Here is a 114,800-nt window from a genome sequence, read left to right as displayed (position 1 = left end):
GGCGGCGTTGTCGACGTACGCGGCGATCACCTGGTCGAGCGCGACGGGCGCGCGCAGTCTGACGACGGCGTCGTCCAGGTCGGGACGGAACGTGGCCCCGGATTCGCCCAAGCCCACCTCGGCGGACAGCACCGCGCGCCGCGGCCGCAGGGCCGGGTCGGCCCCTCCGGCGTCCTGGGCCGCCAGCAGGCGCAGCGACGCAAGCGCGGCCTCGCGCAGCGCCACGTCGGCGAGTTCCTCGTCGTCGCCTTCGGCGTAGGCCTCGCGCAACGTCGGGGTCACCGCGAACGCGGTGCCGTTGACCGGCCACAACGAGCCGTCGGCGACGAGCTGCTGCAACATCGGCAGGGTGGCCGGGATGTAGACGTGGATCGCGGCATCGCCCATGGCTAGCCCTCGATCAACGTGGCCGCATAGTCGTCGACGTACCTCGACAGCTCACGCGGCGGGCGTTCGTAGTTGCCGCTTAGCACCGGGCGTTCCGGCAGCTCGACCTTGGGCGTTTCCACGTCGGTGTACTCGATCGTGGACAGCAGGTGATGCATCATGTTGAGCCGCGCGTGCTTCTTGATGTCGGATTCCACGACATACCACGGACTGACCGGGGTATCGGTGTGCACCATCATCTCGTCCTTGGCGCGCGAATAGTCCTCCCACCGGTACACCGATTCCATGTCCATCGGACTCAGCTTCCATTGGCGCACAGGGTCATTGCGCCGCGCCTTGAACCGGCGCAGCTGCTCGTCCTCGGAAACCGAGAACCAATACTTGCGCAACAAAATCCCGTCGTCGATGAGCATCTGCTCGAAGATCGGCGTCTGCCGCAAAAACAGGGCGTACTCCTGCGGTGTGCAAAATCCCATCACCTTCTCGACGCCGGCGCGGTTGTACCACGATCGATCGAACAGCACGATCTCGCCTTTGGTCGGCAGATGGGCGATATAGCGCTGGTAGTACCACTGGCCGCGTTCGCGATCGGTGGGCGCCGGCAGCGCCGCGATATGGGCGACGCGTGGGCTCAGGTATTCGGCGATCCGTTTGATGGCGCCGCCCTTGCCCGCGGCGTCACGCCCTTCGAAGATGACCACGACGCGCGCGCCGGAATGCCGCACCCACTCCTGCAATTTCACGAATTCCGTTTGCAGCCGGAATAATTCGGCCTCGTACACGGCGTCGGAGATCCGGGGTTCGGACGAACCCGATTTCTTCTTCTTCGCCTTCGCCGTAGCCGCCTTCGCCTTTGCGCCGTCGTTCGTTGCGGTGCTCACATCAACGAATGCTATATCCACACAGCGATTTTGACGCCACTACCGAGAAGCTTCCAGAAGCTCTTCGAGTGATTGATTCAGCAGCCCCGGTAGCAGGTCGACATCGCTCATCGCATCGCGGTCGGCATTGATTCCGAAATACAGCATCCCGTTGTAGGACGTCACGCTGATGGCCAGCGCCTGGTTGTGCAGCAGCGGCGGCACGGCATAGCTCTCCAGCAACTTGGTGCCGGCCACGTACATCTGCGACTGAGCCCCAGGCGCATTGGTGATCAACAGGTTGTACTGGCGCGCGGAAAAACCGGCGGCGACGCGGATGCCCATGGCGTGCAGCGTCGGTGGCGCAAAACCCGACAGCGTGACGATGGTCCTGGCGTCGACGAGGCTGGCGGCCGTCGGGTTGGATTCGGTGGCGTGCGCGATCTGCGATAGCCGCACCACCGCGTTGCCTTCTCCGACCGGCAGGTCGACCAGGAACGGAGTGACCTGGCTGATCGTCTGGCCGGGGCCGGTGGCGTCATGTTGACCATCGGAGTACACCGACAGCGGCGCCATCGCCCGGATCGTCGCGGTCGGCGACGCCGCTTCACCGCGCGACATCAACCAGTTCCCCAGCGCGCCGGCGATCACCGCCAGCACCACATCGTTGACGTCGCAGTTGTACCGCGCCCGGATCGTCCGGTAGTCCTCGAGATTGCCCTGGGCGACCGTGAACCGCCGGTTGCGCGAGACCCGGGCGTTGAGCGGGCTGCTGGGTGCGGTGCCGCGCGCGACCGTGCGCGCGAAATCGACGACGCGGCGACCGGCGTCGAGCAATTCGCCGTAGTTGGTCGCCAGTCCGGCCACCGCGGACCCGACGGCCTGCAGCTGCGCTCCCGGCCCCATGACCCAGTCGCTCACGGCGCCGAGCACCAGCCGGGTGTTGCCGGGATCGCGCTCAGGTATCCAGATGTCTTCGGGGAACGGCGGCGGACGCCGCGTCCGGTCGGCGATCACGTGGCCGATCTCCAGCGCGGTCATGCCGTTGATGAGCGCCTGGTGGGACTTGGTGTACAACGCCACGCGGTTTTTGTTCAGGCCTTCGACGAGGTACATCTCCCACAGCGGCCGCGACTTGTCCAGCGGGCGGGCGGCCAACCGCGCGACCAGCTGGTGCAGCTGCCCGTCACTGCCCGGCGACGGCAGCGCCGACTGCCTGACGTGGTACGTGATGTCGAAGTCGGGATCGTCGATCCACACCGGCCGGGTGGCCATGCCGATCACTTCGCGAACCTTCTGCCGGTAGCGCGGTATCTGGGCGAGCCGCTGCTCGACGGTGGCCAGTAGCGTCTCGTAGCTCAATCCGGCGCGGGGACGGCGAAGGATGGATAGCGATCCGACGTACATCGGGGTAGCGGAGTTTTCCAGCCGGTAAAAGGACGCGTCCGACGGGGACAACCGAGTCACCACTGCGGCCATGTGCTCCTTGTCAATTCGCCCTCGATTCGTTCGTGCGCCTGGCTGGTGTGCCGTGTACCCGACCACGGTAATCGCCCGCGCTCGGCGCGGCAGTGCACGGGTATGTGGGAGAGCGAATTGCGCGATGGCGACGAGCGCTCTAAAAACAGGCCTAGCAACAACCGTCTGCCACTCTCCAGCAGGCTCCCCCCGCGTCCGCATCGGACGACCGTCGTATTGGAGAGTGCCCGTTGACCACTAGTCCCGCGATTGGTCCCGTTGTGGGCACGCCCCGCGGCGCTTTTGCCGTGACGCGCGTCGTCGAGTACGAGCCGGAAAGGCTCGCGCCGCGAAACGTCCCCCCGTGCCGACCGTCGCCGGTCGACGACTCCCGGCAGTCGGCGCCGCGCCGGTCCGCGCGCGCACCGGGCCGGGCCCACGGCGGGCGTCCCCGCGTCCAATCGGAGGCGGCGCAGGTGCTCTCCCCGTCGATGCGTCAGGCGGCGATCTTCGCTGACGCCGCGCTGCGCCGAGTGCTGGAAGTCATCGACCGGCGCCGGCCGCCGGCCCAGCTGCGGCCCCTGCTGGCACCGAGCCTGGTCGACTCGGTGGAATCGGTGCGCCGCGCACCGGCCGCACACACGGGCGCCGCGGTGCTGCGCCGAATGCGGCTTCAACCGGTCGGACGCCCCGCGACCGCGGCCGAGGTCTTCGGCTGCTACAGCCGCGGTGAGCGCATGCACGCCATCGCCTGCCGGGTCGAACAGATCGCGGGCGCGCGCTGGCTGCTCGTTGCCCTGCACATCGGTTGACTCCCCGGGGGGCTATTGCGCTGCGCGTTCCGGCGCCGGGCCACCGGCGAAGCGAGCCAACACCGGACCCGCGATCGCCATGACGAAGACATACGACATCGCCAATACAGCCACGCCGGGCACCGACGTGCCGACCAACCCGATGATGACCAGGGAGAACTCGCCGCGGGCGACAAGCGCCGTACCGGCCCGCAACTGCCCACGGCGCGCCACCCCGTCGCGGCGGGCCGCGAATACCCCGGTGGCCACCTTCGTCGCGGCGGTGACGGCGGCCAGGGCAACCGCCGCCGGAAGCATCGGAAGCAACTCGTGCGGGTCGACCGACAAACCGATTGCCAGGAAGAAGATCGCGGCGAACAAATCGCGCAGCGGACCCAGCACCTGGCGCGCCCGGTCCGCGGTCTCCCCGGTCAGGGTGAGGCCCACCAGGAACGCGCCCACGGCCGCCGATGCGTGCAGGGACTCGGCCAGGGCGGCGACCATCAGGGTGACTCCGAGCACCCGCAGCAGCAGTTGCTCGGAATCGGCGTGTGCCACGAGCCGGCCGACGTGGTGTCCCCAGTAATACGACGCGACGAAGGCCAAAATCAGGGCGACGACCGCGGCAGTCATGCCGGCGAGCGCCTCGAGCCAGGTGCCTCCGGACGCCAGCACCGCGAACAGCGGCAGGTAGGCGGCCATCGCGAAATCCTCGAGCACCAACACCGACAGCACGGCCGGCGTCTCGCGGTTGCCGAGCCGGCGCAGGTCTTCCAGCACCCGGGCGATGACACCCGACGAGGAGATGTAGGTGACTCCGGCCAACGCCAGGATCGCGACACCGTCCAGGCCCAGCAGCCAGCCGGCCACGGCGCCGGGCGCGGCGTTGAGCACAACGTCGACGGCGGCCGACGGCAAATGGTGGCGCAGGCTGCTGGCGAATTCGGTTGCCGAGAATTCCAGGCCCAGGGTCAGCAACAGCAAGACGATGCCGATGGGTGCGGCGGTCGTGATGAACCCGCCGGCGGCGGCCACGGGCCAGATGCCCCCCTTACCCAGGGACAGACCCGCCACCAAATAAAGCGGTATGGGCGACAACGCGAACCGGCGCGCGACGGTGCCCAACACCGCGAGCGCGGCCAGGAGGGCGCCGAGCTGAAATAGCAGCGCCCCCGAAACCTGCACTGGCTCAGCCCTTGTCGACGATCTGTTCGACCCCGGCGATGCCCTCCTCGGTGCCGATCACGATCAGGACGTCGCCCGCCCGCAGCGTCTCCGCCGGGCCCGGCGAGGCGAGCACGTCCTCGTCGCGCACGATCGCCACGATCGACGCGCCGGTCCGCGTGCGGGCACGCGTCTCCCCCAGCGGCCGGTCCACGAACGTACCGCCCGGCCGGATGTGAACTTGGCCCGCTTCGAGCCCCGGCACTTCGCGGGTCAGTTCGGTGAACCGCTCGGCGATGCGCGGTGCGCCGAGGATCTGCGCCACGGCGTCGGCCTCTTCGTCGGTGAGGCGAAACACCGGGCGGGCCTGGTCCGGATCGTCGCGGCCGTACAGGACGACGTCGAAGTCGCCGCCGCGCCGCGCGACGATGCCGATCCGGTCACCGCTATGGCTCACGAATTCGTATCGGAGCCCGACGCCCGGCAGCAAGACCTCCTTGACATCCATAGGAGTCAATCCTCGGCGAAATACCGCCCGAAGAGAAGCGGTACCGGTGAAACTCAGGTTTAACCCTGCGGCGCCGCCTCGGTGGGGTGCGGAGTCGCGTGCGGGCGTGGCCACGGCAGCACCATCGGCACCCGACGACGGTAGTCACGGTATTCGTCACCCAGCGCGCCGACGAGGTCGTGCTCCTCCAGCTGTGTGGCGATCAGGATGTAACCGGTCATCGCGATCGAAAAGAGCACGTGCCCGGCCGTCATGGTGGGCGTCGCCCAAAAGGCGATGAAGAAACCCAGCATGAGTGGGTGGCGCACCAACTTATACAGCCATCGAGCGTGAAAACCTATGTGCGTGTACGGTTTTCCCTGCCAAGCCAGATACACCTGGCGCAGGCCGAACAGGTCGAAGTGGCTGACCATGAAGGTCGCGGCCAGCGCGATCGCCCATCCGAGCCAGAACAACGCCCACAGCGCCGTGCGGCCCACCGGCTGCCACACGTCCCAGATGACGGTCGGCATCGTGCGCCATTGCCAGTACAGCAGCACCAGCACGGCGCTGGACAACACCACGTAGGTGCTGCGCTCGATCGTCGACGGCACGACTCGTGTCCACCACGCCTTGAACGCCGGCCGCGCCATGACGCTGTGCTGGACGCCGAACGCCGCGAGCAGCAGCAGGTTGACCAATACCGCCTGGCCGATGGGCGCGGAGATCCCGTGGTCGACGGATCGCGGGACCCAGAAGTTGCCCAGGAATGCAACGAGGTACAGGAACGCGGCAAGAAATAGCAGGTACGCCACGGCGCCGTAGCCGACTATCAACAATCGCTTCATTCGCTGATTGTGCGCCTCGACGGCGCTTTTGAACATGGGGCGGATGCCTCATTTTCCGCCGAGGTAGGCACGATTTCGGTCGTGATGTCTAGCCGCGCGCCGGGTCCACCAGCCCGTGCTGCAGCGCATACATGCTGGCGCCGATGCGGTTGGACACCCCGATCTTGGCGTAGGTTCGCTCGACGTGGTTGCGGGCCGTCTTTTCGCTGATCACCAACGAAGCCGCAATCTGCTTGTTGGACGCGCCGCGGGCGACCAGGCACAGCACTTCGATCTCGCGGGGAGTGAGTCCGCCCGGACGCAGGCGGGGCCGCTGCTGCGCGGGCTCGCCCGCGGCGTGGAGCACCGCCTCGGCGGCGTCGGCGTCGAGTTCGCCGGCGCGCACCCGCTCGCGCAGTCGTCGCGCCGCCGCGCCGGCTGACAGCTCGTCGCGATACGGCCTTGGCTCGCAAGCGGATTGGTAACTCACCGCGGCCGCCAGCACGCGATCCGGCAGGCTCAACGCCGTCCCGGCGAGGCCACGGGGATAGCCCGAACCGTCGAGGCACTCGTGGTGATTGCCGGCGACCTCGGCCAGCCGCGCGAGGCCGGGGACCTGGTTGAGGATCCGCACGGTGAGGTAGGGATGTAGCCGAACCCGTTCGAATTCGGCCGCGCTCAACGATGCCGGCTTGGACCAGATTTGGTTCGAAACACCGATGCGGCCCAGGTCGTGGACGTGGCCGGCACGTCGGGCCAGCGCCGCCGCGCCTGCGTCGAGGCCGGCCGCGAGCGCCGCGTCGCCGGCAAGGCGGGCCACCGCCCGCGAATGCCCCAGCGTGAACGGGCATTTCAGGTCGACGAAGTCTCCGAACGCGACGAGCAGGGCGTCCAACCCCGGTTCGTCGAGCCGCTCGTGGCGATCGGGCGCCTCGCGCAACGCTGCCGCCCAGGCGTCACCGGCCGGCGGTCCGGACAGGATGGTATCGGCGTGCTCGACGAACGCGTCGACGACATGCGGGTCGAACTGGCCACCGCGGCGGCTGCGCGCCATGGCGACGGCACCGTCGACGCCGTACGCACGGTGGTGCACCTCGACCATGTCGGCGACCTGGGCGACCCGCATCTGGATCGGGATCTGGTCGCCGTGCGAGCCGCCGGGCAGGCCGCCGCCGTCGTATCGCTCGAAGGCGAACCCGAGTGACGCCTGCACGTCGGGGCCCAGCCCGATGCGGTCGGCCAGCAGTGCCGCCGACGTGCAATGCGAATGGATCAACCGGGACAGTTGACCGCGCGCGTTGACGAAAAGCGTTGCCATGATTGATAACCGGTGCGTCAGCGGTTCGCCGCGGCCGACGTTGCTCAACAGGAAGCGCAGATACGGCAGGCCCGACCAGTCGACCAGATAGGAGTCGTGGCGCACGGCGATGTCGTCGCCGAACCAGCGCGCGTACTCGTGGGAGTCGGCATGACAACCGATCCACATGATCAGCGTCGTGTAGTACACGCAATCCCGCTGCGCGGGGGTGAGCCCGAGCCGGTCCGCGAGCCGGGTCGCGATCATCGCGGCGCGAAGCATGTGCTCGGCGGGTTGCCCCAGGCCCAGGTCGATGGCCACGGACAGCGCGGCCAGCAGCTCCGCGCGTGTCGGTGGTTCGGATGCCTCGGCCGCCATCAACTCATTGTGCCCAGGTGACCGGCGCCGGTCAGGCAATCGAGACGGTGCGCCCGACGGCATGGTGGCGACTGGGATCGAACGTCTCGAGATGACCGCCGCCGACCACGAAAAACCCGCGCTGCGGGGCCCGGAAGTCGGCCAGGCGGGCCTGCGGATGCAACGGGCCCACCGGGCCAAGGTCGTCTCCGCGCAGCACCGCGCGCGAGCGGGTGACGGCCCAGAATCTCCTCGGGGCAAGCATGAATCGCTGCCCGTTGGGCACGGCCCCGGTTAGCCGGATCTGTCCGGCACCCATTGCCGGACCGGTGGCTCGGCCCATGACACCGAGGGCCAGCCGATTGGTCCACGCCGCCGCGGGCAGCAGCTGGGCGATCCGCGTCATCAGCAGCGTCGATGTGGTGACCCCGATGTCCATGTGCCACTCGAGCAGCCCCGCGATCTGGACGTAGAGCGACCACGGGGTGACCCACGCGACGTCGATATCGCATTGGACCGCGTCGTTCGGTGTCGCCGAGCTGAAATAGCGCGAGCAGCTCTGCTCGGCGGGCGTCGTCGCGTAGAACGTCCACACGCCGGCCGGATCCCGGTGCCACACCGATCGGTAGCCGGGCGCGAACGACGCCGAGGGTATGCAGCGCAGGGCGAGATAGTGGCCGCTGGCGAAGGGAAGCCCCAAAACGCCGAAGCCGGCGAATCTTTCGTCGTCCCCCACGGGCAGCGTGGGATTGCGCAGGATGGCCGAGGCCGCATCGGCGGGCGTGCGAAATTTTGTCATGCACCGATGCTGCGCGCCGCCGCCGGAGCCGCGCATGAGGCAGCTGCCTCAAATCGAGCCTCAAATCGCCCAATTGGCGGCGAGCGCCTCGAGCGTGAAGCGAGCCGCACGCTCGGCCCCCAACGTGAAGCCAACCGCTTGTTCGGCGGCTAGTAACTTCGCCGGCATTGGCAACGGCCTGTGCACGCAAAGGCAAATGCGGTCCGCCCGACGTACGTACGTTCTAAGGCATACGACAGTCGAGGGGTCCGAATTATGCTAAGCGACAGAGTCTTTGATTTTATCGTGGTCGGTGCCGGCAGCGCCGGTTGCGTTCTGGCCAATCGCCTCAGCGCCGACGGTTCGACGCGCGTCCTGTTGGTCGAAGCAGGACCGGCAGAGCTGCCGCCTGCCGTCCGAATTCCCGCCCTGTTCCCAACACTGATTGGCACACAGGTTGATTGGTCCTACCGCTCGATCCGCCAAGCGGGCACCTGCTCGTCTATCGCTGTCCCTCGCGGCAGGATGATCGGGGGTAGCTCGTCGATGAACGCAATGATCTACGTCCGTGGCAACAGAGCGGATTATGATGGCTGGAGGTCGGATCATGGCGCCGTGGGCTGGGGTTACGACGATGTGCTGCCGTACTTCGTACGCGCAGAATGCAACATCCGGCTGAGGGGGCAGCTGCACGGGACCGACGGCCCCCTGTATGTGCAGGATCCCCGCTACGTTCATGAACTCAACCAACTGTGGATCCAGTCGGCGATCGAGTGGGGGCTGCCGGCCAACTCGGACTTCAACGGCACAAGCCAAATTGGTTGTGGAACCTACCAACTCACTCAGCGCGATGGTAAGCGTTGCTCAGCCGCAGACGCCTACCTGCGCCTCGCGATGCCCCGGGACAACCTGACCATACTGGCCGGCGCGAGCGCCCGTCGTATAGTGATCGACCGCAAACATGCTGTCGGCGTTACCATTCGCCGTGCGGGCGAGGAGGACACTGTCCGCGCAGAAGGCGAAATCGTGCTGGCCGCCGGTTCGATAGGGTCACCCCAACTGTTGATGCTCTCGGGTATTGGTCCCGCGGCACACCTTCACGAACTCGGAATTCCCGTTGTCGCCGACCTGCCGGGCGTTGGAGACAATCTCCATGATCATCCAACTTTGCCGGTGATATGGAAGACACGTGACTCGACCGACATGCTTGCGCTGGCGCAGGATCCGTCCTCGCTGAGAAAATTTCACGCCGACGAGCCCGGTCCCCTCAACTCCGCCCTGTGCGATGTCGGCGGTTTCCTTTCCACCAAACGTCACCCCACTGTGCCAAACATCCAAATCCACACGGCGCCCATGGCGTTCGCCGATGGGCTCGGCCCGCCGTCCGCAGCCTGTTTCACCGGTACCGTTTCCGTGCTCGACCCGGCCAGCCGTGGAAGGCTGCGACTATCGTCGACCGACCCGGCGCGCGCGCCGCTCATCGACCTCGGCGTTTATGCGCGTAGCGCGGATCTCGAGTCATTGCTCGACGGTGCCAAGGCCTTCATCGACATGAGTACTGCGGGCGCGCTGAATCCCTACCTTGAAAACGTGTTCTTCCCGACGTGTGACGCGCCGACGAGCCGGGGCTTCGCAGCCGCGGCGCGTGCACATACCCAAACCATGTATCACCCGGTGGGAACATGCGCGATGGGCCAGGGACAGGCGTCGGTGGTAGACCCGACGCTGCGCGTGCATGGGATCGACGGAATTCGCGTCGCCGATGCCTCGGTAATGCCCGTTGTCCCGCATGGCAACACCAACGCCCCCACCATCATGATCGCGGAGAAGGCTTCGGATCTCATTCTCGGAATATCGGCGCTACGCCGCTGTTGAGAACGTCATGGGCGGCTTTGCACGTGGCATCGCCGCGGCGCAACGCCCGCGTCTTGACGGCTTTCGCGTTCGGTGTCTTCAATTGCGCGTTTCGCGTGTTGGTGATCCACCGGTTTCGACGTAACCATCACGTCATGGATTCACCGAGCGCTGCGGCACAGTGGAATGTTACCGACGACCTCGACAGGTTCAGCGAGATGCTGCGCAACTCTTATTTGCCCTTCGCGGTGACCGGCATCGATGACGGGCGCGAGCGCTTTTCGGCGAGTGTGCGCGAGCACCCACTCGGGCAACTACGGTTGGTCGATGGTGTGACATTTCCGCATGGCGGAATCCGGACGGCTCGTCAGGTGGGTGTCACTTCACGCGACGTCGTTGGTCTTCACTTCTTGACGGCGGGCCGGGAATTCATTTGCCAAGGTGACGAGGTCTTAGCTCTCGGCCCGGGCGACCTGATGGTGTGGGATAGCGATTTTGCAGGAACCTACGAAGTCACCGAGACGGCCCACAAACGAACGTTGGTCCTTCCACGCATGCTCGCGGCCGCGCTGTTGCCCGGATTCCATCTCCCGGGGACCGTGCGGATGCTGCCGGGCCGGCACCGTGCCCCGGCGAAACCCCTGTTCGACTTGCTGGCCGTGCTCAGCGACAGCCTGGCCACAATGAGCCCGCTGGCCACCACCAAGGCGGTCGCACTGATCGTCCAGATGCTCGCGGACCTCGGTGGAACAGTGCTGCCTGACGTGGGTCGGCGCCGTGTCGGTGACCTGCGCGAACGTGTGCTCTGGTACGTCGAGCAGAACCTCGGTGACCCAGCGCTGAATCCGGCGACAGTCGCTGCCGCGCACTACGTTTCGCTGCGGACCTTATACAACGCCCTGGAAACACTAGATGTCCCACTCGCCGCCCATATTCGGTCCCGCCGGCTGGCCCGCTGTTACGCCGACCTCGTCAGCACGAACGATCCGGTGGGCGATATCGCTACGCGGTGGGGTTTCGTCAGCTTCCCACACTTCAGCCGCGCCTTCACGAAGCAGTACGGAATCTCGCCCAGCCGCTTGCGCTGACCGCAGACCCGATTGCTGAAGCTAGCGCTTCTTCACCGATTTCGGCGGCTTGGCGCCCCGGCCTTGCCGCCGCGCGGCTTCGCGCCGCTCGCGCCGGCTGGCACCGGCGGGCACACCGGCAGGCGTCTTGTCCGCGGCCCCACCGCCGTTACGCTGCACCTGCGCCGAACCGTCCTCCGACGGGCCGGAATACGTCAGGGCCGGCGCTTCGTCGTCAATGCCCTTGGCGCGCAACGCGGTCGGAGCCTGCTCTCGCACCGCGGTGGGGGCACCACCCGAGCCGTCCCGCTGCCCCGCGGCCGCGGCGGCGGTCGCGAATTCGGCGAGCCCGTCGGGAGCTTCCACCGGGGCGACCTGCGGGGCGGGCGCCGCCTCGACGGTGACGTTGAACAGGAAGCCGACCGACTCCTCCTTCATGCCGTCGAGCATGGCCATGAACATGTCGTAGCCCTCGCGCTGGTACTCCACCAGCGGATCGCGCTGCGCCATCGCCCGCAGCCCGATGCCTTCCTTGAGGTAATCCATCTCGTAGAGGTGCTCGCGCCACTTGCGGTCGATGACGTTGAGCAACACGTTGCGCTCCAGCTGGCGCATCGCGCCCTCGCCGGCGATTTCCTCGAGCTCGGCTTCCCTTGCGGCATAGGCTCGTTCGGCGTCCTTGAGCAACGCCTCGAGCAGCTCGTCGCGGGTGAGGTCGTCGCGGTCGGAGTCCTCGTCGTGGTGGGTCAGCGTCTCGTGGCTGATTCCGACCGGGTAAAGCGTCTTCAGCGCCGTCCACAACGCGTCGAGGTCCCAATCCTCGGCATACCCCTCGGAGGTCGCACCGTCGACGTAGGCGGTGATGACGTCGGTCAGCATGTCGGTGGCCTGCTGCTGCAGATCCTCGCCCTCGAGGATCCGACGGCGCTCGGCATAGACGACCTTGCGCTGCTGGTTCATCACCTCGTCGTACTTGAGGACGTTCTTCCTGACCTCGAAGTTCTGCTGCTCGACCTGGGTCTGGGCGCTCTTGATCGCGCGGGTGACCATCTTCGCTTCGATCGGCACGTCGTCGGGCAGGTTCAGCCGGGTCAGCAGCGACTCCAGCGCCGCACCGTTGAAGCGGCGCATCAGCTCGTCGCCGAGCGAGAGGTAGAAGCGCGACTCGCCGGGGTCACCCTGGCGGCCGGACCGGCCGCGCAGCTGGTTGTCGATGCGGCGCGACTCGTGGCGCTCGGTGCCGAGCACGTACAGGCCGCCGGCCTCGATCACCTCGGTGGCCTCTTTGGCGGCCTCCTCCTTGACGACGGCCAGTTCGTCGTGCCAGGCCGCCTCGTATTCGTCGGCCGTCTCCACCGGATCCAGGCCCTGGGCGCGCAGCCGCTGGTCGGTCAGGAAGTCGACGTTGCCGCCCAGCACGATGTCGGTACCGCGCCCGGCCATGTTGGTGGCCACCGTGATGCCGCCGCGCCGGCCGGCCACCGCGATGATGCCCGCCTCCTGCTCGTGATACTTGGCGTTGAGCACGTTGTGCGGGATGCGCCGCTTCTTGAACTGACGCGACAGGTACTCGGAGCGTTCCACGCTGGTGGTACCGATCAGGACGGGCTGGCCCTTGTCGTAGCGCTCGGCGACGTCGTCGACCACCGCGATGTATTTGGCTTCCTCGGTCTTGTAGATGAGGTCGGAGCAGTCGGTGCGGATCATCGGCTTGTTGGTCGGGATGCTGACCACGCCGAGCTTGTAGATCTCGTGCAGCTCGGCCGCCTCGGTCTGGGCGGTACCGGTCATGCCGGCGAGCTTGTCGTAGAGCCGGAAGTAGTTCTGCAGCGTGATGGTGGCCAGCGTCTGGTTCTCGGCCTTGATCTCGACGTGCTCCTTGGCCTCGATGGCCTGGTGCATGCCCTCGTTGTAGCGGCGGCCGATCAGCACGCGGCCGGTGAACTCGTCGACGATCAGCACCTCGCCGTCGCGCACGATGTAGTCCTTGTCGCGGTTGAACAGCTCCTTGGCCTTCAGCGCGTTGTTGAGGTAGCTGACCAGCGGCGAGTTGGCGGCCTCATACAGGTTGTCGATGCCGAGCTGGTCTTCGACGAACTCGACGCCCTTCTCGTGCACGCCGACGGTGCGCTTGCGCAGGTCCACCTCGTAGTGGACGTCCTTCTGCATCAGCGGCGCCAACCGGGCGAACTCGGTGTACCAGTTCGAGGCGCCGTCGGCGGGCCCGGAGATGATCAGCGGGGTGCGGGCCTCGTCGATCAGGATGGAGTCTACCTCGTCGACGATGGCGTAGCTGTGCCCGCGCTGCACGAGGTCGTCGAGCGAGTGGGCCATGTTGTCGCGCAGGTAGTCGAAGCCGAACTCGTTGTTGGTGCCGTAGGTGATGTCGGCGTTGTAGGCGACCCGGCGTTCGTCCGGGCTCATGTTAGCCAGGATCACCCCGACCTGCAGGCCCAGGAAGCGGTGCACGCGGCCCATCCACTCGCTGTCGCGTTTGGCCAGGTAGTCGTTGACGGTGACGATGTGCACGCCGTCGCCGGCCAGCGCGTTGAGGTAGGCGGGCAACACACAGGTCAGGGTCTTGCCCTCACCGGTCTTCATCTCGGCGACGTTGCCCAGGTGCAGGGCGGCCGCGCCCATCACCTGCACGTCGAACGGCCGCTGGTCGAGGACCCGCCAGGCGGCCTCGCGGGCCACCGCGAACGCCTCGGGCAGCAGGTCGTCGAGGCTTTCCCCGTCGTCCACGCGCTTGCGGAACTCGTCGGTCTTGGCCCTCAGTTCGGCGTCGGTGAGCTTTTCGACGTCGTCAGACAAGGTGCTGACATAGTCGGCCACCCTTTTGAGGCGCTTGACCATGCGACCTTCACCAAGGCGCAGCAATTTCGACAGCACGGTGTTGTCCCCTTTGGGATGTTCCCCTGTTGGTAGGAGTCTTCTATCAGGCGACTCCCATGGTAGGTGACAACCCCGTGATGTCCGCCGACCCTCAGGAGAGCCTGATCAGCCCGTAGTCATAGGCGTGTCGGCGGTAGACGACCGACGGCCGTTCGGTCTCCTTGTCGTAGAACAAAAAGAAGTTGTGGCCGACGAGTTCCATCTCGTAGAGCGCATCGTCGACCGACATCGGCTTGGCTTGATGCTCTTTTGTGCGCACGACGCGGCCCGGCTCGTGGTCGGCGTGGTCGGTGTCGGCTTCGTGTTGGTGGGGCGGCGCCGGCTGGCTGTTGTTGAACGCCTTGCCGTTGAGCTTGTTGTTGCGGGCCCGCTCCGGCGGCGGGGCCACCGCGGTGGCCTCGGCCAGGGAAACGGGCGTCTTTTCGCCGTAGTGCACCTTGCGGCGATCCTTGCCGCGGCGCAGCCGGCTCTCCAGCCTCACGACCGCGGCCTCCAGCGCGGCATAGAAGCTGTCGGCGCAGGCCTCGCCGCGGACTACCGGCCCGCGGCCCCGCGCGGTGACCTCCACGCGCTGACAGCACTTGCGTTGGCGACGGTTGCGTTGGTGCTTGAGCTCGACGTCGAACAGGTAGACGGTCTTGTCGAACCGTTCCAAGCGGGCGAGTTTCTGCGAGACATAGACGCGGAAGTGATCGGGAATCTCGACGTTGCGGCCCTTGAACACGACCTCGGCGGACGTTGTCGGTTCCTGCGCGTCGGTTTCTGCCGGCGGTTGATCCAGAATCTGACCGGAATCCACGGTGAGCCTTGACATACGTGACAACTCGTTTCTCTTTTCACGTCGCACGCGCCCTGCGTGTCGGCTTTCTTGAAGACGCAACGACGGGGTGGGAGCGGCTTGAGAGCGATCGCCGCCGCAGGCAGCCCGCCGGTGCAAGGTGTCGAATACTCACCCCCTCCGCAAGTGGCGTATCAACCTGAGAATCGCGACCAGTGAGTCAGACCAGTGGGTCCGATTAAGTTCCTGAAGGTTGTCCTCGACGTTAGCTCGTGTTCGCCTTGCGATGCCACCATTTCGCTCACCTGTTGCGAGTTCTTCACAACCTCTTGGCTCCGACACAGGAAGGGGCACGGCCTCAGGCGGCCGCGATCGCCAGCACCGCGGCCACCCGGACCCCGGCGGACCGCAGGACGCGCACCGATTCGCGTGCCGTCGCGCCGGTGGTGACGATGTCGTCGACGATCAGGACTTCGGTGCTCGGCGGCCTACCCCGCAGCAGGACCCGGCCCGCGATGTTGCGCTCGCGGGCGGCGGGGCGCAGGCCCACGGAGTCGCGGGCCAGCGCCGTCATCCGCAGCGCCGGCACGACGACGACGTCCGGGTGCGCGGCGACCGCAGCGGCGGTCAACCGGGCGACGGGGTCGCCGCCACGCCGGCGCGCCGCGGAACGCCGGGTCGGCGCGGGCACGATCGTCAACGGCGTCTCGAGCATGCCCCATGTCAGCAGCCGGTGCAGCCCGATGGCCAGCGCCCGGGCCAGCGGCGCGACGAGGTCGGCGCGCCCGTGCTCCTTGAGCGCGAGGATCGCCTGACGGCGCGCACCGGCGTAGCGGCCGAGCGCGAACACCGGCGCCTGCGGGTCGATGCGCGGGTTGATGAGGTGCGGTTCGTCGGGTTTGACGGCCAGCTCTGTGGCGCACGCGTCGCACCAGCGGGTGGACAGCGCGCCGCAGCCGCCGCATTCCAGTGGCAGGATGAGGTCGAGCACGTCGCCAGTGTGGCCGCCGGGGGTGACACTGGACGAGATCCGTCAACCCGCGGGTTCCAGCCGCGCGCGGTAACTGGCCCCGGCCCGTCGCGCTAACAGCTTCACCAGCATCCTTTGCGGTGGCGGCATGCCGGCCAAGAAACGCCGGCGCTGGTCGGCTGTGCAAGCCTCGAAGACCATGCCGGCGAATGCGGTGCCGAACCAGATATTGCGGCCGCTGAGGAAGGCGGCGCCCCGTTCGGTGACTGCCCGCCATTCACCGTCGGTGATGTGTTTGTTGATGAGCGGAAGGACGCGCTCCTCCTCGGCGGTGAGGTGATCGCCGACTACCTCCGCGAGCGCCTTGATCTCGGAAGCCAACATCTCCGCCGCCCGCGACTGGTTCGCGCGCTGCGTGGTTGTGCAGCCCGTCGCGGCGATCCACTCGGCCAAGCGCCCCTCGACAACGACCGCCGTCTTCGCGATGAACTCGTGTTCGGTTTCCATCCGCTGAATGACCTCAGCATGGATGGGTATCCGTTCGCGCAGCTTCGGCCACAACAGCTCGTCCTCCGCCATGTGGTGGTGATGCAACGCCGCCAGTACGTTTGCGACGTGCTTCGCTACGCGCTTTCGGCGCCGGTGCTGCTCCGGTCGCACGCTCCGGATCAGTTCTGGGGCAAAGTTGAGCTCGTCGCGGAAAATGCTGTGAACCAAGGCCATTTCGAATGCGTCGGTCGGCATCCTCTATTCACCCCAGCCCTCGAACACCTTCGGGTCAACAGCAGGACTGTACACACGATTCTCCTGTCAGTCGGGGAAAGCGGCCTCATAGCCGAGAGCCGCACGACGCATCTGGGTACCGAGATCTCTAACAACATTGCGGTACAGATGGTTTCGAGGGTGTGAACACTACTGGCATCGATTCTGGCCCGCTGACGAAATTTGCTGGACGCAAGGGCAACTCGGCATCGCCAGCCAACCGCAAATCGGGCAGTCGCTGCAGCAGCCGCGTGAGCATCAGCGAAAGTTCCAATCGCGCTAGCTGGTTCCCCAGGCAAAAGTGCGTACCAAAGCCGAATGCCAGGTGCTTGTTAGGGTTGCGGTCGATGCGGAAACTATCCGGATCGTCAAAGATCGTTTCGTCGAAGTTAGCCGACTCGAACAGCAGCATGATCTTTTCGCCGGCGTGCAGCGCGGTGCCGTGGAACACGGTGTCGTCGGTAAGTGTGCGGCACATGTTCTTTACCGGCGAGGTCCACCGAAGCATCTCCTCGACCGCGGGCGGCAGCAGACTGGAGTCGTCGCGCAGCGCTTTCCATTGATCGCGATCCCGCAGCAGCTGTTCGATGCCGCCGGAGAGAGTGTGCCGGGTGGTCTCGTCGCCGCCGATCAGGATCAGCAGTGACTCATAGGCGATTTCGTCATCCGACAACCGGCGTCCATCGATTTCCGCATTTACTAGGACACTGAACAAGTCATCCGTCGGCGTCCTCCGGCGTTTTGTGATCATGTCCATCGTGAACGCCCTGTATTCGGCGAACGCATCCATCACTGCTTGCATCGATGACGCGTTGGCCGGCGAACTTGGCCCACCGACGAGCTCGTCGGACCATTTCAGCAGCATCGCGCGGTCCTCGGGCAACACACCAAGCATGTCGCCGATCACCGCCATCGGCAGCGGAGCGGCGATGTCGCGGACGAAGTCACACTCCCCCGACTCACACACCGCATCGATCAACTCGTCGCACAGCCTGCCGATGGACGACGCCTTGCGCAGTACCCGCGCGCCGGTGAACGCCGCGCTGACGAGCTTGCGCCGCAACAGATGTTCGGGATCGTCCATTTCGACCATGTAGGGCTTGCCCGGGTATTCGGGCCGGATTCCACCGGTGTTGGAAAATAGCCGCGGGCTGCGTTCGGCATCGATGACGGCCCGGTAGGTCGCCGCCGCGGCCAACCCGTTTCGGTCGCGAAAAACCGGCCGGTTCGCGCGCATCCAGCGATATGCGTCGCGTGCGCCTCCCCCAGAATAGAAGCGGCCGTCGGTCAAGTCGACGTCAAGCGTCTGTGTCATGGCGTATCGCTGCGGTTGGCGCTCATCGCTGGTAACGCTATGCAGCCCAAACCAATCCGGCTAGCCGCTGCGCGCGGACGACTGGACAGATTGCGTTACGATCGGTCGCCGATGGTCGTGGCGGTGACCACCGGCTTTGACGATCCGAAGCATCGTCGCGGGCCGCAGCAGCCGGACCGGCGAGTCAATCATTCCCACGACACGTAGAAATCGCTCCGCCACAACGGCATCCGTCTGTGCCGCGATGAGCACACGCTCCAGAAAGGCATTGGTGATTCGCATCGAGGTTGGCCGTGGTCCCGGTACTTCCGGCAGGGCAAGATCCGCGCCGACGGCAGTTCGCCAAGCCACGGCAATGTTTTTGGCCGAGTCGTGATAGAACCGGTGCGGCAGATGACGATCTCCGTCCCGCAGACAATCGCGCAGCACCACCGCGTCGAGTGCGGCCATCGTCATGCCCTGACCGTAGATGGGGTTGAAGCTGCACATCGCATCACCGACCACGACCAATCCGTGGGGGAGTCGCCGCATCTTGTCGTATCGTCGCCAGCGATTCGACGGCACCCGGTAGCGGCTCACCTGCCCCACCGGTCGGGCCGCTCGGACCGCCGCAAGCACGTCATCCGGCGCGAGTTGTCGGAGAAATTCTAGTATTTCCGCGTACTCGGTTGGTAGTTCGTTGCCCGCTATCGCGCTGAGGGTAAGCACCCAATCGTTGTTCTCGTTGCCCACCAGAACAAAGCCTTCCGGCCGGCCCGGCTCGGGGGGGCGCCCAACCAACCTAGTGCCGAGCATCCCGCTTGGGATCTTCAACATCTGGCTGGCGTAAGCCATCCGCACTACCAGCTCGTTCTCCGGCGGACGTCCGTAACCGAGCTTCTCCAGAAAAACCGGCATTCTCGAGCCGCGGCCCGTCGCGTCAACGACGAGCCCCGCGATCAGCGTTGTCTCGCCTCGATCTCGTCCCGCCACACGCACTCCCATAACCCGCGCGTGGTCGGCGGTCGCTACCAAGTCGACGACGTCGCGTCGGTCGAGGACGGTGACATGCGGAATACTCTGGACCCACTCTCGAAGCCGATATTCCAACAACGGCCGGCTCGGGTAGTACTGCACGTACGCCTCGGGGCAACGCAGACGACCGGTGCGCACCAGCCGATGGCCGCCAAACGATAAGTCGATCCTGGAAAGATCTCCGTCAGCCCACACCGGGACGCCGTGGGCGACAAGCTCATCAAGAAACCCTGGAAACAACTCACCCAGAATCGACGGACAGCGCGCCAGCAAGACATGAGCGTGCGCAGCTTGGGGAACCCCGCGCCGGGCCAGTGGGCCCGCCGGAAGTACGTCTCGATCCACTACGACGACGGACTCGTAGTGGTCGGCCAGCACCCTGGCGGCAAGCAAACCGCTGACGCTGGCTCCGATGACCACGGCACGACCACCAAGTATCGGCATCACGACTTTTCCCAATCACTCACGGATTCGGCGAGGTCGGGCGCCATCACGTCGAGGCCCGACATTCTGTGTTCCGATTTGATCTCATGGCCCGCGCGCTCGCCGATGACCACGCAGGGCGCCATCGTGTTTCCGCTGGTGATTCTCGGCATGATCGATCCATCTGCGACACGCAGGTTTTCGACGCCATGGACCTTCAGGGCGCCGTCGACGACGGCGAACCGGTCGCGTCCCATCTTCGCCGTGCCGACCAGGTGCCAATAGGTGAGTGCGGCCTCACGCAGGTAGGTGACCAGTTCTTCGCCCGCCAGGTTGCCGGGCATGACTTCGCGCTTGACGAAGGGACGCAGCAACGAGGAATTGCCGACTTTCCGCATGTCCTCAACGCATTTCGCGGCCAGCCTCAAGTCATCGGGATGTGACAGGCCGTTATGAACCACCCTGACGGGCTTGTCGGGATCCGCGCTCGTCAGTTCAACCACACCACGACTCTTGGGGTGTGTGAGCGCACCGAGCAGCATCCAACCGGTGGAGGGCAGCCCGAACCGGGCGATGCTTTCCGGGCTCGCGATCAGGATCGCCCCCTGGCAAGCGAAGAAATCGGGTTCATCGCTGCCGTCCCCTTCTGGCCAGAAGAGCATCGTATCGCCGGAATTGTGAAGCGGCTCATCATCCGGGCCTTCCCAGATGCATGGGAACCCGAGATGGTCGTGCAAGTTGCGACCCACACCAGGTAAGTCCTCGACGACCCGAATTCCCAAGCGCCGCAGCAGGTCGTGGTCGCCAACTCCGGAGAGCATCAGGGCCTTTGGGGTATGGACCGCGCCCAAAGACAGCACAACCTCGGCCCCAACGCGGAATTCCCGGACACGGTCGCGGTAGCGGACCTCGACCCCGACAGCGCGGCCGCGCTCGATGACTACTCGCCGCACGAAGGCGGCGGTCAATACGGTCAGGTTGGGCCGGTCCATGTATGGATATGTGTAAGACCGGAAGACCGATTGGCGCTTGCCGCACCGCGTTCGCAGGTCCACTATCGCCGCACCGCCCTTGCCTTCCATCATCTTTCCGTTCGGGTTGTCGAAGCGATCGACGCCCAGGCACCAAGCGGCTTCCAACACCGCGGGCCCAGCGGGATGCGGATTCCATTTCGGCTCCACGAAGACCGGCCCGCCGCTGCCCCGGTATTCGTGGTCGGGAGCGCCTTGCCAGTCCTCGATGCGGCGGTAGACGTCCAGCAAGGACTCGTAGCTCCACGCGTTGTTTCCCGACTCGGCAGCGAAGAAGTCCCAGTCCGTCCTGTGACCCCTCGCCCATGCCATCAAGTTGATGCTCGAGCCGCCGCCGAGAACTTTGCCCATCGATAGCGTGAGCGTCCTGCCGTTCAGATATGGATTCGGTTCGGCCCGAAACGCCCAATCCGTCGCGCTGCCCAGATTCATATGCCACAGCTTCGATTCGGTGACACACGGCATGTCGTCCCTTCCCCCTGCCTCCAGCAACAACACGCTCGCTGCAGGGTCCTCGGCCAACCGCCGGGCAACGACACTGCCGGACGATCCCGCGCCGCAGACGATGAAGTCGTACGTCGGCTTCAAGTCAGCCAACAGACGCTCCTGGTTGGAGCGAACCCGTCCGTCCAAATCGTGATCCACACCAGTGCACGAGTTAGTCGACATCAGATTCACCTCGGCCCGGCCTAGTGGCCCGCGCTCTGCCCGCCGTCGACGTGGAGGATCTCGCCGGTGACGAAGGGGGCAGTTTCCAGATAGAGCGCACCATGCACGACGTCGGTAACAGCGCCGATGCGATTTTGGGGATGCATTCCGGCGTAGGCCGCGGCTGCGTCGGTTCCGCCATGAATTGGCGTATCGATGACACCGGGAGATATTGCGTTGACCCGGATTCCGCGATCGGCGTACTCGATGGCCAATGATTTGGTGACGGCGGCCAGACCGCCTTTGGTGAGGGCGGTCAGCGCCGACGGAACCGCGGCCAGCGGGTGCTCGGTCAGGGTGGTGGTGATGTTGACCACGTGGCCGCCGTTGCCCAGCGCAAGCATTATGTCGATGACGCGTTGCGTGACGTTAAGGAAGCCGAGCATGTTCACAGATGTCACCCGCGTGTAGTCGTCGACGTTGTACTTAGTGAAGGGCTTGGAAATAAAGACGCCGGCGTTGTTGACCAGCGTGTCGATGTGGCCGAACCGTGACACCGCCGCGATCACGAGTTGCTCCGCGGTGGCTGGGTCAGCGATATCGCCTGCGACCGTGAGGACTTCGGGGTGAGATGACTCGGTGATGCTGCGCGAATTGGCGATCACCCGGTAGCCGTGCTTGCGATATGCCTCGACCAAGCCGGCGCCGATTCCCCGCGATGCGCCGGTGATGATCGCAACTTTTTCGCCGCTGAATTGCATTGTCTGCCGCCTTTCCTTCGATTGACTAGCCGGCCAGCTCGCGAACGATGTCGGCGGCCGGACCCGCCTTTGCGTGATGGAAAGCGGTGCCTGCCAACAACGCGACACCGTGCGGGTCGCCCAACTTCACCGCGGCCGCTTGGATGGGCGCCGTCATCGCCGCTATCTCTGGGAATCCGAACACCGCGTCGGCGACGTGTCGGTCGACGAATCGGTTGCGCAAGGTGCGCGCGTAGCGTCCGGTGAACGCGCGGGTCAACACCGTTTCGGCGAACCTGCGATCGCACAACGCTGCCCGATGCACCGGATTGGTGCCGGCTTCGTCCGCAAGCAAGAACGCCGTGCCGCACTGCACGGCCGTAGCACCGGCATAACGCATGCGGGTGACATCACGAGATGTGCCCAGACCCCCGGCCGCCACGACAGGACAGCCGAAGCAGGCCACCAGCGCGGCAACCAACTCGTCGAGCGGATCGTCAGGCGGCGTGGCGAGCGCATCAAAGGTCGCCCGGTGCCCACCCGCGCCGGGGCCCTGTGCCACCAACCCATCCACGCCGCGGCCGAGCGCGATCATCGCCTCGCGGACTGTCGTTATTGTCGCGAGGTTCAAGATGCCGACACCGGTCAATCGCCGACACTCGTCTTCGCGCGGTGAACCGAACGTAAACGACACCACCTCGGGCCGCAGATCGCATACTACTTCGAGCTTCGCGGCCCATTCGTTGTCGTCATGGCATGGCTCACCAAGCGCTACACCATAGTGTTCGGCGTCCTCCGCCAATGCTGCAGCGAACGCAGCGAGCTGCTCAGCATTGTCCAGTTCTTGCTGGGGCACAAAGAGATTGACTCCGAGTGGACCCGACGTGAGCCTCCGAGCCGCGATGATGGCATCGGCTAGGTCTTCGGCCGACGACATGCCACCCGCGAGAAAGCCAAGACCGCCGCCATTGGTCACTGCAGCCGCTAACCCAGGCGTCGACGGACCGCCGGCCATAGGCGCCCCCAGCACTCGAACACTCAAATCCGCCAGGGCAAATCGGTCAAGCATTAGATACCTCCGAAAAACTCGTTCGACTCACTGACGCCAGCGCTTGCCCATCGACGACGACGACACTGTTGTGCTCCAGGCGGATCCAGCCGCGATTCTCGAAATCGCTTAGGGTTGCGAGGATCGTCTTCGGAGCAACACCGACGAGACGAGAGAAGTCCTTCAATGTCAGGTCATGCACCACCCTCACAACGTCCCCTTCCCGCCGGCCAAACCGCTTCCTCAAAAACAGGAGTCGGTTGGCGATGCGCGCCTGAGCGTCGACGAACGCGAAGTCGGCCAAAGAGTTCGTCGTAGCGTTCGCCCATCGTGCGAAAAGGCGCATGAGCTGATCGCTGATCTCCGGGTGGTCGACCATCCACATCCGGAGCTGATCGTGTTCAATAGGCGCCGCTAGCACATCCGTGAGGGTGGTTACGCTGGTTTCTTGCGCGGTTGGATCGAAAAGCCTTATGACACCGAATATTTCTGACGGTCCCAGGATCGTCAGGATAATTTCACTTCCGTCGGGAAGCCGGTACGAGACCTTGACTTTGCCGGAAATGATCACGTAAAGACGACCACCCGCATCGCGCTGAGCATCCACGACGCATCCGGGCGCGAACCGCACGCGCGCGAGCCGCTTAGACAAGGCGGACACCGCATCGGGACTAGTCCTGCTGAAGATCCCCGATGCCACCAGCGCCTTGTAAATATCGCCGCTCTGCGGTGCTTCGTGCCGTGGCTCGCCGCACGAAAGGCGTAGCTGCCTTAGTTGTTTAATTGCTGCACCGTTGGATGGCGGTAAGGCCGTCGCTTGCGACGCTCTTCTTGTTTGCCGTTTCTCAAGTGTCGGCCGAATAGAACTGGTTGCGTCCCACGACAATAACGTCATGGCCACTAACTCAGGCGCCAGGAGGGCGACCGCCGGGCTAAGCACACCGCAAACGCTATGTGGCCACGGCAACGGCGACTAGCCGCAGTACGCGGCGTTTTGGCCATACTGCGCATGCGCGATCCCAACCGCGTGAGCAGCCCGAATAACAGTCTGTGGGCCCCGCAGAAGCCGGCCAACTCATAGGACCGGAGGTCCAAGCCGGCTGGTTTTCGGTGGACCCGAATCGGGTGACGACGGATCGGCATTACGGGCGGATTCCCAATCCTATTGACAGCACATGCTTTTGCGAGCTTGACCGGACAGCGGCGTGTGATATCACAGTTGCGGCTTGCGGCGCCGACTCGTCGTGGGAGTACGTGATTTGGCCCCGATCGATGCGCTGCATGGATAGGGCGGACCGATTGGCGCGTCTAGCGTTCGGGGCGTGGCGGTAGAGATGTCGAAGTTGTTGTGGTCTTGAAGCCGGGAACCAGGCCCAATCGGCATGCGCAATCTGGCCGCAGCGATTCGTTTGATGGATATGGTGCCGCCTTTCGTGTGCCTAGCGTCTGGTGTGGACGCGCAGATGTACGACCTTGTCGTGGTGGGGGCGGCAGCGCAGGCTGTGTCATCGCCTCGCGGCTGACCGAGGAGCAACACATTCAGGCGCAGCGGCTTGAGGCCCGGGAGGAACACTTACTATGAACGCGGGTCCCGACGCAGGCAATTCGCGGCCGGTGCTATTGCTGGTTCATGGCGCTTTTTTTGGCGCATGGATCTGGGATGAGTTGCGGCTGGACCTGGCGGCTCGGGGCTGGAAGACAGAGGCCGTCGACCTGCCCAGCACGGCTGACCGAGGAAGGCCACGACTGGGCCTGTTCGAGGACGCCGAGATGGTCCGTCAACGCCTCAAAGAAATTGGCTCCCCAGTGGTCGTCGTCGCCCACTCCTATGGCGGGGCTGTGGTGACTCAGGCTGCTGCCGATCTACCCAACGTCCGACATCTGGTCTATGTCAGCGCCTTTCAGTTCGACATCGGAGAGTCGGTATTGGGCGTAGTCGGCGAGCCACCCGAGTGGTGGAACGTCGAGGGTGACATTCTGACCGCACACAATCCACGAACGGTCTTCCTCGACGACGTGCCGCAGGAGGCGGCGGAGCGGGCGATCGCCCGGCTGAAGCCCACTAGCCTGTGTGTGACCAGCCAGAGACTGACCGCCGCTGCCTGGCACGAGATTCCGTCTACGCACATCGTGACTGATCGGGATAAGGCAGCGACACCTGCGGCCCTGCAGTTCCTGGCGGCGCGAGCCACCCACGTTCGCCACTTGCCGTCAGGCCACGTGCCGCTGCTGTCTATGCCCTCCGCCCTGGCCGACCTAGTCGTGGAAGCAGCCAACACCACGATCTGACCTCAATGCCTCACTAGGGGATCTCGGCGCGTCCGTGAGCACCTCACGAACATCTTCGAGGAAGCCGTCCGTGGGTGCATAGCCGCAGGTGACCATGCATAGCTGGCCGTCGTAGGTGACGACTCCGGTGTCACATTCGGGTCGGCCTCGGTCACGATGATCGGGCCCCAGATGGCCCGGGGCCGGAGTGTCCGACAGCGGACGAAGTTTCGCACGCCAAGGTTGGTGACTGTCAGTTCGAAAGGGCAGCACACTGCGAAGGAAGTCCTCCGCGGCATCGCAGTCGGCGCTCAGCGGTAAGTATTGCTCAATGGCCGCCGAGCCGAGCATCACTCCGACAGGCGATCTCAGGACTCGAGCCGGTTGCCGACCTCACGCGCTTGACACCAAAACGCGGTGTCATCCGCTGTCGCCATCCCGGTGCATGCAGAGCAAATCCATAAGCAACCGCTATCCCCTTCACCGACAAGGTCCCTGACGTTCATCGGACTGTGAGTGCCGACGAACTCTCCGCCGCACTGTGCCTTGCGTACACGGGAAGCGGCCGTCACGATCGCAGCGTGCACGGTGGTTCGTTCGGCACGGCGGCGATCCACAAGAAGCGCAGTACCTTTCGGGCCATCGCAACCCGATGCACGCACGGCGGTGTGGCATCGAAGGGGCGGATACAGGCGGGCACGGCCATGCGCGCGTGATCGACGACCGCCCCACATTGTCGGCGTGGGGAGCATCGCATCTACGAGCCATCAGTTCTTCCACCGAATTCGGCAGCAGCAGTTGCGGGCCAAGACGTTTCATGTCCACGGCGTCGGTTACGGCTAGAGCCGTTGCTTGCCGACCCGAGGGCCACACCGTTGACGCTATGTAGGCCACACGAAAATAACTAGCCGCTCAACGCGGCGCGTCCGGCCAGATTGGGCATGGAATCCGTTGGGGGCTATACCTGGGCCCAGGCACAGATCAGCGAGGGCATTACGACGACGGCGTCCGCTGAGGCCAGTTCGTCCCGCAAACGCAGCGGAAGGGTCTCCAGATCGGCCAGTTCATCGGGGACCAGCCCATGGCGTTCGGCGACCGGAAACATCGAGCGCCATGTCTCTACGACATAGGCCACAATGTCGGTGTCGTCGGCCCCGCCAAGCGGCGCGCCGAGCGTCAACCGCGGTGCGCCCAGACCGGCCCGCCGAAACACCGTGTGCATTTTGGCGCCGAAGCCCGGGTCAAGGCCGGCGCCCCGGAAAGCCTCGGCGACAGTCTCTGTCATCGCACGCCACAGCGGCATGTCGGCGACGCCGTACACGCCGTTTATGTCGGATTCGCAAAACACGATGAGCCCACCGGGACGCACCATGGCCGCGAGGTGGCGCAACGCTGCGACAGGGTCAGGCAGGTGCATCAGGATCAACCGCCCGATCACGGCATCGACAGGCTCCTCCAAACGGATGTCGGCGATCGCGGCTGCCTCGAAGCTGACGGTTTCCAGGCCTTGGTCCGCGGCGCGGGTTCGCGCGAGCTCGATGACATCGGCGGCCGCATCAATGCCGAGCACCGCGCCCTTCGGCCCCACCAGCCGCGCGGCGATAATCGACACATCACCCGGCCCGCAGCCAACATCCAACACCCGCATTCCGGGGCGCAGACCTGCCAGACGCAGTGCGTGCTCTGTGAAGTCGTTGTGCAGCCGGCCCTGCAACAGCAGACGCTGAATCTCGGCGTCGACATGACCCAGGACGTAGCCGCTGTCACCTACGGATGTTTGATTGACGTTCATGGCCGGAATCTCCTGAATCGGGTAATCACTTAGCAAACGCTAAAGAACCGAGCCCATGCCGCCTAGCCACCGCACGCAACGCTCTGGACACAATGCGCAGTTAACGAACCCCGGCTGGGTGATCGGCCCGCGGCGGGGTACCCTCGACATCGGCATCAGGGATCGTGGCTTGGCCCACTGGGTGCCGCGGAAGGTGGGAACGGCTGACCGAGTGACGGACCGGCAACCAGCTAGCGCTTCGGATACCCGTGTATGGACGACGACGAAATCGCTTGACGACTTCGCCGTTCTGTGCTGCAAAGAGACCCACCTAAAACTGCGGAGTGACCCACACTCGTTTTCGCTCACCCAGCGCACGGGTCGAATGGGCCCGATCGCCTTCAGCGAATTCGTAGCCGGCTCCGACGTGTTAGTGGATTCCGGCGAGCACTGCAGCGGATACCGCGTGAATGTGGTGCGATCGGGGCGTCTCGAGTCGATCCACAGAGGCTCGTCGATGCGTGCCGGCGCGGGCACCGTCGCCGTGTACCAGCCGGAGGGCTACAGTGCGGCGCGTTGGGCAGCCGGCAGCCGGATGCTGGGCGTGACGATCGACCGTGGCGCCGTCGACAATGCTCTCAACGATGCGCTCGGCAGGCAGGTGAAGTCGCAAGTCGACTTCACGCCCATCACCCCAATCGATGTGTTGCCGACTGGGAGCTGGGTCAATTTGCTGATGCTATTCACGGACCAGTTTTGCCGGCCCGACAGCCTCCTCAATCAACCGCTGGTCGCGATGCCGTTCGTCGACAGCGTTGTCCGCGGGCTCTTACTGGCCATCGATCACCCGCACCGCGAAGCCGTAGCGACAGGCACCGGTCAGGCTCCGCCTCGCACAATCCGCGCCGCGATGGACATCATCGAAGCCGAGGCGGACTTGCCGACGACGGTCTCCTCCCTTGCGGCACGTAGCCACGTCAGTGTCCGTTCCCTCCAGGAAGGCTTCCGCAGCCATTTGGGTATGTCGCCGATGGCATATCTGCGCGAAGTCCGCCTGCGTCGAGCACACCAGACGCTGATCGAGTCCGATCCATTGGATATCACGGTGGCCTCCGTTGCGTACCGCTGGGGCTTCAACAATCTCGGCCGGTTCGCTGCGACACACGCGGACCGGTACGGCGAGGTTCCTTCGGTGACCTTGAACCGCAGGAAAATTCCGCGCCAGGCGCAATCTGGCCGGAGCGCTGCGCGCTTCGGCTAGTCGGGGCCGCAGTCGCCGCAATACCTTCGAAGCCATGCCTGAGCGCGGGATGGCCTTGCGCAGAATGGGTTTCCTCACCATCGGCCGATTCGACCACGCCGATCCGGGGCCCGGCCATGAGCAGACACTGCGGATGATCGAGGGTGCGGAGACGCTCGGCTTCGACAGCGTGTGGGTACGCCAACGGCATCTGCAACCGGGCATCTCCTCACCGGTCGCGCTCCTGGCCGCCGCCAGCCAGCGCACCCGCCGAATCGAACTGGGTACCGCGGTGATCCCGCTCGGCCTGGAGAACCCACTGCGGCTCGCCGAAGATCTGGCGACCGTTGACGTCCTGTCAGGTGGCCGGCTGCACCCCGGCGTGTCGGTCGGCACCCCCTTTCTCTACGACAAGTTCAAGACCGCGCTGTACCCCGAAACCCATGAGGTGGAGAACTTTTCGAAGGCACGGGTGGCACGCCTAATAGCGTGCCTGCGCGGCGATCCAGTCAGCGATTTCGAGGGGGCCTTGGGCCACGACGAGTTCTTCCGGGAAGTCCAGCCCCACTCACCCGGCCTGGCCGGCAGGGTCTGGTACGGCGGCGGGTTGCAGTCGGCGGTGTGGGCCGGAATCCAGGGCCTCAACTACCTCACCGCCAACCTGGTCAGCCCCGAAGGAAGCCGATCGCTTGACTTCGCTACGATCCAGGCGGAGCACATCGAGGCGTTCCGCGCACACCATCCCAGCCCCGAAACTGCCCGGATTTCACAGGGATTGGTGGTGATCCCGACCGACTCCGCGTCGCCCGAACAGGTCGACCAGTACCGGGCTTACGCCCAAAGCCGCATCGACCGCACCATGCAACCTCAGGGGCCACGCGGGATGATCGCCTCTCCCGACTACGTCGGCACCTCCGAGGAAATTGCCAATGCCCTGTACGCCCATCTCGGATTTCAGCGGATCGATGAGGTGGCCTTTGCGTTGCCGCATGGATTCAACGAAGACGATCACGTGCAGATAATCACCGACATGGCCGAGAAGCTGGGGCCGAAGCTGGGATGGAGGCCGGCTCAAGCACGCGATGAACCGCCCCCGTGCGCGCGGCGTGACCACAGTGGGGGTATGGGTCATCAGGAGAGGACCGTCGTTGCACAATAGCCTCACGTCGACCCGCGATGCCTATCTGCGTCTTTTCGGCGAATCTGGAGCCGCGCTTTCCGAACCGGAGTGGATCGTGGCAATGAATAGCTCACTGCCGCCCCAACTTTCGGCGCTGAACGCCCGATTTGAGACAGGGTCACGCGTGGATCAGTCACTGGTGGTCTCGTTTCGTCCCGGGCCCGAACGCTTCACAGCATTTATGGCTCTCAGCGGCGGATCCATCGCCGAGATGCTGGACCAAACCGCGGCGCACTGCGGCACCCTGGTGACGGGCCACGGGTTCCCAACCCTGACGATGACGGTGAACTACCTGCGCGCAGGGAAGGGAGGCTTGTTCGTTGTCACCGCTCGGGTACTGTCGGTGACCAGCACCTCAGCGGTGCTCGGGGCAGACCTGGCTGGCGAGCAAGGAAGGTCGGTCGCCTCCGCGTCCATCGTCGCGCAGTTGAGGGATATCGCGCGGTACGTCTGAGGTCGGCTCATCAAGCATTGCGGCGCAGCGTCTCCACCGGTGGCTCGCGGTAGCGAGCAGTGTGGGCAGCGGCGAACCTGCCGAGGTTGGTGAAGCCCCAGCGGTAGGCAACGGAAGCTACGGTGACGGTCGATGGGTCGGATACGAGCAGGGCCTCGTGTGCACGGCGTAGCCGGACTTCACGCAAATACGCCATCGGCGTGACGCCGACGTGACGCTGGAATCCATGCTGAAGTGATCGAACGCTGACGTAGCTGCGCTGGGCCAGCGCCGAGACCGTCAACGGCTGGTCCGCTTCGGCCTCGATGACCTCGATTGCCATCCGGATGGCGCCCGGCGGTGGCGCGGCTGCCTCGCCCTCCAAGGTCGCGCGGTAGGAGTGGTCTGCGGCCAGCAAGAAACCGCGGACCACGCTCTCGGCGAATGGCATGCCGACCATGGGCTGATGCAGGACACTGCGAGGCCGGAACAGCTGCTCGGTGAACTGCGACACCATGGTAATCCAGCTGCGGACGACCGCGGTCGCGGTCGGCATGAGGGGTCCAAAGTCGATTTGGGAAGTGATGGACCGACCGAGCGCATCCGCCAGGGCGTCTTCCACGGAATGGCGATCGATCATCACGGCCAGCAGTCGGCCGACGTAACGGTCCACGCCCGCTTGGCCCTCGGGCCGGTAGACCGCGACCGAGCCGGGCTCCGCGGCGATGGAGAAATTGTCACGCATCGCTGCCGAGCAAGGCGCGACCGGCAGGGTGACGTGATAGTGGGGACGCATCTCACCGCCATTCACCCACACGTCGTCTTGAAAGTCGATGTCTAGCACTGTGATCGGTCCGATGCGGCGCATCCGGTGCGTGAAAGAGAACGACCCGGTCTCGCCGAGTGGCCCGATGTCTGGCCACCAGTGGGGCGTTGAATCCGCCTGGCTCGTACGCAGCTCGGCGAAGTCGTCCAATGACCGCACCGAAACCCATGCGCTGTCTTCTACTGTCATCGCGGCATCTCCCACTCGATCCGCCCGTCACAGCCGACGGATCCCAGGGCAAATCGGTAGCTCCGTTGGCCTGCGCCGGAACGCCCTGCGCCGCAAAGTCTGTGTCGGTGTCTCACGGTAGCGCGCAGCATGGGCAGCAGCAAACCTGCCGAGGTTGCTGAAACCCCAACGGTAAGCAACCGAAGCTACCGTAACCATCGATGGGTCAGCCGCCAGCAACGTTTCGTGCGCCCGGCGCAGCCGGACCTCGCGTAGATATGCCATCGGCGACGTGTCCAGGTAGCGCCGGAAACCTTGCTGGAGCGTACGAACGCTGATGTGACTACGGCCGGCGATCGACGACAATGTCAGCGGCAAATGGGCCTCCTCTTCGATAATTTCGACCGCGGTACGGATGGCGCTCGGGGCTCCCAGCCGTTCGCGTCCGGCCAGGGCATCCAGGTGGGGATGCTCGGTGGCCAGCAAGAACCCGTGCACCAGACCGTCGACAAACGGCAATCCGACGATCGGTTGGCGCAGCACGCTGTCGGGCCGGAAAACCAGGTCCTTGAACGACAGCACCATATTGATCCAGCTTCGGGTCGGCGCCGCATCGGTGCGCATTAACGGTGCGAAATCGGGTTGAGTCGTCACGTGGCGGCCGAGCGCATCGCTGAGCGCATCGTCAACGGCGGAGCGCGCGATCTTCACAGAAATTACCCGGGTTCCAGCGGTCCAGAGCCCCGCGGTGTGTCCCTGCGGTGCGTACACAGACGCAGCGCCCGGCCCACCCGTGAGAGCAACTCCCCTATGCAGAGCCTCGATGCGGCCGGTCCGCTGCATTACGACCCGGTAGGCACCACATTCTTCCCCGGCATCCATCGACAGATCGGAACCGACGACGACTTCAGAGATAGTGAGCGGACCCACCCGGGCCACGCGCAGTATCAGCGAAAACTCGTCGGGATCGGTCAACAGGTTCAGGTGGGGCCTACCGCAGCACACCAGGGCAAAGTCGTCGAAGTGCTTCGCCGGCGTCCATATGTGTGTCTCCGAAACATCCGCTGTCCGTTGGTCACTCACTCGGTCAGCCTTTCCCCGCCTTCCACAGACGCGCGGTCCCGTCCGCGTGTTAACGAAGCTAGCTGGGCAGACTTCGGGGTGCTATGCCACGAAGGGAAATTCGCGCTGCCCGGCCAGAACGGTGCGCAATCTGGCCAGGGAGAGTCAGCCCGGCAATATCGGCGCCGCTCCGGGCGCCCCCAATCCGGATACCTCCGACCAGCTCTGCTCGCCTTCGGCGGAGGACGCCGAATATTGCAGCACCCCTTGCGGAGCCGCGACGTACACCGTCGACGGATTGGCCGCGATCGCCGTCAAGGGAATCTGCAAACCACGCGAGGGCGCGTCGGAGTTCACCCCGTCGATGTTGACGTAGGACACCGGATGTGTGGCGTCCGTGCGGGTCACCACGATGTCATCGCCGGTTCGCCAGGACAGCGACACCACCGACGTGCCGAGCCCGAAACCGAGCCGCCGCGGGTATGTCAGGGCGAACTGCCCGGCCTGGGTCTGCTCGACGCTGGCGATGATCACCTGGCCGGCGATCACCATCGCTGCGCGGGTGCCGTCGCGGGACAGCTGCAGCTCGGTGATCGGCCCCGGGAAGCGGGTGGCGACCGCCGCCGAATCCACCGGGATGCGCGCGGGCTGTCCCGATGCCGGCTCCTGAAAAGACCGCAGCACGTTGTTGGTGTCGACCACCACCCAGACCGCGTCGTCCAGCGACCAGCTGGGCCGCGAAATGCTGTGCCCGTCGGCGGATTGCACCGCCTCACCGCCCAGCTCGCCGATCCACAGCGACTCCGCCACGTCGGGAGCGCCTCGCCGCAGGGTCACCACCGACGCCACCTCGCGCCCGCTGCGTGACAGCGCGGCGGACGACTGGTCGCCCATGCGACCGAAGGCCCCGGGCACCGTCGTGGTGTGCTGGCCGTCCAACCCGACCAGTGAACCGTTGACCAGCGCGTGCAAACCCGCGCCCGCGCCGTCGGCCACTCCGGGATCGGTGGCCGCGACGTCGGAGGTGGTCCAGCCCTCGGCGAACCGGTCGTCCAGCGGCGCGCCGTCGGCGTTGATCACATACGGCCCCCTGATATCCGCGCGGGCCAGGGTCCAAATGATCTGCGCGGCAAGCAATTGCCGGCTGTGCGGATCGGTCGTCGACAGCTTTTCCAGATCGATACGCGCTCCCCCGTACCCGCGGCCGATCCCGTTCTTGCCGCCGTCGGCCCGGGTGACCGGGCCGCGCAGCCGCAACGGCGGCGCGAGCAGGTTGCGGACCGTGTGGGCCATCTCCGGCCGCGGACCCGCCAGCAGCTTCGACACGAGTTCGGTGGCCAGCTGATCGTGATCGGATACCGCGACGTAGCGCGGATCGGGCACCACGGTCTTGCCCGTCGGATCGGCGAAGTACAGCGTGTTGCGTTTGTAGGTCGCCTGAAATTGCTGCCAGTCCAAGAAGACTCCGTTGGGCAGCCGATCGATGCGCCAGCCGCCCGACGTCTTGACCAACTCGATCGGGCCCGGGTCCGGCAGCGTGCCCTCCGCGGTTTCGAACACCCCCATGTCGGACAGCGAACCCAGGATGTCGGCCCGCATGTTTGCCGAAACCCGTTCAGCGCCACGGGTTTCCACGAACACCACATGGTCGATCAGCAGTGCGCTACCCGCGTCGTCCCACGCATTGGACGCCGACTGGGTGAGGAACTGCCGCGCGGCCAGATGCCGGTTCGCGGGATCGGCTGTGGCCTTGAGGAATTCGCGCAGCAGCACGTCGGGGTCCATGCCCGGGGTCGGCTTGGGCAGGTTCGACGGCGCGGGTCGCTCGACGGTGCCGATAGCCTGCGGGGCCGACGAACTGGGCACCCCGGCGCAGCCCGCGAGCAACACCGCCAGCAACAGCAGACCCAGGAACCGGCGCATCACCCGCTCCTCTCGGCATGCTCGCGCGTGCGCTGGCGCTCCTTGCGTTCGGCAGCGGGCGGTTGCGGAATGGGTTTCATGGGCAGCGGGCTGGTGGTGACCTTGTGGCCGCGCACCAGGGGCAGCGTCAGCCGGAAGCAGGCGCCCTCACCGGGCTCGCCCCACGCCTCCAGTCGGCCCTGGTGCAGGCGCGCGTCCTCGACGCTGATCGCCAGGCCCAGCCCGGTCCCGCCGGAGCGCCGCACCCGCGACGGGTCCGAGCGCCAGAACCGGCTGAACACCAGCTTCTCCTCGCCCGGCCGCAACCCCACCCCGTGGTCGCGGACGGTGACGGCGACGGTGTCCTCGTCGGCGCCCATCCGGATGTGGACGGGCTTGTGCTCGGCGTGGTCGATGGCGTTGGCGATCAGGTTGCGCAGGATCCGTTCCACCCGGCGCGGATCGACCTCGGCGATCACCTCCTCGTCGGGCATCTCGACGAGCAGCTCGATGCCGGCCTCTTCGGCCAGGTGCCCAACGTTGCCCAGCGCGCTTCGCACCGTGGTGCGCAGGTCGACGGCCTCGACGGACAGCTCGGCGACGCCCGCGTCGTGGCGGGAGATCTCCAGCAGGTCGTTGAGCAGCGTCTCGAAGCGGTCCAGCTCGTTGACCATCAACTCGGTGGACCGCGCCAGCGTCGGGTCGAGGTCGGCGCTGTGGTCGTAGATCAGGTCGGCGGCCATCCGCACCGTGGTCAGCGGGGTGCGCAGCTCGTGGCTGACGTCGGAGGTGAACCGCCGCTGCAGGTTGCCGAACTCCTCGAGCTGGGTGATCTGGCGCGACAGGCTCTCCGCCATGTCGTTGAACGACACCGCCAGCCGGGCCATGTCGTCCTCGCCGCGCACCGGCATCCGTTCGGACAGATGGCCTTCGGCGAACCGTTCGGCGATCCGCGACGCCGACCGCACCGGCACCACCACCTGACGAGATACCAGCAGCGCGATCCCGGCGAGCAGCACCAGCAGCACGGCTCCGCCGGTGATCATCGTGCCGCGCACCAGCTGGATGGTGGCCTGCTCGTTCTTGAGCGGGAAGATCAGGTACAGCTCGAGGTTGGCCACCTGTGCCGACGCCGGCGTGCCGATGATCAGGGCCGGCCCGGAGAAGCCGTCGGTGTGCACCGTGGCGTATTGATAGGCGGCCTGCCCGGCCTTGACGAAGCCGCGCAGCGTGTTGGGCACCTGGTCGACGGGTCCCGCCGAACTCGCGGCGCGCGGGCCGTCACCGGGAACCAGCAGCGCCGCGTCGAACGCACCCGCGAGGCCGGCGCCCGACGCCGGGTCGGTCTTGGACGTCAACGTGTTGCGGGCCAGCTGAAGGCTGCTGTCCAGCGAGCGCGTCTCCTCGCCGTTGACGATCCCACCGACGGTGCTGCGCGCCCGCTCGATCTGCTCGAGGGCGGCCTTGACCTTGACGTCGAGCACCCGATTGGTGACCTGACTGGTCAGCACGAAGCCGAGCGCCAGGATGACTGCCAACGACAAGCCCAGCGTCAGCGCCACGACTCGCAATTGCAGCGACCGACGCCAGGCAGTTCCCACGACACGGCTCACGACGCTCATGCCGCGGGCCATCAGGCCAGAGCGCCCCCAGCGACCCCGAGATCGCCGCGAGGCACGAATCATGTGCGCCGCTCCTCCTCCTCGCGACGCTCGGCATCGTCGCCGGCGCGGATCACGGAGGTCCGGCCTTGTATCCCACTCCTCGAACGGTCAACACCACTGTCGGGTTCTCAGGGTCTTTTTCGACCTTGGCCCGTAGACGCTGGACATGCACGTTTACCAAGCGGGTATCCGCTGGGTGCCGGTATCCCCATACCTGTTCGAGCAGCACATCACGAGTAAACACCTGGCGTGGTTTGCGTGCCAGCGCGACCAGCAGGTCGAACTCCAGCGGGGTCAGGGAGATCTGCTCGCCATTGCGAGTGACCTTGTGTGCGGGGACGTCGATCTCGACGTCGGCGATCGACAGCATCTCGGCGGGCTCGTCGTCGTTGCGCCGTAGCCGCGCGCGCACCCGGGCGACCAGCTCCTTGGGCTTGAACGGCTTCATGATGTAGTCGTCGGCGCCCGACTCCAGACCCAGCACCACGTCGACGGTGTCGGTCTTGGCCGTCAGCATGACGATCGGCACGCCGGAGTCGGCGCGCAGAACCCGGCACACGTCGATGCCGTTCATGCCGGGCAACATCAGGTCCAGCAGCACCAAATCGGGGCGCAGCTCGCGCACCGCGGTCAGGGCCTGGGTGCCGTCACCGATGACCGCGGTGTCGAAGCCCTCCCCACGCAGCACGATGGTCAGCATCTCCGCCAGCGAAGCGTCGTCATCGACGACCAAGATCCTTTGCCTCATGGAGTCCATGGTGTCACCGAATCGGGACAAAACTCGGGCGCCACACGGGCGTTTCTCATTCGATAGGGCCAAATCGTGACAAATTTGTGCTATCTGGCCATCAAATCGGCCGCCAGCCTGCCCGGATCGACGTCCGCGTCGACGACGAGCCAGCGCCCGCCCCAGTCCGCGGCGGCCAAACCGGCGTACACCGCTCCGGTGCGCTGCTGGAGGTCGTCGTCGCGTTCGTAGCTGTCGCGCGCCCGGCCCGGCTCCGATTCGGCGCGATGGCGCGCCCGCTGCGCGGCGAGTTCGGCGGACACCGCGAGCAGCACCTGGCAGTCCGGCGTGGGCAACCCCAGTCGCTCATATTCCAGCCGCTGCACCCAGTCCGCCGCGGCGCCCGCCGCGTCCTGGCGCAGACGGGCAGCGGTGTAGGCCGCGTTGGAGGCGACGTAACGGTCCAGGATCACCACGTCGTGCTCGGCGCTCAACCGCTCGATCTCGCCGATCCCCGCTGCGCGGTCGAGCGCGAAGAGCATGGCCATCGCGTACGCCGACGAAGCGAGGTCGCCGTGCTCGCCGTGTAGTGCCTCCGCGGCGATGTCGGCGGTCACCGACTGCCCGTAGCGCGGGAAGGCCAGCGTGGCGACCGACTTCCCGGCGGCTTCGAACGCTTTACGCAAGCCCTCGGACAACGTCCGCTTGCCGGCGCCGTCGACCCCTTCGATCGCGATCAGCACGCCGCGAGCCTATCCGCTGCCTCGAGCGTGACGCTGCAGTCACTCTCGGCGCCGAACGTGACTGTGGCGTCACGTTCGGCGGATACGGGGTGCGTCAGCTCAGTAGCGGTAGTGGTCGGCCTTGTACGGACCGTCGACGTCGACGCCGATGTACTCGGCCTGCTCCTTGGTCAGCTTGGTCAGCTCACCACCCAGCGCCTCGACGTGGATGCGGGCCACCTTCTCGTCGAGGTGCTTGGGCAGCCGGTACACCTCGTTGTCGTACTCGTCGTTCTTGGTCCACAGCTCGATCTGCGCGATCACCTGGTTGGAGAAGCTGTTGCTCATCACGAACGACGGGTGGCCGGTGGCGTTGCCGAGGTTCAGCAGCCGCCCCTCGGAGAGCAGGATGATCGACTTGCCGCTGTCGGGGAACGTCCACAGGTCGACCTGCGGCCGGATGTTCACCTTGGTGGCGCCGGACTTTTCCAGTGCGGAGACCTGAATCTCGTTGTCGAAGTGCCCGATGTTGCCCAGCACCGCGTGGTCTTTCATCGCCTTCATGTGGGCCAGCGTGATGATGTCCTTGTTGCCGGTCGCGGTGATGACAATGTCCGCCTCGCCGATCGCGTCCTCGACCCGCTTGACGTCGAAGCCCTCCATCAGGGCCTGCAGCGCGTTGATCGGGTCGACCTCGGTGACGACGACGCGCGCGCCCTGGCCCTTGACGGACTCCGCGCAGCCCTTGCCGACGTCGCCGTAGCCGCAGACCAGCACCTTCTTGCCGCCGATCAGCACGTCGGTGCCGCGGTTGATGCCGTCGATCAGCGAGTGGCGGCAGCCGTACTTGTTGTCGAACTTGGACTTGGTGACCGAGTCGTTGACGTTGATCGCCGGGAAAGCCAGGTCACCGGCCGCCGCGAACTGGTAGAGCCGCAGCACGCCGGTCGTGGTCTCCTCGGTGACGCCCTTGACCGACTCCGCGATCTTGGTCCACTTGTCCTTGTCGGTCTCGAAGCGGCGGCGGAGCAGATCCAGGAAGACCTTCCACTCGGTGGGGTCGTCGTCCTCCGCCGGGGGCACGACGCCGGCCTTCTCGTACTGCGCGCCGCGCAGCACCAACATGGTCGCGTCGCCGCCGTCGTCGAGAATCATGTTGGCCGGCTCGTCGGGCCACGTCAGCATCTGCTCGGCGGCCCACCAGTACTCCTCGAGCGTCTCGCCCTTCCACGCGAACACCGGCACGCCCTTGGGCTCCTCGGGGGTGCCGTGCGGGCCGACGACCATCGCCGCGGCGGCGTGGTCCTGGGTGGAGAAGATGTTGCACGAGGCCCAGCGGACTTCGGCGCCCAGCGAGACGAGTGTCTCGATGAGCACGGCCGTCTGCACCGTCATGTGCAGCGAGCCCGAGATCCGCGCGCCCTTCAGCGGTTGCACTTCGGCGTACTCACGGCGCAGCGACATCAGCCCGGGCATCTCCTGCTCGGAGAGCTCGATGTCGCGCCGGCCGTATTCCGCCAGCGACAGGTCGGCGACCTTGAACTCGATGCCGTTGCGAACGTCGGGAGTGAGCGCGTTTTCGGTCGTCGTCATAGCGTGTTTCATCCTTCTTGGGCTTCTAAAGGCGCACCGGATTCAAGCGGTACTTAGCTTAGGTATGTTCTTCCGCCACTGTAGTCGCCGTCGCGGCGGCCCCAGGGATCAGGGAAGGATCAGGGCGGGCTCAGGGAAGGATCAGGGAAGCTTGACGACCCCGTGCCGCTCCGCGAAGGGCGTCATCAGCCGCGCCAGATCCCGCGCCACATCATGATCGGCCTCGGGGGGCATGGACACATAGCTCATCGCCAGCCGGACGATCGCCCGAGCCAACACCCCGGCGTCCTCTTCACTGGTGGCCACCCAGCTTTCGGTGAGCGCGGTGGTCAAGCGCGCCGACGCGCGCGTGATGATGGGCGCGCTGTCGGTGGTGATGATCTGCAGCAGGTCGGGCTTCGCGACGCCGGTCAGCAACGAGATCACCAATGGGTCGGCCGCCGACTCCGCGAAAAAGGAACGAAAGCCCTGCAGGAACGCTTCGTAGATGTTGCCGACGTTGGCGTCGATGGCGGCGTGGACGGCGTCGACCAGGCGATCGGCCAGGCGCAGGGCGTATCCCTGCGCCAGGCCCTGCCGCGAGCCGAACTCGTTGTAGATGGTCTGCCGGCTGATGCCGGCGGAGCGGGCGACGTCGGACAGCGTGATGGCGGACCAGTCTCGCGTCTGCAGCAGCTCCCGCATCGCGTCCAGCACCGAGTCGCGCAACAGGGCGCGGGACGCCTCGGCGTACGGCACCCGCTTCACAGGCGCGACATTAGTTGTTGGGACGCTCAGGATCGAGCAACCTCCACCATCTCGAAGTCGGATTTTGCCGCGCCGCAATCGGGGCAGCTCCAGTCCTCGGGGATGTCGTCCCATCGGGTGCCGGGCGCGATGCCGTCTTCCGGCCAGCCCTTGGCCTCGTCGTACTCGAATCCGCATTGGACGCAGATGAAGAGCTTGTAGTCGCTCACTGATTCACTCCTATGGTTGTGGGTTCGAAGTCGACCTTCTCGCGCACCGCGCAGTCGGGGCAGCACCAGTCGTCGGGGATGTCACTGAAGGGCGTGCCCGCGGGAAACCCTTCCCGCGGAGCGCCTTTCGCTTCGTCGTAGGTATAGGCGCAACCGGGGCAGCGGTAGGCGATCATGCCGCGGCCCCTTCCGGGGCGCCGCACGTCGCCAGCAGCTTCGCGCGCAGCCGCGGCTGCAGGTTGACCCGGGTGATGTCGCCGTCGTAGTGCTCGAGCACGCGATGATCCATCACCCTGCGCCACAGCGGCGGGAAGTAGGTCAGCGAAATCATCGACGCGTACCCGCTGGGCAGGCTCGGCGAGCCCGCCATGCTGCGCAGCGTCTGGTATCGCCGGGTCGGGTTGGCGTGGTGATCGCTGTGCCGCTGCAGGTGATACAGGAACAGGTTGGTGACCACGTGGTCGGAGTTCCAGCTGTGCGCCGGGGCGCAGCGCTCGTAGCGGCCTTTCCCAGAAGCGGTGTCATTGCGTTGCCGCAGCAGTCCGTAGTGCTCGAGGTAGTTGACGTTCTCGAGCAGGCTGAAGCCGAAGACCGCCTGGATCACGACGAACGGGATCAGCGCCGGCCCGAACACCGCGATCAGCGCGGCCCACAACACGACCGACATCGCCCAGGCGTTGAGCACGTCGTTGGACGGGTACGTCTTGGGATTCCACGGGTTCGAGCCTTGCCGGCGTATCCGCTGGGCCTCGAGGGAAACGGCGGAACGCAGGCCGCCAAAGACGCTGCGCGGCAAGAACTCCCAGAACGTCTCGCCGAAGCGGGCCGACGCCGGGTCCTCCGGGGTGGAGACGCGCACGTGGTGGCCGCGGTTGTGCTCGATGTAGAAGTGGCCGTAGCAGGTCTGCGCCAGGGTGATCTTGGACAGCCACCGCTCCAGCGCATCCTTCTTGTGCCCCATTTCATGCGCGGTGTTGATGCCGACGCCGCCGAGCACACCGACGGACAGCGCGAGGCCGATCTTGCCGAGCCAGCCCAGCCCGCCTTGGGAGTCCGGGAAACCCAGCCAGTGCAGGTTCGACGCGGTGAACAAGTAGGCGGCCAGCACCACGCTGGCGTACTGGAACGGGATGTAGATGTAGGTGCAGTAGCGGTAGTACCTGTCGTTCTCCAGCCGTTCCATCACCTCGTCGGGCGGATTCTGCCCGTCGGGCCCGAAATGCAGATCGAGGATGGGCAGCAGGACGTAAAGCAGGATGGGCCCGATCCACAGCGGCGCCTGCGCGGCGGCGTGCCAGCCGAGCTGATTCAACCCCCAGATGATCGGCAGCATCACGAACAGCGCCGTCGGGGCGATCAGTCCCATCAGCCACAGGTGACGCTTCTTGTCCCGCCAAACGGGCGCATCAGCCGCCGGTGCCTCGGGCCGCAGGGTGGTCATATGCCAAACCTCCTTGAGTCATGCCGCATTCATGCCACTTGGAGTTGGACAATACGCCCCGCTGCGTCTCCTGTCTAGACATACAGACCTATTTTGTAAAGACTTCCGCCGTTCGAGTCTGTTCGACGTCTCGGCGGCCCTGCACCGAATGCCATCGGCCGTAGCCGACGTAAATCGCGGTCCCGACCACAAGCCACACGGCGAAGCGAACCCAGGTGAGCGCCGTGAGGTTGACCATCAGCCACGCGCACGCGCATATCGACGCGATCGGAAGCCACGGCACGCCTGGGGCCTTGAATCCGCGCTGCAGGTCCGGTCGGGTCCGGCGCAACACGATGACACCGGCGGACACCAGGACGAACGCGAATAGCGTCCCGACGTTGACCATCTCCTCGAGCTTGTTAATCGGGAACACCGCCGCCGTCGCCGCCACCACCACCGCGACCAGCACGGTGATCCGGACCGGCGTTCCGCGCGAACCGGTCTTGGCCAGCGGCCGCGGCAGTAGCCCGTCGCGCGCCATCGCGAACAGCACCCGGCACTGCCCGAGCATCAGCACCATCACGACGGTGGTCAGGCCGGCCAACGCCCCCACGGAGATGATTTTGCTAGTCCACGTCAACCCGTTCGCGGTGAACGCGGTAGCCAGGTTCGCGGACTTGCCGCCGGGGGCGGTCTTGAGCTGGGTGTAGGAGACCATTCCGGAAAGCACCACCGAGACCGCGACGTACAGAACCGTCACGATCGCCAGCGACGCGAGGATCCCCTTCGGGACATTGCGCTGCGGTTCCTTGGTCTCCTCGGCCATGGTCGCGACGATGTCGAAGCCGATGAACGCGAAGAACACGATCGACGCCCCCGCCAGGACGCCAAACCAGCCGTAGTGGCTGCTGTGCGCCCCGGTCAGCAGCGACAACACCGACTGGTTGACGCCCGACGCGTCCCCCCCGACTTCCGGCTTCGGAATGAACGGCGAGTAGTTCGCCGGTTTGATGTAGAAGGCGCCGACCACCACGACCAGGATCACCACCGACACCTTGATGGCGGTGATCACCTGGGAGAACCTCGACGACAACTTGGTCCCCAAGGCGATCAGGGTGGCGACCATCGAGACAATTACCAGCGCGCCCCAGTCGACCTGGATCGAACCGAGTCTGACTGTGCCCCCTGCGAATCCGAACACCGTGCCCAGGTAGCTCGACCAACCCTTGGAGACGACGGCCGCGCCGACCGCCAACTCCAGCACCAGGTTCCAGCCGATGATCCAGGCGACGAACTCCCCGAAGGTGGCGTAGGAGAAGGTGTACGCGCTGCCCGCCACCGGCAGCGTCGACGCGAATTCGGCGTAGCACAACGCCGCCAGCGCGCACGCAACCGCGGCGATCACAAACGAGATCCAGATCGCCGGCCCGGTAATGTCGCCGGCTGTCGACGCGGTGACCGTGAAGATGCCCGCGCCGATCACCACCGCGACCCCGAACACCGCGAGATCCAACCAGGTCAGGTCCTTGCGTAGCCGGGTGCCCGGCTCGTCGGTGTCGGCGATCGACTGTTCGACCGACTTCATGCGCCAGCGATTGGCCATTCGCTCGCCCCTTCCGTCACCCATTGGTCCGCACCCTAGTGGGTAGTCTGCGGGGATGCCCCACAGCGCAGCAACCACGAGGAACCACGCCGTGGTCATCGGGGCGAGCATCGCCGGGCTGTGCGCCGCGCGGGTGCTCTCGGATTGCTATGCCGCGGTGACCCTCTACGAGCGCGACGAGCTGCCGAGCACACCGGCGAACCGCGCGACGGTACCCCAGGACCGGCACCTGCACATGCTGATGGCCCGCGGCGCCATGGAGTTCGAAGACCTGTTCCCGGGCCTGCTGAAGGACATGGTGGCCGCGGGCGTGCCCATGCTGGAGAACCGCCCGGACTGCATTTACCTCGGCGCGGCGGGCCACGTCCTCGGGACGGGCAGCACCCTCCGCGACGAGTTCACCGCGTACGTGCCCAGCCGGCCGCACCTGGAGTGGCAGTTGCGCAAGCGGGTCGAAGACCTCGACAACGTCAAGATCGTCCGGCGGTCGGTGGCCGAGCCGCGGTTCGAGGCAGCCCGGCAGCGCGTGACCGGTGTGCTGCTGGACCCCGCCGACCACGAGGCCGGGGAGCCGGAGTTCGTGCGCGCCGACCTCGTCGTCGACGCGGCCGGTCGAGGCACCCGACTGCCGGTGTGGTTGTCGCAGTGGGGATATGCGCGCCCCACCGAGGAAATCGTGGATATCGGCATCAACTACGCCACCCAGCAGTTCCGCATCCCCGACGGCCTGATCGCCGAAAAGGTGGTCGTCGCCGGCGCTTCCCATGACGAGTCGCTGGGGCTGGGGATGCTGTGCTACGAGGACGGGACCTGGGTGCTCACCACCTTCGGGGTGGCCGATGCCAAGCCGCCGCGGACATTCCCCGAGATGCTGGCGCTAGCGGACAAGCTGCTGCCGGACCACTTCACCGACGCACTGGCGCGAGCCGAACCCTTCGGCGAGCCGGCGTTCCATGCCTTTCCGGCCAGCAGGTGGCGCCGCTATGACAAGCTGGACCGCTTTCCCGGCGGGATCATCCCGTTCGGCGATGCCGTCGCCAGCTTCAACCCCACCTTCGGGCAGGGGATGACGATGACGTCACTGCAGGCCGGTCATCTGCGGCGGGCTCTGCAATTCCCGGAAAACCAACTGGCCCAGGAACTCAACCGGGCCACGGCCAAGACCACCTACCCCGTGTGGATCATGAACGCGATCGGCGACATCGCGTTCCATCACGCCGGTACCAAGGAGCCCTTCCCGTGGTGGTGGCGTCCCTCGGGCGCGCTGTTCGACCAATTCCTCGGGGCCGCCGAAACCGAACCCGTTCTCGCGGAATGGTTTTTGCGCCGGTTCTCGCTTCTCGACAGCCTCTATATGATCCCGCCGCCACGGATCATCGGCCGTACCGTGGCGCACAACATGCGGCTGTGGCTGCGCGAGCGCCGGGGGGCCGTCACAGCCCCACGGTCGCCCTGAACAGCTTCGCGGGCTCGCGCGCCACCAGCCGGATGGGGCCGTCGTCGGCCGCAACCCACGCCGCCATTCCGCGTTCCAGCGTCAGCGATCCGGACTTTGCGTGCACCGTCGTGGAACCCTCGCTGCACAACAGGATTTGCGGCCCCTCGTGGCTGCACGACGCGTCGACTTCGTGGCCGAGGTTCTCGCCGTCGAGCACCAACAGCGCGACCGCGAACTCATCGGTCGGCGTTTCGTAGATCAGGCCGAGACCTTCGCGGCGCGTCGACGCCCGCAGCCGGTCTTCGGCGGTGGGGGCGAAGTCCAGCACCCGCAGCAGTTCGGGCACATCGACGTGCTTTGGGGTGAGCCCACCGCGTAACACGTTGTCGGAGTTGGCCATAACCTCCACCCCGAAACCGCGCAGATAGGTGTGCAGGTTGCCGGCCGGCACGAAGATCGCCTCGCCCGGTTCCAGCGTGACGCGGTTGAGCAACAGCGCCGCCAGCACACCGGCGTCGCCCGGATAGCGCTCCCCGAGTTCCAGCACCGTCTTGGCCTCGGCGGCGAATTCCGTTGCGCCCGAGCTGACGTACTGGATGGCGCCGTCCAGCACGGCGGGCACCAACACGTCGAGGTCGGGCTGCGGCGCGGTGATCCAGGTGGTGAACAACGCGCGCAGCCCGTCGGCGTCGGACTGGTCGTTCAGCAGATCGATGTAGGGGTCGAGGTCGGAAACCGCCAGCGCCCGCAGCAGCTCAACGGTGCGCGACACCGGGCGAAATCCGGCCAGCGCCTCGAACGACTCCAGCGCCACCAGCAACTCGGGCTTGTGCGAGGTGTCGCGATAGTTGCGAACCGGCGAGGACACCGGAATGCCCAGCCGTTCCTCACGCAGATAGCCCTCGACCGCCTGCTCGGCGCTCGGGTGAGCCTGCAGCGACAGGGGCTCGTCGGCCGCCAGCACCTTGACCAAGAACGGCAGCACATCACCGAAGCGGCCGCGCGAGGAGGAACCGAGCTGTCCCTCGGGATCGGCGACCAGCGCCTCCATCAACGAGATTTCGCCCTGCTCCGTTTCCAGCCAGGCCGGGTCGCCGGGGTGTGCCCCGAACCAGAGTTCGGCTTCCGGGTGCGCGGCCGGCACCGAGCGCCGGGTGAATTCGGCGATGGCGGTGCGCGATCCCCATGCGTACGTCCGTAACGCCCCGCGAAGCAGTTCCACTGTTTATCTATCCCCGCGCCAGTCTCAAGTAAACGGCGGCCATCTCCAGCCGAACGGCTAATACTGCCAGTTGCTGCTCGGCGCGTGCGGCACCGCCCGGGGCGGACGCCCCGACCAGACCGGCGGACCCGCCCACACCCCCGGGCGCTTCGGGCACATCCTCGGCCGCGATCAGGTAGACCTCGTTGAGCCCGGCGACGCGGGCGGCCACCACCGTCCGCTCGACGGCCAACGTGAGCGCGAGCACCCGCAGCCGCTCGGGCAGCGGCCCGTCGATTTGCTCGTCGTGAAAGAGAGCATCCACGGCGGACGGCGCTTGGCCAAACCCGGACCCCGACTCCGAGCTCGCGCGCAGCGCCACCACCGCATCCGCAAGGCCGGTCGCGGCGGCCACATGGTGGGCGATCCGCAACAGCACCGAACTGCCGTGCCGGGCCAGCGCCAGCGTCGCGGCGCAGTCGCCGGCCAGCGCCACCTGGGCGTCGGAGATGCGCGCGGCGATCATCTTGGCGGGGTTGGTGAATAGCTCGCGGGCTGCACTGTTGCGCAGCGCCTCGGCGTCCAGCTCGTCGGCGAGCAGCGCCAGGTCGATGTCCGGCGCGGGGTCCACGCTCTTCAGCACGGCCAGGCCGGCGGCCAGGTACCGGGGCAATCCGAACTCGTCGGGAACCGACAGGCGCGGCTGCAGCACCGCGGCGCGCCCGGCCGTGGAGTCGCGCAGCGGGCCCTCGTAGGGCGCCGCCACGACGACCCGGGCCCCGCGGCGCACCCCGGTCGCGGCGGCCCCGACCAGCGCGGGATCGCCGGGGTCGTCGCCCGCGACGACCAGCACGTCGAGCGGGCCGATCCACGGCGGCGCGTCGCCGGCGAGCGCGATCGGCGCCGACGCGGCGCCGCCCTGCGTCGCGGCCAGCAGCGTCCCGGCGGTCTCGGCGGTGCCGCGGCCGGCCACCCAGATGATGCTGCGCGGCCGGTCGTCGATGCGCAGCGAATCCAGCGCGCCTTCCTCGGCCGCCGCCGCGATGGCGCGCACCTGCGCGCCGGCCGACGACGCGGCCCGCAACAGGCCCGCCCGGTCGGCCTCGAGCAGGCCGTCGGTGTCCTCGAGATCGATCGCCCGGGTGGCGTTCACCGCGCGGCCTCTGGGGTTTGGCCGGCGATCGCGGCGATCTCGACGCTGATCTGCTGGACCACCGCGTCGACATCCTCGGTGCTGCGGCCCTCCACGTTGAGCCGCAGCAGCGGCTCGGTGTTGGAGGTGCGCAGGTTGAACCAGCTGCCGTCGCCCAAATCCACGGTCACCCCGTCCAGGTGGTCGATGGAGTGAATCCGGCTGCCGAACGACTTCAGCACGGCGTCCACGCACCGCGACGCGTCGTCGACTTTGAAGTTGATCTCGCCGGAGGATTCGTAGCGCTGGTAGTCGGCGGTCAGCTCCGACAGCGGCCGGTCCTGCTCGCCGAGCGCGGCCAGCACGTACAGCGCGGCCAGCATCCCGGAGTCGGCGCCCCAGAAGTCGCGGAAGTAGTAGTGCGCCGAGTGCTCGCCGCCGAAAATCGCCCCGGTCTCGGCCATCAACCCCTTGATGTAGGAATGCCCGACCCGTGAGCGCAGCGGGGTGCCGCCGCGCTCGGTGACCAATTCGGACACCGCGCGCGAGGTGATCACGTTGTGGATCACGGTGGCGCCGATCTCGCGGCCGAGCTCCCGTGCGGCCACCAGGCTGGTCACCGTCGACGGCGAAACCGGCATCCCGCGTTCGTCGACCACGAAGCAGCGGTCGGCGTCGCCGTCGAAGGCCAGCCCGATGTCGGCGCCGGTCTCGCGCACGTACTTCTGCAGGTCCACCAGGTTCGCCGGGTCGAGCGGATTGGCCTCGTGGTTGGGGAACGAACCGTCGAGCTCGAAGTACAACGGCAACAACGTGATCGAGTCGATCGCACCCAGCACGGCGGGCGCGGTGTGCCCGGCCATGCCGTTACCGGCGTCCACCGCCACCCGCAACGGACGCAGCCCCGAGGTGTTCACCAGTGAGCGCAGAAACTCGCCGTAGTCCGCGAGCACGTCGCGATCGGAGATATCGCCCGGCGCCCCGTCATAGGTTGGTACCCCGGCGATCACGTCGTCGCTGATCACCCTCAGGCCGGTGTCCGCGCCGACGGGTTTGGCCCCCGCCCGGCACAGCTTGATGCCGTTGTAGGCCGCCGGGTTGTGGCTCGCGGTGAACATCGCGCCCGGACAGTCAAACAGTCCCGAAGCGAAGTACAGCTGATCGGTAGACGACAAACCGATGCGCACGACGTCGAGGCCCTGGCTGTTCACCCCCGCCGCGAACGCCGCGGCGAGCGACGGCGAGCTGTCCCGCATATCGCGGCCGACGACCACCCGTCGCGCCCCGTCGGCGCGCATCAATCTGGCGAACGCGGCGCCGACGTCGGCGACCAACGAATCGTCGATCTCCTCGCCCACCAGCCCGCGTAAGTCGTAAGCCTTGATGACACGGTGGATAGCCGCGGCGGGCCGGGACATGCGGAGGCTCCTGACGACTACTTGCTTGGACTCTTCTGGACTCTTCTTGGACTCTTTGGGGCCAGCCTATCGGCCCGCCAAGGTTACGGGTCCAAACGGTGCGCGGTGCTAAGCGGTAGCGCTAATCGGCCGGGTCGGGCAGCACGCGCAGGTGCCCGCGGCGGCGTCCGGAACGCTGCTCGGGCGGCGCGAGGACACCGCCGCTGGGCGCGGTGGCATGGGCCCCGGCGGGGCGCAGAGCCGGGTCGGCGGAGAAGCCGTTCATCGCGGTCGCGCCGCCATAGGGCACCCCGCCACCGCCTGGGCCCTCGCGCACCGCGTCCGCCAGCGCCACCAGGTCGTCCTCGTCGGGATTGGGCAGCGGGCCGGCGTGGCGCACCAGTTCCCAGCCGCGGGGTGCGGTGATCCGGCCGGCATGGCCGACGCACAGATCCCAGGAATGCGGTTCGCGCGCGGTGGCGAGCGGGCCTACCACTGCCGTCGAGTCCGAGTAGACGAACGTCAAGGTCGCCACGGCATAGTGCGGACACCCGGGCCGGCAACAGCGACGGGGAACGTTCACGACGAAAGGCTATCGTGGACAAACGCCGCGGAAGCGCCGGACACGCGCAACCGTTCGACCCCCGATGTTCAACCGTTACCATCGGGCCCAGTGAATGATTCCCGCGGCGATTCGCGCAGCTCCCCGCGCGGTGGCTGGTCTCAGGGCCGGTCAGGGAGCCGCTCGGTTTCACACCGGGCCACACGACGGGGCCGCGATATGCGCGGTCCGCTATTGCCGCCGACGGTGCCCGGATGGCGCAGCCGGGCCGAGCGGTTCGACATGGCGGTGCTGGAGGCATACGAACCCATCGAGCGGCGCTGGCAAGACCGGGTGTCCGAGCTCGACGTCGCCGTCGACGAAATCCCGCGGATCACCGCCAAGGACCCGGAGAGTGTGCAGTGGCCGCCCGAGGTCATCGCCGATGGGCCGATCGCGCTGGCCCGCTTGATACCGGCGGGCGTCGACGTCCGCGGCAATGCGACGCGCGCTCGAATTGTGTTGTTCCGCAAGCCGATCGAGAGACGGGCGAAGGACACCGTCGAACTTGGCGAGTTGCTGCACGAAATCCTGGTGGCTCAGGTGGCCATCTATCTGGACGTGGAACCCTCGGTCATCGACCCGACGATCGACGACGAATGACGCTGGGCGGGGTCAGATTTGGGCGGGTCTGAAGCGGGTCAGATGATGCCGCGCTTGAGGCGACGGCGCTCGCGCTCGGACAGACCGCCCCAGATGCCGAAGCGTTCGTCATGCGCCAGGGCATATTCCAGGCACTCATGACGCACCTCGCAACCCAGGCAGATCTTCTTGGCCTCGCGGGTGGAACCACCCTTCTCGGGAAAGAAGGCCTCGGGATCGGTTTGCGCGCACAGCGCGCGGTCCTGCCATTGATCGGCGGTCGGCGGCAGGGGCTCGGGTTCGAATGCCACTGGGGCATCGGGAACCACGGTCAGGTGCGGACGCGCAATTGGCGCCGGCGTCGCACCAATGGTGGTGTGCGGTGTGCTTGCCATAACGCCCCGAAGGTGTTCATAAGACATGCGTCGTCCGCCTCCTCAGGTTGATTTTGAGAGAGTGATTTGATGCCACTGTTCTGATGTACAGACAATTCGAACAAGTGATCGAATCTCGGTCTGCGACACCGGAACCGGCCGGCCAACCGGGAAATGACACTGATGTGATTAGACACGGGTTGAGCTGCCCGGTCAAGCACTTCGGCGCATTTCCATATCATCTCGTGATCAAATTTCGGCGTTTCTGTTGTTATTGACACTCGGCGTGTCGGTCACAACTGTCTCAAGCTTCCCAATTGTGCTCGTCGAAATGGGCTTTTGTGGCCCACTTGGTGGCCGGCATGCCGCGCGTCGCCGGCCGGTACTGTCGTGCGATGTGAAGGTCACCGCGCTGGTCGGTGGGGTCGGTGGCGCCCGGTTCCTGCTTGGCGTCCAGCAGCTGCTCGGCCTGGGTCAGTTCAAGGCGCAACAACGCCCCGATGCTGAAACCACCAGCCACGAGCTAACCGCGATCGTCAACATCGGTGATGACGCGTGGATCCATGGCTTACGTGTCTGCCCGGATTTGGACACCTGCATGTATACCTTAGGTGGAGGCGTCGATCCACAACGGGGTTGGGGTCACCGCGACGAAACCTGGCATGCCAAAGAGGAATTGGCGCGTTACGGCGTGCAGCCGGACTGGTTCGAACTCGGCGACCGCGATCTTGCCACCCACTTGGTCCGCACCCAGATGCTGCAGGCCGGCTACCCGCTGTCGCAGATCACCACCGCGCTGTGCGACCGCTGGCAACCCGGCGCGCGATTGCTACCGGCCACCGACGACCGTTGCGAGACACACGTGGTGATCACCGATCCCGCAGACGGGAGCCGCCGGGCGATCCACTTCCAGGAGTGGTGGGTGCGCTATCGGGCGCGGGTGCCCACCCACAGCTTCGCCTTCGTCGGCGCCGAAAAGGCCAGCGCCGCAACCGAAGCGGTCGCGGCCATCGGCGACGCCGACGTCATCCTGCTGGCGCCGTCCAACCCGGTGGTCAGCGTGGGCGCCATCCTGGCCGTCCCGGGCATTCGCGGCGCGCTGCGGGGAGCCACCGCCCCGGTCGTCGGCTATTCGCCGATCATCGGCGGAAAGCCGTTGCGCGGCATGGCCGATGCGTGCCTTTCCGTGATCGGGGTCGAATCCACCGCGGAAGCGGTCGGCCAGCACTACGGGGCTCGCCGCGACACCGGCATACTGGATTGCTGGCTGGTGCACGAGGGCGACTTGGAAAACTTTAAAGCCGACATCAAGGGGGTCGCGGTGCGCTCGGTGCCGCTGTTGATGAGCGACCCGAAGGCGACGGCCGAAATGGTCGCCGCCGGGCTGGACCTTGCGGGCGTGACGGCGTGACCGACCGTTCAAAAGAACACGGCACCGCCGCGGCAATCGAGATCCTGCCCGTGCCCGGGCTCCCCGAGTTCCGGCCCGGCGACGACCTGAGCGCGGCACTGGCCGCCGCGGCCCCCTGGCTGCGCGACGGCGACGTCGCGGTGGTCACCAGCAAGGTGGTGTCCAAGTGCGAGGGCCGGCTGGTGCAGGCGCCGCGGGACGCCGAGGAGCGCGATCGGGTGCGGCGCAAGCTGGTCGACGACGAGGCGGTCCGCGTGCTCGCGCGCAAGGGCCGGACCCTGATCACCGAGAACCGGCTCGGGCTGGTGCAGGCCGCCGCGGGCGTGGACGGTTCCAACGTCGGCGGCGACGAGCTCGCGCTGCTGCCCGTCGACCCCGACGCCAGCGCGGCCGCGCTGCGCGCCGGGTTGCGCGAGCGGCTCGGCGTCGACGTCGCCGTTGTCATCACCGACACGATGGGCCGCGCCTGGCGCAACGGCCAAACCGATGCGGCCGTCGGCGCGGCGGGTCTGGCTGTGCTGCACGGCTATTCGGGGGCCGTCGACCAACACGGCAACGAACTGATCGTCACCGAGATCGCGATCGCCGACGAGATCGCGGCCGCCGCCGATCTGGTCAAGGGCAAATTGACCGCCGTGCCGGTGGCAGTGGTCCGCGGGCTGCCCAAGCGTGTCGTGTCCGACGACGGCACCACCGCCCGGCAGCTGCTGCGGCCCGGCGAGGAAGACCTGTTCTGGCTCGGCACCGCCGAAGCGATCGAGCTGGGTCGTCGGCAGGCCCAACTCTTGCGCCGATCGGTGCGCCGGTTCAGCGGCGAGCCGGTGCCGCCGGACCTGGTGGAGGCCGCCGTCGCCGAGGCCCTCACGGCACCGGCCCCCCACCACACCCGGCCGGTGCGGTTCGTGTGGCTGCGAACTCCGGCCATCCGGGCCCGGCTGCTGGACCGGATGAAGGACAAGTGGCGCGCCGACCTCGCCGGCGACGGCCGGCCCGTGGACTCGATAGATCGCCGGGTGGCGCGGGGCCAAATCCTCTACGACGCACCCGAGGTCGTCATCCCGATGTTGGTCCCCGACGGCGCGCACAGGTATCCCGATGCCGCCCGCACCGGTGCCGAGCACACGATGTTCACGGTCGCCGTCGGCGCGGCCGTGCAGGCGCTGCTGGTCGCGTTGGCGGTGCGCGGCCTGGGCAGCTGTTGGATCGGCTCGACGATCTTCGCCGCCGACCTAGTCCGCGCCGAGCTCGAGCTGCCGGCCGATTGGGAGCCGTTGGGCGCCGTCGCGATCGGCTACCCGGCGGAGCCGACCGGATTGCGCGACGCGGCGCCGGACGCCGGGGATCTGTTGATCCGCAAGTGATACTGGGCCGATGACGACGTTCGCGGGCAAGGCGGCGGCCTCGGCCGACAAGGTTCGCGGCGGCTACTACACCCCGTCCCCGGTGGCCCGGTTCCTGGCCCGCTGGGTGCGCGAAGCCGGCCCGCGCATCGTGGAACCCTCCTGCGGCGACGGCCGAATCCTGCGCGAGCTCGTTGCGCTCGGCGCCCGGGCACACGGCGTCGAACTCGTCGCCGGCGAGGCGGTCAAGGCGCGGCAGTTCGCACCCGTCGACACCGAAAATCTGTTCACCTGGCTCGCCCGCACCGAGGCCGCCGGCTGGGACGGGGTCGCGGGCAACCCCCCCTACATCCGGTTCGGCAACTGGGCATCCGAACAGCGGGAGCCGGCCCTGGAACTCATGCGGCGCGCGGGCCTGCGCCCCAGCAGGTTGACCAACGCCTGGGTGCCCTTCGTCGTCGCCGCCACCGTTCTGGCGCGCGACGGCGGACGCGTGGGCCTGGTCCTTCCCGCCGAGTTGCTTCAGGTCGGCTACGCCGCGCAGTTGCGCGACTTTCTGCTGAGCCGGTTCTCTGCGATCACGCTGCTGACGTTCGAGCGGTTGGTGTTCGACGGCATCCTGCAGGAGGTCGTATTGTTCTGCGGCGTCGTCGGTTCCGGGCCCGCGCGGGTACGCACGGTCCACCTCACCGACGCCGACGCGCTGGCCGATGCCAAGCTTGACGTCGAGTCGGCCCCGGCGCTTCTGCACGAAGAAGAGAAGTGGACGAAGTACTTTCTGGACCCCGCGGCGATCCGGCTGCTGCGCACGCTCAAGGGATCCGACACCCTGACCCGGCTCGGCCGGCTGGCCGACGTCGACGTGGGCATCGTGACCGGACGCAACAGCTTCTTCACCTTCACCGATGCGCACGCCCGCGAACTCGCGCTCACGCCCCACTGCGTCCCGCTGGTTTCGCGCAGCGCGCAGCTCTCCGGCCTGGTGTACGACACCGACTGCCGCGCAAGCGATCTCGCGGCCGGACAGCGGACCTGGTTGCTCGACGCTCCCCGTGACCCGGGCGATCCCGCCCTGCTCGCGCACATCGCCGCGGGTGAGGCCGCCGGGGTGCACCGCGGCTACAAGTGCTCGATCCGCAAGCCCTGGTGGGGCACGCCGTCGTTGTGGATTCCGGACCTCTTCATGCTGCGCCAGATCCACACGTCGCCGCGGCTGACCGTCAACGCCGCCGCGGCGACGAGCACCGACACCGTGCATCGGGTCCGGCTGGCCCCCGACGTCGACGCGTGCGCGCTTGCCGCGGTATTCCACAACAGCGCGACGTTCGCCTTCGCCGAGATCATGGGCCGCAGCTACGGCGGAGGGATTTTGGAGTTGGAGCCGCGGGAAGCCGAGCAGCTGCCCGTTCCCCCGCCGACGTATGCCAGCGCCGAACTCGCCTGCGACGTCGACCTTTTGTTGAAGGCCAACGAGATCGACAAGGCGCTGGACCTGGTGGACCGTCAGGTCCTGATCGACGGGCTCGGCTGGTCGCCGGATGTGGTGGCGCAGTGCCGGTCGGCGTGGGCGGCGCTGCGCGCTCGCCGGACCAAGCGAGGCTCGCGGTGAGCGTTCGGGAGTCCGCGATCTCGATTCTCACCGACTGGCGGGCGCCCGATCCGGCGCAGGATTCGTTGCGGCACGCCGTGCTGGCCTTCGTGCACGGCCACGCCGACGCCTGCCGTCGCGAGTGCGTGCCCGGACACGTCACCGCGTCGACGTTGGTCCTCGACTACAGCGGCAGCCGGGTGCTGCTGACCCTTCACCCCCGAATCGGCCGCTGGGTGCAACTCGGCGGGCATTGCGACGAGGACGACCCCGACGTCGTGTCCGCGGCGCTGCGCGAAGCCATAGAGGAATCGGGCATCGCCGGCCTGCGCATCGCGCCCGAGCTGGCAGCGGTGCATGTGCACCCGGTGGTGTGCTCGTTGGGCGTGCCGACGCGGCACCTCGACCTGCAATTCGTCGCGCACGCGCCGCCCGGCGCGCAGATCGCGATCAGCGACGAGTCGGACGACCTGCAGTGGTGGCCCGCCGACGCCTTGCCGGACGGTACCGACCACGCGCTGGCCTACCTCGTCGCCCAAGCGACTCGGTAACCGCCCAGCGTGCGGCCAGCCGCACGTTCGAGGCCGAGCGTGCGGCTAGACGCACGTTCGGCGCAAAGAGACCTAGACGTCGGACGAGTAGCGAATGCCGCCGTCGGGAATGGAAATGCCGGGCCAGACCCGGGCACCGCGCAGCAACTCGCAGCGCGCGCCGATGTCGGCGCCGTCGCCGATCACGCCGTCGCGGATCAGCGCGCGCGGGCCGACGCGGACTCCGAAGCCCAGGATCGAGCGCTCGATCACGCTGCCCGCCTCGACCTTGACGCCGTCGAAGATCACCGCGCCGTCGAGGCGCACGCCCGGGCCGATCTCCGCGCCGCGGCCGACGACGGTGCCGCCGATCAACAGCGCGCCGGGCGACACCGCCGCGCCATCGTGCACCAACTGCTCGCCGCGGTGGCCGTGCAGGGCCGGCGACGGGGCGATGCCGCGCACAAGATCGGACGATCCGCGCACGAAGTCTTCCGGCGTGCCCATGTCGCGCCAATACGTGGCGTCGACGTAGCCGCACACCTTGACGTCCGGGTCGGCCAGCAGCGAGGGGAACACCTCGCGTTCGACCGAGACCTCGCGACCGCGCGGGATCCGGTCGATGATGTGGCGTTCGAAGACATAGGTGCCCGCGCTGATTTGGTCGGTCGGCGGATCCTCCGTCTTCTCGACGAAGGCGACGACGCGGTTGCGCTCGTCGGTGGTCACGCACCCGAACGCCCGCGGGTCGCTCACCCGCACCAGATGCAAGCTGACGTCTGCGGAGTTGGTCCGGTGGAATTCCAGCAGCTGCCCCAGGTCGGCGCCGGAGAGCACGTCGCCGTTGAACACCATCACGGTGTCGTGCCGCAGCTGGCCGGCGATGTTGGCGATGGCGCCGCCGGTGCCCAGCGGACGCTCCTCGGTCACGTAGTCGATCTGCAGACCCAGCTTGGAACCGTCGCCGAACTCGGCCTCGAACACCGCGGCCTGATACGACGTGCCCAGGATGACGTGCTCGATGCCCGCCGCGGCGATCCGCGACAACAGGTGGGTGAGGAACGGCACCCCGGCGGTCGGCAGCATCGGCTTGGGCGCCGACAGGGTCAGCGGCCGCAGCCGGGTGCCCTTGCCGCCGACCAGCACTACCGCGTCGATTTGATTGCCTGCCATCAACGGGTTAGCCAACTCAGTGCCGCCCTTCTGCCAGTCGCCGTCTGCGGGAAGTGCGCCGTGAACTGCGCACCATCAGACGAGAACGAACCGCGAGCGATCCCCGCAACGTCCAGCGCAGCGGCGCCCGCAACCAACCTGCGTGCCGGTCGGCCAGAAAAAGGTACGTGCTCTTGTGGTGGGCCGCGAGGTGGCTGGCCGGGTCATGCCCGGTGGAGTGGCCCCGGTGGTGCAGGACTTCCGCCGACGGGACGTAGACGCTCGACCAGCCCGCTTTGCCGAGCCGGTCGCCGAGGTCGACGTCCTCCATATACATGAAGTAGCGCTCGTCGAAGCCGCCGACGTTGCTGAATGCCGACCGGCGTACCAGCAGGCACGATCCCGACAGCCAGCCCACCGGCCGTTCGCTGGGCTCGAGCCGCTCCTGGCGGTATGCCGCCGTCCACGGGTTGCGCTTCCAGAACGGCCCGACCACCGCATGCATGCCGCCGCGGATCAGGCTGGGCAGATGCCGCGCCGACGGATACACCGAGCCGTCCGGATCCCGGATGAGCGGACCCAGCGCGCCCGCGCTCGGCCAGCGGGTCGCGGCGTCCAGTAGCGCGTCGATGCTGCCCGGGCCCCACTGCACGTCGGGGTTGGCCACGATCACCCAGTCGTCGACCCACGGCTGGCCGACCTCGTCGAGGTGTGCGACGGCGCGATTCACCGCGGTTCCGTACCCGAGGTTGGCGCCGGTGTCGAACAGCCGCACGTTGGGATAGCGCTCGACGGCGGCCTGGGGCGTTCCGTCGGTGGAGCCGTTGTCGGCCAGCACCACGCTGACCGGACGCTCGGTGGCCAACGACAACGAGGCCAGGAACCGCTCCAGGTGCGGGCCCGGCGAGTAGGTCACCGTCACGACCGGCAGGACGTCAGTCACGCGTAGAGCGTATCGGTCGATCCCTGGCCGGAGGCCGCCAGCGCCGCGACAAGCGCTGCACGCCAGTGCCTTAGCGGCCGCAACCCCGCCGCCGCCGACTGCCGGCTCGACAGGGCCGAATAGCTCGGCCGCGGCGCCGGCCGTGGAAAGTGTGCGCTGCTGACCGGGCGCACCCGCGCCGGATCGGCGCCGCATTCCTCGAAGACCGCACGGGCCAGCTCGAATCGCGAGACCGCGCCCTCGTTGGCGGCGTGCAGGATGGGCCCGGGCACGCGGTCGTCGGCGACCTGCAGCAGCGCGTCGGCCAAGTCGCCGACGTAGGTGGGCGAGCCGACCTGGTCTTCGACCACGTCGACGGGACCGTCCCCGGCGGCCAGCCGGCGCATGACGGCGACGAAGTCTCGGCCCGTCCCGCCGGTGTACACCCAGGCGGTGCGCACCACGACCGCGTCGGGCAGGGCCGCCAGCACGGCGCGTTCCCCGGCGAGCTTGGTGCGGGCGTACACGCCCTGCGGCGCGGTGTCGTCGCCGGGTTCGCAGGGGCGGGGCGCGGCCCCGTCGGCGTCCGGTCCCAGGTCGCGGTTGAACACGAAGTCGGTGGAGACGTGGATCAGCCGGGCGCCGGCGCGGGCGCAGGCCGCGGCGATGTGTTCCGGGCCGGTGACGTTGACCGCGTACGCGGCCGCCTCGTCGCTCTCGGCGCCGTCGACGTCGGTGTACGCCGCGCAGTTCAGCACGACGTCGCCGTCCCGCACGATCCGCTCGGCGGCGGCCGGGTCGGTGATGTCCCATTGCGACGAGCTCAGCGCCAGCACGTCGCGGCCCTGGGCGGCGGCCCGGGTCGCCAAGCAGCTGCCGAGCTGCCCACCGGCACCGGCGATGACTAGCCTTCCTGACCCGCCCGACATGCCTCGAGTCTGGCATGCGCCGAGAAGCGCGGGCCACGCCGCGGCCGGCTACCCGAGAAGCGTGTGTGTCACAAGTAACCTAATGTGATGCCTGTGCAACGTGTGGTTCGTGCGGTTGCCACTGCCCTGGCCGTCCTGGTCGTCATCGGCACGGGGGTCGCCTGGAACAACGTTCGGTCCTTCGAAGACGGCATCTTCCACATGTCGGCGCCCTCGTTGGGCAAGGGCGGCGACGACGGCGCGATCGACATCCTGCTGGTCGGCATGGACAGCCGCACCGACGCCCACGGCAACCCATTGTCGGCCGAGGAACTGGAAACGCTGCGGGCCGGCGACGAAGAAGCCACCAACACCGACACCATCATCCTGATCCGGATACCGAACAACGGGAAGTCGGCCACCGCGATCTCGATTCCGCGGGACTCCTACGTCGCCGCCCCCGGATTGGGCAAGACGAAGATCAACGGCGTCTACGGCCAGACCCGAGAGGCAAAGCGGGTCAGCCTCGTCAAGGCCGGCGCGTCCGCCGCCGAAGCCGCGGCGCAGGGCACCGAGGCCGGCCGCGATGCCCTGATCAAGACCGTCGCCGACCTCACCGGGGTCACCGTCGACCACTACGCCGAGATCGGGCTGCTCGGGTTCTCGTTGATCGCCGACGCGCTCGGCGGCGTCGACGTCTGCCTCAAAGAGCCTGTGTTCGAACCACTCTCGGGCGCCGACTTTCCCGCCGGCCAGCAAAAGCTCGACGGCCCGCAAGCGCTCAGCTTCGTCCGCCAGCGCCACGAGCTGCCGCGCGGCGACCTGGACCGCGTGGTGCGCCAGCAGGTGGTGATGGCCTCGCTGGCCCACAAGATCATCTCGAGTAAGACGCTGTCCAGCCCGGGCACGGTGAAGCGCCTGCAGGCCGCCGTCCAGCGCTCTGTGGTGATCTCCTCGGGTTGGGACGTCATGGATTTCGTCCAGCAGATGCAGAAGCTCGCCGGCGGCAACGTCGCGTTCGCCACCATCCCGGTCCTCGACGGTGCCGGCTGGAGTGACGACGGCACCCAAAGCGTGGTGCGGGTGGACGCGCACCAGGTCGCCGACTGGGTGGCCGGCCTGCTGAACGATCAGGCCCAGGGCAAGACCGAGGAGCTCGCGTACACGCCCGCCAAGACCACCGCCAGCGTCGTCAACGACACCGACATCAACGGCCTGGCCGCGGCGGTCGCAGATGTGTTGAGCTCCAAGGGCTTTGCCACCGGCACAGTGGGCAACAACGACGGTGGGCATGTGCAGGCCAGCCAGGTGCGGGCAGCCAAGACCGACGACCTCGGTGCGCAGGAGGTGTCCAAGGAACTCGGCGGGTTGCCGGTGGTCCCGGATACGTCGCTGGCACCCGGAGCGGTCAAGGTGGTGCTGGCCAACGACTACACCGGTCCGGGCTCCGGGCTGTCCGGCAGCGGAACGATCATGCCCGCCAAGCTCTCCGACCAAGCGGCCGCCGCCGACCCCAATGTCCCGGCGCCCTCGCCGATCCTCACCGCCGGCTCGGACAAGCCGGAGTGCATAAACTGACCAAGCGGTGCATGAATCGACGCTGACGACGCTTTCTGGGGCGATCCTGGATCCGATGTTGCGGGCCGACCCCGTCGGTCCGCGCATCACGTACTACGACGACGCGTCCGGCGAGCGCATCGAGCTGTCCGCGGTGACGCTGGCGAACTGGGCCGCCAAGACCGGCAACCTGTTGCGCGACGAGCTCGGCGCCGGGCCGGCCAGCCGGATCGCGATCCTGTTGCCGGCCCACTGGCAGACGGCGGCGGTCTTGTTCGGGGCCTGGTGGATCGGCGCCGAGGCCGTGCTCGCATCGAGCGACCCGGGTCCCCTCGATGTGGCGCTGTGCACCGCCGACCGGCTGGAGCAGGCCGACGACGCGGCCGCGGGAGGCGAGGTGGCGGTGCTGTCGCTGGATCCGTTCGGCCGCCCGGCGCCCGATCTGCCGATCGGTGTCACCGACTATGCGACGGCGGTGCGCGTGCACGGCGACCAAATAGTTCCGGAGCGCAATCCCGGCCCCGCGCTGGATGGCCGGGCGGCCGCGGAGATTCTGGCCGACTGTGAGAATTCCGCGGCGGCACGGGGTTTGACGTCGAAGGACCGCGTGCTGTCTACCGCATCATGGCCCGGGCCCGCCGAGTTGGTGGATCACCTGCTGGCCATCTTGGCCGTGGGCGGGTCGTTGGTGCAGGTGGCCAATCCCGATCCCGCGACTCTGCAGCGCCGGATCGAGACGGAAAAGGTGACCCGTGTCCTCTGACCCATTCATATTGATATCGCAATATTTCAATGTTACCGTCGGGAAAGCAGCAGCTGACGCCGTGACGACAGGGAGGTAAGGCAATGGCGGGGTTCGGGCTATTGGCAAAGGCGGCCGGGACGGTGTTCACCGGCCTGGTCGGCGTGACGGCCTACGAGGTGGTGCGCAAAGCCGTGGCCAAGGCGCCGCTGCACGAGACCGCGGTGTCGGCGGCGGAGCTGGGATTGCGCGGCACCCGCAAGGCCGAGGAAGCCGCCGAGTCGGCCCGCCTCAAGCTCGCCGACGTCATGGCCGAAGCCCGCGAACGTGTCGGCGAGGAGGCGCCCACCCCGTCCATCAGCGACGTTCACGAGCACTGATCGCTTGATACAAGCCAACGATCCTGTCCTGGCGGTGATTTCGGACGCGGCCGGACGCATGCGGGTGTCGGTCGAGTGGGTCCGCGGCAACTCGCGACGCGCAGTCGCGGTCGAAGAGGCCGTCGCCAAAGAGAACGGCGTGCGCACCGTGCACGCCTACCCGCGCACCGGGTCCGTCGTCGTGTGGTATTCGCCGCAGCGCTGCGACCGCCCCGCGATATTGGCGGCGATCAGCGGCGCCGAACATGTTGCCGCCGAACTGATACCGGCCCGGGCACCGCATTCGTCCGAGATCCGCAACGCCGACGTGCTGCGCATGGTCATCGGCGGTGCCGCGCTGGCGCTGCTCGGCGTGCGCCGCTACGTGTTCGCCCGGCCACCGCTGCTGGGCCCGAGCGGCCGGGTGGTGGCCACCGGCGTCACGGTCTTCACCGGTTACCCGTTCCTGCGCGGCGCGTTGCGCTCGCTGCGTTCCGGTAAAGCCGGCACCGATGCGCTGGTGTCCGCGGCGACCGTGGCCAGCCTGATCCTGCGCGAGAACGTGGTCGCGCTGACCGTGCTGTGGTTGCTCAATATCGGTGAGTACCTTCAGGATCTGACGCTGCGCCGGACCCGGCGGGCCATCTCCGACCTGCTTCGCGGCAGCCAGGACACCGCGTGGATCCGGCTCACCGAGGGTCCGCGCGCGGGTACCGAGATACAGGTGCCGATCGACAGCGTGGAGATCGGCGACGAGGTGGTGGTCCACGACCATGTCGCGATACCCGTGGACGGGGAGGTGGTCGACGGCGAGGCGGTCGTCGACCAATCCGCGATCACCGGGGAAACCCTGCCGGTCAGCGTCGTGGTGGGCTCGCGCGTGCACGCCGGTTCGGTCGTGGTGCGCGGACGCCTCGTGGTGCGCGCGGAGGCCGTCGGCAACCAAACCACCATCGGCCGCATCATCGCCCGCGTCGAGGAGGCCCAGCACGATCGGGCACCCATCCAGACGGTCGGCGAAAACTTCTCTCGCCGTTTCGTTCCCACCTCGTTCGTCGTCTCGGCGATCACCCTGGCGATCACCGGTGACGTCCGCCGGGCGATGACCATGCTGCTGATCGCGTGCCCGTGCGCGGTGGGTCTGGCCACCCCGACCGCGATCAGCGCCGCGATCGGCAACGGCGCGCGCCGCGGCATCCTGATCAAGGGCGGCTCCCACCTGGAGCAGGCCGGTCGGGTCGACGCGATCGTCTTCGACAAGACCGGGACCCTGACCGTCGGGCGTCCCGTTGTCACGAATATCGTTGCGATGCACAAGGATTGGCAGCCCGAGCAGGTGCTGGCGTACGCGGCCAGCTCGGAGATTCACTCGCGCCACCCGCTGGCCGAAGCGGTGATCCGCTCGACCGAGGAACGCCACATCACGATCCCGCCGCACGAGGAGTGCGAGGTGCTGGTGGGCCTGGGCATGCGGACCTGGGCCGACGGCCGGACCCTGCTGCTGGGCAGCCCCGGGCTGCTGCGGGCCGAAAAGGTGAAGGTGTCGAAGAAGGCCTCGGAGTGGGTCGACAAGCTGCGGAACGAGGCGGAAACACCGCTGCTGCTCGCGGTGGACGGCACCCTGGTGGGGCTGATCAGCCTGCGCGACGAGGTGCGACCCGAGGCGGCCGCGGTGCTGAAGGAGTTGCGGGCCAACGGGATTCGCCGCATCGTCATGCTCACCGGCGATCATCCCGACATCGCCCGGGTGGTCGCCGCCGAGCTCGGCATCGACGAGTGGCGCGCCGAGGTGATGCCGGAGGACAAACTCGAGGTGGTGCGTGAACTGCAGGGCGAGGGCTACGTCGTCGGGATGGTCGGCGACGGCATCAACGACGCCCCGGCGCTGGCTGCCGCCGACATCGGGATCGCCATGGGATTGGCCGGCACCGACGTTGCCGTCGAAACCGCGGATGTTGCCCTGGCCAACGACGATCTGCATCGGCTGCTCGACGTGGGGGACCTCGGTTCCCGGGCGGTCGACGTGATCCGCGAGAACTACGGCATGTCCATCGCCGTCAACGCCGCCGGACTGGTCATCGGCGCGGGCGGGGCGCTCTCCCCCGTGCTGGCCGCGATCCTGCACAACGCGTCGTCGGTTGCGGTGGTGGCCAACAGCTCCCGTCTCATCCGGTATCGCCTCGACTAGGCGCCCGCACAGCCACGGTCCGGGCCCGAGGACCGTATCGTTATTCTGTCTAATCATGGCGCGCACCGACAACGACAGCTGGGACCTGGCGACCAGCGTGGGAGCCACGGCCACCATGGTCGCGTCGGGCAGGGCCCGGGCCACCCGAGAAGCGCTGATCGACGATCGGTTCGCCGAGCCGCTGGTGCGCGCGGTGGGCGTGGACTTCTTCACCCGGTGGGCCACCGGCGAGCTCGAATCCGCGGACGTCGACGTTCCCGGCGCCCCGTGGGGCATGCAACGCATGACCGACATCCTTGCGGCGCGCACGCGCTACATCGACGCCTTCTTCGCCGAGGCGCTGGGCGCGGGCATCCGCCAGGTGGTCATCCTGGCCGCCGGCCTCGACGCGCGCGGCTACCGCGTGCCGTGGGCACCGGGGACGACGGTGTTCGAGATCGACCAGCCCCAAGTCATCGAATTCAAGACCGCGACGATCGCCGCGCTCGGCGCCGCGCCCACGGCCGACGTCCGGGCCGTGCCGATCGACCTCCGCGACGATTGGCCATCGGCGCTTCGGCAGGCGGGGTTCGACACCGGCCGACCCGCGGCGTGGGCCGCGGAGGGCCTGCTCGGCTTTCTGCCGGCGGACGCCCAGGATCGGTTGCTGGACAACGTCACCGCGCTCAGTGCCGACGGCAGCCGGCTGGTCGCCGAGGTCTTTGTGAATTCGGGCGTCACCGGAGAGGCGTTGAACGCCGCCACCCGCAAATGGCGGGAGAACGGGCTCGACGTCGAACTCGAGAATCTGGGCTTTCCCGGCGAACGCAACGACGTCGCCGCTTACCTGCAAGGCCACGGCTGGCGCACCGTCCGCACCCCGCTGAATCAGTTGCTGGGCGACAACGGACTACCGCTGCAGTCCAGCGACGCCGAGGCGCCCTTCGGCAGGAACTACTACTGCACCGCCGTGTTGCACACGCCGGTTTAGGGAGAGGCCGACATGCCAAACAGCGAGCCGAACAGCAAGCCCGCGAAGCCCCTCGACGGATTCCGGGTGCTCGATTTCACCCAGAATGTGGCCGGGCCATTGGCCGGCCAGGTGCTGGCCGACCTGGGTGCGGAGGTCATCAAGATCGAGGCGCCCGGCGGTGAGGCGTCCCGCCAGATCACCGCGGTCCTTCCCGGGCGCCCGCCGCTGGCCACGTATTTCCTGCCGAACAACCGCGGCAAGAAGTCGGTGACAGCGGACCTGACCGACCACGACGTCAAGCAGCAGATACTGCGGCTCGCCGACACCGCCGACGTCGTGCTGGAAGGGTTTCGCCCCGGCGTCATGGAACGAATGGGGTTGGGGCCCACCGACTTGCAATCACGCAACCCCAAACTGATCTATGCCCGCCTGAGCGCTTTCGGCGGCAACGGCCCGCACGGCACGCGGCCGGGCGTCGACCTGATGGTCGCGGCCGAGGCCGGCATGACCACCGGGATGCCCACGCCCACGGGCAAACCGCAGATCATCCCGTTCCAGCTCGTCGACAACGCCAGCGGTCACGTCCTGGCCGAGGCGGTGCTGGCCGCGCTGCTCAACCGCGAGCGTCACGGGGTGGCCGACGTGGTCCGGGTCGCGATGTACGACGTCGCGGTGGGGCTGCAAGCCAACCAGCTCACGATGCACCTGAACAAGCCCAGCGAGCCGGCCAAACCCAAGCCAGAAACCAAGCCGGAAATCAAGCCGGAAATCAAGCCAGATGCCAAGAAGCGCAAGGGAGTTGGTTTCGCCACGCAGCCGTCGGACGCCTTTCGGGCATCCGACGGGTATCTCGTCCTGTCCGCCTATGTGCCCAAGCATTGGGCCAAGCTGTGCGAGATCATCGGACGGCCCGATCTGCTCGACGACGAGCGTTTCGTCGACCAGCGCGCGCGGGCGCTGAATTATCCGGAGCTGACCGAGGAACTCGAGTCGGCCCTGGCCGCCAAGACCGCCGCGGAGTGGGTCGAGCTGCTGCACGAGGGCGGCCTGATGGCCTGCCTCGCCTACAGCTGGAAGCAGGTCGTCGATACCCCCCTGTTCGCCGAGAACGACCTGGCCCTGCGCGTCGGCAGTGGTGACGAGGCCATCACGGTGATCCGCACCCCGGCGCGCTACTCCAGCTTCGACGCCGTGAACACCGATCCCCCGCCCGCCGCGGGAGCGCACAACGACAGGTACCTCAGGGCGCCGGAGACGGCGAAGTAGGCGCGTTCAGGCGCCCGGCAGCCGGACGACCTGAACGAAGAACTCGTCGATCTGCCGGACCGCCTTCATGAACTGGTCGAGGTCCACCGGCTTGGTGACGTAGGCATTGGCGTGCAGATTGTAGCTGCGCAGGATGTCTTCCTCCGCCGAGGAAGTGGTCAGCACGACGACTGGAATGCGGCAGAGGTCGGAGTCGGACTTGATCTTTTCCAGCAGCTGGCGCCCATCGTATTTCGGCAGGTTCAGATCGAGCAGGATCAGGTCCGGGCGCACCGCGTCCTCGTACCCGTTGCGCTGATAGAGGTAGTTCAGGCCCTCTTCGCCGTCGTGTGCGACGTGCAGATTGTTTTGAAGTTTGTTGTGCTCGAACGCTTCCCGAGTGATGAGCTCGTCTCCTGGATCGTCTTCGACGAGCAGGATGTCAATTGGTCTGCCGGCATGTGTCAAGGTCGCGCTCCTTCTAAGGTTTCCCGATGTTGTGCGCCGAGGGCAATCGGCAGAGTGAATTCGAAGCGGGTCCCGCCGGTGTAGGACGTGTCGATTCGGATCGTGCCATTATGGTGCTCGACGATTTTCTTGCACATGGCAAGACCCATGCCCGTTCCGGCGTACTGCTCACGGCCGTGCAGGCGTTGAAAGATGGTGAAGACCTTCTCGGCGAACTCCTCGGCGATGCCGATGCCGTTGTCCGACACGCTCAGCACCCACTGGCCATCGCGCTCACCGCTGCCCGCCTGGCATTCGATGACGACGCGCGGCGCGCGATCGGCGAGCCGGAATTTCACCGCATTGCCAATGAGGTTCTGCCACAACATGCTCAGCAGCGTGGGGTCGCCGACGATCCGCGGCAACCGCTGTGTGGGCCGCACGATCTCGGCGCCCGATTCCTGGATCGCGACGGCCAGGTTCTCCAGCGCGGTGTCCAGCGCGGCATCGAGGTCAACCTCGGTGTGCACGCTGCCCAGCCGGCCGACCCGGGAGAAGGTGAGCAGGTCGTTGATGAGCACCTGCATCCTCTTGGCGCCGTCGACCGCGTATCCGATGTACTCGAGGCCGCGCTCGTCGAGCTGGTCGCCATATCGCTTCTCCAGCAATTGGCAGAACGACGCGACCTTTCGCAGGGGTTCTTGCAGATCGTGCGACGCGACGTAGGCGAACTGCTCGAGTTCGGTGTTCGAACGGCGCAATTCGACCGCCCGCTCGTGCAATTGCGTTCGGGCCGAATGGATTGCGTCGAGTTCCTCCATCAGCCGCTGTCGCATGTTCTCCACGTCGGTAGCGATGCCGCGAATGTCCTTCGGCCGCCGCGGGGGCACGATGACTTCGCCGAAATCCCCCTTGGTGATCCGCCGGCAGGCGGCGGCCAGCGCGGCCAGCGGTAGGGTGACGGTGCTTCGAACCAGGGCCGCCAGGGCTCCCGCGGTCACGACGAACAGCAGCAGGATCGCGACCAGTACCCCGTTGCGCCAGTCCTGGGCGCTCTTCAGCTCGGCGGCGGTATTGTCCCACGTCTGGAACAGGTGCGTGTTTTGCATGTCGAAAAGCTCACGCAGATGGTCGAATTCGGCCTTGCCACGGTCCGCGGCGGCACCGCTGATGACGGTGGGAGTGTTTGGGGCCACGCTGGCGATGAGCGGCTCGGTGTAATTCGCCCGCCAGACGCCGGCGGCCCTCTCGATGGCGTCGAGGTCGGCCATCAGGTCGGCGTGCCTGCCAAGGTGGCGCCGGATGTCTTCTGCCGCAGCCACTTCGGCGCGTTGCCCGTCGTAGTAGGGCGCCAGGAACTGGCGATTGGCGGAGATCAGATACCCGCGGACGCCGATTTCCTGGTCGCGCAGCGCCGCCTGCAATTGGCTCGCGGCCAGGCGAGCCGGCCGAATGTTGTCGCTCAGCTCGCGCGACACCCCGTCGGTGCGATTGAGCAATACATATCCGGTCAGCGCGCCGACAAGCACCACCGCGCCCATGATGGACAGGACCACGACCTGCCATCCCAGCACGGTGAGCCGTGGTTCGCGCACCGGAGTGTCGGGGGCGGTCGTCACCTGGCGGTCCGCTCGACGCGGAGCACCGCGATATCGTCGGTGAGCCCGCCGTGGGATCGGGCGCGCTCCTCGGCGCCGTCGATGAGCGCGTCGACGAACACCGGGCCCGGCAGTCCCGCGAGCGACCGGCCCAGCTCGAGCAGGCCGTCCTCGCCGAGGCGCCGGTCGCCCTGCCCCGAATGTCCCTCGAACAGTCCGTCGGTGAGCAGCAGGAGCGCATGATCGACGGGCAGCTCCACCTTGTGCTCGGGCCAGTCGTCGGCGCGCAGGCCCAGAGCCGGCCCGAAATCCGGCTCGACCCAATCCACCGTGCCGGGGCCGTGCAGCAACATCCCGGGATGACCGGCCCGCACCGTGACAATGGGTGAGCCGTCGGGCGGTATCGCGAGGCTGAGCACGGTCGCGAAGAGGCCGATCTCGGCGCGTTCGGCGTGCAGCACCCGCTCCAGCTGCCGCATCCGGTCCGCACCGTGGACGCCGGCGAAGGCGAGCGTGCGCCAGGCGATCCGCAGCGCCGCGCCCAACGCCGCCTCGTCCGGCCCGTGCCCGGCGACGTCGCCGATCAGCACGTGCACCACCCGGTCGGGAGTTTGTACGACGTCGTAGAAGTCACCGCACAACAGCGCCTTCTCGCGGCTTGGGCGGTAGCGGGCGATGATGTCGACGCCTGGGTCGTCGAGCAGCAGCGGGGACGGCAGTAGGCCGCGCTCGAGCAACGCGTTCTCCCGCGCGCGAACCTGGCTGGCACGCAGGTCCGCGGCGATGAGCTCGGCACGTTTGCGCTCGATCGCGTACAGCAGCGCGCGGCGCAGCATCTCGGGCTCGACGGACCCCTTGATCAGGTAGTCCTGCGCGCCGGCGGCGACCGCCTTCGCGCCGAACAGCTCGTCGTCGCGCCCGGTCAGCACGACGATCGGGACGGTGGGATCGCGTGTGGCGATGCGGTCGAGCGCATCGATTCCGCTGGCATCGGGCAGGTTCAGGTCCAGCAGCACGCAATCGGGGCGCGTGGCCGACAGCTCGCGCTCCGCGTCCGCCATCGATTGCGCCCAGACCATCTTGATGTCGGCGACGGCGTCCGAGATCAGCTCGTCCACCAGCACCGCGTCGGCTCGATCGTCCTCGACCAACAGCAAAGACAACGTCCGCCGATCCATCGATGACTCAGCGGCCGCGGCCCGTGCCGGGATCAGTTGGCGGTCATGTTGTGCACGCACGGACGACCGTGTCCCTCATTCAGACCCCCTGGCCGCCGCGGCAAACCTGCGCTGGCTCGAGTGTTATGACGTTCGCGATAATAACCGGCGCCGCCGGTGTCCCACATGCGATTTGGAGAATGTCTAACGAATTGGCAAGCAGCCGCCAATCAGCCCGGCATCGGCCCGCCACCAGCGCGGTTTCAGCGCAGCAGCGCCCGCGACATCACGACCCGCTGGATCTGGTTGGTGCCCTCGTAGATCTGGGTGATCTTGGCATCGCGCATCATCCGCTCGACCGGGAAATCGGTGGTGTATCCGGCGCCGCCGAACAGCTGCACGGCCGCCTCGGTCACGTCCATCGCGGTGTCGGAGGCGAAGCACTTCGCGGCCGCGGAGATGAATCCGAGATTCGGCTCGCCGCGTTCGGCCCGTGCGGCGGCGCTGTACACCATCAGCCGGGCCGCTTCGACCTTCATCGCCATGTCGGCCAGTTCGAACTGCACCCCCTGGAACTCGGAGATCGACTGCCCGAACTGCTTGCGGTCCTTGGTGTAGGCGACGGCGGCATCCAGCGCGCCCTGTGCCAGGCCCACGGCCTGCGCACCCACGGTGGGGCGGGTGTGGTCGAGGGTCTGCAGCGCGGTTTTGAACCCGGTGCCGGGTTCGCCGATGATCCGATCGCCCGGGATGCGGCAGTTCTCGAAGTACAACTCGGTGGTGGGCGAACCCTTGATGCCCATCTTCTTTTCCTTCGGACCGACGCTGAACCCCTCGTCGTCCTTGTGCACCATGAACGCCGAGATGCCGTTGGCGCCGCGGTCCGGATCGGTCACTGCCATCACCGTGTACCAGGTCGACTTGCCGCCGTTGGTGATCCAACACTTGGTGCCGTTGAGAATCCAGTGATCCCCGTCGGCTTTGGCCCGGGTCCGCATCGACGCCGCGTCACTGCCCGCTTCGCGCTCGCTCAAGGCGTAGGAGGCCATCGCCCCCTCGGTGGCCAGCGACGGCAGCACCTGCTTCTTCAGCTCCTCGGAACCCTGCAGGATCAGGCCCATGGTGCCCAGTTTGTTGACGGCGGGAATCAGCGAGGCGGACCCGTCGACGCGCGCGACCTCTTCGATCACGATGCACGCCGCGACCGAGTCCGCGCCCTGACCGCCGTACTCCTCGGGAATGTGGACGGCGTTGAAGCCGGACGCGTTCAGCGCGTCGAGGGCCTCCTGCGGAAAGCGTGAATTCTCGTCCACGTCGGCGGCGTGCGGGGCGATCTCTTTTTCCGCCAGCGCCCGAATCGCCGCCCGCAGCTCCTGGTGCTCCTCGGGCAATTGGAACAGGTCGAATGTGGGGTCTCCGGCCCACTGAGCCATCTTGGCCTCCTTGCACTCTGCCAAATTTGCCCGGCTTCTTCACGGGCCTTACCAGGCCCGCCTCGTCGCCGGGCTACTGGCCGGTAACTTTACCCTGACCCTCCCGCAGCGCCGCATCCTTGGCCCGCACGCTCTCGGCCAGCTCCTCGGCAAAAGCGACGAGCCGCGCGCGCAGCGCCGGGTCGGACGATCCGAGAATGCGCACGGCCAGCAGGCCCGCGTTGCGGGCGCCACCGATGGAGACCGTGGCGACCGGCACGCCCGCCGGCATCTGCACGATCGAGAGCAGGGAATCGAGGCCGTCCAGCCGCGCCAGCGGCACCGGCACGCCGATCACCGGCAGCGGCGTCGCCGAGGCGACCATCCCGGGCAGGTGGGCCGCGCCGCCGGCGCCGGCGATGATCACCTCGATGCCCCGGTCGGCCGCGCCGCGTGCGTACTCGAGCATCTCCGCCGGGGTGCGGTGCGCCGAGACGACGCGCACCTCGGTCGGTACGTCGAACTCGGCCAGCGCCGCCGCCGCGTCGGCCATCACCGGCCAGTCGCTGTCGCTGCCCATGATCACCGCGACCCGGGGTTGGTCAGTCATGTGGATCCCATCCGTCGGCCCATTGCCCGTGTGACAACCAGTGTGCGGCCAGCTCGGCGCGTTCACGCAGCTTCGCCAGGCCGGCGGTATCGGTGCCCGGGAAACTGCCCAGGAAATTGATGTGCCCGACCTTGCGTCCGGGGCGTTCGGCCTTGCCGTAGAGGTGAACGCGGGCGTCGGGCATGCGCGCAAAGAGATGGTGCAACCGTTCGTCGGCGGCCATCGCCGGCGGCTGCGCGGCACCGAGCACGTTGGCCATCACCGTGACCGGCGCGATGGCGTCGGTGTCGCCCAGCGGATAGTCCAGCACCGCGCGCAGATGCTGCTCGAACTGGCTGGTGCGGGCCCCGTCCATGGTCCAGTGCCCGGAATTGTGCGGCCGCATCGCGAGCTCGTTGACCAGCAGCGCGCCGTCGACCGTCTCGAACAGCTCGACCGCGAGCACGCCGACGACGCCGAGGTCGGCGGCCAGCCGCAATGCCAGCTCTTGCGCGGCCGACGCGAGGTCCTCGGGCAGCTCCGGAGCGGGCGCGATGACCTGCACGCAGATCCCGTCCCGCTGCACGGTCTCGACGACCGGCCACGCCGCCCCCTGACCGAACGGCGAGCGCGCCACCAGAGCCGACAGTTCGCGGCGCAGGTTCACCTGCTCCTCGGCCATCACCGGCACGCGAGAGGCCAGGAAGCTCGCCGCGATCTCGCGGGCGTGCGACGGGTCGCGGGCCATCCGCACCCCGCGCCCGTCGTATCCGCCGCGGACCGCTTTCACGACCACGGGGCCGGCTATGCGCCGCGCAAAGTTGTCGAGTTCGTCGACACTCCGGATCTCGGCATAGCGGGGCACCGGGGCTCCGAGGGCCTCCATCCGCCGCCGCATGACGAGCTTGTCCTGGGCGTGCACCAGCGCCTGCGGAGGGGGCGCCACATTGACGCCTTCCGCGACGAGCTTGTCCAGCAGTTCGGTCGGGACGTGCTCGTGGTCGAAGGTCAGCACGTCGGCTCCGGCGGCGACCCGGCGCAGATCTTCGAGATCGGTGTGCGAGCCGATCACCACGTCGGCACTGACCTGCGCGGCCGATTCGTCGGGGGCGGTCGCCAGCACGCGCAGCGTCTGCCCCAGCGCGATGGCGGCCTGATGCGTCATACGGGCCAGCTGCCCGCCACCGACCATGGCGACGACGGGCGCGGTGCGCGGCGGGCGTGAACTCGGCACGGCCATCATGGTGTCACGGCGCACAGTCCCGTGCTCGAGGCGTGTTGACCGGCTCTGACACACAATCGTTATGTACCATTTTGCGTCGATTTTGCGTCCGTACGTACACTCACGTGTTGTGTCCTTCGCCGAAGCCACAATCGCGCGCTTGCCCGGGATCATTCAGCCGTATGCGCAGCGCCATCATGAACTGATCAAATTCGCCATCGTCGGCGGCACCACGTTCATCATCGACTCGGCGATTTTCTACACGCTGAAGCTGACGATTCTGGAGCCCAAGCCGGTGACCGCCAAGGTCATCGCGGGCATCGTCGCCGTCATCGCGTCCTACGTGCTGAACCGGGAATGGAGCTTCCGCGACCGCGGCGGCCGCGAGCGACACCACGAGGCGCTGCTGTTCTTCGCGTTCAGCGGTGTCGGCGTGCTGCTCTCCATGGCCCCGCTGTGGATCTCCAGCTACGTCCTGCAGCTCCGGGTACCGACGGTGTCGCTGACCGCGGAGAACATCGCCGACTTCATCTCGGCGTACATCATCGGCAACCTGCTGCAGATGGCGTTCCGGTTCTGGGCGTTCCGGCGCTGGGTGTTTCCCGACGAGTTCGCGCGCAGCCCCGACAAGGCGCTGGAATCCGCCCTCACCGCGGGTGGTATCGCCGAAATCTTCGAGGACGAGATCGAGGGCGGCAACGTCACCCTGTTGCGGGCGTGGCGCAACAGGGCGAGCCGCCGCGGCGACGTAGGCCGGGCGACTCAGCTCGGCGATTCCTCGGACCCCAGGGTGTCGAAGACTTCGTGATACAGCAGCGCGTGCACCTCGCGCAGGCGCGGAATGTCGTAGAACTCCAACGGATCCTGTGACGCCGACTCGATAATCAGCGTGCCGGTGCGAAACATTCGCTCGACGATCTTGTCCCGGAATTCCACGCTGTTGATCCGCGCCAACGGAATGTCGATCCCGCTGCGGGTCAGCACCCCGTGCCGGAACATCACCCGCCGGTTGGTGACGACGAAATGAGTCGTCAGCCAGCTCAGGAACGGCCATAGCGTCAGCCAGCCGACGATCACCAGCCAGATCCCCCATATGACGCCGTAGATGATGTTCTTGGCGAGCTGCCCCCAATGCGTCGAGTTGAGGTAGCCCGACCCGAACGCCGCGATAGCGGTCACCACGATGAGTACGACGACGGGCCAGATCAAGCGCTTCCAGTGCGGGTGGCGGTGAATGACGACCTGTTCGCCGGCGGCCAGGGCGTTGTCCGGGTAGCTCATGGTCGCGAAGTTACCGCTTCCTAACGTAGATGCACCACGTCGCCCGCGGAAACGACGACGGTCTCCCCGTCCGTTTCCACGCATAACCTGCCCTGGTCGTCGACGGCGCTCGCGGTCCCGACGACTTCCCGGCCGCCGGGCAGTTCGGCGCGCACCCGCGTGCCGATGGTCAGGCTGCGGGCTCGGTAATCCGCGGCCAGCTGCCAGTCGGCCCCACGTGCGAGCCGCCAGGCGGTGATGCGGCCGCCGAGCTCACGCAACACGGCGCGGACCAACGTGTCGCGATCGGGCGCGGCCACTCCGAGGTCGAGCAGCGACGTGGGCGCAATGGCCCCGGACCCATCGACCTCGTCGGGTGCCTGAGTTACGTTGAGCCCCAAGCCAATTACCACAACCGGCTTGGCGACCTCGGCGAGAATCCCGGCCAGCTTGCCGCCTCCGGCCACCACGTCGTTGGGCCACTTGAGACCCGCTTGGACACCGGCCGCGTCGAGCACCGGGGCCACCGCGTCGACGACCGCCACACCGGTGGCCAGCGACAGCCAGCCCCACCCCGCGGTCGGGACGTCGACGACGCTCACGCCGACCGACATGGTGATCTGGGCGCGCGGGGAGGCCGACCATCCGCGGCCGTGGCGTCCGCGGCCGGCGGTCTGATGCTCGGCGATCAACACCGCCCCCGCGACGTCGACACCCGACGCCGCCCGCGCCAGGAGGTCGGCGTTGGTGGAGCCGGTTTGTTCGACGACGTCGAGCTGTCGCCAGCCCAGCCCCGTCCCGATCAGGTCGGCGCGCAACGCGGCCTCATCCAACGGTTGCCGAAGCGATTCGCGGTCCGTCACTCCACCCAGCCTAAGCACCGGCGGCGCATGGGCTGCCGATACCATCGAGACCCATGACAAGCGTTAGGGACCACACGGCTGAGCCCGCGGCTGAGCACAGCATCGACATCCACACCACCGCGGGCAAGCTGGCCGAGCTGCACAAGCGCCGCGAAGAGGCACTGCATCCGGTCGGTGAAGAGGCCGTAGAGAAGGTGCACGCCAAGGGCAAGCTGACCGCCCGGGAGCGCATCCTCGCCCTGCTGGACGAGGACTCGTTCGTCGAGCTCGATGCGCTGGCCAAGCACCGCAGCACCAATTTCGGTCTGGAGAAGAACCGCCCGCTCGGCGACGGCGTCATCACCGGCTACGGCACCATCGACGGCCGCGACGTATGCATCTTCAGCCAGGACGCCACGGTGTTCGGCGGCAGCCTCGGCGAGGTGTATGGCGAGAAGATCGTCAAGGTGCAGGAGCTGGCCATCAAGACCGGGCGCCCGCTGATCGGCATCAACGACGGTGCCGGCGCGCGCATCCAGGAGGGCGTCGTCTCGCTGGGCCTGTACAGCAAGATCTTCCGCAACAACATCCTGGCCTCCGGTGTCATCCCGCAGATCTCGCTGATCATGGGGGCCGCGGCGGGCGGGCACGTGTACTCGCCGGCCCTGACCGACTTCGTGGTGATGGTCGATCAGACCAGCCAGATGTTCATCACCGGGCCCGACGTCATCAAGACCGTCACGGGCGAGGACGTCACCATGGAGGAGCTCGGCGGCGCCCACACCCACATGGCCAAGTCGGGCACGTTGCACTACGTGGCCTCCGGCGAGCAGGACGCGTTCGAATGGGTCCGCGACCTGCTGAGCTACCTGCCGCCCAACAACGCCACCGATCCGCCCCGCTACGCCGCGCCCATCCCGGCGGGCGCCATCGAGGAGAACCTCACCGACGAGGACATCGAGCTGGACACGCTGATCCCCGACTCGCCCAACCAGCCCTACGACATGCACGAGGTGATCACCCGCATCCTCGACGAGGACGAGTTCCTGGAAATCCAGGGCGGTTACGCCCAGAACATCGTCGTCGGGTTCGGTCGGATCGAGGGCCGGCCGGTGGGGATCGTGGCCAACCAGCCGACGCACTTCGCCGGCTGCCTGGACATCGACGCCTCCGAGAAGGCGGCGCGGTTCGTGCGCACCTGCGACTGCTTCAACATCCCGATCGTGATGCTGGTCGACGTGCCCGGCTTCCTGCCGGGCACCGGCCAGGAATACAACGGCATCATCCGGCGCGGCGCCAAGCTGCTGTTCGCCTACGGCGAGGCCACGGTCCCGAAGATCACCGTCATCACCCGCAAGGCCTACGGCGGCGCCTACTGCGTCATGGGCTCCAAGGACATGGGCTGCGACGTCAACATCGCCTGGCCGACGGCGCAGATCGCGGTGATGGGCGCCTCGGGCGCCGTCGGGTTCGTCTACCGCAAGCAGCTGTCGGAGGCCGCCAAGGAAGGCAAGGACGTCGACGCGCTGCGGCTGCAGCTGCAGCAGGAGTACGAGGACACGCTCGTCAACCCCTACGTCGCGGCCGAGCGCGGATACGTCGACGCGGTGATCCCGCCGTCGCACACGCGCGGCTACATCGGCACGGCGCTGCGTCTGCTGGAGCGCAAGATCTCGCACCTGCCGCCCAAGAAGCACGGGAACATCCCACTGTGAGCCCGGATATCCAAGAGACTCAGCAGCCGCACGAGCCGCACATCCAGATCCTCAAGGGGCAACCCACCGCCGAGGAGTTGGCCGCACTGATCGCCGTGCTGGGCGCCGCCGGCGCTGCGCCGGAACCGCCCCCGGCCGAGCGCACCCGCTGGGGCCTCCCCGTCGACCGGTTGCGTTTTGCGATGACGAACTACCAGCGGCTCACCATGCAGCAGATGACTCATATGAAGCAGTGACCCGGCTGGTGCTGGCGTCGGCCTCGGCCGGCCGGCTCAAGGTGCTGCGCCAGGCCGGCGTCGATCCGCTGGTCGTCGTCTCCGGGGTCGACGAGGATGCGGTGGCCGCGGCCCTGGGCCCGGACGCATCGCCCGGTGACGTCGTGTGCGCGCTGGCGGTGGCCAAGGCCGACGAGGTCGCCGGCAGGCTGGATGGCGGCATCGCCGCGGATTGCGTTGTCATCGGCTGTGATTCGATGCTTCACATCAACGACCAGTTGTGCGGTAAGCCGCAATCCGTCGCCGCCGCTCGTCAGATGTGGCAGTCGATGGCGGGCCGGGCCGGCCGGCTCTATACCGGCCATTGCGCTATCCGATTGGTGGACAACGAAATCGTTCATCGTGACGCGGAAACATCTATCACCACTGTGCGTTTCGGTAAACCATCACCCGATGACCTCGAGGCCTACCTTGCCGTCGGGGAGTCATTGCGGGTCGCCGGAGGGTTCACGCTCGACGGCCTGGGCGGCTGGTTCATCGACGGTGTCGACGGCGACCCGTCGGCTGTGGTGGGCCTAGGGCTGCCGCTGACGCGATCGCTGCTCGGCCGCGCGGGCCTGTCGATCGCCGCGCTGTGGGCGGACAATCCGCTCGGCTAGCACCGTCCGCGGTAGAACCGGGTCCCGCGGGAGCGGGCGAGGCCCCAAGCGCTGCAACCGAATCCACTCCCACTCCGGGGCTTCAGGATGTTTCGGGTACGTTCAGTTATATTAATGGCCATGTGGACGTTACCGCCGCCCACGAACCCATTCAGATCAGCGGCCACGGGCCGGGTCGCCGCGGTCACCGCCGCAAGAAAACGCCGCTGCCGTGGTTGAAATCGGTAACCGCACAGACCTTGGCGTAGCGTTCGACGAGCTCGATGCCAAGATCAACGCGGGCATGAAGGCCTATGCGATTCCGGGCGTCGCGGTTGCCGTGTGGGCCGGCGGCCAAGAATACGTCAAGGGCTACGGGGTTACAAACGTCGACCATCCGTTGCCTGTCGACGGCGACACCGTCTTCCGAATCGGTTCTACCACAAAGACTTTCACAGGCACCGCGATGATGCGGCTGGTCGAGCAGGGCGAGGTAGACCTGGATTCACACGTGCGTCGCTTTGTCCCCGACTTCGCGGTGGCCGACGAGTCAGCCAGCGCCACGGTGACCGTGCGCCAACTGCTCAACCACACTGCGGGCTGGGATGGTCGCAATGGGCAGGACTTCGGGCGCGGCGACGACGCGGTGGCGCGCTACGTCAACTCGATGACACGTTTACCGCAGCTGACTCCTCCGGGAACCGCGTTCTCGTACAACAATTCGGGTCTTGTGGTGGCGGGCCGCATCATCGAGCTTGTCACCGGAACAACCTACGAGTCTGCGATGCAGAAACTGGTGCTTGACCCGCTGCAGCTGGCCCACACCCACTACTTTTCCGACCAGATAATCGGTCTGAATGTGGCGACACCTCACCAGGTGGTCGACGGCAAACCCCTGGTCGATACCGACTTTTGGGCATTCCCGCGCAGCTGCAATCCCACTGGTGGGTTGATGTCCACGGCGCGAGATCAGCTGCGCTACGCACAGTTCCACCTCGGCGACGGCAGTGCGCCCAACGGTGAGCGGACCCTGAGCCGACGGTCGCTGGAGGCGATGCGTTCGAACCCGGGCGCGGGCGGAACACTTTTTGTCGAGCTGACCGGGATGGGCGTGACCTGGATGCTGCGGCCCTCCGCGCAGAATGTGACCATCGTTGAGCACGGGGGCACCTGGAAGGGGCAACGCTCCGGTTTCGTCATGGTGCCCGATCGCAACTTTGCCATGACCGTGCTCACCAATTCCGATGGTGGATTTCATCTGATCAACGACCTTTTCGCCTGCGACTGGGCGTTGCGGAGATTCGCCGGGGTCACCAACCTGCCCGCCGAACCGCAACACCTCGGCGCCGTCGAGCTCGAGCCCTACCAGGGCAGGTACATCGCCGAGCAAGTCTCCCAAGATGGCAGCGTCGAGCAGACGGTCATCGAATTCCGGGCAAGCGACGGCCGGCTCGCCGGCACCATCGACACCGTCGACGCCAACGCGGACGGCCCAAGCAGCGTCGAACTGGGCCTCGCCTTCTACCGGCCCGACTACGGGCTCGACCTCGGACCCGACGGCAAGCCCACCGGCAGTCGATCCAACTTCGTCCGCGGACCCGACGGCAACGTCACCTGGTTCTGCAGCCAGCACGGGCGCCTGTTCCGACGCCAATAACACCGCACCGCAGAATTGGGCGGCGCTAGGGTGAGCTGATGTCCCGCACGGACGACGACAGCTGGGATCTGGCGTCCGGCGTCGGCGTCACCGCCACCATTGTCGCGGCCGGGCGCGCGCTGGCCACCAAGGACCCGCGCGGTTTGATCAACGATCCGTTCGCCGAGCCCCTGGTCCGCGCGGTGGGCCTGGATTTCTTCACCAAGCTGATGGACGGCGAACTCGGCATGTCGGCGATCGCGGATGTCTCGCCGACCGTGGCGCAGGCGATGGTGGACGGAAACGCGGTCCGCACGAAGTACTTTGACGACTACGTCCTCAACGCCACCGATGGGGGTATTCGCCAAGTGGCGATCCTCGCTTCCGGGTTGGACGCCCGGGCCTACCGTCTGCCGTGGCCGACCGGGACGGTGGTGTACGAGGTCGACCAACCACAGGTGATGGAATTCAAGACGACGACCTTGGCCGACCTGGGCGCGGAGCCCTCCGCCACGCTGCGCGCCGTGCCCATCGACCTGCGCGCGGACTGGCTCACGGCGTTGCGAGCCGCCGGCTTTGACTCGTCAGCGCCGACGGCGTGGCTGGTCGAGGGGTTACTGATTTATCTGAAGCCGGAGGCACAGGATCGGCTGTTCGACGACATCACGGCACTCAGCGCGCCCGGGAGCACGGCAGCCACCGAATTCGTTTCCAGCATCGTGGATTTCGGCGCCGAGCGAGCGCGGGCCATATCCAACCCATTCCGCGACCATGGCGTCGACGTCGACTTGGCCTCGTTGATCTACCCCGGCGAACGCAACCACGTCCTCGACTACCTCACCGGCTTGGGCTGGCAGCTCGAAGGCGTGCCGCTCGCCGAACTGTTCCGGCGCAGTGGCCTCGACGCGCCCGCTGCACACGACGACACCATCTTCATCAGCGGCACCCTGACCGACCAGCCGCGGTAACCAAACCCCCGCCGGCCGTGTCCCCTGATCGGGGGACGAAGCGTTCATCACAATTGCAGGCCGATCGGCGGAGTTTCGCCAGGCCAAATCTTCCTAGATTCAAAGTGTGCAATCGGGCGTCCCCCAGACGACGAGATCCCACACCAGAAGGGCGGAATTGTGATGCGCAAAGACGGCGATAGCTGGGATCTGGCCAGCCATGTCGGCGCGACCGCGACGCTGGTGGCCGCGGGCCGCGCCAGGGCCACCAATTCGCCCGAGCCGTTGATCGAGGACCCGTTCGCCGAGCCGTTGGTCCGCGCGGTGGGTATCGAATTCCTTGTCAAATGGGCCACCGGAGAACTCCGCGCGTCCGACGTCGACGAGCCCGAAGCCCCCTGGGGTCTGCAGCGGATGACCACCGATTTGGTGGCCCGCACTCGCTATTTCGATCAATTCCTTACCGACGCGGCGGCCACCGGAATTCGGCAGGTGGTGATCCTGGCGTCTGGGCTCGACGCGCGGGGCTACCGACTGCCGTGGCCACCGGGCATGGCGGTGTTCGAGATCGATCAGCCGGAGGTGCTGCGGTTCAAGGCCGAAACGCTGGCACGGCTGGGCGCCCAGCCCACGGCGCAGCTGCGGATGGTGCCGGCCGACCTGCGGGACGATTGGCCGGTCGCGCTGCTGCGTAGCGGATTCGACCCCGCCTTACCGACCGCCTGGATCGCCGAAGGATTGTTCGGCTATCTCCCCCCTGAAGCTCAGGATCGCCTGCTGGACAACGTCACCGGGCTCAGCGCGCCGGGAAGCCGGATGGCCATCGAGGCGTTCGTGGGGTCGGCGGAGCTGGACTCCGGGCGGGTCCAACAGATCATCCGCGGTGCGACTCGCACGTGGCGCGACCATGGATTCGATCTGGATATCTGCTCGCTGAACTATCTCGGGGCCCGCAACGAGGTCTCCGGCTATCTCGACAGCCACGGGTGGCAGTCGACCGGGACCACGGCCGCGCAGCTGCTCGCCGAGCACGGCCTGCTCGGGTTGCCCGCCGATTACGACTCGCCCTCCGACACGCCCAGCTACTACACTTCGGTTCTCGCGGCTTAAAGGGGAACACGTTGCGGATTCTGGCGGTCACGCGAGCCCACAACGCCGGGAAGACCTTGAGCGATACGTTGGACTCGCTGGCCACCTTCAGCGACGACATCTACGCGATCGACGACCGCAGCACCGACGACACCGCCGCGATTCTCGCGAACCACCCCGCTGTCACCAATGTTGTTCGCGCCCGGGCAGATCTACCGTCCACGCCATGGCTGATCCCCGAGTCCACCGGGCTGGAGCTGCTGTACCGCATGGCCGATTTCTGTCGCCCGGACTGGATGGTGATGGTCGACGCCGACTGGATTTTCCAGATCGACGTGGACATCCGTGAGGTGCTTGCGCGCACAGCGGACGACGTAGCCGCGCTGATGTGTCCGATGGTTTCCCGCTGGGATGATCCAGAATATCCGGACATGGTGCCGGTGATGGGCACCGCCGAGGCGATGCGGGGGCCGTTTTGGCGTTGGTACCCGGGCCTGTATGCGGGGCCCAAGTTGATGCACAATTCGCACTGGCCGGCCAACATCACCGAGCACGGTCGGATAGGGCAGCTGGACGGAATCCGCTTGACGCACAACGGCTGGGCGACATTGGAGGAACGGATCTCGCGAGTCAAACACTACCTGCGCCTCGATCCGGATTTTCGGCACAACTTCGGCGTGGCCTACGATCGATCCCTGTTGTTCGGCTACGCACTCGACGAGGTCGACCTCCTCAAAGCGGACTACCAGCGGCGAGTGCGCGGCGACTTCGACCCGATCGAGCCGCGGGCGCGGCTGCCGATCGAGGCGGAGCCACGCGCGATTGGCCGCGGATACGGACCCCGCGCGGACGGTTTCCATCCCGGCGTCGACTTCGCCGCTGACCCCGGCAGCCCGATCTATGCCGTCATCTCCGGAACTGTGTGCTGCGCAAGCGATTTCGGTCACCTCTACTCAGTGATCATCTCGAACGGCGATACCGAAATCCGCTACGCGTTCCGGCCTGGCGACGACACAAAAATCGCGCGTGGTGATCGGATAAGTGCGGGAACCCGGATCGGCAGCATCGGTGCGGAAGACCAATCGACGGACGGTTATCTGCATTTCGAGACGCGCGTCGGGGGTGAACACGTCAATCCCCTGCGCTATCTGGGCAACATGGGGCTGCGGCCCTGGCCGCCGACGGGGCGGCTGCGTGCGGTATCGGGCAGCTATCCGCCCGCCACACCATGCACAATCACCGCCGACGAGTAATTCTGGCGACGTCAGCGCGGAGCGTGGGCTGTTCGTTGGCAAGCCGCGATCCGTTCCAGCAGACTGCGGCCTGCGCGGATCATCGAGCGGACCTCCTGCAACAGTTTGGCGGGATGCTGCAGGTCCATGTCGTGCAGTCCTTCGTAGCGGTCGATGCCGAAACCCGCGGTCTCGATACGAATTCCGAACGGCAGGGCCAGAGTTCGCAGCGCGTCAAAATGCTGATAGGGGACGAACGGCTGACCGGTCACCAGTAGACAACTCGATTGGTTCATATCCAGGGTCCGCGCGGTAAAGGTGAAGGTATCCGCGGAGGTGGCACGGCGGATGTCGGGGTCCGGCGACGGTGCCTCGATCAGTGTGATGGGCAGCCCGAGGTCATTGCTGTCTTCGCCGAAGCGCCAGACCATCTGGCCTCGATGCGGGTCCCCGCCCCGCTGACGCCCATGCCGTACGGCTTCGCGAGTATCCACCCCAAACGCGTCGGCCGCGGCGGCCGCCAGCAAATCGAATTCGGAACGCGCGCCTGGCGCGCAGGACGCGACCGCATCGTCTTCGGACGGCAACAGCCGCCGAGAAGCGGCGGCCAGCACGACATGACCGACGCGGTTCTCTGCAGCCAGGTCCCGCGCCAACCGGGCCCTGAGCATGTTCGAGTAACGTCCGGTGCCGATCACCAGCATATAGTCGAATCTTGTTTCAGTGGGCCATGTTTCATCTGTAAGGCCCAGCCGTCGCGCCAGCGTCGTGATCGTGTCCAGTTGCCGGTCCGGCAGGTCTAGACGGGGGATCATCCACCGCGCCCCGCCGCCGGCGTCTTGGCACCGCACCTGTTCCCCGTAACGTGCCCGCGACCGGCTCCGGTAATCCCATACCTCGCTGAACTCGTCCAGGTAGGCCAACCGGTCCGCCAGATTGTCGTGCCGCGGGAAATCTCCGCCGAACATCGCAACCAATTGCGCCAGCGCGTCGTGCGCGCTCCACGCGTCGACATCCCCGTAGAGCGACGTCAAGAACTCGCCATCCCACTCGCCGCCACGCATCGACACCTCAGCCGGACCGCTCACGTCAATTTCCCGCTCCCTGAACACGACACAACACCCGCCGCATGTGGAATGCAGCCTTTCAATAGCCTAACTGCGGTGAACTGGGCCGAGACGCACTTTTTTACCCGCAATGATGGGGCTCACTGGAAAGACAAGACGCCGCTGACCCCGTCTTGTTCGTAGGCGTATTGCGGCTGATCCTTCGCCCATTGGATATAGCGGTCGATGCCTTCCCAGATACCGACTTCGGGCTTGAATCCGATGCTCTTTGCGAGATCGATGTTGGCCGGGAAACTAGCGACTTCTCCGGGGCGTGCCTCGCGATAGGCGATCTTGGCGCCGAACTTTTCCGCGATGTACTCGACGATGTCCTTCACCCGGGTGTTTTTGCCGCTCGCGAAATTGATCGCCTGCCCGCGAAGCCCGGTGTTTTGCAACACAAGGTTGTATGCACGAACGATGTCGCTGACGTATAGATAGTCGCGTGTCGCCGAGCCGTCGCCGAAGATCGTGAGGTTTTCGCCGTTGATGGCCTGGCGGACGAGTCGTGGAATCAGCGCGCCGAATCGCCCGGTTTTCTGCCGCATCCCGAAGATGTTGAATGGCCGAACAATCGTGACGTCGAGGCCATAGGAGCGGTAGTAGGAGTAGCACAACCGGTCGGCCGCCGCCTTGGAGGCGCCGTAGGGGCTGTTCGGTTTCAGCTCCGCTCTCTCGTCGAGAAGCTCGCCCTCCCGCAGATTGTGTCCGTCGCCATACACTTCGCAGGTTGACACGTAGATCAGCCGGTTCTTGTAGCGTCGGACCGCCTCGAGCACACGGTAGGTACCCATGACGTTGGTTTCGAGAAAGCTCTCTGGTTCGCCGAGAGACTGGTCGACGTTGATATTGGCGGCCAGATGAAAAACGACGTGGTGATCGCGCACCGCGCGATGGACCGTTTCCCCATCAGTCACCGAACCCGAAATAAAGGCGGCGCGCTCGTGCGAACGAAAGTCGCTCGTGTTTCGGGTTGCGCTCTTCGACGATGTATTCAGGACAGTGACCCAATGCCCGTCCGCGAGTAGCGACTCGGATAGATGACTTCCCTGGAAGCCCGCGCCCCCCGTGACAAGTATTTCCATCTGGTTCGCCCCTCGGGTGTTATTGGTAAGCCGTAAGTTTAATCGGTACTCGCGGGTCAATAACCCGCTTTTTTTCCTGGCGGTAGGCTCGACGTTGTGCCGCTACCCCCTGATCCGAGCCCCACGCTGTCGGCCTACGCCCACCCCGAACGGCTAGTCACCGCCGACTGGTTGTCCGCCAACATGGGCGCGCCCGGCCTGGCGATCGTCGAGTCCGACGAGGACGTCCTGCTCTATGACGTCGGCCACATTCCGGGCGCGGTCAAGGTCGACTGGCACACCGACCTCAACGACCCGCGCGTCCGCGACTACATCAACGGCGAGCAGTTCGCCGAGCTGATGGACCGCAAGGGCATCGCACGCGACGACACCGTGGTGATCTACGGCGACAAGAGCAACTGGTGGGCGGCCTACGCGCTGTGGGTGTTCACGTTGTTCGGCCACCCCGACGTGCGCCTGCTCAACGGCGGGCGCGACCTGTGGCTGTCCGATCGCCGCGACATGACGCTCGAGGTCCCCACCAAGACCACCACCGGCTATCCCGTCGTGCAGCGCAACGACGCGCCGATCCGCGCCTTCAAGGACGACGTGCTGGGCGACCTCGGCAGCCAGCCGCTGATCGACGTGCGATCGCCCGACGAGTACACGGGCAAGCGCACCCACATGCCCGACTACCCCGAGGAAGGCGCGCTGCGCGCCGGCCACATCCCCACCGCCCGGTCGATTCCCTGGGGCAAGGCGGCCGACGAGAGTGGCCGCTTCCGCAGCCGCGAAGAGCTGGAAGAGCTGTACGGCTTCCTGCAGCCGGACGACAAGACCATCGTCTACTGCCGCATCGGCGAGCGATCCAGCCACACCTGGTTCGTGCTCACGCATTTGCTGGGCAAGCCCGGGGTGCGCAACTACGACGGGTCCTGGACCGAGTGGGGCAACACCGTGCGGGTGCCGATCGTCGCGGGCGAAAGCCCGGGGGCCGTACCGGTCTGATGAGTCTGCCCGCGCCGCTGGCCGAGGTGGTGTCCGACTTCGCCGAAGTGCAGGGCCAGGACAAACTGACGTTGCTGCTGGAGTTCGCCAACGACCTGCCGGAGCTGCCCGCCGACATGGACCAAGCGGCCATGGAGCCCGTGCCGGAGTGCCAGTCGCCGCTGTTTCTGCATGTCGACGCGCACGACCCGGATCGGGTGCGGCTGTACTTCAGCGCGCCCGCCGAGGCGCCGACCACCCGCGGGTTTGCCTCGATCCTGGCCGCCGGGCTCGACGAACAACCCGCTGCCGACATCCTCGCGGTCCCCGAGGATTTCTACGCCGACCTGGGTCTGGCCGCCTTGATCAGCCCGCTGCGGTTGCGCGGCATGTCGGCGATGCTGGCCCGCATCAAGCGGCGGCTGCGCGAGGCGGCGTGATCGCAAACGTGGTCGGAAACGTGATCGGAGACCGGGTATCAGCGCTCACGGCGCGGCGCATAAACTTCCCCGGACAAGACTTGTAAGAAATTCTCTTAGACAAAGAGACGTCCAGCCAAACAGGAGGCGAAGTGGCTAATCACGCCAGCTCGAGGATCTCCAAGGTGCTCGTCGCCAACCGCGGCGAGATCGCTGTCCGGGTGATCCGCGCGGCCCGCGACGCGGGCCTGCCCAGCGTGGCGGTGTACGCCGAGCCCGACGCCGACGCGCCGCACGTGCGCCTGGCCGACGAGGCGTTCGCCCTCGGCGGTCAGACGTCGGGGGAGTCCTACCTGGACTTCGGCAAGATCCTCGACGCGGCCGAGAAGTCCGGCGCCAACGCCATCCACCCCGGCTACGGCTTTCTGTCGGAGAACGCCGACTTCGCCCAGGCGGTCATCGATGCCGGCCTGATCTGGATCGGCCCCAGCCCGCAGTCCATCCGCGACCTCGGCGACAAGGTCACCGCCCGCCACATCGCCGCCCGCGCGCAGGCGCCGCTGGTTCCCGGCACCCCCGACCCGGTCAAGGACGCCGACGAGGTGGTGGCCTTCGCCAAGGAGTACGGCGTGCCGATCGCGATCAAGGCCGCGTTCGGCGGCGGCGGCAAGGGCATGAAGGTGGCCCGCACCATCGAGGAGATTCCCGAGCTGTACGAGTCGGCGGTGCGCGAGGCGGTGTCGGCGTTCGGCCGCGGCGAGTGCTTCGTCGAGCGCTACCTGGACAAGCCCCGCCACGTCGAGGCGCAGGTGATCGCCGACCAGCACGGCAACGTCGTCGTCGCCGGCACCCGCGACTGCTCGCTGCAGCGCCGCTTCCAGAAGCTGGTCGAGGAGGCGCCGGCGCCGTTCCTGACCGACGCCCAGCGCAAGGAGATCCACGAATCGGCCAAGCGGATCTGCAAAGAGGCCCATTACTACGGCGCCGGCACCGTCGAATACCTGGTCGGCCAGGACGGGTTGATCTCGTTCCTGGAGGTCAACACCCGCCTTCAGGTCGAGCACCCGGTCACCGAGGAGACCGCCGGCATCGACCTGGTGCTGCAGCAGTTCAAGATCGCCAACGGCGACAGGCTGGATCTCACCGAGGACCCCACGCCGCGTGGGCACGCCATCGAATTCCGCATCAACGGCGAGGACGCGGGACGCAACTTCCTGCCGGCCCCCGGCCCGGTGAACAGGTTCCACCCGCCCACCGGCCCGGGCGTGCGGCTGGACTCCGGCGTCGAGACCGGCTCGGTGATCGGCGGGCAGTTCGACTCGATGCTGGCCAAGCTGATTGTCTACGGCGCCGACCGCAACGAGGCGCTGGCGCGGGCGCGGCGCGCGCTGGCCGAGTTCGAGGTCGAAGGGCTCGCCACGGTGATCCCTTTCCATCGCGCCGTGGTGTCCGACCCGGCGTTCATCGGCGACGACGACGGCTTCTCGGTGCACACCCGCTGGATCGAGACCGAGTGGAACAACACCGTCGAGCCCTTCACCGGCGGCGAGCCGCTGGACGACGAGGACGCGCGGCCGCGGCAGAAAGTGGTGGTCGAGGTCGGTGGGCGGCGGCTCGAGGTCTCGTTGCCGGCGGACCTGGCGCTGTCCAACGGCGCCACCACCGACGCCGTCGGCGCCATCCGCAAAAAGCCGAAGCCCCGCAAGCGCGGTTCGCACTCCGGCGCGGCGGCCTCGGGTGACGCGGTCACCGCACCGATGCAGGGCACCGTCGTCAAGGTCGCCGTCGAGGAGGGCCAGGAGGTCGCCGCGGGCGACCTGGTCGTGGTCCTCGAGGCGATGAAGATGGAGAACCCGGTCACCGCGCACAAGGACGGCACGATCACCGGACTTGCGGTCGAAGCCGGCGCCGCCATCACTCAGGGCACGGTGCTCGCCGAGATCAAGTAGGGGCCTGACCGGGAGAACCCGCGAAACGTTGTCGGGCCGCCCGGGCACGGGTAGGGTTCGGGACAGGTTGAGTTCACAGCCGCCCGGAATACGTCGATGACGCCGGGGCAGGCGAATTCCCTGCCCCAAGCGCACCGCGACGCACGGCTGGCGTATTCCAGAGCACGAATCCTCCGGTAGCCAGGGAGTACGCAATGCCTGTGACCCAATCGTGGCAACAAAGCCGCACAGCACAATTCGGCGCCCGCTGGGAGCCGGGGGGCACGGTGATCACCGTCGACGGTGAGCTCGATGCCGCCAACTCCGATCAGCTCGCCGAGTATGTGCGGCGCAGCGCCAGCCGGACCCGGCGGGTGATAGTGGACCTGCGCGGGCTGGAATTCATTGGTACAGCAGGGTTTTCGGCGCTGCATCGCATCAACGTGGTGTGCTCGGCCGCCCAAACGCCCTGGGCGATGGTAACCAGCGCGGCGGTCTCGCGCTTGCTCCGCGTCTGCGATCCCGACGGCACGCTGCCGGTGACGTCGCCCGACGAGCCACTGCTGCGGTCAGCGAGCTGGGCCGCCCGCGCCGCTACCGCAACTGGTCCCGCAGTCGGGTTAGCGATTTAGACAGCAGTCGAGACACGTGCATCTGTGAGATGCCGACCCGGTCGGCGATCTGCGTCTGGGTCATCGATTCGAAGAAGCGCAGCACCAACACCGTTCGCTCCCGCTCGGGCAGCGCCTCGAGCAGCGGGCGCAGCGATTCGCGGTTCTCGATCTGATCCAGGCCGGTATCCACGTCGCCCAGGGTGTCGGCGATCGCGCGGGCGTCGTCGTCGTCGCTGCCGCCGCCGCTGTCGATGGACAAGGTGTTGTAGGAGCTGCCGGCCACGAGGCCCTCGATGACCTCGTCGCGGTCCATTCCCAGTTCGCCGGCCAGTTCGGTCGCGGTGGGGGCCCGACCCAGCCGTTGGGACAGATCGGCCGTGGCGGTGCCGAGCCGCAGGTGTAGTTCCTTCAGCCGCCGGGGAACCTTGACCGACCAGCTGTTGTCGCGAAAGTGCCGTCGGACCTCTCCCATGATCGTGGGCACCGCGAACGAGACGAAGTCCGACCCGGCGTCGATGTCGAACCGGACCACCGCATTGACCAGTCCGACCCGCGCGACCTGAACCAGGTCATCGCGCGGCTCGCCCCGTCCCTCGAAGCGGCGGGCGATGTGATCGGCCAGCGGCAGGCAGCGTTCGACGATCTTGTCCCGCTGGCGCTGGAATTCCATGGAGTCGGCGGAAAAAGTAGCCAATTCCCGGAACATGTCCGGAACATCGGCGTATTCGTTCGGGCGCGTATCCGAACCGCCGGCATCTCGGGCCGTCACCGGGTGGCGGCCGCCTTTCGCGCCGTCAGCGCGATACCGAAAACGCTGCCGGATTCACTGGGTTCGCGACCGTCATGGAAAGTCTGGACGTCGTCGGCCAACGACGTCAGCACGTGCCAGCTGAAGCTGCCGGGCGACACCACGTCGTGAGTGTCGCACGCGGCGGACGCCTCCACTATCAATTCGTCGTCGAGCGGGTCGACCAACACGACGAGCGTGGCATCGGGAGTTGCCGACCGGATCAACCGGGTGCACACTTCGTCGACCGCGAGCCTCAGGTCCGCCACGGCGTCGAAATCGAGATCCTCGAAGGTGCCGATGGCACCGACCAGGGTACGAAGCATCGCCAGATTTTCCAGGCGTGCAGCAACGTGTACTTCGACGGCGCGGTGGCCTCGCTGGCGCTTGCTCCCGTGCAATCGCGCATCGGTCATATGGTCTCCCGGCAATGTTTGACTGACACTACTTCCGCTTCGCAGCCCGCCTTCGGCCGCGTGATCGAGCCGGTTAGTCACGATTCCCGCCGGGTATTCCACCCGATATGAACGGGCCTGACACGACCGATACAGTGCGGACGCGCCGGCTCAAACGCGTCGCAGTCGTCGCCGGGATCACGCTGGTCGTATTGGTCGTTATCGCGATAGCCATTTATGTCGGTGCCTTCGTGATTTTGTCTCCCATGATGGGATAACCACGCTAACGCAGCATCGCGGCACTCAATCATGGTCTAGTCCAGATACCCGCTCCGCGGGTCCGGTAACCCGCGACGAGCGGGTTTTCTGGCGAGCCGTCCGAAGCGATTTGGCGATCGGTGATCGCGGTCCTGAATCGCGGTCCTTAACGGTGGCAACCGCGAGACCTACACTTGTCGTCATGAGGCAAATTCTGCTTCGGGCAGTTGTGCTTCTGGGATCGTGGGCGATAGGCCTGCTGGTGGCGGCCTGGGTTGTCCCCGGTGTGTCGGTGGCAGTGTCCGGATTCGTGGTCGCGGTGGTGTTGTTCTCGGTCTCGCAGGCCATCCTGTCGCTTTGGATATTGCGGCTGCCCCGCGCTTACGCCTCGCTGCTGTTCGGCGGCACCGGCCTCGCGTTGACGGTCCTCGCGTTGGGGCTCGCCTCGGAGTTCACTCACGGGCTCACCATCCACGGCGGCGCGTCCTGGATTGCCTCGACGATCGTCGTCTGGCTCGTGACGACGGTTGGGGCGATCACGCTGCCCGAGGCGCTAGTTCGCGAGGCGCCCGGCCCTATCTGACGGCGTTTCACAAGGTCCGCCGAATGAGTAGCATTTTGGTTATCTCATCCGACATTGGCGGAGGGACAGGCGGAGGGACAGGCGGAGGGAGAGGTGATGGGAGACAGGCATCACGATCCGACGGATCATTTCCGGACCACGCAACCCCACGCTGGTATCACGATGAAGGACAACCTGTTCTGGCCGGGATTCATCCTGTTCGTTGTCGCCGTCGCCGGGATGATCGCCACGGCGGCGGCCGCCGCATACGGACACTACGAATGGTTGCCGACGACGGTCCTCGTCGCGGTGCTCGGAACGGTCGCCGGGGCGCTGTGGTTCGTCGTGGAGCTTCGCCGCGTCAGCCGGATCGACGAGCAGTGGCACGTCCCTGGTGCCGAGAGCCCGCCGCGCCAGCGCGCCGCCAGCTAAAGCACCGGAAGCGGTTAAAGGGCCAGAACCGGCCCGGCGATCGCGGGCACGCCCATAGAGACCGTCACCGCTGTGAGCGTCAGCAGGAACCAGCCCGCGCCGTGCCAGCCCCACCAGGTCCCCTCGCTGCGCCATACCTGGTAGGTGCGCAGGAATGCCCAGAGCCCGCCGGCCAAGAGGATCAGCGGTCCCCCGAAGGCCAGCAACGTCCGCTGGGGCGCGCCGCACGCCGCGGTGTCGACGCCCGTACCCGGGCAGGTGCTGACCCATAACGCGGCCAGGACGATGAAACCGATACCGGCGGCCGTGGCCAGGGCGGCAAAACGGATGGCGGCGTGTACCTCGCCGTCTTCCTGGCCTAAGCGATCGCCTCGTGATCGCTCATCCGCTTTTGGCATCTGAGAACCCCATATCCCTGGCTGCTCTTGATCCATCGTTCGTTACGTCGCATTTATTACCGCGTTATTGAAATTTCCTGCCGCCCGGTCCTGCCAGCCCCGGTGAGACGGCGCATGGGAGCAGATACCCCGCGCTAAACCCGGGTAAACCGCTTACCGCCGGTCGGCAGCGGGAAGGCCTACACGGGCCGAAGTACCAACACCGTCAATTACTCCAGCGAGTTACCGCTGGCCCAGGGGCGAAGTTCGAATAAGCGCAGTCGGCGAGTGATCTTGAACACCGTGAGTACTATCTGACACATGCCGACAGCCAGGAGGCGGTTATCCCCAGAGGATCGGCGCGCCGAGCTGCTCGCGCTCGGTGCCGAGGTCTTCGGGAAGCGGCCCTACGACGAGGTCCGTATCGACGAGATCGCCGAGCGCGCCGGCGTGTCCCGGGCCCTGATGTATCACTACTTCCCCGACAAGCGGGCGTTCTTCGCCGCCGTCGTCAAGGACGAGGCCGACCGGCTGTACGAAACCACCAACAAGGACACCGCCACCGGACTGACCATGTTCGAAGAGGTGCGCAGCGGTGTGCTCGCCTACATGGCCTACCACGAGCAGAACCCGGAGGCCGCGTGGGCCGCGTACGTCGGCCTGGGCCGGTCGGACCCGGTTCTGCTGGGCGTGGAGGACGACGCCAAGAACCGCCAGATGGAACACATCATGAGCCGCATCGCGGAGCTCGTGGACAAGCTGGGGACAAAGCTGGAACCCGATGTCGAACGGGACCTGCGGGTGATCTGCCATGGCTGGCTCGCGTTCACCTTCGAGACGTGCCGGCAGCGCATCATCGACCCCAGCACCAACGCCGACCGCCTCGCGGATTCGTGCGCGCACGCGTTGTTCGACGCGATCGCCCGGGTGCCGGAGATCCCCGACGAGCTGTCCCACGCGATGGCGACCGCTCGTCTCGAACCGCGCTAGCGATCGTTTTTGTCGGTGCCTGTTGGCACCATGGCTAGATGACCACTCGCGACCCGCTAGGCCGGTTCAGCGCGATCACGCGCGAGTGGTTCGGCAGCACCTTCGCCGCGCCGACCACCGCGCAGGCGGACGCGTGGGACGCGATCGCCGACGGCGACAACACGCTGGTGATCGCGCCGACCGGGTCTGGTAAGACGCTGGCCGCCTTCCTGTGGGCCCTGGACAGCCTCGCCGGCAGCGCCGAGCGCCCGTCCGGGACCCGGGTGCTCTACGTGTCACCGCTCAAGGCGCTGGCCGTCGACGTCGAGCGCAACCTGCGCACCCCGCTGGCCGGCCTCACCCGGATCGCCGAGCGCCACGGTCTGCCCGCCCCGAACATCAGTGTCGGGGTCCGCTCCGGCGACACCCCGCCCGCCGTGCGTCGTCAGCTCATCAACTCCCCACCCGACGTGCTGATCACCACGCCGGAGTCGCTGTTTTTGATGCTGACCTCGGCCGCGCGCGAAACCCTGGCCGGCGTGCGGACGGTGATCGTCGACGAGATCCACGCCATCGCCGGCGGAAAGCGCGGCGCGCACCTGGCCCTGTCGCTCGAGCGCCTCGACGACCTGTCCCGCGACGTCCCCGAGGGCCGGCCCGCCCAGCGCATCGGGCTGTCGGCGACCGTGCGTCCGCCCGAGGAGCTCGCCCGCTTCCTGTCCGGCCAGGCGCCGACGACCATCGTGGCCCCGCCGTCGGCCAAGACCGTCGAGCTCACCGTGCAGGTGCCGGTGCCCGACATGGCGAACCTGGCGAACAACACCATCTGGCCGGACGTCGAAGCGCGCCTAGTCGACCTGATCGAATCGCACGGTTCGACCATCGTGTTCGCCAATTCGCGGCGGCTGGCCGAGCGACTTACCGCACGGCTCAACGAGATTCACGCCGAACGCAGCGGTGTCGCACCCTCGAATGAGACAAATCCGCGGGTGCCGGGCGGGGCGCCGGCCCACCTGTTGGGCAGCGGCCAGACCTACGGCGCCGAACCGGTGCTGGCGCGGGCGCATCACGGCTCGGTCAGCAAGGAACAGCGCGCCGTCGTCGAGGAAGCCCTCAAGCGCGGGCTGCTCAAGGCGGTGGTCGCGACCTCGAGCCTGGAACTGGGCATCGACATGGGCGCCGTCGACCTGGTGATCCAGGTGGAGGCGCCGCCGTCGGTGGCCAGCGGCCTGCAGCGCATCGGACGGGCCGGCCATCAGGTCGGCGAAGTGTCGCGGGGGGCGCTGTTCCCCAAACACCGCACCGACCTGATCGGCTGCGCGGTGACCGTGCAGCGGATGCTCGCCGGGCAGATCGAGACCATGCGGGTGCCCGCCAACCCGCTCGACATCCTGGCGCAGCACACCGTGGCCGCGGCCGCGCTGGAGCCGCTCGACGCCGACCGGTGGTTCGACACCGTGCGGCGGGCCGCGCCGTTCGCGACCCTGCCGCGCAGCGTCTTCGAGGCCACCCTGGACCTGCTGTCTGGCAAGTATCCGTCCACCGAATTCGCCGAACTGCGCCCGCGATTGGTCTACGACCGCGACGCCGGCACGCTCACCGCGCGGCCCGGGGCGCAGCGGCTGGCCGTCACCTCCGGGGGCGCCATCCCCGACCGCGGGCTGTTCACCGTCTACCTCGCCACGGACTCCGAAAAGCCTTCGCGGGTAGGCGAACTCGACGAGGAAATGGTTTATGAGTCCCGTCCGGGCGATGTCATCTCGCTGGGGGCAACCAGCTGGCGGATCACCGAGATCACCCATGACCGGGTGCTGGTGATCCCGGCGCCCGGCCAGCCGGCGCGCCTGCCGTTCTGGCGGGGCGACGACGTCGGACGGCCCGCCGAACTCGGGGCCGCGCTCGGCGCGTTCACCGGCGAGCTGGCCGGCCTCGACCGAGATGCGTTCGACAAACGTTGCGCGAGTTTGGGTTTCGATGCCTACGCGACCGAAAACCTGTGGAAGCTGCTGGACGACCAGAAGACGGCCACCAACGCGGTCCCCACCGACACCACGCTGCTGGTGGAACGGTTCCGCGACGAACTGGGCGACTGGCGGGTGATCCTGCACTCGCCGTACGGGCTGCGGGTGCACGGACCGCTCGCGCTGGCCGTGGGCCGTCGCCTCTACGAACGCTTCGGAATCGACGAGAAACCGACCGCCTCCGACGACGGCATCGTGGTCCGACTGCCCGACACCCTGTCGGACACCGCGGAAATCGGCGCGGTGGGGGCACCTCCCGCTTGCGGGGGACTTTTCGTATTCGACGCCGACGAGATCGACCCGATCGTCACGGCCGAAGTGGGCGGGTCGGCGCTGTTCGCGTCGCGGTTCCGGGAGTGCGCGGCCCGCGCCCTGCTGCTCCCCCGCCGCCACCCGGGCCGCCGCTCACCGCTGTGGCACCAGCGCCAGCGCGCCGCCCAGCTTTTGGACGTCGCGCGGAAATACCCGGACTTCCCCGTCGTGCTGGAGACCATCCGGGAATGCCTGCAGGACGTCTACGACGTCCCGGCGCTGGTCCAGTTGATGGCCGGCATCGCCGGCCGCCGCGTGCGGGTGGTCGAGACCGAGACCGCCACGCCCTCCCCGTTCGCGGCCTCGCTGTTGTTCGGCTATGTCGGCGCGTTCATGTACGAGGGCGATTCCCCGCTGGCCGAGCGCCGCGCCGCGGCGCTGTCGCTGGACAGCACGCTGCTGGCCGAGCTGCTCGGCCGCGTGGAGCTGCGCGAGCTGCTCGATCCGGAGGTCATCGCCGCGACCGGCCGCCAATTGCAGCACCTGTCGGCCGACCGGGCCGCCCGCGATGCCGAAGCGGTCGCGGATCTGCTGCGACTGCTCGGGCCGCTGACCGAAGACGAGGTCGCGGCGCGTGCCGGTGGCGCCGATGTCGGCGGCTGGCTGGAAGGCCTGCACGCCGCCCGGCGCGCATTGACGGTGTCGTTCGCCGGCCGCAGCTGGTGGGTGGCGGTCGAGGACATCGGCCGGCTGCGCGACGGGGTCGGGGCCGCGGTCCCACCGGGCGTCCCGATCGCCTTCACCGAGGAGGTGGCCGATCCGCTGGGCGAGCTGCTGGGCCGCTACGCGCGCACCCACACCCCATTCACCACCGCGGAGGTCGCCGCCCGGTTCGGCCTGGGACTGCGGGTGAGCGCCGACGTGCTGGGCCGGCTGGCGGCCGACGGGCGGCTGGTGCGTGGCGACTTCGTCACCCCCGCCGAGGCGCCGGGCGCGGGCGCCGAACAGTGGTGCGACGCCGACGTGTTGCGCATCCTGCGGCGCCGCTCGCTGGCCGCCCTGCGTGCTCAGGTCGAGCCGGTGAGCACCGCCGCCTACGGCCGGTTCCTGCCCGCCTGGCACCGGGTGTCGTCGCCACAGTCGGGTATCGACGGGCTGATGTCCGTGATCGATCAGCTGGCCGGTGTTCGGATCCCGGCCTCGGCGATCGAACCGCTAGTGCTGGCCCCCCGCATCCGCGACTACTCGCCCGCGATGCTCGACGAGCTGCTCGCGACCGGAGAGGTCACCTGGTCGGGCGCCGGCGCGATTTCGGGCAGCGATGGCTGGATCGCGTTCCACACCAGCGAATCCGCACCCCTGACCCTGGCGGCGCCGGCCGAGATCGACCTCACCGAAGCCCACCGCGCGATCCTGGACACGCTGGCCGGCGGCGGCGCGTACTTCTTCCGGCAGCTCGCGCAGGACGGTGTCGGCGAGGCGAAGCTGAAAGCCGCTCTGTGGGAACTGATTTGGGCCGGCCGGGTCACCGGCGACACCTTCGCGCCGGTGCGCGCCGTGCTCGGCGGCACGGGCACCCGCAAGCGTTCCGCGCCCGCGCACAGAGCGCATCGTCCGCCCCGGCTGAGCCGCTACAGCGTCGCGCACGCCCAGCACCGTCCGGCCGACCCGACCGTGGCCGGCCGGTGGTCGGCGCTGTCCGCCCCCGAACCGGACTCCACGGTGCGGGCCCACTACCAGGCCGAGCTGCTGCTGAACCGGCACGGCGTGCTGACCAGAGGAGCGGTGGCCGCCGAGGGCGTCGCAGGTGGATTCGCCACCCTCTACAAGGTGTTGAGCACGTTCGAGGAAGCCGGCAGGTGCCAGCGGGGCTATTTCGTCGAATCGCTGGGCGGTGCGCAGTTCGCCGTCGCCTCCACCGTGGACCGGCTGCGCAGCTATCTCGACGGGATCGACCCCGAGCGACCGGAATACCGCGCGGTGGTGCTTGCCGCCGCCGACCCGGCGAACCCCTACGGCGCCGCACTGCCCTGGCCCACGAGCGAGGATGGGCCCGGCCCCGGGGCACGGCCGGGCCGTAAGGCCGGGGCACTGGTCGTGCTGGTGGACGGCGAGCTGGCGTGGTTCCTCGAGCGCGGCGGGCGCTCCCTGCTCACCTTCACCGACGATTCCGCAGCCGATCACGCGGCGGCGGCGGCCCTGGCCGATTTGGTCTCCACCCGCCGCGTCGCGTCGATTCTCGTCGAACGCATCGACGGAGTGCCGGCCCTCCAACCGCGCGCCGGCGGGCCCGGTCCGGTCGACGCCCTGTCCGATGCCGGCTTCGTGCGCACGCCGCGCGGGATGCGGCTGCGCTGACCTCGGGAGACTAATGCCGGAAGGCGACACCGTTTGGCATACGGCGGCGACGCTGCGGCAACATCTGGGCGGGCAGACGCTGACCCGCTGTGATATCCGGGTGCCCCAGTTCGCCACCGTCGACCTCACCGGACACGTCGTGGACGAGGTGCTCAGCCGCGGGAAGCATTTGTTCATCCGTGTCGGGCGGGCCAGCATTCACTCACACCTGAAGATGGACGGCAGCTGGCGGGTCGGCAACCGCCCGGTGCGGGTGGATCACCGGACGCGAATCATCCTGGAAGCCGGTCCCGTTCGGGCCGTCGGCATCGACCTCGGCGTGCTGGAGGTCCTCGACCGCGACCACGACACCGATGTGGTCGCACACCTGGGACCCGATCTGCTGGGCCAAGATTGGGATCCACAGGTTGCCGCCGCCAACCTCGCGGCGCGCCCGGACCGACCGATCGCCGAGGCACTGCTGGATCAGCGGGTGCTGGCGGGCATCGGCAATGTGTATTGCAACGAACTGTGTTTCGTCAGCGGACACCTGCCCACCGCGCACGTGAGCGCGGTTACCGACCCGCGCCGCCTGGTCTCCCGTGCCCGGGACATGTTGTGGGCCAACCGGTTACGCTGGAATCGCTGCACCACCGGCGACACCCGGCCGGGTCGCCAGCTGTGGGTCTACGGCCGGGCCGGGCAGGGTTGCCGTCGCTGCGGCACGCGGATCGAATCCGACGACACCGGTGAACGGGTGACCTACTGGTGCCCCGCCTGCCAGCGCTGAACCCGGCTAGTCGCGCGCGTGCGCCAGGAAAAACTGCGCGATCGCTTCCGAGGCGTCCAGCGCACGCGTGGTGGATCCGATGACCGCCTTGGGCAGGTATTGCTTGCCGCCCGGCCACGTGTGCCCGCCGTTGTCGATCTGATAGAAGACCACCTCGGTCGACTGCGCGCACGCCGTCGAGTCGAATCGGTGAACGACCGTGCCGTCACCGACGTTGGGTAACGCGTCCGCCGTCGGATCGCCTTGGCACCCATCGACAATGCGCCACTTGTTCACCATGGCGGAGGCGGATATCGAGTGGCTGACGCCGCCGCGACCCCGCACGTCGCCGCCGTTGAAACGCACCAGCGGATCGGCGGTCCCGTGGGCCTCCCACACCGAAACCGGACGCGACGGATTGCAGGCCACACCGGTGCCCAGCGTGCCCGCCACCGGCGCGATCGCCGCGAACACGTCGGCGCGGTCGCACGCCAGCCGGTTGGACATGAAGCCCCCGTTGGACATGCCGGTGGCGAACACGTGCCCCACCGCGACGCCGTAGTCGTTGCGCAGCTTGCCCACCAACGCGACCAGGAACCCGACGTCGTCGACGTGGCGGCGGTCCGCCGGTGACGCCCCCCGCCCGTCGGCCCAGCTCTTGTCGTAGCCGTCGGGATAGACGACGAGCAGGCCATGGGCGTCGGCGACGGTGTCGAAGTCGGTGAGGCCCTGCTGCCCGATCCCGGTACCACCGCCGCCGTGCAGGCTGAGCACCAGCGCGACGGGATCGCCGGGCGGCACGTGCAGCGTGTAGGTGCGGTCCATGCCGCCGGAATGGAACGTCCCCGCCAGGTCTCGAGAGCTGGCCGCCGAAACGTGGCGCTCACCGCATCCAACGAGGCAAAGTGCGAGGGCGCTGACCGACAGCAATCGCGCCCATGGCATGTCGTCAAATTACCTATCGCCCGATGGTCGGGCAGCGGCGCCCTATGAGCTTCGTCACGCCCGCGGCGGCCGCCGCTTCGATCATCGTGATTTTGATTTCGCACCGGGGCCCGACGGGTCGGCGCCGTCGGTGACCTCGCTGCGCTTGCGGTGCTCTTGCTCTGTCGAAAACCTGACCGGCGGGTGAACAAAATGTGTACAACTACCCTTTGACCTGGGCATGCGGTTGTCAGAAATCGATGTACCCCGGAGAATGTTGCCCGTAGAAGCTGAAACACCCACGTTGGCGGACCAACTTGGCTTCAGCAAACCATCTCACTTAGGGGAGATACGAATGGTTTACCGCCTTCTTCTGGCCGTGGCGGTCGCTTTGCTTGGCCCGCTGGCAGTAGTCCCGAGCGCGCATGCCAACACCCAAGACGACAAATTCCTGGCGATCCTCAAGCAAGAGGGCATCACCGACCACGTTTCTCCCGCACACGCGGTCGAGGCGGGCCATACGGTCTGCCAGAAACTGGACGACGGCGCGAAGCCCAGCGACGTGGCCACCGACGTGGTGAACAGCAGCAGCATGCCCGCCTACCACTGCGGCTACTTCGTCGGGGCGGCCATCAAGGTGTACTGCCCGCAGTACATGCCGGAGGAAGGCCCCGGCAACAGCCCCCCGGCCAGCTGACCTAGGCCGCCCGCGACTTCGATTGGCTCACGGCCCTTCTCGACCGCTGACGAATTCACGGTGTGATCCGGTCAGCGGATCGTCGAACTCGATGCGCTGAGCCAGCAGCCGAAGCGGTGTGCCGAAGTCGCCGTATGGCACGTCAATGACGTTGGGGTACAACGGATCACCAGCGATCGGTATCCCCAGTGAGGCCATGTGCACCCGCAGCTGGTGGGTGCGTCCCGTGCGCGGCGTCAACCGATACAGTCCGTCCGACACAAGCTCGACGAGAGTCTCCGCGTTCGGGACACCGGGCTCGCAGACGGCCTGCAAGACCCCTCGGCGCTTGACGATGCGGCTGCGCACGATGCGGGGAAAATCCAGGGTGGGATCGACGGCCGCGCGCGCCAGGTACGTCTTGCGCACCTTGCCGCGGGCGAACAGTGACTGGTAGGCGCCGCGCAGCTCGCGCCGGGCGGTGAACAGCAGGACCCCGGCCGTCAGGCGGTCCAGCCGGTGCGCCGGGCTCAGCTCGGGCAGCCCCAATTCCCGTCGCAACCGCACCAGCGCGGTCTGCGCGACGTGCTGCCCGCGCGGCATGGTGGCCAAAAAGTGCGGCTTGTCGACGACGACGATGTCGGCATCGTGATACAGCACCGGCATGTCGAAGGGCACCGGAACCTCGTGCGGCAGTTCGCGATACAGGTAGACGGCCGCGCCCGCGGGCAGCACGGTGGCGTCGTCGACCACCACGCCGTCGGCGTCGACGACTTCCCCGGCCAGCACCTTCGCGCGGGCCGGCTCGCCGAATCGCGCGGAGAGCTCGGCCAGCACCGACCCCCCGCGCAGCCGCACCCGCGCGGGCCCCAGCCCGTCGCGGACCGGCAACGGCGCGACTCTCAATTGAGCGGCACCGGCTCGAGGATCTCGGCGCGGGCCTCGGGCGCACTGGCGCGCAACTCATCGGCCGACACGTCGTCGGGCTGCGCCTGCGACAGGATCTCGGCCTCCACCCGGGCGGTGTAGTTGGCGACCTCACGGTCGACGTCCGCGGCGCTCCACCCCAGCACCGGGGCGACGAGATCGGCCACCTCCCTGGCGCAGTCGACGCCGCGGTGCGAATACTCGATCGAGATGCGCATCCGGCGGGCCAGGATGTCCTCCAGATGTAGCGCGCCCTCGGCGGCGGCGGCGTACACGGCTTCGACCCGGAGGTAGCCGGGGGCCTCCTTGATCGGGCTGAGCAGGCCGGGGGTTTCGGCCGCCATCTCCAGCACGTCGCCGATCAGCGAGCCGTAGCGGTCGAGCAGATGACGCACCCGGTAGGGGTGCAGGCCCTGCAGCGCGCCGACATGTTCGGCCTGATTGATCAGCGCGAAGTAGCCGTCGGCGCCCAGCAGGCTCACCTTCTCCGTGATCGACGGCGCGACCCGGGCCGGAACGTATTGGGCCGCAGCGTCGATCGCGTCGGCCGCCATCACCCGGTAGGTCGTGTACTTGCCGCCGGCAATGGCCACCAGGCCCGCGGCGGGCACCGCCACCGCGTGTTCGCGGGACAGCTTCGAGGTGTCGTCGCTCTCCCCTGCGAGCAACGGGCGCAGCCCTGCGTACACGCCGTCGATGTCGGCGTGGGTCAGCGGCGTGGCCAGCACGCTGTTGACGGTGCCCAGGATGTAGTCGATGTCGGCCTTGGTGGCCGCGGGGTGGGCCAGATCGAGATTCCAATCGGTGTCCGTCGTTCCGATGATCCAGTGGTTGCCCCACGGGATGATGAACATCACCGATTTCTCGGTGCGCAGGATCATCGCGACGTCACTGACGATCCGGTCGCGCGGCACCACCACGTGCACGCCCTTGGACGCACGCACCTGGAATCGCCCGCGCTGCTTGGACAATGCCTGAATCTCGTCGGTCCACACCCCGGTCGCGTTGACCACGACGTGGCCGCGGACCTCGGTGATCGCGCCGTCCTCGGAGTCGCGGACGCGCACGCCGATCACCCGGTCGCCGTCGCGCAGCAATCCGACCGCCTGGGTGGACGATCGCACCACCGCGCCGTAATGCGCCGCGGTGCGTGCGACCGTCATGGTGTGCCGGGCATCGTCGACGACGGTGTCGTAGTAGCGGATGCCGCCGATGAGCGAGCTGCGTTTCAGGCCCGGGCTCAGCCGCAGCGCACCGGCACGGGTCAAATGCTTTTGCGCCGGAACCGATTTCGCGCCGCCCAGCCGGTCGTAGAGAAAGATTCCGGCGGCGGTGTAGGGACGTTCCCACCACCGATGCGTCAGCGGAAACAGAAACGGCAGCGGCTTGACCAAATGGGGCGCCAGCGTCGTCAGCGACAGCTCGCGCTCGTAGAGCGCCTCGCGCACCAGCCCGAACTCGAGTTGTTCGAGGTAGCGCAGCCCACCGTGGAACATCTTCGACGAGCGGCTCGACGTGCCCGACGCCAGGTCGCGCGCCTCGACCAGCGCCACCTTGAGCCCACGGGTCGCGGCGTCCAGCGCGCACCCGGCGCCCACCACGCCGCCGCCGATGACCACCACGTCGAACTGCTCGGTGCCCAGCCGCTCCCAGGCCACCTCGCGCTGCTGCGGTCCGAGCACGGACGCCGGCCAGGTCTCTTCGGTCGGCGCATGGATCGGGTCACTCACGGCAAAAGACTCCTCATCGGGGGTTCCCGTCAGTTACTCGTCGGTAGGACTGCTCCCCAGGCTAGTTCGTCGGGCGCCTTTGAGTGGCGTTCAGTCGAGATCGTCGTGCGCCATCAGCCGCCGGGCCGCCTCGGTGATCGACCCCGACAACGACGGGTAAACGGCCAGCGTCTGCGCCAACTCGTTGACGGTGATGCGGTTTTGCACGGCCACGGCGATCGGCAGGATCAGCTCGGAGGCGATCGGGGCCACCACCACGCCGCCGATCACCACGCCGGTGGAGCGGCGGCAGAAAACCTTGACGAAGCCCTGCCGCAGGCCCGACATCTTCGCACGCGCGTTGGTCCGCAGCGGGAGCATGATGGTCCGCGCGGGCACCGAGCCGTCATCGATCATCGACTGCGGCACCCCGACGGCGGCGATCTCCGGACGCGTGAACACCGTCGCGGCGACGGTGCGCAGCCGGATCGGGCTCACGCCCTCTCCCAGTGCGTGATACATCGCGATCCGGCCCTGCATCGCGGCGACCGACGCCAACAACAACAGACCCGTGCAGTCCCCCGCGGCATAGATTCCGGGTACCGAGGTGCGCGAAACCCGGTCCACGGTCAGGTAATTGCCGCGTCCCAGCTCGATGCCGACCCTTTCCAGGCCCAGTCCGCTGGTGTTGGGAACCGACCCGATGGTCATCAGCGCGTGGCTGCCCTCGACGGTGCGGCCGTCCGTCATCGTGACCAACACCCCGGCGTCGGTGCGGGTGACCGACTCGGCGCGCGCGTTCTTGAAGAGCTGCACCCCGCGTTCGGCGAACGACTCTTCCAGCACGAGCGCGGCGTCGGCGTCCTCGTACGGCAGCACCCGGTCCCGGCTGGCCGCGACCGACACGCGCACGCCCAACTCGGTGTAGGCGTGCACGAATTCGGCGCCGGTCACCCCGGAGCCCACCACGATCAGGTGCTCGGGCAGCGCTTCGAGGTCGTAGAGCTGCCGCCAGGTCAGGATCCGCTCGCCATCGGGCTGGGCCGTCGGCAGGATCCGCGGGCTGGCGCCGGTGGCGATGAGCACGACGTCGGCTTCGTGCTCGCTGGTGGTGCCATCGGCGGCGGTGGCCTTGATGCGGTGCTTTGCCAGGCCGGGCGTGGGGTCGACGAGCTCGCCCCGGCCCGCGACCACCTGGACGCCGACGCTGAGCAGCTGGGCGGCGATGTCCGCGGACTGCTCCGCCGCGAGCGTCCTGACCCGGGTGTGGATCTGTGGCAACGAGATCTTGGCGTCTTCGAAGTCGATGTCGAATCCCAGCCGAGGCGCCCGGCGCAGTTCCGTGCGTAGGCCGGTGGACGCGATGAACGTCTTGGACGGCACGCAGTCGTCCAGCACGGCCGCGCCACCGATGCCCTCGGAGTCGATCACTGTGACGTGCGTCGTGTCGGGATGGGAGGTGGCGGCGACCAGCGCGGCTTCGTAACCGGCGGGGCCTCCGCCGAGGATCACGATGCGCGTTACCACGGTCCTTAACCTATCGGGACGAGGCAGCTCGCCGCAGCGCGGCGGGGAACGGCCAGCGGGGAGCCCTCGGATGAATACCGGTTGAGCGTGCGCCGTTTAAGCTTTTTCCGTGCCGCTCTACGCCGCCTACGGATCGAACATGCATCCCGAGCAGATGCTGCAGCGTGCACCGCACTCGCCGATGGCCGGAACCGGCTGGCTGCCGGGCTGGCGATTGACGTTCGGCGGCGAGGACATCGGCTGGGAAGGGGCCCTGGCCACGATCGTCGAGGATCCGAATTCGAAGGTGTTCGTCGTCCTCTACGACATGACGCCCGCGGACGAGAAGAACCTCGACCGGTGGGAGGGCTCGGAGTTCGGCGTGCACAAGAAAATACGCTGCCGCGTCGAACGCCTGTCCTCCGACACCACCACCGATCCCGTGCTGGCGTGGCTGTACGTGCTGGACGCATGGGAGGGTGGGCTGCCGTCGGCGCGGTATCTGGGCGTCATGGCCGATGCCGCCGAAATCGCCGGCGCCCCAAGCGATTACGTCCACGACCTACGCACCCGCCCGGCCCGCAACATCGGCCCGGGAACCTCTGCTTAGAACAGGGCCGACTCGACGACGGCGGTCTGCTCGATGATGTTGACCATCACCCGCAGCCCGATCGCCAGGGACCGTTCGTCGAGGTCGAACGTCGGCTGGTGCAGGTCCAGCTGCGGTCCCTCGCCGGACCACACGCCCAATCGCGCCATCGCGCCGGGGATTTCCTCCAGATACCAGGAGAAATCCTCGCCGCCCCCGGACTGCCGGGTGTCGGACAGCACATCGGGGCCGACGGCTTCGATCGCGTGCATGAGGATGCGGGTCGAGACCTCCTCGTTGACCACCGGCGGCACCCCGCGCCGGTATTGCAGCGTGTGTTCGATCGCCAGCGGCGACAGCAGCGCGCTCACGGCCTCGCGGATGAACTCCTCCAGGCCTACCCATGTCTGCCTGCTGGCGGTGCGCACGGTGCCGGCCAGCACGCCGGATTGCGGAATCGCGTTGGCCGCCACGCCGGCATTGACCGCCCCCCACACCAACACGGTCCCGTTGCGCGGGTCGATGCGGCGCGACAGCACCCCGGGCAGCCCGGTGATCAGCGTGCCCAGCCCGTAGACCAGGTCGGCGGTCAGGTGCGGCCGCGAGGTATGCCCGCCCGGCGAATACAGCGTGATCTCGATCTGGTCGGCGGCCGACGTGATGGGGCCCTGCCGCACCGCGACCTTGCCGACTTCCAGCCGGGGATCGCAGTGCAGCGCAAAGATCCGCGACACCCCGGTCAGCGCCCCGGCGGCGATGGCGTCGATCGCGCCGCCGGGCATCAACTCCTCGGCGGCCTGGAAGATCAGCCGCACCCCGACCGGCAGCTCGGGCACCGACGCGAGCGCCAGCGCGGTGCCGAGCAGGATCGCGGTGTGCGCGTCGTGCCCACAGGCGTGCGCGACGTTGGGCATCGTCGAGGTGTACGGCGCGCCCGTCAGTTCGGCCATCGGCAGCGCGTCCATGTCGGCCCGCAGCGCGATTCTCGGTTCGTGGTCGGGACCGAAATCACAGGTCAATCCGGTACCGCCGGGCAGCACCTTGGGGTTGAGGCCGGCGTCGGCCAACCGCTCGGCGACGAACTGCGTGGTGGCGTACTCCTGGCGGCCCAGCTCCGGGTAGCGGTGGATGTGCCGGCGCCACTCGATCAGGTCTTCGTGGTGTGCGGCCAGCCACGATTCGGCGGTGTCGACCAGGCTCATGCGTCGGCCCCGCCGTTTCTGCGCTGCCGCGCGGTCAGCACCCGGTCGCGTTCATCGGGCGACTCGGCGAGGTGAACGACCGTGCGCGCCAACATGATTGCGCCGTCGACAACCGCGCGATCGGCGCTGGGACCGGCGGCCGCGGCGGCAAAGGCGCGCTGGTGAACCGTGGCGCCACCGGCGTCGACGCCGATGATCGGGTGGATCCCGGGCAGCACCTGCGTCACGTTGCCCATGTCGGTGCTGCCCATCGGCAGCGCGTCCTCGATCTCGGGGCCCACCGGGTTGCGGCCCAGCCGGCGCATCTCGTCGCGGAAGACGCCGGCCAGCCATCGGTCGGGTTTGAGCTCCGCGTATGGCGGTGCGGGCTGGTTGATTTCGTATTCGCAGCCGGTGGCCAGTGCGCCCGCGGAAAAGCACGCGAACATCCGGCCCTCCAGCTCTCGCAGCGAATCCGATTCCACCGCCCGCATCGCGTACTGCAACGTCGCGTGGCCGGGGATGACGTTGACGGCCTGTCCGCCGTTGGTGACGATCCCGTGCACCAGCTGCCCGGGCGCCAGTTGTTGGCGCAGCAGCCCGACGGCGACCTGCGCGACGGTGACGGCGTCGGCGGCGTTGATCCCCAGGTGCGGCGCGACGGCGGCATGGGATTCCTTGCCGCGGTAGTCGACGACCGCTTCGGACAGCGCCAACGAGCGGGCCCCGGCGATGTCGGCCGGCCCCGGATGCACCATCACCGCGACCGCGACGTCGTCGAACACCCCGGCTTGCAGCAGGAGTTCCTTGCCGCCGCCGGCCTCCTCGGCGGGAGTTCCCAGCAGCGACACCGTCAGCCCGAGCTCGTCGGCCACCTCGGCCAGCGCCAGCGCGGTGCCGACCGCCGACGCCGCGATGATGTTGTGCCCGCACGCGTGCCCGATCTCCGGCAGCGCGTCGTACTCGGCGCAGATCCCGACCACCAGCGGTCCGCTGCCGAAGTCGGCGCGGAAGGCCGTCTCCAACCCCCCGGGCCGCGCGGTGATCTGGAAACCCCGCTCGGCGACCAGCGCCTGCGCCTTGGCGCAGCTGCGATGCTCGGCGAACGCCAGCTCGGGCTCGGCGTGGATGGCGTGGGACAGCTCGACCAGGTCGGATCCGCGGCGCCGCACCACGTCCTCGACGTTGGCCAATGCGGGTGCTGCGGGCATTCTCGCAGTATCTCACCCGGCGACGACGGCCCGAGGCGCTGAGGGCTACACCAGGCCGGCGATGAACCCCGCCGCCTGGCCGGGATAGGGCGGCACCTCGTAGACGTGGTGCGCATCCCGGTCGCGACCGCCGACGACGCAGACGGGGTCACCGTCGCTGCACAGGTCGATGGCCCGTCCGGCCCACGCACCCGTCGTCGAAAGGGGCGTGTTGAAGCGGTTGCCGGGATTGCCGAACACCGCAACCGCCCGCACCTTGCCGGCGAGCGCGGGATCGAGCGCCGGCGCCGATCCGAAGTTGCCGATGCGCTGGCCGACGGGCGGCACACCCGCCAGCATCGACACCGCGGCAGCTCCCTGCGAGAAGCCACCGAGCACCAGCCGCGTGGCCGGGCATTGGTCGGCCATCGCCGCGATGTGATCGCGCGCGTCGTTGGCGCCGTCGGCGGTGGTCAAGAAGTTGTAGCTGGCCGGATAGTTCACCGCGTACGAGTCGACGCTGCGCGAACCGAGGGCGGGCTGCAGTGCGGCAAAGAGCGCATCGCCCACCGCCCCCAGGCCGGGCGGTTCGGCGGTGCCGCGGACGAAGATGAGTTGGACGTCGGGACACCTGGCTCGGGCCGTCGGCGCGGGGCCGCTCGCGAGCGTTGCCACCGACAGACCGACAGCGACAACCAGGCCGATAACCGGCCAGCTACGAAGACGCATACGGCAGATCCTGACATATACCGGTGACGACCGCCGTGTGAGGAGTCGCCGGGTTAAGCTGCCCGACTGTGGCCGAATCCTCGCCCGCGCCCGACGAACTCGCGCGACTAGCCGCACAGGCCATCGCCGAGCGCACCGGGATCGGCGAGCACGACGTCGCCGTGGTTCTGGGCTCCGGATGGGCGCCGGTGGCCGCCGCGCTGGGCTCCCCGACGGTCGTGCTGCCCCAGGCCGAGCTGCCGGGATTCGCGCCGCCACGCGCGGTCGGGCACACCGGCGAGCTCATGTCGGTGCGCATCGGCCAGCACCGGGTGCTGGTGCTGGCCGGCCGGGTGCACGCCTACGAAGGGCATGACCTGGCCCACGTGGTGCACCCCGTGCGGGCCGCCTGTGCGGCCGGGGCGCGCATCGTCGTGCTGACCAACGCCGCCGGCGCACTGCGCCCGGACATGCGGGTCGGCGAGCCGGTGCTCATCAGCGACCACCTGAACCTGACCGGGCGTTCACCGCTGGTCGGCGCGCAGTTCGTGGACCTGACCGACGCCTATGCGCCGCGGCTGCGCGAGCTCGCCCGCGAGAGCGATCCGCAGCTGACCGAAGGCGTGTACGCGGGCCTGCCGGGGCCGCATTACGAGACGCCGGCGGAGATCCGGATGCTGCGCACCCTGGGCGCCGACCTGGTGGGCATGTCGACCGTGCACGAGACCATTGCGGCCCGCAAGGCCGGCGCCGAGGTGCTCGGCATATCCCTGGTGACCAACCTGGCCGCCGGTCTCACGCCCGCGCCACTGCGCCACGCCGACGTGGTCGCCGCTGGGGACGCTTCGGCGGGCCGGATTGGCGCGTTGCTGGCGGACGTCATAGCCCGGTTCTAGAGCATGACTCCCGAGGAGTGGATCGCGCACGACCCGGACCCCAGGACGGCCGCCGAGCTCGCCGCCTGCAGTCCCGACGAGCGTGCCGCGCGCTTCTCCCGGCCGCTTACCTTCGGCACCGCGGGATTGCGCGGTCCGGTGCGCGCGGGCCCGGACGCGATGAACGTGGCGGTAGTCTCCCGCGCCACCTGGGCGGTGGCCCGGGTACTCAGAGAACGGGCCGGTTCGATGGTGGTGGTCGGGCGCGACGCCCGGCACGGCTCGGCGATTTTCGCCACGGTGACAGCCGAAGTGCTTGCCGCCGAGGGATTTTCGGTGCTGCTGCTGCCGGGTCCGGTGCCGACGCCGGTGGTCGCCTTCGCCGTCCGCCACACCGGCGCCGCCGCCGGGATACAGATCACGGCATCGCACAATCCGGGCACCGACAACGGGTACAAGGTGTATTTCGACGGCGGCATCCAGATCGTCTCGCCTACCGACCGCCAGGTCGAAACCGCAATGGCCGCAGCCCCTTTCGCCGACCGGATCGGCCGCAGGTCCGTCGAACCCGCCGATACCGACCTCGTCGAGCGTTACATCGAGCGGGCGGCAGGCGTGCGGCGATCGACCGGCCCGGTGCGCGTCGCCCTCACCCCGCTGCACGGGGTCGGCGGCGCGGTCGCCGTCGATACTCTGCGTCGCGCCGGCTTCGAGCAGGTGCACACCGTCGGCGCCCAGTTCGCACCCGACCCCGACTTCCCCACCGTCGCTTTTCCGAACCCCGAGGAGCCCGGCGCCGCCGACGCGCTGCTCGCTCTGGCCGCCGACACCCGTGCCGACGTCGCGATCGCGCTGGATCCCGACGCCGACCGGTGCGCGGTGGGCATTCCGACGGCGGCGGGATGGCGGATGCTGTCCGGCGACGAAACCGGTTGGCTGTTGGGCGATTACATCTTGTCGCAGGAGTCACACGAGCGACCGGGGACTGCCGTGGTGGCCAGCACCGTGGTGTCGTCGCGGATGCTGGCTGCCATCGCCGCGCACTACGGCGCGGTCCACGTCGAAACCCTCACCGGCTTCAAATGGTTGGCGCGCGCCGACGCCGACTTGCCCGGCACCCTGGTGTATGCCTACGAGGAGGCGATCGGCCACTGCGTCGACCCCGTCGCGGTGCGCGACAAGGACGGCATCAGCGCAGCGGTGCTGGTGTGCGATCTGGTGGCCTCGCTCAAGGCACGGGGCCGCTCGGTGTCCGATCGGCTCGACGAGCTCGCCCTGCGCCACGGCGTACACGACGTCGCGGCGGTGTCGCGCCGGGTCGCCGACGCCGACGAGGCCGCCGCCGTGATGCGGGCGCTGCGGGCCTCCCCGCCACAACGGCTGGCGCGCTTCCCGGCGACCATGACCGACATCCGTGACGCGCTGATCTTCGCCGGCGGGGACGACGAGGCGTCGGCCCGGGTGGTGGTGCGGCCTTCCGGGACCGAACCGAAACTGAAGTGCTACTTGGAGATTCGTTGTCCGGTGACCGACGGCCTGCATAGTGCCCGCGAACGGGCGGCCGGGTTACGCGACGAGCTGGTGTCCGCGGTGCAAGCCTGGTGACTAGCGCGGACCGTATTGCCGGTCCCCCGCGTCGCCGAGCCCCGGCACGATATAGGCGATCTCGTTGAGCCCGTCGTCGACGGCCACGGTGAACAGCCGCGCGTCCGGGGCCGCTTTGCCAAGCGCCGCAATGCCTTCCGGCGCGGCCACCACGCACAACACGGTGATGTCCGCAGCGCCGCGGCGCTGCAGCAGATTGACGGTGTGTTTCAGCGATCCGCCGGTGGCCAGCATCGGGTCCAGCACCAGCACCGGCAGCGCGCTCAGGTCGTCGGGCAGCGACTCCATATACCCGCTCGCCTGGTGGGTTTCCTCGTCGCGGGCGACGCCGACGAATCCCACCCTGGCCTCCGGCAGCAGCTCCAGCGCCTGGTCGACCATGCCCAGCCCGGCGCGCAGGACGGGAACCAATAGCGGCGGGTTGGCCAGCCGCACACCCAGCGTCTCGGCCAGCGGGGTGCGGATCGGGAATGTCTCGCGGCCCGCGTCCCGGGTGGCCTCGTAGACCAGCATCGCCGTCAGATCGCGCAGCGCGGCCCGAAACCCCGCGGTGTCGGTGCGTTCGTCGCGCAGCGTGCTCAGCCTGGCGGCGGCCAGGGGGTGGTCGATGACGCGGACATCCATGGAATTCGAGCGTATATACCTCTTTTGTGCAAAGGCCCGTTGACACGCGTGCGTGCGTACCGTCAATGTCGGTGACCCGTTCATATACTCCCGGGGTGTCGCGCGAAATTCGAAGGCCGAGAACGCTGATCGACCGGGCATATCGCATCCTCGCAACGGCCGCCGCGGTAATGCTGTTGGGCCTGGCGGCCATCCCGCCGAGTCCCCGCGTGGGCCTGGCCGCCGCCGAGCTGCCCCGGCCCGCGCACGTGGTAATCGTGGTGGAAGAGAACCGTTCTCAAGCACACATCATCGGCAGCCCGCAGACGCCCTTCATCACCGCGCTGGCCACTCACGGCGCGAACATGACCCAGTCATTCGCCGAAACACATCCCAGCCAGCCGAACTACTTGGCGCTCTTCGCCGGAAGCACTCTCGGAGTGACCAGCAACGCGTGCCCCGTCAATGCGGGCAATGCTCCCAACCTCGGCTCCGAATTGCTCTCCGCCGGATACACATTCGTCGGTTTCGCCGAGGACCTGCCCGCGGTCGGTTCGCCCGCGTGCAGCGCCGGCAAGTACGCACGCAAGCATGTGCCGTGGGCCGATTTCACGAATGTGCCGCCGCAGAATTCGGTGCCGTTCTCCGCGTTCCCGATGGGCAATTACGCCAGCCTGCCGACCGTGTCGTTCGTCATTCCCAACAACGACAACAACATGCACGACGGCTCGATTGGGCAGGCCGACACCTGGCTGAACCGCCAGCTGTCCGGCTACGCCAACTGGGCGCTGGCCAACAACAGCCTGCTGATCGTGACGTGGGACGAGGACGACGGCGGCCCGCGCAACCAGATCCCGACGGTGATCTACGGCGCCCATGTGCAGCCCGGCAACTACACCGAGCAGATCAGTCACTACAACGTGCTTTCCACCCTGGAACAGATGTACGGGCTGCCGAAGACGGGTAACGCGGCCAACGCTCCCCCGATCGCGACCATCTGGGCACCCTAAAGGCGCATCCGCCGCCGCGGGGCGCGGCACCGGCCCCGGCGCGCCCGCCGGCCGTCGCTATTCTGTGCCGCATGGCTGCTGACCTCGTGCCCATCCGCCTGAGCCTGTCCGCCGGTGACCGCTACACCGTGTGGGCACCCCGCTGGCGCGATGCCGGCGACGAGTGGGAGGCGTTCCTGGGCAAAGACGACGACTTGTATGCCTTCGAAACCGTTTCCGACCTGGTCGCATTCGTGCGTTCGGACTCCGACAACGATCTGGCCGACCATCCCGCGTGGAAGGAGCTGACCACCGCCCACGCGCGCGGCCTCGACCCCGCCAAGGACAGGCAATTCGACCTCGTCGTCGTCGAGGAGCTGGTATCGGAGAAACCGACCGAGGAATCGGTGACCGCGCTGGCGGGCACGCTGGCCATCGTGTCGTCCATCGGGTCGGTGTGCGAGCTGCCGGCGGTGGCGAAGTTCTTCAACGGCAATCCCAGCCTCGGCACCGTGTCCGGCGGGATCGACAACTTCACCGGCAAGGCCGGCGCCAAACGCTGGGATGCGATCGCCGAGGTCATCGGGCGCAGCTGGGACGACGTGCTCAGCGCGATCGACGACGTCGTCAGCACCCCCGAGGTCGACGAGAAGCTGGCGGCGAAGGCCGCCGACGAATTGGCCGAGGAGCTTGACGAAGACGAAGAGGACGACGACGCCGAGGCCGCCGACGAGGACGTCGTCGAGGAGCCCGAGGACGACGAAGAGGACGAAGCCAGCGACGACACCGAAGAGCCCGAGGACGAGGAGGAGCCCCGCGCGGCCGGCGACACCGTCGTGCTGGGCAGCGACAAGGACTTCTGGGTGCAGGTGGGTATCGACCCGATTCGCATCATGACGAGTTCCGGGACGTTCTACACGCTGCGCTGCTACCTCGACGATCGCCCGATCTTCCTGGGCCGCAACGGTCGCATCAGCGTGTTCGGTTCCGAGCGGGCGCTGGCGCGCTACCTCGCCGACGAGCACGACCACGACCTGTCCGACCTGAGCACCTACGACGACATCCGCACCGCGGCGACCGACGGCTCGCTGGCGGTCGATATCACCGACGAGAACATCTACGTGCTCAGCGGCCTGGCCGACGACTTCGCCGACGGGCCCGAGGCCGTGGATCGTGACCAGCTTGACCTGGCCGTCGAGCTGCTCCGCGATATCGGCGACTACTCCGAGGAGGGCACGGTCGACAAGGCCCTCGCGACGGGCCGGCCCCTGGGCAAACTCGTGGCCTACATCCTGGAGCCCGGCTCGGTCGGCAAGCCCGCGGGCCCGTATTCCGCCGCCGTGCGGGAGTGGGAGAAGCTGGAGCAATTCGTCGAGGGGCGGCTCCGCCGAGAATAGGGCCGCGAACAGCGGTGAATTCGGCCGTCGAGTCGAGTCTTCCCTACATGACCACCCACTCGATGACCACCCACTCGCTCGTCGTACCCGGCGCTCGGTTGCACTACGAGGTGCGCGGCGCAGGTCCGCTGCTGGTGATACTCGGCTCGCCGATGCCCGCCGCGGACTTCGCGCCACTCGCCGACGCGCTGGCAGGCGACCACACCGTCGTCACTACCGACCCGCGCGGAATCTCCGGAAGTCCCGTCGATGACCCGGCCCAAGATTCCACGCCCGACCTGCGCGCGGACGACGTCGCGGCAATTCTCGACGACCTCGGCGCGGACCGGGCCGACGTGGTGGGTTCATCCGGCGGCGCGGTCACCGGGCTGGCGCTCGTGACTCGCCACCCCACCCGGGTGGGCACGCTTGTCGCGCACGAGCCACCGTTGCTGGAGCTGCTGCCCGACGCCGCGCGGCAGCGCGCCAACATCGAAGACATCATCGACACTTTCCACCGCGAAGGGTTAGCCGCCGCGATGACGAAGTTCATGGTCAACGCGGGGTTCCAGGCGGGCGGTGACGACACCCAGGGCGCCCCGGTTGCGCCCCAGCCTTCACCGCAGCAACTCGCCGATGGCGCCCGGTTCATCACCCACGAACTGCGCGGCACCGCCACCTACCGGCCCGACATCGCCGCGCTCACGCGCGGCCCGGCGCGGGTAGTCGTCGGGATCGGTGCCACGTCCGGGGGCCTGCTCACCTACCGGACCAGCGTCGCGCTGGCCGAACTGCTCGGAGTGCAGCCGATCGAGTTTCCCGGCGATCACGGCGGATTCATCTCGGCACCGGGCGAGTTCGCCGATACCCTGCGGGCCACGCTGTCCACCACCGTTTGACGGGTAGTCAAGTCTCCTCTTTACTGGCGGCAGCGTCCGCCGGTCATTCAGTGGCGGCCCCGACGGGAAGGTGTGAACCGAGTGTCGCTTCCCGGAATCGGCCCCCTACCGCTGTATGGGTTCCAGCGCCCGGCGATGTTGCTGTTCGCTCTTGTCCCGCTCGCGCTGCTCGCGCTCTACGTCGTCGTTCAGGCCCGGCGGCGGCAGCGGCTGCGCCGGTATACCGAGGCGGAGGTGCCACAGTCGATTTGGCGGCATCTGCCGATCGCGGTGTCGCTGCTGTGCCTGTTCCTGCTGACGATCGCGCTGGCCACCCCCACCCACGACATGCGCATACCGCGCAACCGCGCGGTGATCATGCTGGTGATCGACATGTCGCAGTCCATGCGGGCAACCGACGTCGAGCCCAACCGGCTCAAGGCGGCCGAGCAGGCGGCCAGCCAATTCGCGAGCCAGCTGACGCCGGGCATCAATCTCGGCCTCGTCGGTTTCGCGGCCGTCCCGTACCTGCTGGTGCCGCCGACCCCACAGCACCAGGCGACCATCGAGGCCCTGAAGAAGCTCGAGTTCGCCGACAGCACGGCGACGGGCCAGGCGATCTTCACCGCCCTGCACGCGATCAGCGCGTCGGCCGTTCAGGGCGGGGACAAGCCGCCGCCCGCCCGCATCGTGCTGCTGTCAGACGGCGGGGAGAACAAGCCGCAAAACCCCAGCGATCCACGCGACGGCGTCTACACCGCGGCCCGCCTGGCCAAGGATCAAGGGGTGCCCGTCTCGACCATCACGTTCGGCACCAAGAGCGGCAGCATCGAGATGGACGGCCAGCGGGTGAATGTGCCCGTCTCCACCGACCAGATGAAGAAGATCGCCCAGCTTTCCGGCGGGCAGTCCTATACCGCGACCAATCTCGAGCAGCTCAACAAGGACTACGACGCCATCGAGAACGAGATCGGGTATCGCACGGTGCCGGGGCCGGGCAGTTCGGGCTGGCTGCGCCTGGGGGTAGTCGTCGCGCTGATGGCGACGGCCTTGTCGCTGTTGATCAACCGGCGACTTCCCACTTAGAAGGCCACCCGATCGCTCAGGCGGGCAGCCGGCGATTCAGGAACAGGCCCGCCAATACCGCGCCGGCCATCACGAACGCACCGAGCAGCATCCACGCCAGGCTCGCGTCACCCTTCACGGTTTCGTAGCCGATCTGGTGCTGCAGCGTCGTATAGACGTCCTTGAGCGATTCCAGGCTGTCGGCGTGGAACGCCTGGCCGTCGGTGATCTCGCAGATTTTCTGCAGCGTCCGGTCGTCGACCGGAACGGGAATGCTGGCGCCCTCGAACTCGACGGTGCCGTAGGGCGTGCCGAACGAGATCGTCGATATCTGCACGCCCTGGTCCTTGGCGGCCCGCGCGGCGGTGAACGCTCCCTGCGGCGCGTTGGGGTCCAACGGCACGTTTTCGGCGCCGTCGGATTCCAGCACGATCCGCGCCGGCGGCGGACCTTCGCCGCCGCCCATCACCGAGCCGACTGTGGCGATCGCCTGCAGCGCGGTGAAGAGGCCTTCTCCCGTCGCGGTTTTCGGGGCCGGCTTGAGGCTGTCGATCGCCGCCTTGACCGCGTCGCGATTCGTCGTCGGCGCGACCAACAGGCTGGCATTCGCCGCGAATTCCACCAACCCGAGGTTGATTGCCGGCGTCAGTTGGTCGGCGAACTGCTTGCCGGCCTCCTGCGCGGCGGCCAGCCGATTCGGGGCGACATCGGTGGAAGCCATGGATTCCGAGACGTCGATGACCAGCATGACGACGGCACGGTTGAGCGGGATCCGGACGTTGGACGTCGGCCCCGCCATCGCGGTGGTCAGCAACACCAGCGATACGGCAAGCAGGATCGTGGGCAGGTGCCGCCACCGGCCGGGGTGACGCGGCGCGACGCGCTCCAGCACGTCCATGTTGGCGAAGCGCAGCACCCGCCGGCGGCGAGCGAATTGCTGGACGACATAGATCCCTATCACCAACAGCACGGCCAGCAGGAACAGGAAGAACCAGGCGTGCTGGAAGCCCGCCAGCGATACCGGGCCCAGCAGCGGCAACTTCATGTTCAGCCACAGTATTCGTCAAATGCCGACGGTGCACGGTCGCGCCGTCGCGATGAGTTTCGCCGCGGTTTGCGGTCTGTATCCCCGACACGCCATCAACCGCACTCGAGGAGGGCATCATGACCGCCACCTACACGTTCGACGTCTTTTCCAGCCTCGACGGTTTCGGCGGCGTCAGCGGCGGCGACTGGGGCGGCTACTGGGGCAAGCAGGGGCCCGAATTGCTCGACCGCCGCCTCGCCCTGTACGACGAGAAGCAGCGAATGGTCATGGGCGCCAACACATATCGGCTATTCGCGCAAATGCTGGCCGAGAGCACCGAGGAGTCCGAGGTGCGCGACCCGTGGGTCACCCGGATGAGGCACCTGCCGGCGACGGTGGTGTCGAGCACGCTGGAGGGACCCCTCGACTGGCCTGACGCGACCGTCGTGAGCGGCGACGCCGTCGACGTCGTCGCCCGGCTCAAGGAGGAGTCGGAGGTGCCGTTGCGTTCGCATGGCAGCCTGTCGATGAACCGAGCGTTGATGGCCGCCGGCCTGGTCGACCGCGTCCAGGTGACGCTCTTCCCCGTGATCACCGGTCAGACCGGTGACGACCCGATCTTCCGGGGTGCGGCCGACTTCGACCTCGAACTGATCGAGAGTCGAACACTGGACGGCGATATCCAAGAACTCATCTACCGGCCCACCCTGCACATCTCAGTGCGCTAGGGCCCGTACGGCGACGACCCAGCCGTGCGCCACTGACACGAGCCGGTGAGCTTCAACGTGGCCAGGTCCTTCAGCAGGAAGAAGTCCGTGAACGGAGCGCCGGCCTGGATCGGCTTCACGACGGGCGGCCCTCCGGCGGTGGATGTTTGTACCGCGCTGCAATCGGTGCCGCCGAAACCGATCCAATGGCTGCCCGGGCTGACGTCGTTGGCTGTCAACGTTGCCGGCGGCCCATACGTGTACCAGACCGTCGCGGGCCGTTGAATGGCGGCGAGGTGCGTCCATACGGCCATCGGGCCCCCCGCCGGGCACAGCAGGACCTCGCCCTGTGGTGTGAACGTTTGCGAACCGTCCAGGGCCGCACTGCTGTCGCCGGAGCCGCGGCAGGCATTGCCAACTTTTGGTACGTGGTCCGCGTGTGCGATCCCGGTGGCGAGCAGCGCGGCAATGGCCGCGCCCGTGAGCGTGGCGACGGCCGTGGTCATGCCGGCCCTCATGGTTGCGAACATAGGCCATGTTCGGTCACAGCGGATCTGTTTGGGCAAGGCGCGCAGCTAGGTAAGCAGCAGTGCTGCTGGCACGTGGGGCCACGAACAGAATTCATTTGGAACCGAGTTACTCGGCGCCGCGCTTGTACCCGCCACCGCGCAGCTAGGTAAGCGCGAGCACATGATTCCTGAAGAGCGCTGCGAACGAAAGTCTGTATGCCCCAACTTATTTCAGGTTCGCTGCGATGCGTGAACTCGTTTAGTTGTTGGTGGGTGGTGGTTGGGGTTGGAAGGGTTCGTACCACCACCAGTCGGCGCGTTCGCCGGTGGGCCCGGGACACGGTGCCACCACGGGCGGGGGGTGGTTGGGTG

At 67.4% G+C, this 114,800-nt stretch carries 106 protein-coding genes and 2 pseudogenes (1 of these 108 running past the window's edge); 45 read left to right on the top strand and 63 right to left on the bottom strand.

What is annotated here, in order from left to right; all coding sequences use genetic code 11:
• The 3 genes in view from ACQI5H_RS17815 to ACQI5H_RS17805 are tightly spaced (at most 39 nt apart) and all read right to left on the bottom strand, a layout consistent with a single transcriptional unit that may run on beyond the window.
• Positions 1-387, bottom strand: the 5' portion of a protein-coding gene (locus ACQI5H_RS17815) for a DUF6912 family protein (RefSeq protein WP_427080644.1). Its footprint begins 150 nt before the window's first position; only the first 387 of its 537 coding nucleotides appear in the window; it begins with the start codon at positions 385-387; its stop codon lies off the left edge, out of view.
• Positions 388-389: 2 nt separating this feature from the next.
• Positions 390-1,268 (bottom strand): polyphosphate kinase 2, encoded by an 879-nt coding sequence (gene ppk2 / locus ACQI5H_RS17810; protein WP_427080643.1) that lies wholly within the window; start codon positions 1,266-1,268, stop codon positions 390-392.
• 39 nt (positions 1,269-1,307) lie between these two features.
• Positions 1,308-2,717 carry a WS/DGAT/MGAT family O-acyltransferase gene (locus ACQI5H_RS17805; RefSeq protein ID WP_427080666.1) on the bottom strand — a complete coding sequence of 470 codons (1,410 nt, stop codon included), beginning with the start codon at positions 2,715-2,717 and terminating at the stop codon, positions 1,308-1,310.
• 296 nt (positions 2,718-3,013) lie between these two features.
• On the opposite strand from ACQI5H_RS17805, the gene ACQI5H_RS17800 reads away from it, so the two are divergent.
• Positions 3,014-3,517, top strand: a complete 504-nt coding sequence (locus ACQI5H_RS17800) for an Rv3235 family protein (protein ID WP_427080642.1) — start codon at positions 3,014-3,016, stop codon at positions 3,515-3,517.
• 12 nt (positions 3,518-3,529) lie between these two features.
• On the opposite strand, the gene ACQI5H_RS17795 is transcribed toward ACQI5H_RS17800, so the two are convergent.
• The 5 genes from ACQI5H_RS17795 to ACQI5H_RS17775 form a co-directional block, all read right to left on the bottom strand.
• Positions 3,530-4,681, bottom strand: a complete 1,152-nt coding sequence (locus ACQI5H_RS17795; protein ID WP_427080641.1) for a cation:proton antiporter — start codon at positions 4,679-4,681, stop codon at positions 3,530-3,532.
• Between the two features lie 4 nt (positions 4,682-4,685).
• The gene (locus tag ACQI5H_RS17790; RefSeq protein ID WP_427080640.1) at positions 4,686-5,168 is read right to left on the bottom strand and encodes a cation:proton antiporter regulatory subunit; all 483 of its coding nucleotides are present in this window, start codon (positions 5,166-5,168) and stop codon (positions 4,686-4,688) included.
• Positions 5,169-5,227: 59 nt separating this feature from the next.
• Entirely contained in the window at positions 5,228-5,995 is a 768-nt protein-coding gene (gene mddA, locus ACQI5H_RS17785; RefSeq protein WP_427080639.1) for a methanethiol S-methyltransferase, read from the bottom strand.
• Between the two features lie 88 nt (positions 5,996-6,083).
• Positions 6,084-7,649 carry an HD domain-containing phosphohydrolase gene (locus ACQI5H_RS17780; RefSeq protein WP_427080638.1) on the bottom strand — a complete coding sequence of 522 codons (1,566 nt, stop codon included), beginning with the start codon at positions 7,647-7,649 and terminating at the stop codon, positions 6,084-6,086.
• 31 nt (positions 7,650-7,680) lie between these two features.
• Positions 7,681-8,427 carry a hypothetical protein gene (locus ACQI5H_RS17775; protein ID WP_427080637.1) on the bottom strand — a complete coding sequence of 249 codons (747 nt, stop codon included), beginning with the start codon at positions 8,425-8,427 and terminating at the stop codon, positions 7,681-7,683.
• Positions 8,428-8,682: 255 nt separating this feature from the next.
• Between ACQI5H_RS17775 and ACQI5H_RS17770 the strand changes: the two genes are divergently transcribed.
• Positions 8,683-10,281: a GMC family oxidoreductase gene (locus ACQI5H_RS17770; protein ID WP_427080636.1), complete on the top strand. Its 1,599-nt coding sequence runs from the start codon at positions 8,683-8,685 to the stop codon at positions 10,279-10,281.
• A gap of 134 nt (positions 10,282-10,415) precedes the next feature.
• Positions 10,416-11,348, top strand: coding sequence for a helix-turn-helix domain-containing protein (locus ACQI5H_RS17765; protein WP_427080635.1), 933 nt, complete (start codon positions 10,416-10,418; stop codon positions 11,346-11,348).
• A 21-nt stretch (positions 11,349-11,369) separates the two neighbouring features.
• Here the strand turns inward: ACQI5H_RS17765 and secA are convergent, their stop codons facing one another.
• The 10 genes from secA to ACQI5H_RS17715 form a co-directional block, all read right to left on the bottom strand.
• Positions 11,370-14,219 (bottom strand): preprotein translocase subunit SecA, encoded by a 2,850-nt coding sequence (secA, locus tag ACQI5H_RS17760; RefSeq protein ID WP_427080634.1) that lies wholly within the window; start codon positions 14,217-14,219, stop codon positions 11,370-11,372.
• Positions 14,220-14,313: 94 nt separating this feature from the next.
• Positions 14,314-15,021 carry a ribosome hibernation-promoting factor, HPF/YfiA family gene (hpf, locus tag ACQI5H_RS17755; RefSeq protein ID WP_427080665.1) on the bottom strand — a complete coding sequence of 236 codons (708 nt, stop codon included), beginning with the start codon at positions 15,019-15,021 and terminating at the stop codon, positions 14,314-14,316.
• Positions 15,022-15,358: 337 nt separating this feature from the next.
• Entirely contained in the window at positions 15,359-15,991 is a 633-nt protein-coding gene (locus ACQI5H_RS17750) for a ComF family protein (RefSeq protein ID WP_427080633.1), read from the bottom strand.
• Between the two features lie 42 nt (positions 15,992-16,033).
• Positions 16,034-16,714, bottom strand: a complete 681-nt coding sequence (locus tag ACQI5H_RS17745; protein WP_427080632.1) for a hemerythrin domain-containing protein — start codon at positions 16,712-16,714, stop codon at positions 16,034-16,036.
• Between the two features lie 127 nt (positions 16,715-16,841).
• Positions 16,842-18,047, bottom strand: a complete 1,206-nt coding sequence (locus ACQI5H_RS17740; RefSeq protein WP_427080631.1) for a cytochrome P450 — start codon at positions 18,045-18,047, stop codon at positions 16,842-16,844.
• 60 nt (positions 18,048-18,107) lie between these two features.
• Positions 18,108-19,505, bottom strand: coding sequence for an FAD-dependent oxidoreductase (locus ACQI5H_RS17735; RefSeq protein ID WP_427080630.1), 1,398 nt, complete (start codon positions 19,503-19,505; stop codon positions 18,108-18,110).
• A complete protein-coding gene (locus ACQI5H_RS17730) occupies positions 19,505-21,115 on the bottom strand; it encodes a GMC family oxidoreductase (RefSeq protein WP_427080664.1) in 1,611 nt (536 codons plus the stop codon). Before ACQI5H_RS17730 ends, ACQI5H_RS17735 begins: the two co-directional genes overlap by 1 nt.
• 89 nt (positions 21,116-21,204) lie before the next feature.
• Entirely contained in the window at positions 21,205-21,924 is a 720-nt protein-coding gene (locus ACQI5H_RS17725; RefSeq protein WP_427080629.1) for an SDR family NAD(P)-dependent oxidoreductase, read from the bottom strand.
• A 25-nt stretch (positions 21,925-21,949) separates the two neighbouring features.
• Entirely contained in the window at positions 21,950-22,972 is a 1,023-nt protein-coding gene (locus ACQI5H_RS17720; protein ID WP_427080628.1) for a nitronate monooxygenase, read from the bottom strand.
• Positions 22,965-23,891: a Crp/Fnr family transcriptional regulator gene (locus ACQI5H_RS17715; RefSeq protein WP_427080627.1), complete on the bottom strand. Its 927-nt coding sequence runs from the start codon at positions 23,889-23,891 to the stop codon at positions 22,965-22,967. The genes ACQI5H_RS17720 and ACQI5H_RS17715 overlap by 8 nt, the downstream gene beginning before the upstream one ends.
• 638 nt (positions 23,892-24,529) lie before the next feature.
• On the opposite strand from ACQI5H_RS17715, the gene ACQI5H_RS17710 reads away from it, so the two are divergent.
• Positions 24,530-25,240, top strand: coding sequence for an alpha/beta fold hydrolase (locus ACQI5H_RS17710; RefSeq protein WP_427080626.1), 711 nt, complete (start codon positions 24,530-24,532; stop codon positions 25,238-25,240).
• A 937-nt stretch (positions 25,241-26,177) separates the two neighbouring features.
• Here the strand turns inward: ACQI5H_RS17710 and ACQI5H_RS17705 are convergent.
• A complete protein-coding gene (locus ACQI5H_RS17705; protein ID WP_427080625.1) occupies positions 26,178-26,933 on the bottom strand; it encodes a methyltransferase domain-containing protein in 756 nt (251 codons plus the stop codon).
• Positions 26,934-27,066: 133 nt separating this feature from the next.
• Here ACQI5H_RS17705 and ACQI5H_RS17700 point away from each other — a divergent pair, with 133 nt between their 5' ends.
• The 3 genes from ACQI5H_RS17700 to ACQI5H_RS17690 all read left to right on the top strand — a co-directional run bounded on the left by ACQI5H_RS17700 (position 27,067) and on the right by ACQI5H_RS17690 (position 29,864).
• Positions 27,067-28,251 carry an AraC family transcriptional regulator gene (locus ACQI5H_RS17700; protein WP_427080624.1) on the top strand — a complete coding sequence of 395 codons (1,185 nt, stop codon included), beginning with the start codon at positions 27,067-27,069 and terminating at the stop codon, positions 28,249-28,251.
• A gap of 34 nt (positions 28,252-28,285) precedes the next feature.
• Positions 28,286-29,389, top strand: coding sequence for an LLM class flavin-dependent oxidoreductase (locus ACQI5H_RS17695; protein ID WP_427080623.1), 1,104 nt, complete (start codon positions 28,286-28,288; stop codon positions 29,387-29,389).
• 145 nt (positions 29,390-29,534) lie between these two features.
• Complete coding sequence (locus ACQI5H_RS17690; RefSeq protein WP_427080622.1) at positions 29,535-29,864, top strand: PaaI family thioesterase; 330 nt, start codon at positions 29,535-29,537, stop codon at positions 29,862-29,864.
• Between the two features lie 10 nt (positions 29,865-29,874).
• Here ACQI5H_RS17690 and ACQI5H_RS17685 read toward each other — a convergent pair whose 3' ends face one another.
• The 12 genes from ACQI5H_RS17685 to ACQI5H_RS17630 form a co-directional block, all read right to left on the bottom strand.
• Positions 29,875-30,858: an AraC family transcriptional regulator gene (locus ACQI5H_RS17685; protein WP_427080621.1), complete on the bottom strand. Its 984-nt coding sequence runs from the start codon at positions 30,856-30,858 to the stop codon at positions 29,875-29,877.
• Between the two features lie 27 nt (positions 30,859-30,885).
• Positions 30,886-31,920, bottom strand: a complete 1,035-nt coding sequence (locus ACQI5H_RS17680; protein WP_427080620.1) for an AraC family transcriptional regulator — start codon at positions 31,918-31,920, stop codon at positions 30,886-30,888.
• A gap of 144 nt (positions 31,921-32,064) precedes the next feature.
• Positions 32,065-33,822 carry an MtrAB system accessory lipoprotein LpqB gene (gene lpqB / locus ACQI5H_RS17675; protein WP_427080619.1) on the bottom strand — a complete coding sequence of 586 codons (1,758 nt, stop codon included), beginning with the start codon at positions 33,820-33,822 and terminating at the stop codon, positions 32,065-32,067.
• Complete coding sequence (gene mtrB / locus ACQI5H_RS17670; RefSeq protein WP_427080618.1) at positions 33,822-35,486, bottom strand: MtrAB system histidine kinase MtrB; 1,665 nt, start codon at positions 35,484-35,486, stop codon at positions 33,822-33,824. The genes lpqB and mtrB overlap by 1 nt, the downstream gene beginning before the upstream one ends.
• A gap of 49 nt (positions 35,487-35,535) precedes the next feature.
• On the bottom strand, positions 35,536-36,222 hold the full coding sequence (mtrA, locus tag ACQI5H_RS17665) for a two-component system response regulator MtrA (protein WP_007168097.1): 687 nt from the start codon (positions 36,220-36,222) through the stop codon (positions 35,536-35,538).
• A gap of 80 nt (positions 36,223-36,302) precedes the next feature.
• Positions 36,303-36,935, bottom strand: coding sequence for a dTMP kinase (locus ACQI5H_RS17660; protein ID WP_427080617.1), 633 nt, complete (start codon positions 36,933-36,935; stop codon positions 36,303-36,305).
• Between the two features lie 99 nt (positions 36,936-37,034).
• Positions 37,035-38,507 (bottom strand): adenosylhomocysteinase, encoded by a 1,473-nt coding sequence (gene ahcY, locus ACQI5H_RS17655; protein ID WP_427080616.1) that lies wholly within the window; start codon positions 38,505-38,507, stop codon positions 37,035-37,037.
• 141 nt (positions 38,508-38,648) lie between these two features.
• Entirely contained in the window at positions 38,649-39,254 is a 606-nt protein-coding gene (gene alkX / locus ACQI5H_RS17650) for a TetR family transcriptional regulator AlkX (RefSeq protein WP_427080615.1), read from the bottom strand.
• Positions 39,255-39,280: 26 nt separating this feature from the next.
• Positions 39,281-39,463: a rubredoxin gene (locus ACQI5H_RS17645; RefSeq protein WP_076057702.1), complete on the bottom strand. Its 183-nt coding sequence runs from the start codon at positions 39,461-39,463 to the stop codon at positions 39,281-39,283.
• A complete protein-coding gene (locus tag ACQI5H_RS17640; RefSeq protein WP_427080614.1) occupies positions 39,460-39,639 on the bottom strand; it encodes a rubredoxin in 180 nt (59 codons plus the stop codon). Before ACQI5H_RS17640 ends, ACQI5H_RS17645 begins: the two co-directional genes overlap by 4 nt.
• On the bottom strand, positions 39,636-40,904 hold the full coding sequence (locus ACQI5H_RS17635) for an alkane 1-monooxygenase (protein ID WP_427080613.1): 1,269 nt from the start codon (positions 40,902-40,904) through the stop codon (positions 39,636-39,638). The genes ACQI5H_RS17640 and ACQI5H_RS17635 overlap by 4 nt, the downstream gene beginning before the upstream one ends.
• A gap of 88 nt (positions 40,905-40,992) precedes the next feature.
• Positions 40,993-42,489, bottom strand: coding sequence for an amino acid permease (locus tag ACQI5H_RS17630; protein WP_427080612.1), 1,497 nt, complete (start codon positions 42,487-42,489; stop codon positions 40,993-40,995).
• Between the two features lie 91 nt (positions 42,490-42,580).
• Here ACQI5H_RS17630 and ACQI5H_RS17625 point away from each other — a divergent pair, with 91 nt between their 5' ends.
• On the top strand, positions 42,581-43,945 hold the full coding sequence (locus tag ACQI5H_RS17625; protein WP_427080663.1) for an FAD-dependent oxidoreductase: 1,365 nt from the start codon (positions 42,581-42,583) through the stop codon (positions 43,943-43,945).
• Here the strand turns inward: ACQI5H_RS17625 and manA are convergent.
• The 4 genes from manA to ACQI5H_RS17605 form a co-directional block, all read right to left on the bottom strand.
• Positions 43,923-45,149, bottom strand: a complete 1,227-nt coding sequence (gene manA, locus ACQI5H_RS17620) for a mannose-6-phosphate isomerase, class I (RefSeq protein WP_427080611.1) — start codon at positions 45,147-45,149, stop codon at positions 43,923-43,925. The two genes, ACQI5H_RS17625 and manA, sit on opposite strands and share 23 nt — an antisense overlap.
• Positions 45,150-45,156: 7 nt before the next feature.
• Positions 45,157-46,281 (bottom strand): TobH protein, encoded by a 1,125-nt coding sequence (locus ACQI5H_RS17615; protein ID WP_427080610.1) that lies wholly within the window; start codon positions 46,279-46,281, stop codon positions 45,157-45,159.
• Positions 46,278-47,678: a phosphomannomutase/phosphoglucomutase gene (locus tag ACQI5H_RS17610; protein WP_427080609.1), complete on the bottom strand. Its 1,401-nt coding sequence runs from the start codon at positions 47,676-47,678 to the stop codon at positions 46,278-46,280. Before ACQI5H_RS17610 ends, ACQI5H_RS17615 begins: the two co-directional genes overlap by 4 nt.
• A 121-nt stretch (positions 47,679-47,799) precedes the next feature.
• Positions 47,800-48,240: a DUF3499 domain-containing protein gene (locus tag ACQI5H_RS17605; RefSeq protein WP_427080608.1), complete on the bottom strand. Its 441-nt coding sequence runs from the start codon at positions 48,238-48,240 to the stop codon at positions 47,800-47,802.
• Positions 48,241-48,438: 198 nt separating this feature from the next.
• Between ACQI5H_RS17605 and ACQI5H_RS17600 the strand changes: the two genes are divergently transcribed.
• Positions 48,439-48,861, top strand: a complete 423-nt coding sequence (locus ACQI5H_RS17600) for a metallopeptidase family protein (protein ID WP_076057693.1) — start codon at positions 48,439-48,441, stop codon at positions 48,859-48,861.
• A 38-nt stretch (positions 48,862-48,899) separates the two neighbouring features.
• Here ACQI5H_RS17600 and ACQI5H_RS17595 read toward each other — a convergent pair whose 3' ends face one another.
• Complete coding sequence (locus tag ACQI5H_RS17595) at positions 48,900-49,235, bottom strand: WhiB family transcriptional regulator (protein ID WP_076057692.1); 336 nt, start codon at positions 49,233-49,235, stop codon at positions 48,900-48,902.
• A 376-nt stretch (positions 49,236-49,611) separates the two neighbouring features.
• Between ACQI5H_RS17595 and cofD the strand changes: the two genes are divergently transcribed.
• Genes cofD through ACQI5H_RS17575 form a run of 4 tightly spaced genes read left to right on the top strand, consistent with a single transcriptional unit; the run spans position 49,612 to position 54,104 of the window.
• Positions 49,612-50,625 (top strand): 2-phospho-L-lactate transferase, encoded by a 1,014-nt coding sequence (cofD, locus tag ACQI5H_RS17590; protein ID WP_427080607.1) that lies wholly within the window; start codon positions 49,612-49,614, stop codon positions 50,623-50,625.
• Entirely contained in the window at positions 50,622-51,986 is a 1,365-nt protein-coding gene (locus tag ACQI5H_RS17585; protein WP_427080606.1) for a coenzyme F420-0:L-glutamate ligase, read from the top strand. Before cofD ends, ACQI5H_RS17585 begins: the two co-directional genes overlap by 4 nt.
• Before the next feature lie 10 nt (positions 51,987-51,996).
• Positions 51,997-53,574 carry an Eco57I restriction-modification methylase domain-containing protein gene (locus ACQI5H_RS17580; protein ID WP_427080605.1) on the top strand — a complete coding sequence of 526 codons (1,578 nt, stop codon included), beginning with the start codon at positions 51,997-51,999 and terminating at the stop codon, positions 53,572-53,574.
• A complete protein-coding gene (locus tag ACQI5H_RS17575) occupies positions 53,571-54,104 on the top strand; it encodes an NUDIX hydrolase (protein ID WP_427080604.1) in 534 nt (177 codons plus the stop codon). Before ACQI5H_RS17580 ends, ACQI5H_RS17575 begins: the two co-directional genes overlap by 4 nt.
• Positions 54,105-54,176: 72 nt before the next feature.
• Here ACQI5H_RS17575 and ACQI5H_RS17570 read toward each other — a convergent pair whose 3' ends face one another.
• The 3 genes and pseudogenes from ACQI5H_RS17570 to rfbD all read right to left on the bottom strand — a co-directional run bounded on the left by ACQI5H_RS17570 (position 54,177) and on the right by rfbD (position 57,086).
• Complete coding sequence (locus tag ACQI5H_RS17570; RefSeq protein WP_427080603.1) at positions 54,177-55,256, bottom strand: sugar phosphate nucleotidyltransferase; 1,080 nt, start codon at positions 55,254-55,256, stop codon at positions 54,177-54,179.
• A gap of 16 nt (positions 55,257-55,272) precedes the next feature.
• The gene (locus ACQI5H_RS17565) at positions 55,273-56,178 is read right to left on the bottom strand and encodes a glycosyltransferase family 2 protein (RefSeq protein WP_427080602.1); all 906 of its coding nucleotides are present in this window, start codon (positions 56,176-56,178) and stop codon (positions 55,273-55,275) included.
• A pseudogene (rfbD, locus tag ACQI5H_RS17560) lies at positions 56,171-57,086 on the bottom strand (dTDP-4-dehydrorhamnose reductase). Before rfbD ends, ACQI5H_RS17565 begins: the two are co-directional and overlap by 8 nt.
• An 84-nt stretch (positions 57,087-57,170) precedes the next feature.
• On the opposite strand from rfbD, the gene ACQI5H_RS17555 reads away from it, so the two are divergent.
• From ACQI5H_RS17555 to ACQI5H_RS17530, 6 genes are all read left to right on the top strand, one after another.
• Complete coding sequence (locus ACQI5H_RS17555; protein WP_427080601.1) at positions 57,171-58,643, top strand: LCP family protein; 1,473 nt, start codon at positions 57,171-57,173, stop codon at positions 58,641-58,643.
• Between the two features lie 55 nt (positions 58,644-58,698).
• Complete coding sequence (locus tag ACQI5H_RS17550; protein WP_427080662.1) at positions 58,699-59,385, top strand: TIGR03089 family protein; 687 nt, start codon at positions 58,699-58,701, stop codon at positions 59,383-59,385.
• Positions 59,386-59,468: 83 nt separating this feature from the next.
• Positions 59,469-59,744: a DUF1490 family protein gene (locus tag ACQI5H_RS17545; RefSeq protein WP_076118986.1), complete on the top strand. Its 276-nt coding sequence runs from the start codon at positions 59,469-59,471 to the stop codon at positions 59,742-59,744.
• 58 nt (positions 59,745-59,802) lie between these two features.
• On the top strand, positions 59,803-61,911 hold the full coding sequence (ctpC, locus tag ACQI5H_RS17540; protein WP_427080661.1) for a manganese-exporting P-type ATPase CtpC: 2,109 nt from the start codon (positions 59,803-59,805) through the stop codon (positions 61,909-61,911).
• Between the two features lie 55 nt (positions 61,912-61,966).
• Positions 61,967-62,881, top strand: coding sequence for a class I SAM-dependent methyltransferase (locus ACQI5H_RS17535; RefSeq protein ID WP_427080600.1), 915 nt, complete (start codon positions 61,967-61,969; stop codon positions 62,879-62,881).
• A gap of 12 nt (positions 62,882-62,893) precedes the next feature.
• Positions 62,894-64,129 (top strand): CoA transferase, encoded by a 1,236-nt coding sequence (locus tag ACQI5H_RS17530; RefSeq protein ID WP_427080599.1) that lies wholly within the window; start codon positions 62,894-62,896, stop codon positions 64,127-64,129.
• A 6-nt stretch (positions 64,130-64,135) separates the two neighbouring features.
• Here the strand turns inward: ACQI5H_RS17530 and ACQI5H_RS17525 are convergent, their stop codons facing one another.
• From ACQI5H_RS17525 to ACQI5H_RS17500, 6 genes are all read right to left on the bottom strand, one after another.
• Positions 64,136-64,576: a response regulator gene (locus ACQI5H_RS17525; protein ID WP_427080598.1), complete on the bottom strand. Its 441-nt coding sequence runs from the start codon at positions 64,574-64,576 to the stop codon at positions 64,136-64,138.
• Entirely contained in the window at positions 64,573-66,096 is a 1,524-nt protein-coding gene (locus tag ACQI5H_RS17520) for a sensor histidine kinase (RefSeq protein WP_427080660.1), read from the bottom strand. Before ACQI5H_RS17520 ends, ACQI5H_RS17525 begins: the two co-directional genes overlap by 4 nt.
• A gap of 74 nt (positions 66,097-66,170) precedes the next feature.
• Positions 66,171-67,316 carry a PP2C family protein-serine/threonine phosphatase gene (locus tag ACQI5H_RS17515; RefSeq protein WP_427080659.1) on the bottom strand — a complete coding sequence of 382 codons (1,146 nt, stop codon included), beginning with the start codon at positions 67,314-67,316 and terminating at the stop codon, positions 66,171-66,173.
• A 257-nt stretch (positions 67,317-67,573) separates the two neighbouring features.
• The gene (locus tag ACQI5H_RS17510) at positions 67,574-68,743 is read right to left on the bottom strand and encodes an acyl-CoA dehydrogenase (protein ID WP_427080597.1); all 1,170 of its coding nucleotides are present in this window, start codon (positions 68,741-68,743) and stop codon (positions 67,574-67,576) included.
• Positions 68,744-68,816: 73 nt separating this feature from the next.
• On the bottom strand, positions 68,817-69,332 hold the full coding sequence (purE, locus tag ACQI5H_RS17505) for a 5-(carboxyamino)imidazole ribonucleotide mutase (protein WP_427080596.1): 516 nt from the start codon (positions 69,330-69,332) through the stop codon (positions 68,817-68,819).
• Complete coding sequence (locus ACQI5H_RS17500) at positions 69,325-70,554, bottom strand: 5-(carboxyamino)imidazole ribonucleotide synthase (protein WP_427080658.1); 1,230 nt, start codon at positions 70,552-70,554, stop codon at positions 69,325-69,327. The genes purE and ACQI5H_RS17500 overlap by 8 nt, the downstream gene beginning before the upstream one ends.
• Positions 70,555-70,663: 109 nt before the next feature.
• On the opposite strand from ACQI5H_RS17500, the gene ACQI5H_RS17495 reads away from it, so the two are divergent.
• Entirely contained in the window at positions 70,664-71,341 is a 678-nt protein-coding gene (locus ACQI5H_RS17495; protein WP_427080595.1) for a GtrA family protein, read from the top strand.
• Here the strand turns inward: ACQI5H_RS17495 and ACQI5H_RS17490 are convergent.
• Both ACQI5H_RS17490 and ACQI5H_RS17485 read right to left on the bottom strand, forming a co-directional pair.
• Positions 71,296-71,814 carry a PH domain-containing protein gene (locus ACQI5H_RS17490; RefSeq protein ID WP_427080594.1) on the bottom strand — a complete coding sequence of 173 codons (519 nt, stop codon included), beginning with the start codon at positions 71,812-71,814 and terminating at the stop codon, positions 71,296-71,298. The genes ACQI5H_RS17495 and ACQI5H_RS17490 overlap by 46 nt on opposite strands.
• 20 nt (positions 71,815-71,834) lie before the next feature.
• Positions 71,835-72,656 (bottom strand): biotin--[acetyl-CoA-carboxylase] ligase, encoded by an 822-nt coding sequence (locus ACQI5H_RS17485; RefSeq protein ID WP_427080593.1) that lies wholly within the window; start codon positions 72,654-72,656, stop codon positions 71,835-71,837.
• A 53-nt stretch (positions 72,657-72,709) separates the two neighbouring features.
• Here ACQI5H_RS17485 and ACQI5H_RS17480 point away from each other — a divergent pair, with 53 nt between their 5' ends.
• From ACQI5H_RS17480 to ACQI5H_RS17450, 7 genes are all read left to right on the top strand, one after another.
• A complete protein-coding gene (locus ACQI5H_RS17480) occupies positions 72,710-74,350 on the top strand; it encodes an acyl-CoA carboxylase subunit beta (RefSeq protein WP_427080592.1) in 1,641 nt (546 codons plus the stop codon).
• Complete coding sequence (locus ACQI5H_RS17475; RefSeq protein WP_427080591.1) at positions 74,347-74,586, top strand: acyl-CoA carboxylase subunit epsilon; 240 nt, start codon at positions 74,347-74,349, stop codon at positions 74,584-74,586. The genes ACQI5H_RS17480 and ACQI5H_RS17475 overlap by 4 nt, the downstream gene beginning before the upstream one ends.
• A complete protein-coding gene (locus ACQI5H_RS17470; RefSeq protein ID WP_427080590.1) occupies positions 74,583-75,224 on the top strand; it encodes a Maf family protein in 642 nt (213 codons plus the stop codon). Before ACQI5H_RS17475 ends, ACQI5H_RS17470 begins: the two co-directional genes overlap by 4 nt.
• A 211-nt stretch (positions 75,225-75,435) precedes the next feature.
• Positions 75,436-76,860 (top strand): serine hydrolase domain-containing protein, encoded by a 1,425-nt coding sequence (locus tag ACQI5H_RS17465; protein WP_427080589.1) that lies wholly within the window; start codon positions 75,436-75,438, stop codon positions 76,858-76,860.
• 38 nt (positions 76,861-76,898) lie between these two features.
• Positions 76,899-77,807, top strand: a complete 909-nt coding sequence (locus ACQI5H_RS17460) for a class I SAM-dependent methyltransferase (protein WP_427080588.1) — start codon at positions 76,899-76,901, stop codon at positions 77,805-77,807.
• 159 nt (positions 77,808-77,966) lie between these two features.
• Entirely contained in the window at positions 77,967-78,896 is a 930-nt protein-coding gene (locus ACQI5H_RS17455; RefSeq protein WP_427080587.1) for a class I SAM-dependent methyltransferase, read from the top strand.
• 11 nt (positions 78,897-78,907) lie between these two features.
• On the top strand, positions 78,908-80,128 hold the full coding sequence (locus ACQI5H_RS17450; protein WP_427080586.1) for a peptidoglycan DD-metalloendopeptidase family protein: 1,221 nt from the start codon (positions 78,908-78,910) through the stop codon (positions 80,126-80,128).
• An 11-nt stretch (positions 80,129-80,139) separates the two neighbouring features.
• On the opposite strand, the gene ACQI5H_RS17445 is transcribed toward ACQI5H_RS17450, so the two are convergent.
• Positions 80,140-81,171, bottom strand: coding sequence for a hypothetical protein (locus tag ACQI5H_RS17445; protein ID WP_427080585.1), 1,032 nt, complete (start codon positions 81,169-81,171; stop codon positions 80,140-80,142).
• 143 nt (positions 81,172-81,314) lie between these two features.
• Positions 81,315-82,298, bottom strand: a complete 984-nt coding sequence (locus ACQI5H_RS17440; protein WP_427080584.1) for an NAD-dependent epimerase/dehydratase family protein — start codon at positions 82,296-82,298, stop codon at positions 81,315-81,317.
• Positions 82,299-82,394: 96 nt separating this feature from the next.
• Between ACQI5H_RS17440 and ACQI5H_RS17435 the strand changes: the two genes are divergently transcribed.
• The 4 genes and pseudogenes from ACQI5H_RS17435 (at position 82,395) to ACQI5H_RS17420 (ending at position 86,235) form a co-directional block, all read left to right on the top strand.
• On the top strand, positions 82,395-83,285 hold the full coding sequence (locus tag ACQI5H_RS17435) for a sulfurtransferase (RefSeq protein WP_427080583.1): 891 nt from the start codon (positions 82,395-82,397) through the stop codon (positions 83,283-83,285).
• A complete protein-coding gene (locus ACQI5H_RS17430) occupies positions 83,285-83,704 on the top strand; it encodes a SufE family protein (RefSeq protein ID WP_427080582.1) in 420 nt (139 codons plus the stop codon). The genes ACQI5H_RS17435 and ACQI5H_RS17430 overlap by 1 nt, the downstream gene beginning before the upstream one ends.
• A 131-nt stretch (positions 83,705-83,835) precedes the next feature.
• Positions 83,836-85,632, top strand: coding sequence for an acetyl/propionyl/methylcrotonyl-CoA carboxylase subunit alpha (locus tag ACQI5H_RS17425; RefSeq protein WP_427080581.1), 1,797 nt, complete (start codon positions 83,836-83,838; stop codon positions 85,630-85,632).
• 194 nt (positions 85,633-85,826) lie between these two features.
• A pseudogene (locus ACQI5H_RS17420) lies at positions 85,827-86,235 on the top strand (STAS domain-containing protein).
• On the opposite strand, the gene ACQI5H_RS17415 reads toward ACQI5H_RS17420, so the two are convergent.
• On the bottom strand, positions 86,206-86,994 hold the full coding sequence (locus tag ACQI5H_RS17415; RefSeq protein WP_427080580.1) for an RNA polymerase sigma factor SigF: 789 nt from the start codon (positions 86,992-86,994) through the stop codon (positions 86,206-86,208). The pseudogene ACQI5H_RS17420 and the gene ACQI5H_RS17415 sit on opposite strands and share 30 nt — an antisense overlap.
• Positions 86,991-87,428, bottom strand: a complete 438-nt coding sequence (locus ACQI5H_RS17410; RefSeq protein WP_427080579.1) for an anti-sigma factor — start codon at positions 87,426-87,428, stop codon at positions 86,991-86,993. The genes ACQI5H_RS17415 and ACQI5H_RS17410 overlap by 4 nt, the downstream gene beginning before the upstream one ends.
• Before the next feature lie 439 nt (positions 87,429-87,867).
• Here ACQI5H_RS17410 and ACQI5H_RS17405 point away from each other — a divergent pair, with 439 nt between their 5' ends.
• Together ACQI5H_RS17405 and usfY are read left to right on the top strand one after the other, a co-directional pair.
• The gene (locus tag ACQI5H_RS17405; RefSeq protein WP_427080578.1) at positions 87,868-88,248 is read left to right on the top strand and encodes a hypothetical protein; all 381 of its coding nucleotides are present in this window, start codon (positions 87,868-87,870) and stop codon (positions 88,246-88,248) included.
• Positions 88,249-88,344: 96 nt separating this feature from the next.
• Entirely contained in the window at positions 88,345-88,659 is a 315-nt protein-coding gene (gene usfY, locus ACQI5H_RS17400; RefSeq protein ID WP_427080577.1) for a protein UsfY, read from the top strand.
• 14 nt (positions 88,660-88,673) lie between these two features.
• On the opposite strand, the gene ACQI5H_RS17395 is transcribed toward usfY, so the two are convergent.
• Positions 88,674-89,057: a hypothetical protein gene (locus ACQI5H_RS17395; protein WP_427080576.1), complete on the bottom strand. Its 384-nt coding sequence runs from the start codon at positions 89,055-89,057 to the stop codon at positions 88,674-88,676.
• 300 nt (positions 89,058-89,357) lie between these two features.
• On the opposite strand from ACQI5H_RS17395, the gene ACQI5H_RS17390 reads away from it, so the two are divergent.
• Genes ACQI5H_RS17390 through nei2 form a run of 3 tightly spaced genes read left to right on the top strand, consistent with a single transcriptional unit; the run spans position 89,358 to position 95,405 of the window.
• On the top strand, positions 89,358-90,026 hold the full coding sequence (locus tag ACQI5H_RS17390) for a TetR/AcrR family transcriptional regulator (RefSeq protein WP_427080575.1): 669 nt from the start codon (positions 89,358-89,360) through the stop codon (positions 90,024-90,026).
• Between the two features lie 38 nt (positions 90,027-90,064).
• Positions 90,065-94,636, top strand: coding sequence for an ATP-dependent helicase (locus ACQI5H_RS17385; protein ID WP_427080574.1), 4,572 nt, complete (start codon positions 90,065-90,067; stop codon positions 94,634-94,636).
• Between the two features lie 13 nt (positions 94,637-94,649).
• Entirely contained in the window at positions 94,650-95,405 is a 756-nt protein-coding gene (gene nei2 / locus ACQI5H_RS17380; protein WP_427080573.1) for an endonuclease VIII Nei2, read from the top strand.
• 6 nt (positions 95,406-95,411) lie between these two features.
• Here nei2 and ACQI5H_RS17375 read toward each other — a convergent pair whose 3' ends face one another.
• Positions 95,412-96,329, bottom strand: a complete 918-nt coding sequence (locus ACQI5H_RS17375) for an extracellular catalytic domain type 1 short-chain-length polyhydroxyalkanoate depolymerase (RefSeq protein WP_427080572.1) — start codon at positions 96,327-96,329, stop codon at positions 95,412-95,414.
• A gap of 334 nt (positions 96,330-96,663) precedes the next feature.
• Between ACQI5H_RS17375 and ACQI5H_RS17370 the strand changes: the two genes are divergently transcribed.
• Complete coding sequence (locus ACQI5H_RS17370) at positions 96,664-97,005, top strand: DUF732 domain-containing protein (RefSeq protein ID WP_427080571.1); 342 nt, start codon at positions 96,664-96,666, stop codon at positions 97,003-97,005.
• A gap of 27 nt (positions 97,006-97,032) precedes the next feature.
• Here ACQI5H_RS17370 and ACQI5H_RS17365 read toward each other — a convergent pair whose 3' ends face one another.
• From ACQI5H_RS17365 to ACQI5H_RS17355, 3 genes are all read right to left on the bottom strand, one after another.
• Positions 97,033-97,890: a pseudouridine synthase gene (locus tag ACQI5H_RS17365; RefSeq protein ID WP_427080570.1), complete on the bottom strand. Its 858-nt coding sequence runs from the start codon at positions 97,888-97,890 to the stop codon at positions 97,033-97,035.
• Positions 97,887-99,641 carry a glycerol-3-phosphate dehydrogenase/oxidase gene (locus tag ACQI5H_RS17360; RefSeq protein ID WP_427080569.1) on the bottom strand — a complete coding sequence of 585 codons (1,755 nt, stop codon included), beginning with the start codon at positions 99,639-99,641 and terminating at the stop codon, positions 97,887-97,889. Before ACQI5H_RS17360 ends, ACQI5H_RS17365 begins: the two co-directional genes overlap by 4 nt.
• Before the next feature lie 90 nt (positions 99,642-99,731).
• Positions 99,732-101,147, bottom strand: a complete 1,416-nt coding sequence (locus tag ACQI5H_RS17355) for an NAD(P)H-quinone dehydrogenase (RefSeq protein WP_427080568.1) — start codon at positions 101,145-101,147, stop codon at positions 99,732-99,734.
• A 109-nt stretch (positions 101,148-101,256) separates the two neighbouring features.
• On the opposite strand from ACQI5H_RS17355, the gene ACQI5H_RS17350 reads away from it, so the two are divergent.
• Positions 101,257-101,736, top strand: a complete 480-nt coding sequence (locus ACQI5H_RS17350) for a gamma-glutamylcyclotransferase (RefSeq protein WP_076057649.1) — start codon at positions 101,257-101,259, stop codon at positions 101,734-101,736.
• Here the strand turns inward: ACQI5H_RS17350 and ACQI5H_RS17345 are convergent.
• From ACQI5H_RS17345 to ACQI5H_RS17335, 3 genes are read right to left on the bottom strand one after another with little or no spacing between them, the layout of a single operon-like run.
• Positions 101,733-102,917: a M20 family metallopeptidase gene (locus ACQI5H_RS17345; protein ID WP_076123469.1), complete on the bottom strand. Its 1,185-nt coding sequence runs from the start codon at positions 102,915-102,917 to the stop codon at positions 101,733-101,735. The two genes, ACQI5H_RS17350 and ACQI5H_RS17345, sit on opposite strands and share 4 nt — an antisense overlap.
• The gene (locus tag ACQI5H_RS17340) at positions 102,914-104,107 is read right to left on the bottom strand and encodes a M20 family metallopeptidase (RefSeq protein WP_427080567.1); all 1,194 of its coding nucleotides are present in this window, start codon (positions 104,105-104,107) and stop codon (positions 102,914-102,916) included. Before ACQI5H_RS17340 ends, ACQI5H_RS17345 begins: the two co-directional genes overlap by 4 nt.
• 45 nt (positions 104,108-104,152) lie before the next feature.
• Positions 104,153-104,815 (bottom strand): cutinase family protein, encoded by a 663-nt coding sequence (locus ACQI5H_RS17335; protein WP_427080566.1) that lies wholly within the window; start codon positions 104,813-104,815, stop codon positions 104,153-104,155.
• 68 nt (positions 104,816-104,883) lie between these two features.
• Between ACQI5H_RS17335 and ACQI5H_RS17330 the strand changes: the two genes are divergently transcribed.
• Together ACQI5H_RS17330 and ACQI5H_RS17325 are read left to right on the top strand one after the other, a co-directional pair.
• Positions 104,884-105,690: a purine-nucleoside phosphorylase gene (locus tag ACQI5H_RS17330; RefSeq protein WP_427080565.1), complete on the top strand. Its 807-nt coding sequence runs from the start codon at positions 104,884-104,886 to the stop codon at positions 105,688-105,690.
• 3 nt (positions 105,691-105,693) lie between these two features.
• Positions 105,694-107,274 carry a phospho-sugar mutase gene (locus tag ACQI5H_RS17325; RefSeq protein ID WP_427080564.1) on the top strand — a complete coding sequence of 527 codons (1,581 nt, stop codon included), beginning with the start codon at positions 105,694-105,696 and terminating at the stop codon, positions 107,272-107,274.
• Here ACQI5H_RS17325 and upp read toward each other — a convergent pair whose 3' ends face one another.
• Positions 107,275-107,898 (bottom strand): uracil phosphoribosyltransferase, encoded by a 624-nt coding sequence (gene upp, locus ACQI5H_RS17320; protein WP_427080563.1) that lies wholly within the window; start codon positions 107,896-107,898, stop codon positions 107,275-107,277.
• 170 nt (positions 107,899-108,068) lie between these two features.
• On the opposite strand from upp, the gene ACQI5H_RS17315 reads away from it, so the two are divergent.
• The 4 genes from ACQI5H_RS17315 (at position 108,069) to ACQI5H_RS17300 (ending at position 112,206) form a co-directional block, all read left to right on the top strand.
• Entirely contained in the window at positions 108,069-108,887 is an 819-nt protein-coding gene (locus ACQI5H_RS17315) for an alkaline phosphatase family protein (protein WP_427080657.1), read from the top strand.
• Between the two features lie 71 nt (positions 108,888-108,958).
• Complete coding sequence (gene satS / locus ACQI5H_RS17310; RefSeq protein WP_427080562.1) at positions 108,959-110,263, top strand: protein export chaperone SatS; 1,305 nt, start codon at positions 108,959-108,961, stop codon at positions 110,261-110,263.
• Positions 110,264-110,310: 47 nt separating this feature from the next.
• Entirely contained in the window at positions 110,311-111,141 is an 831-nt protein-coding gene (locus ACQI5H_RS17305; RefSeq protein ID WP_427080561.1) for an alpha/beta fold hydrolase, read from the top strand.
• 81 nt (positions 111,142-111,222) lie between these two features.
• On the top strand, positions 111,223-112,206 hold the full coding sequence (locus tag ACQI5H_RS17300) for a VWA domain-containing protein (protein WP_427080560.1): 984 nt from the start codon (positions 111,223-111,225) through the stop codon (positions 112,204-112,206).
• Positions 112,207-112,222: 16 nt separating this feature from the next.
• Here the strand turns inward: ACQI5H_RS17300 and ACQI5H_RS17295 are convergent, their stop codons facing one another.
• A complete protein-coding gene (locus ACQI5H_RS17295) occupies positions 112,223-113,230 on the bottom strand; it encodes a VWA domain-containing protein (protein ID WP_427080559.1) in 1,008 nt (335 codons plus the stop codon).
• Positions 113,231-113,349: 119 nt separating this feature from the next.
• On the opposite strand from ACQI5H_RS17295, the gene ACQI5H_RS17290 reads away from it, so the two are divergent.
• Positions 113,350-113,940 carry a dihydrofolate reductase family protein gene (locus ACQI5H_RS17290; RefSeq protein ID WP_427080558.1) on the top strand — a complete coding sequence of 197 codons (591 nt, stop codon included), beginning with the start codon at positions 113,350-113,352 and terminating at the stop codon, positions 113,938-113,940.
• Here the strand turns inward: ACQI5H_RS17290 and ACQI5H_RS17285 are convergent.
• Together ACQI5H_RS17285 and ACQI5H_RS17280 are read right to left on the bottom strand one after the other, a co-directional pair.
• Positions 113,937-114,437 carry a hypothetical protein gene (locus ACQI5H_RS17285; protein ID WP_427080557.1) on the bottom strand — a complete coding sequence of 167 codons (501 nt, stop codon included), beginning with the start codon at positions 114,435-114,437 and terminating at the stop codon, positions 113,937-113,939. The genes ACQI5H_RS17290 and ACQI5H_RS17285 overlap by 4 nt on opposite strands.
• 250 nt (positions 114,438-114,687) lie before the next feature.
• Positions 114,688-114,800 (bottom strand): hypothetical protein (locus ACQI5H_RS17280; RefSeq protein ID WP_427080656.1); only part of this gene is annotated, 113 nt, incomplete at its 5' end.

The sequence above is a fragment of the Mycobacterium heidelbergense genome, from assembly GCF_050205645.1.
GTDB classification, from domain to species: domain Bacteria; phylum Actinomycetota; class Actinomycetes; order Mycobacteriales; family Mycobacteriaceae; genus Mycobacterium; species Mycobacterium heidelbergense_A.
The sequence above is the reverse complement of the archived record's forward strand: the minus strand, read 5'-3'. Positions and strand labels throughout refer to the sequence as shown.

Excerpts from the sequence above, each read along its gene's own strand:
- ACQI5H_RS17370 (WP_427080571.1), top strand. The coding sequence starts at position 96,664 with ATGGTTTACCGCCTTCTTCTGGCCGTGGCGGTCGCTTTGCTTGGCCCG.
- ACQI5H_RS17335 (WP_427080566.1), bottom strand. The coding sequence starts at position 104,815 with ATGCGTCTTCGTAGCTGGCCGGTTATCGGCCTGGTTGTCGCTGTCGGT.
- lpqB (WP_427080619.1), bottom strand. The coding sequence starts at position 33,822 with ATGCGCCGGTTCCTGGGTCTGCTGTTGCTGGCGGTGTTGCTCGCGGGC.
- ACQI5H_RS17550 (WP_427080662.1), top strand. The coding sequence starts at position 58,699 with ATGTTGCGGGCCGACCCCGTCGGTCCGCGCATCACGTACTACGACGAC.
- ACQI5H_RS17640 (WP_427080614.1), bottom strand. The coding sequence starts at position 39,639 with ATGATCGCCTACCGCTGCCCCGGTTGCGCCTATACCTACGACGAAGCG.
- ACQI5H_RS17315 (WP_427080657.1), top strand. The coding sequence starts at position 108,069 with ATGCTGTTGGGCCTGGCGGCCATCCCGCCGAGTCCCCGCGTGGGCCTG.
- ACQI5H_RS17500 (WP_427080658.1), bottom strand. The coding sequence starts at position 70,554 with ATGATGGCCGTGCCGAGTTCACGCCCGCCGCGCACCGCGCCCGTCGTC.
- ACQI5H_RS17385 (WP_427080574.1), top strand. The coding sequence starts at position 90,065 with ATGACCACTCGCGACCCGCTAGGCCGGTTCAGCGCGATCACGCGCGAG.
- ACQI5H_RS17345 (WP_076123469.1), bottom strand. The coding sequence starts at position 102,917 with ATGAGCCTGGTCGACACCGCCGAATCGTGGCTGGCCGCACACCACGAA.
- ACQI5H_RS17290 (WP_427080558.1), top strand. The coding sequence starts at position 113,350 with ATGACCGCCACCTACACGTTCGACGTCTTTTCCAGCCTCGACGGTTTC.
- satS (WP_427080562.1), top strand. The coding sequence starts at position 108,959 with ATGGCTGCTGACCTCGTGCCCATCCGCCTGAGCCTGTCCGCCGGTGAC.
- ACQI5H_RS17295 (WP_427080559.1), bottom strand. The coding sequence starts at position 113,230 with ATGAAGTTGCCGCTGCTGGGCCCGGTATCGCTGGCGGGCTTCCAGCAC.
- usfY (WP_427080577.1), top strand. The coding sequence starts at position 88,345 with ATGGGAGACAGGCATCACGATCCGACGGATCATTTCCGGACCACGCAA.
- ACQI5H_RS17430 (WP_427080582.1), top strand. The coding sequence starts at position 83,285 with ATGAGTCTGCCCGCGCCGCTGGCCGAGGTGGTGTCCGACTTCGCCGAA.
- ACQI5H_RS17600 (WP_076057693.1), top strand. The coding sequence starts at position 48,439 with ATGCGCGGTCCGCTATTGCCGCCGACGGTGCCCGGATGGCGCAGCCGG.
- ACQI5H_RS17710 (WP_427080626.1), top strand. The coding sequence starts at position 24,530 with ATGAACGCGGGTCCCGACGCAGGCAATTCGCGGCCGGTGCTATTGCTG.
- ACQI5H_RS17570 (WP_427080603.1), bottom strand. The coding sequence starts at position 55,256 with ATGGCAGGCAATCAAATCGACGCGGTAGTGCTGGTCGGCGGCAAGGGC.
- ACQI5H_RS17535 (WP_427080600.1), top strand. The coding sequence starts at position 61,967 with ATGGCGCGCACCGACAACGACAGCTGGGACCTGGCGACCAGCGTGGGA.
- ACQI5H_RS17685 (WP_427080621.1), bottom strand. The coding sequence starts at position 30,858 with ATGACAGTAGAAGACAGCGCATGGGTTTCGGTGCGGTCATTGGACGAC.
- ACQI5H_RS17460 (WP_427080588.1), top strand. The coding sequence starts at position 76,899 with ATGTCCCGCACGGACGACGACAGCTGGGATCTGGCGTCCGGCGTCGGC.
- ahcY (WP_427080616.1), bottom strand. The coding sequence starts at position 38,507 with ATGACGACGACCGAAAACGCGCTCACTCCCGACGTTCGCAACGGCATC.
- ACQI5H_RS17445 (WP_427080585.1), bottom strand. The coding sequence starts at position 81,171 with ATGCGTGGCGGCGAGTGGGATGGCGAGTTCTTGACGTCGCTCTACGGG.
- ACQI5H_RS17440 (WP_427080584.1), bottom strand. The coding sequence starts at position 82,298 with ATGGAAATACTTGTCACGGGGGGCGCGGGCTTCCAGGGAAGTCATCTA.
- nei2 (WP_427080573.1), top strand. The coding sequence starts at position 94,650 with ATGCCGGAAGGCGACACCGTTTGGCATACGGCGGCGACGCTGCGGCAA.
- ACQI5H_RS17780 (WP_427080638.1), bottom strand. The coding sequence starts at position 7,649 with ATGGCGGCCGAGGCATCCGAACCACCGACACGCGCGGAGCTGCTGGCC.
- ACQI5H_RS17340 (WP_427080567.1), bottom strand. The coding sequence starts at position 104,107 with ATGCCCGCAGCACCCGCATTGGCCAACGTCGAGGACGTGGTGCGGCGC.
- ACQI5H_RS17695 (WP_427080623.1), top strand. The coding sequence starts at position 28,286 with ATGCCTGAGCGCGGGATGGCCTTGCGCAGAATGGGTTTCCTCACCATC.
- ACQI5H_RS17390 (WP_427080575.1), top strand. The coding sequence starts at position 89,358 with ATGCCGACAGCCAGGAGGCGGTTATCCCCAGAGGATCGGCGCGCCGAG.
- ACQI5H_RS17285 (WP_427080557.1), bottom strand. The coding sequence starts at position 114,437 with ATGAGGGCCGGCATGACCACGGCCGTCGCCACGCTCACGGGCGCGGCC.
- ACQI5H_RS17305 (WP_427080561.1), top strand. The coding sequence starts at position 110,311 with ATGACCACCCACTCGATGACCACCCACTCGCTCGTCGTACCCGGCGCT.
- ACQI5H_RS17595 (WP_076057692.1), bottom strand. The coding sequence starts at position 49,235 with ATGGCAAGCACACCGCACACCACCATTGGTGCGACGCCGGCGCCAATT.
- ctpC (WP_427080661.1), top strand. The coding sequence starts at position 59,803 with ATGCGGGTGTCGGTCGAGTGGGTCCGCGGCAACTCGCGACGCGCAGTC.
- mddA (WP_427080639.1), bottom strand. The coding sequence starts at position 5,995 with ATGAAGCGATTGTTGATAGTCGGCTACGGCGCCGTGGCGTACCTGCTA.
- ACQI5H_RS17635 (WP_427080613.1), bottom strand. The coding sequence starts at position 40,904 with ATGACCACCCTGCGGCCCGAGGCACCGGCGGCTGATGCGCCCGTTTGG.
- ACQI5H_RS17745 (WP_427080632.1), bottom strand. The coding sequence starts at position 16,714 with ATGCCGACCGACGCATTCGAAATGGCCTTGGTTCACAGCATTTTCCGC.
- ACQI5H_RS17375 (WP_427080572.1), bottom strand. The coding sequence starts at position 96,329 with ATGCCATGGGCGCGATTGCTGTCGGTCAGCGCCCTCGCACTTTGCCTC.
- ACQI5H_RS17770 (WP_427080636.1), top strand. The coding sequence starts at position 8,683 with ATGCTAAGCGACAGAGTCTTTGATTTTATCGTGGTCGGTGCCGGCAGC.
- ACQI5H_RS17545 (WP_076118986.1), top strand. The coding sequence starts at position 59,469 with ATGGCGGGGTTCGGGCTATTGGCAAAGGCGGCCGGGACGGTGTTCACC.
- ACQI5H_RS17410 (WP_427080579.1), bottom strand. The coding sequence starts at position 87,428 with ATGACCGATGCGCGATTGCACGGGAGCAAGCGCCAGCGAGGCCACCGC.
- purE (WP_427080596.1), bottom strand. The coding sequence starts at position 69,332 with ATGACTGACCAACCCCGGGTCGCGGTGATCATGGGCAGCGACAGCGAC.
- ACQI5H_RS17740 (WP_427080631.1), bottom strand. The coding sequence starts at position 18,047 with ATGACACAGACGCTTGACGTCGACTTGACCGACGGCCGCTTCTATTCT.
- ACQI5H_RS17480 (WP_427080592.1), top strand. The coding sequence starts at position 72,710 with ATGACAAGCGTTAGGGACCACACGGCTGAGCCCGCGGCTGAGCACAGC.
- ACQI5H_RS17530 (WP_427080599.1), top strand. The coding sequence starts at position 62,894 with ATGCCAAACAGCGAGCCGAACAGCAAGCCCGCGAAGCCCCTCGACGGA.
- ACQI5H_RS17720 (WP_427080628.1), bottom strand. The coding sequence starts at position 22,972 with ATGCTTGACCGATTTGCCCTGGCGGATTTGAGTGTTCGAGTGCTGGGG.
- mtrA (WP_007168097.1), bottom strand. The coding sequence starts at position 36,222 with ATGGACTCCATGAGGCAAAGGATCTTGGTCGTCGATGACGACGCTTCG.
- ACQI5H_RS17765 (WP_427080635.1), top strand. The coding sequence starts at position 10,416 with ATGGATTCACCGAGCGCTGCGGCACAGTGGAATGTTACCGACGACCTC.
- ACQI5H_RS17395 (WP_427080576.1), bottom strand. The coding sequence starts at position 89,057 with ATGCCAAAAGCGGATGAGCGATCACGAGGCGATCGCTTAGGCCAGGAA.
- mtrB (WP_427080618.1), bottom strand. The coding sequence starts at position 35,486 with ATGATTCGTGCCTCGCGGCGATCTCGGGGTCGCTGGGGGCGCTCTGGC.
- ACQI5H_RS17700 (WP_427080624.1), top strand. The coding sequence starts at position 27,067 with ATGCCGCCTAGCCACCGCACGCAACGCTCTGGACACAATGCGCAGTTA.
- ACQI5H_RS17725 (WP_427080629.1), bottom strand. The coding sequence starts at position 21,924 with ATGCAATTCAGCGGCGAAAAAGTTGCGATCATCACCGGCGCATCGCGG.
- ACQI5H_RS17510 (WP_427080597.1), bottom strand. The coding sequence starts at position 68,743 with ATGGCTCAGTGGGCCGGAGACCCCACATTCGACCTGTTCCAATTGCCC.
- ACQI5H_RS17405 (WP_427080578.1), top strand. The coding sequence starts at position 87,868 with ATGAGGCAAATTCTGCTTCGGGCAGTTGTGCTTCTGGGATCGTGGGCG.
- ACQI5H_RS17520 (WP_427080660.1), bottom strand. The coding sequence starts at position 66,096 with ATGGGCGCGGTGGTGCTTGTCGGCGCGCTGACCGGATATGTATTGCTC.
- ACQI5H_RS17610 (WP_427080609.1), bottom strand. The coding sequence starts at position 47,678 with ATGTCCCGGCCCGCCGCGGCTATCCACCGTGTCATCAAGGCTTACGAC.
- ACQI5H_RS17325 (WP_427080564.1), top strand. The coding sequence starts at position 105,694 with ATGACTCCCGAGGAGTGGATCGCGCACGACCCGGACCCCAGGACGGCC.
- ACQI5H_RS17790 (WP_427080640.1), bottom strand. The coding sequence starts at position 5,168 with ATGGATGTCAAGGAGGTCTTGCTGCCGGGCGTCGGGCTCCGATACGAA.
- ACQI5H_RS17580 (WP_427080605.1), top strand. The coding sequence starts at position 51,997 with ATGACGACGTTCGCGGGCAAGGCGGCGGCCTCGGCCGACAAGGTTCGC.
- upp (WP_427080563.1), bottom strand. The coding sequence starts at position 107,898 with ATGGATGTCCGCGTCATCGACCACCCCCTGGCCGCCGCCAGGCTGAGC.
- ACQI5H_RS17630 (WP_427080612.1), bottom strand. The coding sequence starts at position 42,489 with ATGGCCAATCGCTGGCGCATGAAGTCGGTCGAACAGTCGATCGCCGAC.
- ACQI5H_RS17735 (WP_427080630.1), bottom strand. The coding sequence starts at position 19,505 with ATGCCGATACTTGGTGGTCGTGCCGTGGTCATCGGAGCCAGCGTCAGC.
- ACQI5H_RS17490 (WP_427080594.1), bottom strand. The coding sequence starts at position 71,814 with ATGAGCTACCCGGACAACGCCCTGGCCGCCGGCGAACAGGTCGTCATT.
- ACQI5H_RS17775 (WP_427080637.1), bottom strand. The coding sequence starts at position 8,427 with ATGACAAAATTTCGCACGCCCGCCGATGCGGCCTCGGCCATCCTGCGC.